The organism is Sphingomonas sp., from assembly GCF_035944535.1.
Taxonomy (GTDB): Bacteria; Pseudomonadota; Alphaproteobacteria; order Sphingomonadales; family Sphingomonadaceae; genus Sphingomonas_B.
This window is the reverse complement of the sequence record NZ_DASZBC010000005.1, coordinates 1-113,369: the sequence shown is the minus strand read 5'-3', so window position 1 is coordinate 113,369 and position 113,369 is coordinate 1. Positions and strand designations below refer to the sequence as shown.

Sequence of the window (113,369 nt, the reverse complement as noted above, 5' to 3'; positions counted from 1 at the left end):
GTCGCTGATTTCGGCGCCGCCCGCCTGCTGTCGCACGCAGGTCCTTCGAACCTCGCTCAAGGGACAGCTCTGTATCTCGCGCCGGAGTGCTGGGACGATCCGGAGGTCGCCTCGCCGGCCTCGGACGTCTATGCGTTCGGCGCAACGCTCTGTGAGATGCTGACTGGGCGCCCGCCTTTCGACCCCCGGCCTGGCGGTGGCTTAGAGCTGGCGGCGATGCATAGGACGTCACCGCCGATTTGCGTGACTAGGGAGGCAGAGCCGCTGGCGCGAGCGCTCTCAGATCTGGCCACCCGTTGCTTGGCGAAGCGGCCGGAGGATCGGCCGTCTTCGATGACCATGGTGCAGCGTATGCTTCACTCCATCTGCAACGAGCTGGATCCCGTACTCCTGCTGACGAGCCTCGCGCCGGGCGTGGCGAGGCACGACGTACTTGGCGACGTTCGCCTGCTGACAGTGCGCGCGCGGTCTCTTCTCGAGCGGGGTGATGGCCAAGGAGCGCTGCGAGTACTCTCAAGGATTCCCGCCGACCAGATGGCGGGGGATCTGCTCCGGTTGCGCGGAACAGCGCTCTGCCTCGCCGGGCGGGAGGAGGAGGCATTAGTCGATCTCGAGGCCTTTCTAGTGGACGCGCCCGAGGGCGACGAGCGCACGCGCGGCGCCAACGAAATGGCCCTTGCCTACAAGCGCCTCGGCCGGCTCGAGGATGCGCGCGCTGTCTACGAAGCCCTTATCCCCGCTGCCTCAAGTGAGATGCAGCTGATGCTTCGCGGCAACTACGCCGCGACCCTTCTCGAGCAGGGGAGTACAGGGCGGGCAGTCAACATCCTTCGCGAGCTTACTTCGAGGCAGTCAGACTCGCCGGAGGCCTGGGCGATCCTGGCGGACGCCCTCTCGCGTGGAGGGCAGTCGAAGGAGGCCGTGGCCGCAATGCAGCGAGCGGTTCAGCTGGCGCCAAGAAACGGTGCTTATCGCGTCTTCCTCGGTGGCCTGCTGATGGATGGCTTGCGGGACGTCGGGTCCGCGATTGAGTCGCTCGACGCAGCATATGGACTCGGTCACCAGTCCCCGGAGTGGCTGGTCCGTACACTTGCGTGCAACATGCTGCTCGACAGGCGCGAGCATGTCCTTGAGCTCCTCGGCGTACTTCGAGACGGGCTGCCGAGCGACGAGGCGGAAGCTCTGTTCCAGGAAGCCGTGTCACTCGCCAGCTCGGTCGCCGGTCAGAAAGAAGGCGCCGCCCTGTCGGCCGTCGTAGAGGAGGATGAGGTCTCCAATGATCGCACCGCCGAGATGGTCGGTGAGGAGGCTTCGGGGCTGGGTGATGACGGGTCCCGAGCCGCGGATCAGCGGTCCGACGCGGACAGGAAGGAGTACTCCGCTGCGGTCCGGAAGGGCCTCGTGCCGCACGTCCAGGCACGTTACTCGAGCGTAGACGGGTCGACCCTCTTCGACTTCTATTACGCATTCGACGCGGCCGATTACCCGGAGGTCTTTGCGCAGGCCGCCGCCGAAATCTCCGTGCACAGCATGGGACTGATGGGCGGCGCAAGCACGCGGTCGCGGCCGTTCGTGTTCGCCCGGTGCCCGGTCTGCTCCGCCAACATGCTGACGCAGCGCGACGATGGGGAGTGCTATCGCTGCCAAGGCTGCGAGGAGCGCGTGCGTATGACGCCGGTCGCCGATCAGAAGCTGGATCGGCTGATGGCGCGTACGATGGAGGCCGCCCGGATCAATAGTCGCGAGATCGGGGCCGGCACGGTCTTTCTGGCCGTCTTCGGTTCGGCTGCGCGGGATCAGTCTGCCGTCGTCGAGCTCGAAGAGGCAGGCTATGTGCCCGTCCCTCCAGAGGCTGTCATTTCCCGCAGGCTGATGATGGAGGCCGTGCAGAGCGGCGTCCCGTCACCTTCAGAGATGCGTGTCTGGATGCGCCCGGTGGAGCCGGGCTGGTCGATTGCACTCGACGGCACGCCGACTGAGGTCAACCAGCTGGTGCGTCGGCTCAGGCGGCGTATCGGGCAGCTGTCCAGCATGTCGATGCTCGTGCCGCCGGAGGCCGTGAGCGATATGCTCGTGGACGAGCAGCAGGTCGTTCATCGCTTGATCGAGGCGGATGGAGGTGATGATCCCGCCGTCACGAGGACGCTCATCGAGGCGGCCCTGCGACATGGCCGCACCGAAGACGCGTGCAGGCTGCTCGGGTCGCTACGGCTCTCGTCACCCGATGATCCAGACACGTTCGCAGCGGCAGCCGCGGTCGGTATGGCACAAGATCGACCGGAAGATGCAGTGGCGCTGCTCGAAGAGGTGCTGCGGCAACGACCGCGAGATCAGGGCGCGAGGATGCTCCTTGCAAGCGCATGCCTGAATACCGGTCGCGTGGAGCGCTTCAGGGAGCTGCGTGATCAGCTTCGTGCGCACGGACTGCCAGGGGCTTTTGACCTGGAGCTGTCTGACGAAGATTGATCAGCCCGGCGCCAGCCCAACAATGCGAGGCCGACTCCTTCATCCACGGATTTAGCGGGATAACCGCTGAGGCCGCTAAACGATCTTCATGATTGCCTGTCCGTCAGCCGCGGGTTGAGGGTCGAACTGCGAAGGCGCGGTGATCGACCTACTGAAGCACGTCACCTCCGCAGCCCGACCTCGGGACGGCCTCATCCTTGTTCGAGGAGGACGTAGGGAATCGTCACACGCTTCCATGAGGTGCCGTGAAAGCGCCTGGCCTGATCCTGGGCGGAGGTGATGAAGCTATCCCACTGCGCTGGCCAGATGGTCTGGCAGCCGAGGCTCGAGGTCCTGGTGCGACTACCACGATGGATGTTGATCCCGAAGCGACCCGTATGCTCGTAGTCCGCGTCGATGCCGTCCCGGATGACCGTGACGTCGCCCGCACGCTGGCAGAGCGCGGGATAGGCGGGACCGCTTCCAGCATGGTTGTCGAACCGGTAGGCAAGCCACACTCCGGGCTTCAGGCGAGCCATACCCTTCTTGGAACCGAAGCCGGTGCCCGGCCGACGGCCGGACGGGTCGGTGTTCGCATTGTAGGCTCCGAAGAACGCTGGTGAGACAAGGAAGAGGGCGTCGTCGTAGATGCCGCGGTCGTTCCTGTCAGCATTGCCCATCGACTGGAGATAGTAGCCGCGGATGCCGGCTACGAAGACGGGGTGATCCGCTACGCGCAGGCCGGCCGCCTCCACCTTCGGCAGAAGCTCGGAATAGCTGAGCCGCGGACGTGTTTCAGGAACTATTGGCATCTCGCCTCTCCTCTAGTGTTCGGGATGATCCGTCCCGGTCTTCTGCTCACTTGATGAGCTTTCTGACGTACAGCGCGGCGTCGCCGGCGTAGAACCCGGCCGCGACTGGCGCCACTCCGCAGGTCAGCAGGCCAAGCCCGGCAGTGCTGACCCCGAGGACTATGCAGACCGCTACGATCGCGGCTGAGGCGGTGGCGTTCGACAGGTTCTGGAGCGCCCGGTCCTGCTCCTCGCGTGTCGTCGCGATATCCAGCTCGTAGAGCCGGTAGGGGATCTCCGCTGCGGTGACGATCGTGCTGCCGAAGCTGAGCGCCTTGAGCGCCGGGGCCATTGTCTTTGATACGATTGCGAGCCGGTCGGCGGCGGCGTTGGACCTGAAGACGCTCGCGATCGCGCCTGATGCGTCCCCCGCGGCGAGCTTGGCCTCCCGCGATTGCACGATCTTGGCGACATAGCCGGCATACCCCCCGCGAGCTGCATCGGCCACCTCGGCTGCGATCCCGGTCGTTGGGTATCGCGATCTTATGCTGTTCCGGAACGCGAGCCGCGCCTCGCTCAGCTGTCGGGCGATGGCGTCGTCCACTACGCTGCCGCCCTTGATCCAGTCCTGGCGAATGGTGGCGATGCTGTCCCAGTAGAGCTGCCGCGCCTCGGCGATCTCCCGGGCTAGCGGCCCGGGAAGCGGCGCCCATCGCCGGACGGACACGCCGGTCTCGTTCAGTACGATCGACTTGAGGACCTCCTCGATCCTGGCGGGCTCCTCGGCGGGGATCCAGCACGCGTTTCCGCTCCCCTGCCTGGCTCTGATAAGCGAAATGGGAGCGTTCTCGTCACGGACCGAGGACGCGTAGTCGAGCACTTCCGGTGGCGTGCGGGGGTGGCTGGTCGCGGCATTATCCGCGGTATGACGCGTCTCCACGTCCTTAGCCGCCGTTGCCGCCATCCGACGACTTCGGAGCCAGATGCGCCTGGGCTCGGGCTCGGAGGAGTTCTGCCCGCGCGTGCACGAGGTCGTGCTGAGCAGCCGCTCCCTTCTCCTCCAGCTCCCGCATGCGCTCCGAGAACTGCTCCGTAGATGCGATCAGGCCTACCTGAGCGTCCGCATGGAGGGCGCCGGAGTCGTAGGAGAATGAGGTCGGCTCGAAGATAACGTTGACCAGTCCATCCTTGATCATGTTCGGCGTAGAGAAGGAACGGGCCAGGAGGCTTCTGACGTCAAGGTCGCCGGCTTCCCCTGACTGCTCCTTGAGCATCTTGGAGGCGACGGCCGGGAATGTGGTCGTCGAGAACGACTCGCCAGTATCGGAGCTGGCGAAGAGCATGCCTTTCTCGAGGAGGCTCTTCGCCTGGTTGGCCTCCGTCTTGAGCGCCTCGGCTGAGGGGTCGGTGTCTGGCTCCTGGTATTCAGCCTTGATCGACGAAGCCAGCCGCCTGGTGAACGCGGTGAAGAACGAGTCGGCGATCTGCGAGATGTCGTAGGGGAAGACCCCCGGTTCGGAGAGATAGGAGAACAGGTCGGAGAGGTCGGAGCGCGTGAACAGCTTCTCCTCGCGGAACTCCTCGAGCTCGGCAAGGTAGGGGCCCGCCTCGACGTGGAAGTCGAAGTCCTCCAGTACGAGGTTGGCGTCGAAGTCGTTCATAACCTTGAAGAGGTTGATGTTGAGCGTGCGGCCGACGTTGATGTTCTTCACCTTGAAGCTGGTGCTCGTGCTCGTGTCGGTTGCGCGCTCCTCGGTCACCGATACCTCTACGCTCTCCTTGTTCTTGCGCGTGACCTCCTGGGAGGCGCGCGCGACCGAACGGTTGAGCTGACGGCTCATGTCCTTGGTCGTCGTCGAGGTTGAGAAGTTTGCCGATCCTGAGAAGCCACCGTACGAACCGCCTGCCGACCCGCCGGCGGACTGGGTGGTCTCCTTTTCCTTGCGGACTTCGGCTTCGAAAAGCGTCTCGAAATCTTGGCGGTCGACACGCGTCACTTCGGCGAGCGAGCTGGTCTTGATCGATCGGGAAGTGGTGTACTTCTGTGTAGCGGTGATGGTCACCTGCCGTTCCTCGCCGGGGGCGAGCGGAATCGATGCAACCAGCTCGCCGAGTGAGGTGCCGGTCCAGGCGAGCCGATAGGAGAGCTTCTCCTCTGTGGCGATGTTCGGGAAGAACTCATTGATCAGCGGCGCGACCGGACGGAAGACCAGGCGGTAGCCGATCATCATCCGCTCGCCGATCACCGTCTCTTCGTAGAAGGGGATGCCGACGATGCACTTTGAACGGAACGCCTCGCTGGCGAGACATCGACGATGGATCTCCTGGAGGGTAGTTCCGTCGAGGGTGGCCATCCCTCCCGCGCCGGGCCGAAGCAGGAACACCTGATAGCCCTGCGCCCGGTAGAGGTCCGCGGCCTCTACCCATGGATCGTAATCCGGTACGACGTGCTCGTAGTAGGTGAAGGTGCGCTCATGCGTCTGCCAGACGGTGCGGTAGTGCCACTTCTTCTTGCCCCAGAAGTTCCGGGTGTAGTGATCCTTCTCCTCATAGCTGGTCTTCCAGCTGACTGTGCGCTGCTGGGCCCGGTAGAGCTCGCCGGGCTGCAGGGTAGCATTGATGGCCGCGCCGGTGTTGTTCTCGTAGTACGTCATCGGTTCCGGAGTGAGCACGACCAGCTTGTAGCCGAGGCCCGAGGCGGCATCGGCGAGCCTGATGAGCAGCTCGTCGACCTCCGGCTGCGCGGCGACGAGCGACCTGTACTGGGCGCTCAGCGCGGGAATGGTCTCGAATAGCGCACTCGAGAGCTGGCCAGTGGGCGCGATGAGCTGCTCGGCCCGGCTGGCGAGAGCATCCGCGAGCTTCTTCTCCTTCTCCAGCCTCTTGTACTGCTTGTGAATGAGAGCGGCGTCGGCTCGGATGATCTCGAAGGCGGTGAAGGACTGCTTCGCCGCTGCCTGGGCCCGATCCGCGGCATCGGCCGCCGTGTCCGATGCGGGCGCATAGAAGACCTGAACCAGCTCGACGATGCGGCTCCACGTCTCGTCGGGCTTTCCAATGAGCTCTGCCTTGAGGACCGGCTTGACCGTGTTGTCATCGGCAAGACCAAGCGGAAGGTACCAGCGATCCTCCCCCTGGCTGGTCGGGAGGTGGAGCACGCAGCCCTTTTCGATCCTGATGACCCCCGTGGCGACAGGAGCAGTGCGGAAGTTCCGACTTTCCTGCGTACGGCCGAAGATGAACTGCTTGGCTTCGACCTGATCGCCGACCTTGGTCGAGTACACGGTGCTTGGATCGTGGAGGTAGGCTGGCCGCTGGTCTAGATCGTCGTGGATGTGCCGCTCCAGCACATCGCTGTCAGTGCGAGGACCCTTTCCGAACCAGGCCGCCTCGAACAGTTCACGTCGACGCTTCGCCAGTTCAGCCCGGATCATGGTCTCATCGACGCCGCAGTCTCTCAGCACCGCCTTCCAGAAATCATCGTCGGAGATGGTTCGCTTGCGACTGAATGAATAGGCCGTTGGCGCATTGCGTAGATTGTGCGGACCCTTGATCTGCAGGGCCGCAGGAAGCTCGAGACGATAGGCATCGGTCATGGAACTGTCCCCCTGCTACTGCACAGCGGCGCATCCACTGGGCGGGATGGTCCGCAAGTGATTTAGTTCGGCCCGATCGGCGTGAGCCTAGGGCGCCCCATCAGACCAGTCCATTCGCTGCGAGGTTTTTGCACCCAAAATGGGTCCATCTTCCCCCTTGGGTACGTACGATCGGGAAATGCGAGGTCGAGAACCAGATCGGCCGCGCCCTCGCCGCGGCGAGATTGCGGTTCTGCGGCATCCAGGTCGGGTTCTGCGCCGCCGGCGATCTGTCCTTGAGCTGATCGGCTCTTCGCGCCAAGCAAGGCTTCGGGAGGAACTAGTGGCAGCTTGGACACTCACAGGGGTCGCTGTCGCGCTCACCGTCTTGCTGGTAATCGGTGTTCTGACGCAGTTCCTCATTCGGCTGGCCTCCCTGATCCGGACGCGTCGGCCAGCGCATCTCGCTCTCACGGCGGTCGAGCAGCCCGCCCTCCTGGTGACGCTCGTCCACGGCACCTTCGCGCGCAGGGCCGCCTGGACGATGCCGGACTCCAGTTTGAGCCGAGCGCTTAGTCTGGGTCCCGGTAAGGGAATCCTGGTGCGTCGTTTCGAGTGGAGCGGATGGAACTCCATCGGCGCGCGCCGCGCTGCGGCTCGTGATCTGCACCTCGACCTCACTGAGGTGGCTCGGCGCTTTCCGCGCGCCCGGCACATCGTCATCGGTCATAGTCACGGCGGCAACGTAGCGCTGGATGCCATGCGGCTCTCTCAGGCGCTCCTGACAGACGGGCTTATCTGCCTTGCGACTCCGGTACTGACGCCGTTGCGGCGGAGCTTTGGCGCGGGCGAGGAGATGACTGTCCTGACCTCATTCTTCGTGGCGTTGGCGGCCCCTGCCATCCTCATCCTCAAGCTCTGCGGCGCTTCAGAAGCCTGGCAGGAGGGCGCCGTCGCCGCAGCCCTGATCCTCGCGCCCATTTGGTTCGCTCGCGCCCGGAGCCTGAGCGACGCCGTAGCCGGGTCGATGCCCGATGGAGCACTTGACCCGGAACGCTTGGTATTCGTCCGGAGCCCCTCCGACGAGGCGAGTGGCTTTATCGCGACCCTCTCATTGATGAACTGGACTGTGGGTCGGATAGCCTTCTGGCCTTATAGGACGGTCGACTGGCTGATCAGGCTGGTGGATCGCAACAGGTCGAATGTTCTTGCCGGGCTGACACTGCTCCTGGGACTTGGTGTGCTTCTCGCACTTACGGCGATCAACGCCGCATCTGCGGACGCGGCCGCGGTCAGACCGCAGGCCCAAGCGCTCTACGCCGCCGCCCTGCTCGCGCTTGTCGTCGGCATGGCTGGCATGCTGCTGGTGTTGACCGCCCAGGTGCTGAAGCTTGCCCGTGCGCGGATGTGGGTTCTGGCGGTCGCCTGGCCGATCACCATTCCCGCCGGGCTGATCGCCGGCTTCCTCCTTCTGCCAGCCGTTCTTCTGGCGAGCCTTTCCGGCATGGTCGCCATCGGCTGGGAACTGCTGATCTGTTCCGTTTTCGTCGAAGTCGCGGCGGAGCCCTGTCCGACCGGTGAGTGGCAGGTCATTCAGCTGCCGCCTGTGAGCGGCGCCGGCTTGCGGCACAGTAGCGTCTACGAAAGTGATGCTGGGATTGCAGCGATTCTCGCTGCAGTTGAGCGTCTTGGGGAATCGACGCTCGTGAGTTCGATGCAGCGATCTGACGAGGCATCGTCCGCGTTGCCTTGGGGGAGTGCAGCGCCGCTGCGACATACCTGAGTAGGTTCGCTGCCCTTCGCCGGCCGCCGAAAGCCAGAGCTGTCACAGGCGGTGGCGAAGCGGACTTCAGGCGTCGATCGTGGACAGAAGGGCAGCTGGCGGGCGTCCGGCAAGTCGCTCGACCTGATCTGCCCACCGCTGCAGCGCCTTAAGCTTCTCGGCCCTATATCTGTAGACGTTGTAGATGCCCGCGACGCCTCCAAGCGATCCGGAAATGTGGTTCAGCGTGGCCTCCACGTGCTCAAGCGGAATCCGCAACTCCGCGCACATCGTCGAGAAGGTCCGTCGCAGGTCGTGGACCACCCAGCCTTCGACGATGCTGGCGCCGATCATCCCGTCCATCCGCGCCTTGGCCTTGCTGAACCCGCTAATCGGGCTCCGACCATTGGTGGTCAGCACGAGACCTGTCCGCCTCTCAGGGGGGGCGAGTGCCTCGAGGACCGCGCGCACCTGCCTGGAGAGCGGCACGAGATGCGGTGTTTTGTTCTTCGTGCGCGAGCCGGGGATCAGCCAATCGCCAGTCTCGAGGTCGATCTCGGACCAGTGCATCCCGGCCACCTCCCGGAGCCTCTGCCCTGTCAGGAGCAGCAGCAGGTAGAGCGCGCAGAACTGCGGGATCAGCTGAGGGAGGACGGAGCAGAGTGCCCGTATTTCCGGACGGCGCAGGAACCGCTGGCGCTTCCCTTCCTTGAACGGCTTCTTGACGCCCGCCATCGGCGACGTCTCCAGCACGTCCTTGTCGATGCCCCAGGTGAACAGCCGGGATAGCCACTTGTAGGCCTTGTTAGCGGCCGGCTGGCTGCGCTCACCGACGTGGGCGAGCATCGCCTTGACGTCCTGCTTCGTGATCCGGTCGACGCGCTTGTCCTTGAACCAGGGCCTCAGATCGCGGTCGAAGGTCTGCTCGATGTCCTTGCGGCTGCGCAGGTCGTTGGCGACGACGTGGCGCTGGATGAACCGGTCGGCGTAGGCGCCGAACGCGAGGGTGCGGTCCGCCTCTTCCTCCCGTGCGCCAGCGTCCCGGACGAGCCGGATGTGAGCGAGCGGGTCGGTGCCCGTCCGGATCATCGCCAGGAGGTCGAGTGCCCGGCTCCGCGCCGTCTCGGCCGTCCAGGGCGAGCCATGAGCACCGATGGTGTAGCGGCGGGACGGCGCGCTGCGGCCGCCCATCCTGTAGTGCAGCACGTAGGTCCGGCGGCCGCTGGAGGTGACCTCGACCCCGAACCCCTTTACGTTCTCGTCCCAGTGGACCTCTCTCTTTCCGTGCTCCGGGCGGGGGAGGGCGTCGACGGTCTTCTTGCTTATCCTGATCGCCGGCCTGCGCTCCCGCGCGGCCACTGAACTCGTGCTCATGCTGGTCATCCCGCTCAGCACCTGCTCAGCACGCCAACGGGAACTCGTTGCGCCTCTGGGTGCCCTGTTGCGGTATAAGTCACTGGGGCAGGGCCGAAAACTAGACCTGCTGCGTCACGTTGCGTCCTATTGCGCGTGACCCACGAGCCTTGGTAAGGCTGAGGTCGTGAGTTCAATCCTCACCGGCAGCACCATTTTCTAATAAAGTACCTGCACTTGCCTCTTCGTAGGTACTGCTAAGGAATACGGGGTTAGGCGCCCGCCGATTGAGCTGTTGCTGAGCAATGGGGCCTGACCAGTTTCGGGGCATATCCATCGCAGCGCCACCCATCTCGCCTACCATTGCGCAGTTTGGTTGATCTCGGCACACCCTTGCGCATGCTGAGATCGCCGTCACTTGCTCCTGATCCCCGCGCCTTGCGCCGCGCCGCGGCCGCTGCACGGGCCGTTGGACGTTCCGAAGAGGCGGAACGGCTGCAGCTGGCCGCAATCGAGGCGTCCGTTTCCGATCCTCAGCTGATGGAGGCGGGCGCGGCAATGGTAGCCAACGATCTCCGTCGGGCCGAGCAGTTGCTCCGGCCAAGGCTGAAGGACGATCCGTTCGATGTCGCGGCAATCCGGATGATGGCCGAGCTGGCGGGCCGTCTTGGACGTTACCGGGACGCCGAGGCCTTGCTGCGCCGGGCGCTCGAGCTGGCACCCGGCTTTGGTCCGGCCCGCGCCAATCTCGCCACGGTGCTGCACCGCCAGAACCGGTCGGACGAGGCGCTCGTTGAGCTCGACCGGCTGCTCGCCGAAGAGCCGGACAACCCGACACACGCGAACCTGAAGGCGGCGGCGTCGGCCCGGCTCGGCGAGTTCGATGAAGCCATCGCCCTCTACGAAGCGGTGCTGGAAAGGGCTCCGGATCAACCGAAAATCTGGATGAGCTACGGCCATGTGCTGAAGACGGTCGGCCGCCAAGCGGAGGCGATCGCCGCCTATCGCCGCGCCATCGTCATTCGGCCGGGCTTGGGCGAGGTCTGGTGGAGCCTTGCCAATCTGAAGACGGTCAGCTTCGCCGATGAGGATGTTGCCGCGATGACGGCTGCACTGGCGAGCCCCGGCCTGAGCGACGAGGACCGGCTGCACCTTCATTTCGCGCTCGGCAAGGCACTGGAAGACCGCGGTTCGGCCGAAGCCTCGTTCGGTCATTACGTCCGTGGAAACGCCATCCGCCGGGAGCAGCTTCCTTATGCGCCGGAGGACACGGACGAGCAGGTCCGGCGGGCCAAGTCGATCTACACACCTTCGTTCTATGCCGCTCGGCAGGGCTGGGGTTGCCCCGCGCCCGATCCGATCTTCATCCTCGGCATGCCGCGCGCCGGCTCGACCCTGATCGAGCAGATCCTCGCCAGCCACAGCCAGGTCGAAGGCACGATGGAGCTGCCCGACATCCCCGCCTTAGCGGCGCGCACCGGATCGGGTGATACGCCGGTCGATCAGCTGACCGCCGAGCAGGTCCGCAAACTTGGCGAGGAGTATCTGGAGCGCACGCGTATCCAGCGGAAGACGGATCGGCCGTTCTTCATCGACAAGCTGCCCAACAACTGGGCACATGTAGGGCTGATCCGCCTGATCCTCCCCAATGCAAAGATCATCGACGCCCGCCGCCATCCGCTCGCCAGCTGCTTTTCCAACTTCAAGCAGCATTTCGCGCGCGGCCAGAGCTTTACCTACGGACTGCGCGACGTCGGCCTCTATTATGCCAGCTATGTCGAGCTGATGGCGCATTTCGATCGGGTGCTGCCCGGCCACATCCACCGCATCATCTATGAGCGGCTGGTCGATCATACGGAGGCGGAGATAAGGGCGCTGCTCGACGCCATGCAGCTGCCGTTCGAGGAGGGCTGCCTGCGCTTCTGGGAGACCGACCGTGCCGTGCGGACGGCGAGCTCCGAACAGGTCAGGCGCCCGATCAACCGGGACGGGCTGGAACCTTGGAAGCCCTACGAACCCTGGCTTGGCGAGCTCAAGGACGCGCTCGGCGACGTGCTCAGTGACTATCCCGCGGTCCCACCTCGGCTGACCGTTGCATAAGCGCAACAGTCAGCCGTGAAAGTGGCGGATTTCCGCCGTTCCCCTTTGACGAAGTTCTGAAACCAGACGAGCGTCACCCCTGGGCCGGTATCGGTGGGGAGAAGAGATTGTGCGCCGGAAGAATTGGACTCCGTTGATGGTCGCTCTGCTCGGCAGCTCGATGCTGGCGGGCCAAGCCTTGGCACAGCCGGAGCCGTCGCAGACGGCAGCCGCTGCCGAAAACGCCGATCTGGGCGACATCGTGGTCACCGCGCAGCGGCGGGAGGAAAGCCTGCAGAATGTGCCGATCAGCATCCAGGCGCTCGGCACGCAGAAACTCGAACAGCTGAACGTCGCCAGCTTCAACGATTATACCAAGCTTCTGCCCAGCGTGTCGTTCCAGACCAGCTCGCCCGGCAACACCACTGTTTATTTCCGCGGCGTCGCCTCAGGCGGCGACGGCAATCATTCGGGCTCGCTGCCTTCCGTCGGCTTCTATCTGGACGAGCAGCCGATCACCACGATCGGCGGCACGCTGGACATCCACATCTACGATATCGCGCGGATTGAGGCGCTGTCGGGGCCGCAGGGCACGCTGTACGGCGCTTCGTCCGAAGCAGGCACGATCCGCATCATCACGAACAAGCCAAACCCGGCTGGGTTCGAAGGCGGAGTGAATGGCGAGATTAACACGGTCCGCAAAGGCGGCGTCGGCGGCGTCCTGGAGGGCTTCGTCAACGTTCCTTTCAACGACCGAACGGCGCTGCGTCTGGTCGGCTTCTACCGCAAGGATGCGGGATACATCGACAATATTCTGGGCACCCGCAGCTTTATCGGCGGCCTCAGCACCACCAACGCCGCCTTTGTCGAGAAGAACTTCAACGATGTCGATACCTTTGGCGGCCGTGCGGCGCTGGGCATCGATCTCGATGACGATTGGACGGCAACCCTCAGCCTCATCGGCCAGGACCAGAAAAGCCGCGGCTCCTTTGGCTATGACCAGAGCCTGGGCGATCTGAAAGTCCAGCGGTTCAACAATGATCGCAATCACGACCGCTTCTACCAGGCGGCGCTGACCGTTCAGGGCAAGATCGGCAACTGGGACCTGACCTATGCCGGTGCCTATATGCACCGCAAGCGTAACGGATCGAGCGACTATATCGATTATGCCGAAGCCTATGATCAGCTTTATGCGGATTATGGCGGGCTCGCAGGCTATTTCTATTATCAGGACAATGCCGGCAACACGATCTTGCCGCAGCAGATCATTGCGGGCAGCGACAACTTCAAGCGCCACAGCCAGGAACTGCGCATTTCCTCGCCGTCAGACCAGCCCTTCCGCGTCGTCGGCGGCCTCTTCTACATGCGCCAGTCCAACGACATCTTTCAGGACTACCGCGTCGCCAATCTGGGCGCGGCCGTATCGGTCAACGGCAATCCGGGCACGCTTTGGCTGACCAAGCAGAAGCGCGTCGATCGCGACTATGCGATTTTCGGCGAAGCGAGCTTCGACATCACTCCTAACCTGACGCTGACCGGAGGCTTGCGCGGCTACAAGTTCGACAACACGCTGATCGGCTTCTTCGGTTTCGGCCGCAATCCCGGCATTGATCCGGATGATGGCCGGCCATTCACGGCGAGCCCATTCAACGCCGCTGGCAGTTCGCGCACCGGCGTCGCCGGCTGCTTCGTCGGTGATGGCCGGACACTGCGCGAGGTAATCAACAACAGCACTCAAACGCCACAGCTGCTCCCGGCTGTCATTCCGGGCACGCCCTGCACCAATCTCGCGGATGTCGAGGGCGGCCAGCTCAAGCCCAAGCGCACCAAGGACGAGGGGGTGCTCTACCGCGGCAACATCACCTGGAAGCCCGTCGAGGACAAATTGCTCTACGCGACGGTCTCCAAGGGCTTCCGGCCGGGCGGCATCAATCGCCGGGCGGGCATCGATCCCTATGGTGCCGACTTCCTCGAAAACTACGAACTTGGCTGGAAGACCACCTGGAACAATACGCTGCGCTGGAACGGTGCGGTCTATTACCAGGAGTGGAAAGCCTTCCAATTCTCCTATCTCGGCGAGAACAGCTTCACGGTGATTCAGAACGGACCGGACGCGCGCATCTACGGTATCGAGATGGATGTGACCTGGAACCCGACGCCGGGCCTGACGCTGACGGCGAGCGGTGCCTATACCGATGCCAAGACCAAGCAGAATCTCTGCGCCTTCAACGATCCGACCTTCGCCTGCACCGCGCCCGGACCACAGGGCCAGGCGAACGAAGTGACTGCGCCCAAGGGCACGAGGCTGCCGATTACGCCCAGGTTCAAGGCCAATGCTTCGGCACGCTATGAATGGGACATGGGCGACCTGAGGCCTTATGCGCAGGCGGTGGTCGCGCATTCCGGCGGCGCTGCATCCGACATCCGCGTCGATTTCGCCGCTGCCCAGGGACGGCTTCCCAGCTGGACCACCGTCGACTTCGCCGTGGGCGCGAACTGGCAGAAGTTCACCACGGAGCTGTTCGTCCAGAACGCGTTCGACGAGCGGGCGCAGATCACCCGCTTCGTGCAGTGCGGCCAGTGCACCGACCGGCCTTATGCCGTCGTGCAGCGTCCGCGCACGATCGGGTTCAGGGCCGGATATCGCTTCTGAGCTGTTCGTCATTGCGAGTATCGCGAAGCAATCCAGTGCCAGCGCCTGGATTGCTTCGCTGCGCTCGCAATGGCGGCCTCCCGGTGCTAGCGGGCAGGGATGATCCGCATCCTTGCCGCCGCCGCGGCGCTTTCTCTGGCAGCTCCTGCTTTGGCTCAGACGCTCACGCTCGAACGTATCTTCGGCAACCCGCCGATCTCCGGACCCACGCCGCGGCTGGTCAAGCTGTCGCCGGACGGTCGCTGGCTGACCTCGCTGCGTAACCGCCCGGACGAGAAGGAGCGGTTCGACCTGTGGGCCGTCGACACCGCATCGGGCGCGGAGCGGATGCTGGTCGACTCCAAGAAGTTCGGCACCGGGGCCGACTTGTCCGAAGACGAGCGCATGCAGCGCGAGCGCGCCCGTATCGCCGACCAGAAGGGCATTGTCGCCTATGACTGGAGTTCGGACGCGCAGCGGCTGCTCGTGCCGCTGGATGGCGACCTTTATCTTGCCGGCCTCGACGGTCAGGTCCGCAGGCTGACCCAGACCGAGACAAGCGAACTCGACGGCACCGTCAGTCCGCGCGGCAAGTTCGTTTCCTTCGTCCGCGACCAGAATCTGGTGCTGATTGACCTTGCCGCGGGCAAGGAGAGAGCGCTCACCCGTGACCGCAAGGGCACGCTCAGCTGGGGCGTGGCCGAGTTCGTCGCGCAGGAAGAAATGGACCGGCACCGCGGCCATTGGTGGTCACCGGACGACCGGCGCATCGCCGTCGCTCGCGTCGATGAGAGCCCGGTTGCGATCGTCACCCGCGCCGCGATCGGGGCCGACGGCACGCGCGTCTATCCGCAGCGCTATCCCAAGGCCGGCACCGCCAATGCGCGTGTAGACCTCTATGTCTTCAATGTCCGGGGCGGGAAGCCGGTCAAGGTCGATCTCGGCCCGGATCCGGACATCTATCTCGCTCGCGTCAACTGGACGAAGGACGGGTCGGCGCTGCTGGTCCAGCGCCAGAGCCGCGACCAGAAGCGTCTCGACCTGCTCCGTGTCGATCCGGCGACGGGCAGGGCCACGCTCCTGTTCACCGAAACAGCCAAGACCTGGCTGAACCTACACGACAACCTCAAGCCGCTTTCCGACGGCAGCCTGATCTGGTCGTCGGAGCGGGACGGCTATAGCCATCTCTATCGCTGGCGCGACGGCCAGTGGACGCAGCTCACGCGCGGGCCATGGCAGGTCAAGTCGCTGCTGGGCGTCGACGAGGGCAGAGGTCTCGCCTGGATCCTCGCTAACAAGGACACGCCGCTCGAATGGCAGGTCTATGGCACGTCCATTGATACGGGCGGCGAACCGCGGCGCCTGACCGAGACCGGCTTCTCGCACAATGCCAAGATGGACGAAGCGGCGACGCGGCTGATCGTCGGCCGCTCGAGCACCACACAGCCGCCGCAGGATTATCTCGCCGATAGCGAAGGCAAGCGCCTGCTCTGGATCAATGAGAACCGGCTGGCCGGCGACCATTCCTATGCGCCGTTCGTGCGCGGCCATGTTGCGCCGGAGTTCGGCACCGTGAAGGCGGCGGACGGCCAGACGCTCCACTACAAGCTCTATCGACCTAAGAGTGAAAGCCGCCGCGGCCCCGCGCTCCAGATCGTCTATGGTGGTCCGGGCGCGGGCCGGCAGGTGATGAACCAGTGGGACTCGCTGGTCGTCCAGTATCTGCTCGACAAGGGCTGGACAGTCTTCTCGATCGACAATCGCGGCACGCCCGATCGCGGCAAGGCGTTCGAGGAGCCGATTTACCGCGCCATGGGCGGGGTCGAGGTAGAGGACCAGCTTGCCGGCCTGGCCTGGCTGAAGAAGCAGCCCTTCGTCGATCCGAAGCGGGTGGCGGTCTATGGCTGGTCCTATGGCGGCTATATGACGCTGAAGCTGCTGGAGGCGGCGCCCGGCGCCTATGCCGCTGGCGTCTCAGGCGCTCCGGTCACCCGCTGGGATCTGTACGACACCCATTATACCGAGCGTTACCTCGGCAATCCGGCCACCGATCCGAAGCCGTACCAGGCGTCGGACGCGCTCCCGAACGCCACTTCGATCAAGGACCCGCTGCTCGTCATCCACGGCATGTCGGACGACAATGTCGTGTTCGACAATTCGACCGCGCTGATGGCGAAGTTACAGGCGTCGGCGATCCCCTTTGAGACGATGGTCTATCCAGGCTTCGGCCACCGCGTTGCGGGCCCCGGCGTCAGTGTGCATCTCTGGCGCACGATTGAGGCCTTCCTGGATCGTCAGGTGAAGGACGCCAAGTGACGACGCCGCTGAAGATCGACGGCCTAGTGCCGGACGCACTGGCTCCCAAGCGTTTCCGCATTTTTCTTACCGACTTCGACCTGCCGGTTGATATCGGCTTCCATGATTTCGAGGTCGGCACGCCGCAGCGCCTGCTCGTCAGCGTTGAGGTGCTGGTCGAGCCCGAGGCCTTTGCCAGTGAGGACACCCAAGCCGCTGCCTGGAACTATGATTTCCTGCGCACCGAGATCCGCCGGATGACCACGGGCCGCCGCTTCAACCTGCAGGAAACCCTGGTCCGCGAGATTTACGACCTGATCGTAGCGCGTAAAGGCGTGCAGGGCCTCAAGGTCAGCGCGCGCAAGCCCGACGTCTATCCCGATTGCGCCGGCGTCGGTGTGGAGATCAGCTCCTTCTGAGCGGCCTGGTGCGGGTGCAGGTTCCAAGCCTCTCCAGCACATAGGCATAGTCGGCGCGTGCGGCCTCGGCCGACGCCGCGTCCAGCTCCGCCGTCGCGCTGTCGGGCAGGCTGCGCGGTAGTCCGCAGGCGAGGCGGTACCAGAGCAAGGTGTCGCGCACCGGCGGTTGGGCGGCCTCGTCCACCACCTCGCTCAAGGCTACCGACCAGCTGCGTTCTTCGCCCGGTCGGCGCAGCACGTTGAGCGAGATCGGACGGCTGTCGCGGGTGGACAGGAAGATTTGGGTCTCGCCCTCGCCGGGGATTGCCCCTGCGACATGGAAGGCGCTGGCAACGCCGGTAACGGGCGCCGGCGCATCGGGCCGCACCGCCTCGGTCAAAATGGCGCGGACCTGCTGCTCGATGGCCGGGGTAAGTGCAATCTGCCCGTCACGGGTCACCAGCTGCAGCTCGCCTGACCGTCCAGGCACCTCGCGTGCGAGTACCAGCATCGTCGCTTTTTTGAGCTTTGGCACCTTGCCTTTGGTGTCGAGCGGCACATCGGCCAGGTAGCGAACCTGCGGCGGGATATTGTTGGGTCCGCGAATCAGTCGCGTCGCAACCGCCTCGACGAACAGCCGTGCATGGCCAGCCGCCAGGCCCGGCGCCTGTTCGGGTTCCAGCCGAATCGCCCGCGTAACGGTCACGATAAGGGCGACGGGTGCGGCCAGGGCTCGGTCGGCGAGGTCAGCATAGCTATAGTCGGGCGCCGCCGGGGCTGTTTGGGCCGGACTGTCCACCGCTGTCAGAAACACGGCTGCCGTAGCGGCAAACAGGCTCGGGATACGCATCATTCCTCATGCGTTAAGACCTTTGTGCGGGCTTCGGCTAGCACAAAACTGTCATAGTGGGACCGTAGGTTTCCAGGGTCCGACAAAGCGTTTGCGTCGGTTAATGTGCGGAGATAGAGAACCGGACTTCTGCCTAGACCAGAACCAAAGACGGGCGGATTGACTTAAGTAGCGGCACAGGTCGGCGCTCCCTTCGCTCCGGTCTGAGGCCGAGAGAGGGAGTCTCGTTACTGAATGGCCTACGCTGACCAAAGAGGCTTGAGCGGTAGCAAGCTCGCATCGATCGTCATCGTTATCCTGATCCATGCGCTGCTGGGCTATGCGTTCGTGACTGGTCTCGCGTTCAACGTCATCAAGAAGGTCGCAACGGACCTCAAGACGTTCGACGTCGAGGAAGAGCCACCGCCCCCCGAGGAGCCGCCGCCCCCGCCGCCGCCCGATCAGAAGGTCGAGCCGCCGCCCGTGGTGACTCCGCCGCCGATCGTTCAGTCGAACGTGCAACAGGCGCCTACCATCGTTACGGTGCCGAATCCGCCGCCGGTCTTCGTGCCGACGCCGGCTCCGCCCGCGCCGCCTCCGCCGCCGCCTCCGCCTGCGCCTGTGGTCTCCAAGGCCGCGTCCGCCAAGGGTGATCCGGCCCGTTTCATCACACAGGATGACTATCCGCCGCGCGCTCTGCGCGAAGGGGCGGAAGGCACCACGCGCATCACCTGGGACATTAATGCGCAGGGCCGCGTAGAAAATTGCCGCGTCACCTCCTCCAGCGGAAACTCCGATCTGGACGATGCCGCCTGCCGGGCGATGACTCGCAAGGGTCGTTTCTCGCCGGCGCTGGACCAGGCCGGGAACCCGATGAAGAGTTCCCAGTCGCGGAACGTGAAGTGGGTCATTCCGAAGTAATGGCGGTGCCGCCGCGCGTCGAACGTTCGAACTATCTCAGAGGATTATAAGCATGATCACCCAAATCGCTTTCCTGCAGGAAGCCGCAGCCAAGGCCGGCGAAAACCCCTATGGCCTGTGGGCCGCGCTGGAACAGGGCGGTGTCATCGCCTGGTCGACCTTCATCATCCTGGTCGGCATGTCGGTCTTTTCCTTCTACATCCTGTTCACCAAGCTGTTTGAGCAGCAGAAGATCATCAACCAGGGCAAGAAGATCCGCCAGAGCTTCTGGAATATGACCAGCCTGCGCGAAGGCGCGAACAAGCTGGAGAAGAACTCGGCCTATCGCCAGATCGTCGACGACGCGCTGGTCGCCCAGGAACAGCATGGCAAGCTGACCGACCCGGTCGAGGCGCATGACTGGATGCACGGCTCGATCAACCGTTCGCAGGGCCTGATCAACTCGAAGCTGGGTGGCGGTCTCGCCTTCCTCGCGACCGTGGGTGCGACCGCGCCGTTCATCGGCCTGTTCGGTACCGTCATCGGTATTTACCGCGCGCTGATCAAGATCGGTCTGGCCGGCCAGGCGTCGATCGACGCCGTCGCGGGTCCGGTCGGTGAGGCGCTGATCATGACCGCGTTGGGTCTGGCCGTGGCCGTGCCGGCGGTGCTTGCCTATAACTGGCTGCAGCGCCGCAACAAGGCGATCGCCGAGGACCTGTCGGCCTTCTCCAACGACGTTCTCGGCTACATGATGTCGGGTGGCACGGTGAAGCCGGCCAATCTGCGCGGTGCTGCTCCGGCCGCGGCGAGCACCTCGACCAAGCCGCAGCCCTCGACCGCCAAGCCGACCACCACGACCACTGCCGGTCAGGTCGGCGGCGTTCAGCCCAAGGCCTAAAAAGAATGCCGGCGGGCGCTCGTCCGGGCGCCCGCCACCGTCACCGTCGGCTCTGGCCGGCGGTCAAGACAGGATAGGATCCTATGGCAGTTGCACTCGGGGGTAACGACGAAACCCCCATGTCGGACATCAATACGACGCCCCTCGTGGACGTCATGCTGGTGCTCCTGATCATCTTCCTGATCGCCGTTCCGGTGGTGATCCAGACGGTGGAAGTGAAGCTTCCATCCGTGCGCTTTGACCCGACGACGACCAAGCCCGAGAATGTCTCGCTGACCGTCCGCGCCGAGCCCGATGGCTCGTGCGGCGTCTATTGGGGCCTAACCAAGGTCGGCGCGCAGGAACTGCTCGACCGGGCGGTGGCGAAGCTGCGGCGCGAGATCGACCGTCAAGGCGGTCCCAATGCGCCGGGCCTGGAGCTTCCGGAAGCGCATATCCGCGGGGATGTGAATACGCCCTACCGGTGCATCGGCGGTACCATCTACACTATGCAGCTCGCCGGCTTCAGCCGGGTCGGGTTCATTTCCGAGCCGCCTCCGGGCGGCGCCGTCCAGCGGCTGTAAGGAGTAAGTCATGGCAATCTCAGGTGGCCGCGACGACGGCGAACCGATGGGCGAGATGAACACGACGCCGCTCATCGACGTCATGCTCGTGCTCCTCATCATGTTCATCATCACCATTCCGATCCAAACCCATGCGGTGAAGATCGATTTGCCGGTGAACAGCGACCAGAATACCCCGCCGCCGATCGATCCGATCAAGAACAAGGTGTCGGTCGATCCGGCCGGCACCATCACCTGGAACGGCTCGCCGATCGATATCGTGACCCTGCGCCTCTACCTCGACCGCACCAAGGCGATGAGCCCGGAGCCGGAGCTGCACGTGCAGCCCGACCCCCAGGCACGCTATGTGGTGGTCGACCAGGTGCTGGCTGTCATCAAGCGCTCCGGCGTGACCAAGATGGGCTTTGTCGGCAACGAGCAATATCGCGCGTTCTGACCTGAGCTAGTTGGGTGATAAAGCGGGCGGGGCCGAGAGGCTCCGCCCGTTTTGTTTGCATCGTCATCCCCGCGAATGCCGGAACCCAGTCGCGTGGTTCTCCCGGCGACGGAGACTGGGTCCCCGCTTTCGCGGGGATGATGAGGTGGGTAGGGGAGCCGAGTGCACGACCTTCCCATCCACACCGTTCTGCCGGACCTGCTCGCCGCCTTGCGCGAGCGGCCGAACGCGGTTGTGGTGGCGCCCCCAGGAGCCGGCAAGACCACCGCCATCGCCCCCGCGCTGCTGAGCGAACCCTGGTGCAGCGGCGAAATCCTGCTCCTCTCTCCCCGGCGCATCGCCGCGCGTGCAGCGGCCGAGCGGATGGCGGAACTAGCCGGCGAGCCGGTCGGCCGCCGCTTCGGCTATGCGACGCGGATGGACAGCAAGCGCACGGCCGGAACGCGCGTGACGGTTCTCACCGAAGGCATTTTCCTCAACCGCATCCAGGCCGATCCCGAACTCGCCGGCGTCTCGGCCCTGCTGTTCGACGAGGTGCATGAGCGCAGCCTCGACAGCGATTTCGGCCTCGCCCTCGCCCTCGACGCGCAGGAGGCGCTGCGTCCCGATCTGCGCATCCTCGCCATGTCGGCGACGCTCGATGGCGCGCGTTATGCGGCGCTGCTCGGTGATGCGCCGGTGGTGCAGAGCGAAGGCCGTTCGCACCCGCTCGAACTGCGTCATCTCGGCCGCGACGCCGCGCTCCGGATCGAAGACGCCATCGCCTCCGCCATTCGCCGTGCCTTGCGGGAGGAGGATGGAGGCATCCTCGCCTTTTTGCCCGGCGTCGCCGAGATCGAGCGCACCGCCGAGCGGATCGGCCCGCTTCCGGACACTGTCGTGCTGCACAGATTGCATGGCCAGGTCGATCCCGCGGCGCAGCGCCTCGCGATCGCGCCCGCGGGTCCGTGCCAGCGCAAGCTGGTGCTCGCTACCTCTATCGCCGAGACCAGCCTGACCCTCGACGGCGTGCGTGTCGTGATCGACGCCGGGCTTGCGCGACGTCCGCGCTATGACCGTCAAGCAGGCATGTCGCGGCTGGTGACGGAACGGGCGAGCCAGGCGGCTGTGACTCAGCGCGCCGGTCGCGCCGCGCGCCAGACTGCGGGCGTGGCCTATCGGCTGTGGGAGGAGGCGGCCACATCCGGCCTCCCGCGCTTCGATCCGCCGGAGATACTCGAAGCGGACCTCTCGCCCCTGCTGCTGGCGTGCGCAATCTGGGGCATCGCCGACCCGCGCCGCCTCCGCTGGCTCGATCCGCCGCCCGAAGCTGCGATCGCCGAAGCGCGGGTACGCCTGTCAGCGCTCGGCGCAGTCGACGCAGAGGGCCGCCCGACGCCCCACGGCCGCCGCATCGCGGAGCTGCCGCTGCCGCCGCGCCTCGCCCATATGCTGGTCGCGGCCGAACCGCTCGGCCTGCTCGACACTGCTGCCGAGGTTGCCGTCCTGCTCCAGGAACGTGGGCTGGGCGGCAGTGACGCCGATCTGGACCTGCGCCTCCAGCGCTGGTGTGGGGAGCGCAGCAAGCGCGCGGAAGCGGGCAGGGGACTGGCGCGGCGTTGGAGAACACTGGCGCGAGGCGGCACCGCCCCACTCGTCCCGAGCGCAGTCGAGGGGCGTGTCCCAACTGCCGAAGATCGCCCCTCGACTGCGCTCGGGACGAGCGATGTAGGAGTGGCTGTGGCCCTTGCATTCCCCGATCGCGTATCGAAGCGCCGCTCGGCAGATGGCGCCGACTGGATCAGCGCCGGCGGGCGCGGCTTCCGTCTCGACCCGGCGTCACCGCTCGCCCGCGCCCAGTGGCTGGCTGTCGGCGAAGTGCAGGGGGCTGCATCAGGTGCCCGCATTCTCTCGGCCGCGGCCATCGGCGAGGCGCCGGTCGAGCAGCTCTTTGCCGATCGCATCGAGACTGTCCGCCAAGTTCTTTTCGATCGCGCGTCCGGCGCTGCGATCGCCACGCGCGAGCGTCGTCTCGGCGCCGTCCGCCTCTCGTCCGGCCCCGACCCTAATGCCGCCCCCGCGGAGATCGAAGCGGCGTTGCTGGAGGGGGTCCGCGCCCACGGCCTTCACCTTCTTCCCTGGCCACCCGCCGCCGAGGCGCTTCGCACCCGCGCGGCATTCGCGGGCCTTGATCTCACCGACGCGCGCCTCATGGAGCAGCTCGACGAGTGGCTGCCGCCGCTACTAGCAGGCAAGCGCCGTCTCGACACGATCGCCCCTGCCGCGCTGATCGAGGCGCTGGAGGTGCTAATCGGCTGGGATGGCAAGCGTCAGCTCGATCAGCTCGCACCGCCACATTTCACCTCGCCCGCCGGCTCGACCCATCCGATCGACTATGGCGCCGAGGCCGGCCCCACCGCCGAGCTGCGCGTGCAGGCGCTGTTCGGGCTCGCGGAGCATCCGACCGTCGGGCGCAACCGCGTGCCGCTTGTGCTGAGCCTGACCTCGCCCGCCGGGCGCCCGATCCAGACGACACGCGATCTTCCCGGCTTCTGGCGCGGCAGCTGGGCTGCGGTCGCGAAGGAAATGCGCGGCCGCTACCCCAAACACCCCTGGCCCGACGATCCCGCCAATGCGGCGCCAACGCTTCGCACCAAGGCGGCGGATGCGCGGCGCAGCCAATGATGTTCTCACTAAGGGTACGAAGGTCACGAAGAACCTTCTTCGCGTTCTTCGTGCTCTTTGTGAGAACAAACACCTCTTCGCTTCGAGGCTTCAAACGGCGCGCGACGCAGGTTAAGGGCAACTTATGCCTGACGCCCGCATCTTCCAGCGCCCGAAGAACTCGACCCAGTCCGGCCGTGCCGGCACGGATCGCTGGGTGCTGGAACATATCCCGCGCGAGCCTACGCCCCTCGATCCGCTGACTGGCTGGAACGGACTTGCCGACACTCAGGCACAGGTGAAGCTGCACTTCCCGACGCTGGAAGCCGCCAAGGCATATGCCGACAAGAAGGGCATCAGCTACCATGTCGTGCCGGCGCCCCAGCCGAGGCTGAAGCTCCAGGCTTATGCGGATAACTTCCGCTGAAAGCTCCAGACCGGGACTTAGCCAAGAATCGACGACGCCAGCACCAACAGCATCTTGACGTCGACGAACATGCCCTCGGCGCGCTTGGCCGCCACGAATACGGGCACCTCGTCGAGAGGAACCCGATGCACCGTAATCCCTTCGTTCGCCTCGCCGCCGCCTTCGCCGACTTTGGTGAGGCCATGCGCCTTCACCAGCGTGAAGGTTTCCGACACCATGCCCGGAGATGAGGCGAAACGGCCGATCACTTCGATCCGCTCGGGCCGATAGCCCGTCTCTTCCTCCAGCTCGCGCGCGGCCGAATCTTCGACCGTCTCGTTCTGGTCTTTGTCGCCGACCAGGCCCGCAGGCAGCTCTAGGCAGGGACCGCCCAAAGGCACCCGATGCTGCTCGACCAGCAGGACGTGACCATCGTCCACTGCCAGGATCACCGCCGCATGGATGTTGTTGGCGCGTCCGACGAACTCCCAGCGGCCCTTTCGCCGCGCCTCGATATAGTTGCCCGACCAGACAGTCTCGATCTCATCCTGGCTCATCGGCTTCCTTTACCCGTTATCCCGAGGAGCGAAGCGACGGAGCAATCCAGCAGCTTGGATGCTCATCGGATTGCTTCGCTTAGCTCGCAATGACGATCACCTACAGCTGGATCAGACGATCGGGCATCTCGTTCGGGTCCGTGCCGGTGTAGGGGAAGTGGGTCGCCAGCACGTCGCCGATCAGGCGCACGGCGTCGGCAATGCCCTGGCCCGGTTGTCCGGCGCGGATGCCCGCTAGCAGTGCAGCCATCGCCTCGCCCCATTCCTCCCCGCCGATCTTCGACTGGATCAGCTCGTCGGCGACGATCTCGGCATGGCGCTCGGCCATGCTGAGGTAAAGCAGCACGCCGCTGCGGGTCGCGGTGCGCCGCTCGGTGCCGACTTGGAAGACCATGATCGCACGGCGGCGGCAGCGACGGGTGCGCGTCTCGTGCGGCGTGATCGCGATGCGGACGCGGGGGAGCCGGAAGATGGCCCACGCGACCAGGAACGCGCTGATCGTTTTGAACAACAGGAACAGCACGATAAGCCGCAGCGGCGGCGCCTCGTCGCCCCAAGGCTCGTGAACGAAAGCCGTTGCCCAGTGCAGCAGGTCCGGAAAGGTCGCAAACAGGGCGAGCGGCAGCAGCGCAACCAGCAGCGCCCAGTGCAGCACGGCATCGGCATAGCTATCGGACTCCGGCGCCACCACGACCGATATCTCGCCGTCGGTCCGCGTCTCTGCCTCGCCGATAGCCGCCGCGACAAGCTCATGATCCTGCACCGTCAGCATCACCAATCCCCCGAGGCGCCGCCGCCCCCGAACGATCCGCCGCCGCCACTGAAGCCTCCGCCCCAGCCGCCGCCTCCGCCCCAGCCCCCACCGCCGCCGCCGAAGATGCCGCCGCTGCTGCGCCCGCGTGCGGCGCTTCCGGCGATCTCGCTCGCGGCCCACAGCCAGATCGGCCAATTGCTGTCACGCGAGTAACGCCGCGAGCCGAACACTCCGCGCTTCTTGCGGCCGCGCCGCATCGACAGGAACACGAACCCGGCGACCATCAGCCAGAAGATCAGTCCGAGGGGCAGGCCGCCGCCTTGGGAAGGCCGGCTGTTCTGCCCGCGCTGTTCCGACAATATCTGGTCCTGGCGGGCCTGCGCCTGCTCCTGCGGCAGTTGCAGCTGTGCAATGATCGCATCGACGCCCGCCTGAATGCCGCCTGGAAAGTCGCCCTGCTGAAAACGCGGCCGCATCTGCTCCCGGATGATCACCGAAGACAGGGCGTCGGTTAGATAGGGCTCGAGGCCATAGCCGACCTCGATCCGCATCTTCCGGTCGTTGGGCGCGACGATCAGCACCACGCCATTGTTCGCGCCCTGCTGCCCGATCTTCCACTCCCGGCCGAGCCGATAGCCATAATCCTCAATGGGATAGCCTTGCAGATCGGGAATGGTCGCGACGACCAGCTGGCGCTTGGTCGAAGTCTCAAGCGTCTCCGATTTGGCGGCGATCGCCGCTTCCTGCTCCGGGCTGAGCAGATTGGCGGCATCGACGACGCGGCCGGAAAGGGGCGGGAAGGTTTGGGCGAGTGCGGGGGAGGCGAGGAGCAGAAGGGCGAGGGCCCACAAGGACCACCAACCGGGTTCGGCCTGAGCCTGTCGAAGGCCTCCCTTCTTCCTTCTGGATTCCCGGAAAGAAAGGGAGGGCTTCGACAGGCTCAGCCCGAACGGAGTGGGAGATGTGAACAGGGCTTTTTGCCTTACTTACCGAAGTCCACGGTCGGTGCCTGGTCGGCATTGGGCGTGGTCGCCTGGAACGGCACCAGCGGCTTGGCGCCGTGCACCAGCTTGGCGCCGATCAGGTCGGGGAAGGTGCGGATGCGCGTGTTATACTCGCGCACCGCCTCGTTATAGTCGCGGATGGTGATGTTGATCCGGTTTTCGGTGCCTTCCAGCTGGCTCATCAGCGTCTGGAAGTTACCCTGGCTCTGCAGCTGCGGATATTGTTCCTGCAGCCGCTGTAGGGGGATGATCGAGGCGGACAGCCGCGCCTGCGCTTCGTTGAAGCGCGCGATCGCGGCAGGGTCGCTCAGTTGTTCGGGGCTGACCGTGATCCGGGTCGCGTTCGCACGCGCTTCGGTAACCTGAGTCAGGATCCGCTCTTCGGAAGCCGCCGCGCCCTTCACGGTGGCGACCAGGTTCGGGATCAGGCTGGCGCGGCGCTGATAGGCGGCCTGCACATCGGCCCAGCGCGCCTTCGCCACTTCCTCGGACGCCGGTACGGTGTTGATGCCGCAGGCCGAGACGGAAAGGGCCAGGGTGGGTGCGGCCAGGGCGGCAAACAGACGTGAAGACATGCAATCTCCTCCCGGTGTGTTGCTGGGGAAATACACCGCGCGCATCCCCCGCGCAATCGCCGTTGCTTTCGGCGCTGTAACGGAAGAGGCTGGATGTGCGTTCCAGCGGGAGGGAAGGATGCTGAAGGGTTTCCGTGAGTTCATCGCCAGAGGCAATGTGCTCGACCTTGCCGTCGCCGTGATCGTCGGCGCGGCTTTTGCGACGATCACGACCTCGCTGACCGAAGATGTGATCATGCCGATCATCGGCGCGCTGACCGGCGGCCTGGATTTCTCGCGCAAGTTCGTCCTGCTCGGCCCCGTGCCCACGGGCTATACGGGCTCGCCGACCGACTATGAGGCGCTGAAGAAGGCAGGGGCGCTGATGCTCGGCTGGGGACGGTTCGTGACGGTCGTGATCAACTTCCTGATCCTCGCTTTCATCATCTACCAGCTCGTCCGCTTCGCCACCCGCACCAGGCTGCGCCACGACGCCGAAACACCAGCGACGTCGGAAGAAGTGGTGTTGCTCAGGGAGATACGGGACGAGTTGAAGGGGCGGGAGGTCTGACACTCGTCATTGCGATCGCAGCGAAGCAATCCAGTGCGGCCCATGAGCTGCATGGATTGCTTCGTCGCTGCGCTCCTCGCAATGACGATTAGGGGGCGTTAGGCCGCGATCGCCTCGACCGCCTCGCTGATCTCCAGCCAGGTCGCCTCGCGCTCCTCGATCGCCTTTTCCAGCCGTCCGCGCCGCTGCATCAGTTCGCTCGTGGAGAGTTTGGCGAGCGCTGGTTCGGCGCTTGACGGATCGAACAAGGCGCGGTCGACCGCACTTCGCTCCGCCGTCAGCTGCGCCAGTTCCGCTTCCAGCGCCCGAACGCGGGATCGCAACTGCTTCGACTGCTCCCGCGCCTCGGCAGCCGCCCGGCGCTGGTCCTTGCGCGCTGCCTTGTCCTGCTTCGGCTCCGGCGAACCGTCGCTGGCGAGGATGAAGCGAACATAGTCATCGAGCGAGCCGTCGAACTCGCGTGCTGTGCCCTGGTCAACGAGCACCAGCCGGTCGGCCGTGGTCTCGACCATGTGCCGGTCGTGGCTGACGATCAGCACGGCACCCGCATAGCCGTTCAGCGCCTGGATCAGCGCCTCGCGCGCATCCACGTCCAGGTGGTTGGTCGGCTCGTCGAGGATCAGCAGGTGCGGCGCATCGCGGGTGATCAGCGCCAGCGCCAGCCGCGCCCGCTCGCCGCCCGAAAGCTTGCCGACCTGCGTCGTCGCCTTGCTGCCCGAAAAGCCGAAGCGGCCGAGCTGCGCCCGCACCGCGGAGGGTGAGGCGCCCTTCATCGCCCGCGTCATATGCTCCAGCGGGGTATCGGCGCTGTCGAGCTCCTCCACTTGATATTGAGTGAAATAGCCGACGCGCATCTTGCCCGAGGCGTTGATCGCGCCCGCCATCGGCGCCAGCTGGGCGGCGAGCAGCCGCGCCAGCGTCGTCTTGCCATTGCCGTTGCGGCCGAGCAGCGCGATGCGATCGTCAGGGTCGATGCGCAGGTTCAGCCGTTTGAGCACCGGCGTCTCCGCATAGCCCACCTCCGCCATGTCGAGTGTGATCAGCGGCGGCCGCAGCGCGTCGGGGCTCGGGAAGTCGAAGCAAAGCGTCGGGTCGTCGAGCAATTCGGCGATCGGCTGCATCCGCGCGAGCGCCTTGGCCCGCGACTGCGCCTGTTTGGCGGTGGAGGCGCGGGCGCTATTACGGGCGATATAGTCCTGCAGCTTCTCGCGTTCCGCCTGCTGCCTGGCGCGTGCGGAGGCGAGCTGGGCCTGGCGTTCGGCGCGCTGCCGCTCGAACGCGTCATAGCCGCCCGGGTAAAGCGTCAGCTTGCCGCGATCGAGATGGAGGATGTGCGTCACGATCTTGTTCAGAAAGTCGCGCTCGTGGCTGACCACCAGGATCGTCGCCGGATAGCTTTGCAGAAAGTCCTCCAGCCACAGCACCGCTTCGAGATCGAGGTGGTTGGACGGCTCGTCGAGCAGCAGCAGGTCGGGCTGCGAGAAGAGCAGCGAGGCGAGCGCCACGCGCATCCGCCAGCCGCCCGAGAAGCTGTCGAGCGGCCGGTGCTGCGCCGCTTCGTCGAAGCCGAGGCCGACCAGGATCCGCGCCGCCCGCGCCGTTGCGGAGTGCGCCGAGATCGCCTGCAGGCGTTCATGGATTTCGGCGAGCCGGTCGCCGCCCGCGTCCTCCGCCTCCGCCAGCAGCGCGGCCCGCTCGGTGTCGGCAGCCAGCACCGTTTCCAGCGGCGTCGCGCTGCCTGCCGGCGCGTCCTGCGCGATATAGCCGAGCCGGGCGTCGCGCGGCATCTCCGCACCCCCTTCGTCCGGCTCCAGCATGCCGGCGACCACCCGCATCAGAGTCGTCTTGCCAGCGCCGTTACGGCCGATCAGCCCTACTCGCGCACGCGGCGGCAGCGCGGCGGAGGCACCGTTCAGGATCGTCGCGCCGCCCAGGCGGACGGTGATGTTGTTGAGATTAAGCATGATCGCGCAGCCCTTAGCCCAGGATGCGCTTCACTTAAATCGTCATCCCCGCGAAAGCGGGGACCCAGAAGGGAAGAGAAAGCTGGGTTCCCGCTTTCGCGGGAATGACGAGGAAATCGGAAATCGGGGTAGGCGAGACGGACTTGGCGTCGCGGCCTGCGACACCTATATACCGTAGTGCCGGGCTCGCTCGGCTATGGCGATAAACTGCGGCGTACAATAGGCGCAGCGGACCCGGGGGCAGTACCCGGCGGCTCCACCAGAAGCCCGCGTCAAGCGGTCTCCTGACGGGGCCGAACCAGGATCGACGTGTGTTGAAAAGCGCTGTTTTCGCTCGGAATGGGACCACCGTGACGGCCCATACACAAGTGCCAACGATAACGAGGCGCTCGCGATTGCTGCTTAATCCCAACCCTCACGGGTAAGATTAAGTAGGCCAAAAGCGCGGTTCGGGCCGCACCGGGCAACAGAAGCGGATTCCGGCGGTACGGGGAGCACCGAGCAACAGAAGCTCCCCACTTTCATCGCTCTCGACACTGGATTCGTCGATCCCTGCGGAACATCGCGCGGCCGCGGCGCGCTTGATCCGCTTGACCGGCAACCGAGGAGCCAAAGCCATGCGACGCACGATCGCCATCCTCGCCCTCGCGCTTGGCTCTGCCTGCAGCGAAAAGGAAGAGATTGCCGAGCAGGTGGAGGAACGTGCCGACAGCCGCGCCGATGCGATGGAAGAAGCCGGCCGCTCCATGACCAACGCGCTGCAGCAGAATGTCGTCGAGCAGCAGGCCCGCACCGTCCGCGAGGCCGGCGAGGAGCGCGCGGAGGCAATCCGCGAGTCCGAACTCGATCCTAACGCGCTCACCGACGCGCAAAAGAATAGGCTCGTCGCCGGCGATCCGGGAACACCGGTCAAAAACGCGCGTTAATTCAACGTCACTCGACGGCAGCATAGAATAACCCGACACACTCGGGTCGCACTGGCCGGCGTTCCTCAGGGGGCGCCGGCCGACTTGCATCCGCCGCCCTCCAGACCCATGCACTTCGGGCAGGCCGCTGAAACAATCCGGCAATATAGCAACACTTTGAAACTGGAGATTGAGCAACGGTCTGGCTAACGGGCCCCGCGTCATGAACTCACGCCCAGACGATCGTCGCATTCGATGACCAGGGACACGATCGGATTCCGTCAGGCCGGGCGTTGGTTGCGGGAGATTGTCGGGCCGGACTTCGGCTATATCCGCCTTGGCGCGATCTATACTGTCGCGATCAGCCTTTTGTCGCTGGCGACCCCGATCTCCGTACAGTTATTGATCAACAGCGTCGCCAACACTGCATTGCCGGCGCCGCTTTGGACCTTGTCTGGTGTGCTGCTGCTGCTGCTGTTGCTGGTGGCGGCGCTCAGCGCCTTTCGTGTGCACCTGATGGCCGCATTCGAGCGTCGGGTGTTCGCGCGCGTCGTTGCCGAGATCACGATTCGTGCTGTGCACGCGCAGAACCCGTTCTTCGGCGACGCCAATCGGAGCGATTTGTTTAACCGCTATTTCGATCTCACCGCCGTGCAGAAGGCGGTGCCCAGCCTGGTGATCGGCGCGTTCACGATCGTGCTGCAGGGGGCAGTCGGGCTCGCCATCACCACTTTCTACCATCCCTTTTTCCTCGCCTTCAACCTGGCGCTGGTGACGGTGCTTGCGACGGTTTGGCTGGTCTGGCGGCGGGGCGCGATCACCTCGCGGGTCGCGCTCAGCCATGCCAAGCACGACACCGCGCGCTGGCTGGAGAGCGTCGGCGGCTCCAACGGCTTCTATAAGTCCAGCCACCATCTCGGCTTCGCGATGGACCGGTCGGAGACGGTGACCGCCGCCTATGTCGCGGCGCATCGACGCTATTTCCGTTATAGCTTCGCCCAGACGCTCGCCTTTTTCCTGATCTATGCCGTCGCGAGCGCAGCCCTGCTGGCGTTGGGCGGCAATCTGATCCTGCGGGGAGAGCTGTCGATCGGCCAGCTTGTCGCGGCGGAGCTGATCCTCTCGGGCGTCTTCTACGGCATCTCTCAGCTCGGCTGGTATCTCGACACTTTCTATGACCTCGTCGCCTCGTCAGAGGAACTGTCGCTGCTCTTCGCCATTCCTCAGGAGCCGGCCCGCAGCGGCGGCGAGCGTCCCCGCGACGGCGCCGTCAGGCTGCGCGGCGTCGCCGTGGACGGCGCCGCTTTCGACTTCGAGCTGCGCGCGGGCGAGCAGCTGGTGGCGGTACCGGAGCCGGGCATCGACCGCCTGCTCGCGATGGTGCTGAAGCGCCATGTCACGCCGACGCAGGGGCTGGTATCCGTGGGCGGCGCCGATCTCGGTGTGCTCGACATGTATCTGCTGCGCTCCGAGGTAATGGTGCTCGACCGGCCGAGCATCGTCGAGGTGACGATCCGCGATTATCTGACGCTCGCAGCGCCCGATGCGCCGCCCAGCGCCATGCTCGACGCGTTGGAACTGGTCGGGCTGATGGAGCGGATCGCGACGCTGCCAAAGGGCCTCGATACGCAGCTCGCCGCATCAGGCTGGCCGCTTTCGATCGGCGAGATGATGGAGCTGAAGCTTGCCAACGCCCTGCTCAGCCGGCCGCGAGTGCTGATGCTCGGGCAGTTATTCGACGTGATGCCGAGCGAGCGGCTGCTGCAGGTGCTCGACCTGCTGCGGCGGAGCGGGACCAGCGTGATCCTGTGCACCGGGCGGCCGGAGGCGATCACGCTCGATGGCTGGTTCTGGCTGGGGCGAGAGCGTCAGCAGCGCTTCGACACTCTGAGCGATCTGCAATCCTTCATGCGCACACGGGCGGGAACGCATGCCGTATCGGCCTGAACATATCGCGCATTTTCAGACCTTGGCATCGCTGCGGCCGCCGCGAGCGACGGTTGCGCTCGCCTGGATGCTGCTGGTCGGCATGGCCGTGTCCATCGCTATCTTGTTCTATGTGCCCTGGGTGCAGACCGCGCAGGGCAGGGGGGCAGTCATTGCGCTCGATCCCGATCAGCGGCCTCAGGAAGTGACGGCGCTGGTTCAGGGCCGGGTTGAGCGCTGGTATGTGCAGGACGGTCAATATGTCGAAGCGGGCGCTCCGATCGCCCGCGTCGTCGATGTCGACCCGAACCTGCTCGCCCGGTTGGCGGCGGAGCGGGCGCAGGTGGAAGCGGAGATTGCCGCCTCCCGTCAGTCCCAGGCTGTCGCCGGCATCGATGTGCGCCGCACCGCCCAGCTTCTTTCGGAAGGCTTGGCGGCGCGGCGCGATTACGAGCAGGCGCAGATCAAGGTCGCCGATGCGGGCGCCAAGCTGGCCGAGGCACGGGCGAAGCTCAGCCGCATCGACGTGCAGATCAACCGCCAGTCTGCCCAGCTGGTCCGCGCGCCGCGCGCCGGCCGGGTCCAGCAGCTGAACGCAGCGGCCGGTGGCGCCTATGTCTCGGCCGGGTCCGTGCTCGCCATCGTCGCACCGGAGCGGGTCGAGCGCGCCGTCGAACTCTACGTTGACGGCCGCGACGTGCCGCTGGTCCGACCGGGCCGTCCAGTGCGGCTGGAGTTCGAGGGCTGGCCCGCAATCCAGTTCAGCGGCTGGCCCTCGCTGGCGCAAGGGCTGTTCGACGGTCGCGTCCGCGCGCTCGATCCGACCGCGCGCGCCGACGGGCTTTTCCGCGTCATCGTCGAGCCGATGCCGGGCAAGCCTGCCTGGCCGGGCGCCCGCTATGTCCGCCCCGGCGGCAAGGTGCGCGGCTGGATCCAGGGCGAGACGGTCACCTCCGGCTACGAACTCTGGCGTCAGCTGAACGACTTCCCGCTCGACTTCGGCGCCGCGCCGCAGGCGGGGCCGGACGAGAAGGAGCAGAAGCAGTGAGGCTCCTCCTCCTCCTCCTCGCTCTCCTGGTCCTCGCTGCGCCTGTGGGCGCCGCGCCGCTGTCGCTGGAGGAGGTGCTGCAATCCTCCGCCCGATCGCAGCCGCAGATCGTGGAGGCGCTCGCCCGCGTCCGCCAGGCCGAAGGTCGCGCTCTGTCGGCCGAAGGCGCGTTCGACACCGTGTTCGATGTCGACGCGCGGAGCCGCGTGGCCGGCTTCTATGGTGGCACCGTCGTCGACGCGCGCGCGACGCGACCGCTGACGGCTAATGGCGGCTATCTCTATGGCGGTTACCGCGTCTCGCGCGGCGGCTTTCCCATCTATGAGGACCAGGCCTTCACCAACCGCCTGGGTGAGATCAAGGTCGGCGGCCTCTTTTCCTTGCTGCGCGACCGGCTGGTCGACGAACGCCGCACCCGCCAGAGTCTTGCCGCCGCCGATATCGACATTGCTCGCTTCGAGGCGCAGGCGGTCGCGATCGGCGTGCAGCGCCGCGCGATCGACGCCTATCAGGCCTGGGTTGCCGCTGGCCTGCGCCTGCGCGCCTATCGTGAGTTGTTCGACCTAGCCGAAGACCGTCGCGGCGCCATCGCCCGCCAGGTCCAGCTCGGCGCCCGCCCCGACATCCTCCTCACCGAAGCCGACCAGAATCTGGTCCGCCGCCGCGCACTGGTTGTACGCGCCGAGCAGGAGCTCGCCGCCGCTGCCAACACGCTGTCGCTGTTCCTGCGTGACGCCGACGGGCGTCCGGTGCTCGCCGCCCCCGACCGGCTCCCCGCCAGCGCCGACGCCCTCACCCAGCTGAACGCCCTGACCGCCCCCGGCACCGCCTCCCGCCCCGATCTCGCCCTGCTGCTGCGGCGCATCGACCAGGCCGTAACGCGGCTCGCGCTGGCCGAGAACGACCTGCGCCCTCGGCTCGATCTCCGCGGCGAGGCGAGCAAGGATCTGGGCGACGAAGGCCGCGGCGGCAGCAGCCGCACGCCGCTGGAGGCGATCGTCGGCGTCCGTTTTTCGGTCCCGCTGCAGAACCGCGCCGCCAAGGGACGCGTCGCCGAGGTTCGCGCCGAAATGGACGCGCTGCAGACCCGCTCCCGCTTCCTGCGCGAACAGATCGCCGTCGAGGTGGAGGGCATCGTCATCACGATCGGTGCTGCCGAGCGGCTCGTCATGGCGGCGGCCGAGGAGCAGGCGCTGGCCGCTCGCCTCGCCGCCGCCGAGCGTCGCCGCTTCGAGCTCGGCTCGAGCGACTTCTTCCTGGTCAATCAGCGCGAGGAAGTGGCGACCGATGCCGCCGTGCGCCTGATCGACGCCCGCGCCCGCATCGCTGCCGCCCGCGCGGAGCTCGCCGCCGCGACCGGCGATCTCGCCACGCTCAAACTCGATCCGCGTTAGACACCCCCGGCCGCGCCATGCCGCCTGGTGCCCGCTCCGCCTCGATCCGCACGCCGAATTGCGCAAGCCGCTTGGTCAGCGCCGCCAGCAGTTCCTCGATGGCACGCGCTAAACTTCTTCGACATGACCGACCCGCCCCCCGCCTAATGAGGCAGCCGAGATATGCCGGTAGAGGCCGTGCAGGGCAGCGCCGCGTGCGAGGGCTGCGGGCGCGCAGCCCCGTTCGGTGGGCAAAGCTACGGCAAACGCACGCGGCCGGACGGCGGCGCCACAGTGCCGATCGACGACGCGGATTCACTCCGCGTCGGCTGTGCGCCCACGTGGGACGCTAGAGGCGCCGCCAGCGCTCCCGGAAATCTAACACTCGTTCAGGAAGCTTGGCTTATGTCCGCTATCGACCCATTCTGGACATTCCGGGGCGGGCGCACGCGAGATCCAGGCGACCGTCCGAGACGGGTGGAAAGCGGGCCGTCGCCCTCGGCTCGTTGGGGTGGCAGACCTGACGGATACACTCCCCCAACTAGGTCAGCGCGACTTGGATGGGCTTCGCATGGCCGAGTACGCGGCGGCGGGCCACGATGTCGGCTTCCAAGAGGATCAGCCGGGCGCGGCCGGTGAGCAGAACCCTTGTATCGGGGCGGGGTACGTCGCCGGCTAGGCTGAGCTGGATGCGGACATCTTCACGTTCGTCGCAAAGCCGCGAAAGGGTGCGGTCATAATCGAGAGCCATGATAAGTCTCCTTCGCCGCGTACGGCATTGATGAATGTCGTCGATGTCCAGCTTGGCTTGGAGGAGCGCGTCATGCGTACGACCCGGACGACGATCGCCTTTGCTTATCCGGCTCGCTTCAAGGGCATCGATGAAACCTTCCCTGCTGGCACTTACGAGCTGGAGACTGACGAGGAAGTCAGCGAAATGGGCGATCAAACTGTATATCGCCGCGTGCGCACCCTTCTGCTGGTCAAGACCCTTGGGCAGGTCAGAACAGTAGATGTGAAGCCGAGTGAACTCGACGCAGCCATAGACAGGGATGCTGTCCAAGCCGCTGCCGGATAGGTCAAGCTGAACGAGATTCGCGGGTCACCTTCCAATCAAGGCCGGGGAGCTTCTCCATTGCTCGCCCGCACGTTGCGCATGCGCTGGCGAAGCGGCCCCGATCCCAATGGTTCCGAGCCGGGTCGGCCGTATGGCGGCCAATCAGGTCGTGGAGCAGGTTAGCCACTGATGATCGCTCCTCTGGCACTTTCGGCCCGCCTCGCCGCGTGCAATGCATCCCTTGCGGTCGTGTAGCGATAGCCTTTCCAGTGGTAATAGGTGGCAGTTGTCTCGGTGATGCCCAGCCGCTCCATGTCGGCCGCCTCGTCCGAGAACGGGTCTGAGACAGTCCTGGTGATGTTCGCCATCTTCGGCCTCCTTTATTTGCTCACGATCTTCGCCCGGCACCCTTGGTGCCGCGAACGTTCGTCGCCGCAAGAGCCGCCGCTTGGGCAGCGTCATGACGGAGAATCTGAGCTGTTGTACCGATATCGGGGAGCCTGAGCCCATCCTCTGCCGACGTTGTCCGAAAGTTCATGCGAAAAGCTCCTTCGTTGTCGAAAGGATTAATCCCTTCTGTCACGAGATGAGCGTAAATCATTCCGGTGATGTGCTCTTGTAACACGGTTCAATGAAAGGTTCGCATTGTTTTTTGCAAACCATCGCCTGGCTTCCCCTTTATCCGTGAGGAGCCAATTAGAGATGACAATTACATGCGGTCTTTTGGAGGCAGACATGCTACAGCCCTGACATCACGTGCGGTCGTGGCGCGCTTCCCGTGACAGAGAGCTGATCCCGGCTTTCGCAAAGGGAAGCCAATACCATGGATATCATCAAGCTCCTGGCTGGCGAGCAGCAAGCGCTGCTCCAGGCCAGGTTTGGCACGCCTGCAAACCGTTCAACGCATGTCGCGAATGCGATCCGCTTCGCCCAAAAACTAATGGATACGCGCTACCCTCACCGCGACGTGCACCAGATCGCGACTGCCTGAGCAAGACTTCATAAAAGGAGTGTAAACAGCATGAGCCGAGCATTGAATCTGAGTGTCAGCCGGGCGGAAGTAGAGGCCGCTGCATCGAGGCAGAACGCGCGGATAACATCGATAGAGTCGCTGCACCCTGCAGGGACCAGGGTCGTGTTCGCTAGCGCTGATGCCGCGTCCCAATTTGCCAGAGCTTTCAAGGCGCAAATCTTGGCGGGCAAAATAACTCGGGTGCCGCTCCGCACCCGGGGAACTGTCTAGGTGAACGACAACGATTATTCGGGGTCCGGGCGGTCAGACCCGTTTGCACAGGGGATGGCCGCGTTTCGCGACCAGCTCGATCGTGAAACCTGTCCCTATCCGAGTGCGCATGTGGAGGCGCGAAGTTGGGCGGCCGGATGGGATCACGGCGCCTTCAAGGCGGACGGTCCCGCGCCCGAGATAGCGGAAGGCGTTCCACCGAGAAGGACCAAGCCGTGGTCGGATATGGAACGAGCAGTGATGCTGTCGCTCGCGCGTGGCGGTGAAGGTTTGACCAACCTCTCGGCTCGCATGGGACGCCCCGCGCAATTGATCCGCGAAGAGTGCAATCTGATAGGCTTTACGATGACGGAAGATCAGTTGAGCCGCTAGCTGAAGCCCCCCCAAGGTTGTTGTTTCACCGTCAGGACTGGTATTGCTGTTTCGGATACCTCGCATAGCAAGCATCGTCCGGAACGGCTTGCAGGCCTCGGCGACTGAGAGGCCCTTGCGCTCCCGCCTGATCGGCTGGAGCTATCATGACTCGCTACTTCTTCCACGTGCAGGATGGGCTGAGTACCCAGACCTCCAGGGCACAGTCCAGGACACCCTTGCTGAGGCTCGGCGCGAGGCCGCTCGGTTCGCCGGTTCACTGCTTTCCGAGAAGCCGGAAACCTTCTGGCAGTCGAGCGAATGGATCATGCGCGTCACCGATGACAGGGACTTGACGCTTTCCGAGCTGCGGTTCTTTGCGACCGAAGGGGCCACTGGGGGTCGGTAGTCGGTGACGCGACGAGTCCGCTTTAGGTCGTTAGCGGACGCCGCGTTGCGATTGGACCGAGATTCCGCTTTCTCGGGCCTCGGGCCAGGAGCTGACCGTACGCTTCCGGCCAGTTTCGGTCATCCTGGGCGCAGTCTGTGAAGGGCGGATGTGGGCGCGAACCCGCGGCCAGAGACGAGACCCCTTCGCCTCAAAGAGCCAAACCAAAAAGGCCCCGCATCGCTGCGGGGCCTCTTCGTTTCGCTCAGGGCCAAAACCCAAGCCTTACTCGTCGCCACCCTTCAGGAAGGCCGGCGCGAACTCAGGTTCGGGGCCGTCGTCGCGGGCGCCGTCCGAGCGTCCGCCTTCGCGGCGCGGGCCACGGTCGCTCCGCTCGCCATCCCGGCGCGGACCCCGGTCGCCGCCACGGCCGCCGCGGTCGCCGTCACGGCGTGGGCCGCGATCGCCGTCGCGGCGCGGGCCGCGGTCGCCACGCGGGCCACGGTCGCGGTCGCCGCCTTCGCGAGGCTCACGGGCCGGACGCGTGTCTTCCAGCTCGGCGCCGGTTTCCTGGTCGACGACGCGCATCGACAGGCGAACCTTGCCCCGCTGGTCCACTTCCAGTACCTTGACCTTTACTTCCTGGCCTTCGGACAGGACCTCGCCGACATTGGCCACGCGCTCGTTCTTGATCTCGGAGACGTGGACTAGGCCGTCCTTGCCGCCCATGAAGTTCACGAACGCGCCGAAATCGACGATGTTGACGACCTTGCCGGTGTAGATCTTGCCGACTTCCGGTTCCTCGACGATGCCGCGGATCCAGTTACGCGCGGCCTCGATCTGGTCGAGGTCGGACGAGCTGATCTTGATCAGGCCTTCATCGTCGATGTCGACCTTGGCGCCGGTCTGGGCGACGATCTCGCGGATCACCTTGCCGCCGGTGCCGATCACGTCACGGATCTTCGCCTTGTCGATCTGCATCGTCTCGATGCGCGGCGCGTGCGCCGACAGCTCGGAGCGGGTCTCGCCCAGAGCCTTGGCCATTTCGCCAAGGATGTGCGCGCGGCCGTCCTTCGCCTGGGCAAGCGCGGTGCGCATGATTTCCTCGGTGATGCCAGCGATCTTGATGTCCATCTGCAGCGAGGTGATGCCGACTTCCGTACCGGCGACCTTGAAGTCCATGTCGCCCAGATGATCCTCGTCGCCGAGAATGTCCGAGAGAACTGCGAACTCCTCGCCTTCCAGGATCAGGCCCATGGCAATGCCGGAGACAGGGCGCTTGATCGGCACGCCGGCGTCCATCAGCGCAAGGCTGCCGCCGCACACCGTCGCCATCGACGAGGAGCCGTTGGACTCGGTGATGTCTGAGGTGACGCGGATCGTGTAGGGGAACTCGTCCTTGGTCGGCAGCACTGCATGCAGCGCCCGCCAGGCGAGCTTGCCATGGCCGACGTCGCGGCGGCTCGGCGCGCCGAAGCGGCCCACTTCGCCGACCGAATAGGGCGGGAAGTTATAGTGCAGCATGAAATGCTCGTACGAGAGGCCGTTCAGCCCGTCGATCATCTGCTCTGCGTCCTTGGTGCCGAGGGTGCAGGTGGCGATGGTCTGGGTCTCGCCGCGGGTGAACAGGGCGGAGCCGTGCGCGCGCGGCAGGAAGTGGACTTCCGCCTGGATGGGACGAACGGTCTTGGTGTCGCGGCCGTCGATGCGGCGGCCGTCCTTCAGGATCGCGCCGCGGACGATCTTGGCCTCGAGCTTCTTCACCAGCTTCAGCGTGCCGAGATACTGGGCGGGATCGCTTTCCTTCAAGTCGGCAAAGGCCTCGCGCGCCTTGGTGCGCGCTTCGTTCAGCGCGTTCTGGCGCTCCGACTTGTTGGTCAGCTTGTATGCCGCGGCGATGTCGGCGCCGATCACGTCGTTCAGCTTGGCCATGGTCGCGGCCTGGTCTTCGACGGGAGCAAGGTCCCACGGGTCCTTCGCCGCCTGCTCCGCGAGGTCGATGATCGCGTCGATCACCTTCTGGCTCTCGCGGTGAGCGAACATGACCGCGCCCAGCATCACCTCTTCCGACAGCTCCTTGGCTTCGGATTCGACCATCATCACGGCGTCCTGGGTGGCGGCGACGACCAGGTCGAGCTCGCCTTCCTTCACCTGCGCGTCGGACGGGTTGAGCTGATACTCGCCGTCCTTGTAGCCGACGCGGGCGGCGCCGATCGGGCCCATGAACGGCACGCCCGAAAGGGTGAGCGCGGCCGACGCGGCGATCATCGCCAGCACGTCCGGCTCATTCTCGCCATCATAGGACATCACCTGCGCGATGCAGTTGATCTCGTTATAAAACCCCTCAGGAAAGAGAGGCCGAACCGGACGGTCGATCAAGCGGCTGATCAGCGTCTCACGCTCAGTGGCGCCGCGCTCGCGCTTGAAGAAGCCGCCGGGAATGCGGCCCGCGGAGGAGAATTTTTCCTGATAGTGGACCGTCAGCGGAAAGAAGTCCTGGCCTTCCTTGACCGACTTGGCGGCGGTGACAGCGCACAGCACGACAGTCTCGCCGAGGGTCGCGATCACTGCGCCGTCGGCCTGGCGGGCAACCTTGCCCGTTTCGAGTGAAAGGGTTTTTCCGCCCCACTCGATCGTCACTTTCTTTGCATCAAACATCTGGTTTCCTTCATCCGCGGGACCTTCCCGCGGGGCCTGTCATGGACCCGTCATGGGTCCGTTAGGTGAGCCGATGCGGCTCAGCCGAGGGCGCCGAATTGCAGCCCGCGGATAGAGAAACGGCCGCCATTCGGCGGCCGTCCCGATTACTTGCGAAGGCCGAGCTTCGCGATGAGAGCGGTGTAGCGCTCGGCATCCTTCTTGCGGAGATAGTCCAGAAGGCTGCGGCGCTTGTTGACCAGCATCAGCAGGCCACGGCGGGAATGGTTATCCTTCGCGTGCGTCTTGAAATGCTCGGTAAGGTTCTGGATGCGCTCGGTCAGGATGGCGACCTGCACTTCGGGGGAACCGGTGTCGCCCGATGCGCGGGCATTGTCCTGGATCAGCGCCTGCTTGCGCTCTGCGGTAACCGACATCGTGGTCCTTTCGATTAGAGGTTGAAGCCGCGCACCACCCGGACAATGCCGGATTGAACCTCCGCCAGCGCCACCGGAGTTTCGTCCAGAACGCACAAGCATCGGCCATCGGAAGCGGCGATCCCGACCAACTGCTGCCCACTACGGAGCAGCCCTGCCTGATCGGGGGTGAGGGAAAGAGCCGGGATGTCGTCCAGCCCCGCCCTCAACGGCAGAAGTATCTGTTCAAGCGCGTGCCCCTTAGCGAGTTCGTCCAGTTTGTCCATCGAAATCGCCGGGGCCAGGGTGAATGGCCCCGCCTTGGTGCGCCTGAGATAAGTAACGTGACCGACCGTTCCAAGAGCATGCGCGATGTCCCGGGCGAGCGAGCGGATATAGGTGCCCTTGGACACATGGGCGGTAAGCGTGACTTCGTCGGTAGACGCTTGGCTTGCAACTTCGAGCGTGTGCACCGTCACGGATCGTGAGGCCAGGGAGACCTCCGTACCGGCGCGCGCAAGATCATAGGCCCGTTCGCCACCGACCTTAAGCGCGGAATAGGCTGGTGGCACCTGCTCGATCGGACCGGTGAAGTGCAGCAACACTGCTTCTATCTCTTCCAGCGTCGGGCGCACGTCGGATTGGGCGATCATCCGCCCTTCGGTGTCGAGCGTGTCGGTTTCCTCGCCGAAGCGGATCGTGAAACCATAGATTTTGTCGCTGTCGAGCAGGCGGCCGGCGAGCTTCGTCGCTTCGCCTATGGCAACCGGCAACACGCCGGAAGCGAGCGGATCGAGCGTGCCGCCATGGCCGACCTTCAGCTTGCCATAACCGCCGGTGCGCAGCGCCCGCTTGACCGCGCTAACCGCCTGGGTGGAACCGAGTCCCAGCGGTTTGTCCAGAATGATCCAGCCGTGCACCAGTTCAGGGCGTGGGCGTCGCCGTGGCTGCCCGCGCGCGCAACCCCTCAGGAGTCAGCAGCGCGTTTTTGACCAGTTTTGCGGGTGGGCCGAGCGGCGGGAGGGCGACGCCGCCGACCGTTACATTCAACACCTCTGGCCGGCTGAAGGTGAGCTTCGGCTCCTGCGCATCCGCCGGAACCTGGTAGCTTTCGCCTGCCTTCAACGCTTTCTGCACCAACGCCTTTCCGCTCGCATCGGTGACCTTAATCCAGACCTCATCGGTGGCGGTCAGTACGACAGGGCCAGAGGCCGGCCCCGCAGCAGGAGTGGGCCCACGGGCCGGTCGCGGTGTCGCCTTGGGCGCGGCCGTCACAATCGGCGCGGCGTCGTCCTCGCTGCTCCAACTCGCCCGCCAGATTCCGTAACCCGCGAGGATCAGTACGGCCACCAAAGCTGCGACCCAGGCGAGCGAACGCGGCGGCACACGGGCCGGGTCGGCGGGTTCGAAGGCCTGATAAGCGTGCCGTTCGCGGCCGCTTTGCTCCAACTGAGCGCGGACCGAAGCTGCGATGGCGACCTCGTCGGCGCCCACAGTTCGGGCAAAGGCGCGTGCGAAGCCGACGCTGTACGTCGTTGACGGGAGTGCGTTGAAGTCGTCGCGCTCTATCGCCTCAAGATGTCGCTGAGGGATGCGCGTGCGGGCGGCGACTTCTGCCAGGCTCAACTTCGCCCGTTCGCGCGCGTCGCGAAGCTGCGACCCTGCGCTCAGGGCGCCGGCCTCGATCGCCTCAGTTCCGTCCATTGACCCTCTCCACGGGGTGCGCCCTGTCGCGCTTGTCACAAGAGGCCGCCGCGCTTGTCAACTCACGCCAGCTCGACTGCATGACGCTCCGCCCAGTCGGTGAGCGTCTGGCGCATGTTCGAGGGAGGGTTTGCAAGCCACCCGTCCATCGCGGGGCGCAGGGCAGCAAGGTCAAGCGAGCGCACCATCGCCTTGATCGGACCCACCGCGATGGGCGTGATCGAAAGCCGCTCGATGCCCAGGCCAAGCAGAGCCATGGCCTCTAGCGTCCGTCCGCCCATCTCGCCGCACACGGTCACCGGCACGCCGTGCTCGCGCGCCGGGACGACGACGCGCCGCAGGAAGCGTAGAATGGCCGGGGACAGCCAGTCATAGCGTTCCGCAAGCTTCGGGTGCGCGCGGTCGGCCGCGAATAGGAATTGAGTGAGGTCGTTGGTTCCAATCGAGAGAAAGTCGAGTTTTGGCAGCAGCACGTCCAGCCATTCGGCAAGCGCGGGCACTTCCAGCATGGCGCCGTAGCGGATCTGGGTCGGCAGAGGGCGATGCCGCGAGGCAATCCACTCCCGCTGCGCCTCGAAGATCGACCGGGCCTGGTCGAACTCCCACGGCTCGGACACCATCGGGAACATGACGTTCAGGGTACGGCCAGCGGACGCCTCGAGCAGCGCCCGCGCTTGCGCCTTCATCAAGCCATCGCGCTCCAGGGCGACGCGGAGCGCGCGCCAGCCCATGGCCGGGTTCTCCTCGCCCATATCGTCGGCGCGCATATAGGGCAGCGCCTTGTCGCCCCCGATGTCGACGGTACGGAAAACCACCGGCCGGTCCCGCGCCGCATCCAATATGTCACGGTAGAGCCGCTGCTGACGCTCGCGCTGCGGAAGGGTGGCGGAGACGAGGAACTGGAACTCGGTGCGGAACAGCCCGATGCCGTCGGCGCCGGTCAGGTCGAGCGCGGCGGCGTCGTCGCGCAGCCCGGCGTTGACCATCACCGTCACGCGCTGACCGTCTTTGGTGACCGGGGGAAGGGCGCGCTGGGCAACATAAGACGCGCGGCGCTTCTGGCTCAGTGCCAGCTTCGCTTCGAACGCTTCCTCCATCGACGTGCTGGGCCGCACGAATATAGCGCTCTGATTGGCGTCGAGCAGCAACAGATCGCCTTCGCCGATCAGGCGCCGCACATCCTTGACGCGGCCAAGCACCGGCACACCCATCGCCCGCGCGACGATGGTGACGTGTGCGGTCAGCGATCCTTCCTCCAGGATCACGCCCTTCAGCCGCCGCCGATCATATTCGAGCAGTTCAGCCGGCCCCAAATTGCGCGCGATCAGGATCGTGTCCTGGCGCAATCCCATTTGCGCGGCGGTGCCGAGCTGGCCGGAGACGATGCGGAGCAGACGGTTCGCCAAATCCTCCAGATCGTGCATGCGGTCAGCGAGCAGCGGATCGTCGATCTGCCGCATCCGCATCCGCGTGCGCTGCTGCACGCGCTCGATCGCCGCCTCGGCGGTCAGGCCGCTGTCGATCGCCTCGTTGATGCGCCGCGACCAGCCCTCGTCATAGGCAAACATCTTGTAGGTCTGGAGGACCTCGTCATGCTCGCCGCCGACGCCGAACTCGGCCTGCGCCGCCATGGTGTCGATCTGCTCGCGCATCCGGGCAAAGGCGGAATAGACCCGCCGCCGCTCGGCCTCTGTGTCCTCCGCAACGGTGTGTTCGATCGTGATGCGAGGTTGGTGAAAGACGGCGACGCCCCGTCCCATGCCGTCAACAAGCTTCTGGCCGGCAAGCCGCAATGCGGCGGTCGAAGCAGGGCGGCTGCTGCCGCTCGCCGCGCCGTCGACCAGTCCGGCATTGGCGATCAGTTCGGAGATCACCATCGCGACCGTCTGCAGCGCCTCGATCTCGACATCCTCGTACCGCCGGGGATCGGTATGCTGGACGCAGAGCACGCCGACCGCGCGCTCGCGGCGAATGATCGGAACGCCGGCAAAGCTGTGGAACCGCTCTTCGCCCGTCTCCGGCTTGTAGGCGAAGTCGGGATGGGAAGCGGCTTCGTCGAGGTTCAGTATCTCGACCCGTTCGGCGATCGATCCGACCAGGCCTTCCCCGAGCGCGAGCTTGGTGACGTGAACTGCTTCCTGGCTGAGGCCCCGCGTCGCGAACAGTTCAAGCACGCCGTCGCGCAGAAGGTAGAGCGAGCAGACCTCGCTCGATGTCGCCTCGCCGATGATGTTGACGACCTGGTTGAGCTTCGTCTGCGCATTGGCGCGCGACGCCATCACGTCGTGAAGCCGCGTAAGGATTTCGCGGGCCGAGGTTGCGGTGCTGACCGGCATGCTCACCTGCTAGCAAAGCAGGTGCCGCGCGTCAGGCCAATTCGCTGCGCAAAGCGTAACGCTCGACCAGTTCGTAACTCGCGCCGGCTTGAGTCAGATGACTTTCGTAGAGGCCGAACTCCGTAACGGCGAAGCGCGGACTGGTCAGACCTGCGTGAAGGGAGAGAAAACCGTCCAGTCCGCCGATGTCCCGGCCGAAGCGGGCCACAGTGATGTGGGGCAGATACGCCCGCCGTTCAGGCTCGAGACCGGCGCGGACCAGCGCGTGGTCGATCTTACGGTGGAGGTGCGCCAGCTGATCGTGCGGCCGGACGCCGGCCCAGAGCGCATTGACGCGGCCGCGGGAGCCGAACTTGCCCAAGCCGTCCAGCGCGATCTCGAAGGCCGAATGAAGCACCGTACCGAGTGCCGCGGCCACATCGTCCGCCACCCTCGCATCGACTTCGCCGATGAAGCGCAGGGTGATGTGCAGTTGCTCGTCATCCTGCCAGCGGGCGCCGGATACGCCCTCCATCAGATCAAGTAGCTGCTCGCGTATGGCCACAGGCGGGCGGATGGCGACGAAGAGGCGGTGCATGGGGCGACTATACACCGTCATCCCGAACTTGTTTCGGGGATAAGGGTGGTCCCAAGCGCCATCTACCCGTCGAAGTTCAGCCCGCCGGAAGCCTTATCCCGAAACAAGTTCGGGATGACGCCCAAGACGGAACCTTTGTAACAAAATGTCTCCATGTCGTGTTTCGCTTGAAAGCGAACGCTTGAAGAACGATATTCCGGCCATCCGGCACTGTGCCGGGCAAAGGAGAGTTACTTCGATGGCAAATTGGACTGACCCCCGTGCGACCGTATCGGCGCCGTCGTCGGTCGGAACCCGTCAGGCCACTTATGATGCTGGCCTGCGGAGCTATATGCTGTCCGTTTACAACTATATGGCGTCCGGAGTCCTGCTGACCGGCATTGTCGCGCTGGCCTTCGCAAGCTCGGGTCTCGCGCAGCAGGTGCTGGCGACACCCTTGCGCTGGCTGATCATGCTGGCGCCGCTCGCTTTCGTGATGGTGCTGAGCTTCGGCATCAACCGGCTGAAGACGAGCACGGCGCAGGCGCTGTTCTGGGCCTTCGCGGTGGTGATGGGCCTGTCGATGTCGTCCATCTTCCTGGTCTTCACCGGCACCTCGATTGCGCAGACCTTCTTCGCGACGGCGGCGGCTTTCGCTGGCCTGAGCCTGTGGGGCTACACGACCAAAAAGGATTTGTCGGGCTTCGGCACGTTCCTGATCATGGGCGTGGTAGGCATTCTGGTCGCGGTGATCATCAACATCTTCCTGCAGTCGAGCGCGCTCGGCTTTGCGATCTCGGTGATCGGCGTGCTGCTGTTCGCGGGCCTGACCGCCTATGACACGCAGCGGATCAAGAGCATGTACGCCTATGTCGCGGGCACCGACATGATGGGCAAGACTGTCATCATGGGCGCGTTGTCGCTCTACCTCGACTTCGTGAACATGTTCACTTTCCTGCTGAACTTCATGGGCAGCCGCGAATAAGCGACCGACCTTCTGAACAGAAGGGCCCGGCGGGGAAACTCGCCGGGCCTTTTCGTTTCTACTGGCCGAAGCCGGGTTCCGCGGCGCGGCGCAGCGCCTCCCGGGCAGCGGCGAAGAGCGCGCCGGCCTTGGCTTCGCACTCGCGCTGCTCATAGGCCGGGTCGCTGTCGGCAACGATGCCTGCGCCCGCCTGGACGTGCATGGTGCCGTCCTTCACCACGGCGGTGCGCAGCACGATGCAGCTGTCCATCGAACCGTCCGGTGAGAAATAGCCGACGCCGCCCGCATAGGCGCCACGTGTTTCCGGCTCTAGTTCTGCGATGATCTCGCAGGCGCGGACCTTCGGTGCCCCGGAGACCGTTCCGGCCGGGAAGCCCGCGAACAGCGCATCGATGGCGTCCCGGTCAGCCGGCAAGCGTCCGACCACGTTCGAAACGATGTGCATGACGTGGCTGTAGAGCTCGACCGTGTAACTGTCGGTCACCCGTACGCTGCCTGCCTCGGCCACCCGCCCGACATCGTTGCGGCCGAGATCGAGCAGCATCAGATGCTCGGCGCGCTCCTTCGGGTCGGCGAGAAGACTGTCACGGTTCTCCGCATCTTCGGCGGCGCTCTTGCCGCGAGGGCGCGTGCCGGCGATCGGGCGGATCGTCACTTCGCAGTCCCGAGCGCGCACGAGGATTTCGGGGCTGGAACCGATCAGTGCGAAGCCGGGCAGGTCGAGGAAGTAGAGGAAGGGCGAGGGGTTGATCCGCCTGAGCGCCCGGTAAAGGTCGAATGGCGGCAGGGGGAAGGGCGCGGTGAAGCGCTGCGCCAGCACGACCTGGAAGATGTCGCCGGCGCGGATATAGTCTTGAGCTCGCGAGACCATGTCGCGGTAGCGGCCCTCCGCCATGACGGGCTCCAACAAGCTCCGTTCGCTTCGAGCGAAGTCGAGAAGCGCCTGGTCGCGTGACTCCGTTTCTCGACTTCGCTCGAAACGAACGGGTGAGGAGAGTCGCGCCGCCGCAGCATCGATCCTGTCCCAGGCATCGGCCACCCGCGCGCCCGGCTCACCATCGCCCGGCCAAAGCGGCGCGATCAGGAACAACTCGTCCGCCAACCGATCGAACACCAGGATCAGGGTCGGGCGTACGAACAGCATATCAGGGAGGTCGAGCGGGTTCGCAGGCGGGCGGGGCAGACGCTCGATCAGCCCGACCGTCTCATAGGCGAAATAGCCGACCAGGCAGGCAAGCGCACGCGGCAGCTCGGGCGGGACTTCGGCCCGGCACCCGGCGACCAGCGCCCGGAGCGCCTCCACCGGACCTGCGCTCAGCTCCCGGCCATTGACCTGTGCCTTGTCGCCGTGTGCGGTGAAGACGAGGTCCGGGGCGAGGCCGATCAGGCTGTGCCGCCCGCGGGTCTGGCCGCCCTCGACCGATTCCAGCAGGAAGTCGCCGCGACCGGGTTCGATCAGCGCCAGAGCAGCCGAAACCGGCGTATCGATGTCGGCGATCTGCCGGCGCCAGACAAACGCCGGACGGCTTGCCGCGAGTGCGGCGACACATTCGGCATCGTCGCTGCGCTCGCGTGTCACTGTGCGAGCGCGTTTGTGCCGATCAACTCGCTCTTCAGCCGTGCGACGGCCGCGGCGTTCACGTCGATGCCGACCGAGCGGCGGGCGGCTGCCGCGAGCTGCTGCGTATATTCCTGACCCAGAACGGGAGCGAGTTGTGCGCGCGTCGCCTGGATCAGCTGCGGCTGGCCGCGTGCATCACCGGGCACGATATTGTCCACGGTCACGACATACCAGCCGCTGCGATCCGGCGCGGCGACGATCTTGGCCTTGCCGCGCCGCGTCCCGAACATGGCGGCGAGCTGGGGGGCTACCGGCCGGCCTTGCTGCAGCGTCTCGCCGCGGCGGCCGCTCAGCGCAGTGGGAGCCGGAAGCGGAGCGCCGGCGGCAGCTGCGGCCTGAGCAAGTTGGGCGCCATTGTTGACGCGCGTCGCGATTGCCGCGGCGGCGCGTTGTGCCCCAGCGAGTCCGCGCTCGGTGAGCAGGTCGGCGACGACCTGCTCACGAATCTGGGCGAGCGGACGCGGCGCCGGTGCGATCACCTGCTGCGTCTTGACGATCGCGGCGACGCGGTTCGGCACCACTTGCTCGACGACCGGGTCGTCCTCGGCCTCCATCGAGAAGCCGGACTTGACCACGCCGGCGAGATCCGGAGCGGGCGGAGCGTCCCCGCCATCCGGGCTGCGGCCTGTGGCGAGAAGCGGCGAGGTCACCAAAGGTTGGAGCTTTGCGGCAGCCACGGCCTCGTCGAAGGTCGCGCCGCCGTTCAGCGCATCCTCGACCTTGGCGACGGCGTCGGCCCAGGCCTGTTCCGACATGCGGGCTTTAAGCTGAGTGACGAGCTCGCCCCGAACCTGATCGAGAGTCCGGGCGGCGGTGTTTGTCACCGCATCGACACGGACCACGTGCCAGCCGAGACCGGAGCGGGCCGGGGCAGCGACCTTGCCCTGAGCGGTGCCGAAGACGGCTGCCGCGACCGCCGCAGAGCTGGCCTTGGCGTAATCGTCGCGGGTCTGATCGTTGAGCGTGACGGACTCAAGGCCAAGCGCGCGCGCCGCATCGGCGATCGGCGTGCCGCTGCCGATCCGCCCCGCCAGCTCTCGCGCCTGCGCTTCCGTCGGAACGATCACCTGGCTGATCGTCCGCGTCTCCTTGCCGGCATATTGCGCCTGATTGGCTTGGAACGCGGCAACAATTTCCTGCTCGCTTGGCTGCGCGGCGGCTTCGAACGTGGCGCGGTCGATCAGCGCATAGCGGATCACGCGACGCTCCTGGATGGTATAGCGGGCGGCGTTGCGGCGGTAGAAGTCGGCGATCTCCGCATCGGTAGGAGTCGTGCCGCGAAAGGCGGCGGCTGGGACGAACTGCGCACGCCCGCTGCGCTGCTCCAGCAGCATCGAGGCATAGGGGAGGGCGAGGCTCGCCGGCGCCAAGGCCGCGCCGGTCGAAGGCACCAGCACCTGGCTCAAATAGAGGTCGCGGGCGAGATCGGCGCGCAGCTGCTTCTCCGACACGCGCTGGCGAGCCAGAAAGGCTTCATAGGCGCTCTGGTCGAACTGGCCGTTCAGCCCTTTGAAGGCAGGCGCGGCGGCGATCTGCGCGTCTTCCATTTTGCGGCTGACGCCGATGCCTTGCGCGCGTGCGAACTGCTCGACAGCGAGGCTGTCGGTCATCTGCGCGACGACCTGGTCGACGCCGCCCTGGCGGACGAATTGCTGGATCGTCAGCTCTGGCCGCTCCTGCCGGGCATTGTCATAGGCGCGCTGCACGCGGTCCTGCAGTTCGGCATAGCTGATGCTGGCGCGGCCGACCTTGGCGACCGTGTCGCCGCTCGCGGTGCCGCCGCTGAAGCCGAGATTTTGGATGTCCGCGGCGGCGAAGCCGAACACGAGCGCTGCAAGGAAGAGTGCGAAAACGAGGCCGCCCAGCTTGGATTTGGACAGGCGGCGGAAGAAGTTGAGCATTGAGCGTCCAGGTCAGCAGGGAAAGCCGTGCTTTAGGGCGCACCGTCCGGGCGGACAAGCGGGGTGCTTGCGCGCCGGCCCCACGCTCCCCTAACCGGCCTGTTCAATCAGGTGAGGATCGGACGACATGACGCGACGCAAGCTGGTGGCGGGCAACTGGAAGATGAACGGCAGCCTGGCTCAGCTCGCCGAGTTGGACGCGATCGCAGCGGCGGCGCGTACCAACCCGGAGGTCGACGTCGCCATCTGCCCGCCTTTCACCCTGGTCGCGCCTGCCGCGGCGCGGGGCAATCTGAGCATAGGCGCGCAGGACGTGCACCCAAACGACAAGGGCGCGCATACCGGCGACGTCTCCGCCGCGATGCTGAAGGAAGCGGGTGCGAGCCTCGTCATCGTTGGACACAGCGAGCGGCGCACCGACCATGCCGAAACCAGCGCGCTGGTGCGGGCCAAGGCTGAAGCGGCGATCGGCGCAGGCCTCATCGCGATCGTCTGCATCGGCGAGACGGAGGAGGAGCGGCTCGCCGGCCGGGCGGTGCAGGTGGTGGAGGAACAGCTTAACGGCTCCATCCCGCCGGGTGCGACTGCCGAGCGTCTTGTCGTCGCCTATGAGCCGGTCTGGGCGATCGGCACCGGGCGAACGCCGACCGTGCAGGATGTCGCCGAGATCCATGCCGCCATCCGCGCCAAGCTGCGCGGGCTGCTTGGTGACGCTGCCGATCAGGTCCGCATCCTTTATGGCGGGTCCGTCAAGGCATCGAACGCGGCCGAGCTGATGGCCGTACCGGACGTCGACGGTGCGCTCGTGGGAGGCGCCAGCCTTACCGCGGCCGACTTCGTCCCGATCGTCGTGGCTGCAGCGAAGGGCTGAGCGGCCGATTGCCAAAGCCGAGGCCGAACGTAAAAGCGGGCAGGATCTCGCCGGGAGGGTTAAGCCATGAAGACACACGCCGCCGTAGCGTTTGAAGCCAAGCAGCCGCTGGAGGTCGTCGAGGTCGATCTCGAAGGACCCAAAGCGGGCGAGGTGCTGGTCGAGATCAGGGCGACGGGCATCTGCCATACCGACGCCTACACGCTCGACGGCTTCGACAGCGAAGGCATCTTTCCGTCGATCCTGGGCCACGAAGGTGCCGGTGTGGTGCGAGAAGTCGGACCCGGTGTGACATCGGTGAAGCCCGGCGATCACGTCATCCCGCTCTACACGCCCGAATGCCGCCAGTGTAAATCGTGCCTGTCCGGCAAGACGAACCTCTGCACCGCGATCCGCGCGACCCAGGGCAAGGGGCTGATGCCGGACGGCACCAGTCGCTTCAGCTACAAGGGGCAGACCATCTTCCACTATATGGGCTGCTCGACCTTTTCGAACTTCACCGTGCTGCCGGAGATTGCGGTCGCAAAGATCCGCGAGGACGCGCCGTTCAAGACCAGCTGCTATGTCGGCTGCGGCGTGACGACAGGCGTCGGCGCCGTCGTCAACACCGCCAAGGTGCAGGTCGGCGACACTGTCGTCGTGTTCGGGCTGGGCGGGATCGGGCTGAACGTCATCCAGGGCGCCAGGCTCGCCGGGGCCGGCAAGATCGTCGGCATCGACTTGAACCCCGATCGCGAGGAATGGGGCCGCCAGTTCGGCATGACCCACTTCCTCAACACCAGGGGCATGAGCCGAGAGGAGATCGTCGCCAGGGTCGTCGAGATCACCGACGGCGGCGCGGACTATAGCTTCGACGCGACCGGCAATACCGAAGTCATGCGCACTGCGCTCGAATGCTGCCACCGCGGCTGGGGCACCTCGATCATCATCGGCGTGGCGGAAGCCGGCAAGGAGATCGCGACGCGTCCCTTCCAGCTCGTCACCGGCCGCAACTGGCGGGGCACGGCGTTCGGCGGCGCCAAGGGCCGCACCGATGTGCCGAAGATCGTCGACTGGTATATGGACGGCAAGATCGCGATCGACCCGATGATTACCCATGTGCTGAGCCTCGACGAGATCAACAAAGGCTTCGACCTGATGCACAAGGGTGAGAGCATCCGGTCAGTGGTGGTGTATTGATGGCCGCAAAGGTCAACCTGGCCGAGAAGCTGGCCGGCTTCAGCGATCAGTGGGCGCCGCGGATCGTCTCGCGCTACAATGACAATGAAGTGCGGCTGGTAAAGGTCGAGGGCGAGTTCGTCTGGCACCGGCATGAGGAGACCGACGAGCTGTTCCTGGTGCTCGAAGGGGTGCTGGACATAGAGTTGCGCGATCGGACCGTAACGCTCGAGCAAGGCGAGCTGTTCGTCGTGCCGCGCGGCGTGGAGCATCGGCCCTGCGCCCGTCATGGCGAGGCCAAGCTGCTGCTGATCGACCCCAGGGACTTGCCGAACACCGGCGATCCGGCGACCGCAACGGCCGCCGTCGAGATTTGAGCGGCTTTCGCCATGAAACCCCGCGGCTGGTGCTGCGCAGCTGGCGGGATGAGGATGTCGACGCCTTCGAGGAAGCGTGCAACACGCCCGCGGTGACCCGCTTTCTGGGCGGCTTGCAGACGCGCGAGGAGATCGAGGCGGCAGTCGGCCGCATTCGCGCGAGCGAGGATGAGGATGGCTATTGCTTCTGGGTGCTGGAACGCCGGGACGATGGCCAGTTCCTCGGCTTCTGCGGGCTGAAGACGCTTGCGGCCGAGGGCGCGCCATCGGCCATCCTTGGCCAGCCGGAGATTGGCTGGCGGCTTCGCGAAGGCGTTTGGGGTCAGGGCTATGCGCGCGAGGCCGCAATGGCTTCGCTCGACCTCGCCTTTACCCGCTTCGGCATGGAGCACGTCTATGCCATGACCCTGGCGGACAATGCCGGGTCATGGGGTTTGATGAAGCGCATCGGCATGAGGGCGATGCCGGAACACGATTTCGACATGCCGCTTTATGGCCGCCATGTCGTCTATCGCATCGGGAGGCACGAATGGACGGAGTGAGCCTGATCGAGATCCACGGCAAGCGCCCTCGCATCCATGACAGCGCTTTCATTGCGCCCGGCTGCCGGCTCGTCGGCGACATCGAAATCGGGCCCGATGTCAGCATCTGGTATAATTGCGTGCTGCGCGCGGACGTGAACTTCATGAGGATCGGCGCGCGCACGAACATCCAGGATGGCAGCGTCTGCCATGTCGATTCTCCGCGTCCTGGCGCGCCCGAAGGACATCCGCTGATTATCGGCGAGGATGTTCTGATCGGACATCTCGCGATGGTGCATGGCTGCGTGCTCGCGGATCGCGCCTTTGTGGGCCTGGGCGCTATCGTGATGGACGGCTGCGCGATCGACGGCGAAGGCATGCTTGCGGCCGGCGCCATGCTGACACCCGGCAAGCGCATCGGAACGCGCGAACTATGGGGCGGGCGGCCGGCCCGGCTGATGCGTGAACTGAGCGACGCCGAGATTGCCGGCAACGCCATGGGCGTCACCCACTATGTCGAAAACGGCCGTGCGCATAGCGCGGCGATCAGCGGCTGATTCGCGCCCTCAGCGAGTCGATCACATCCTGCTGAGCCTCGGCGAGCGCGCCGATCCGCTGCGCTGCCGCCTGAAGCTCGGCGAGCCCTGCATCGCTCCGCGCCTGCACTCGCGCCGAAAGAAGCGCATCGACGCCGGCCAAGGCAGCGCCCGTCTCGGCCCGTGAGCTTTCGAGCGCGCTCAACAACTGCTGGGCGGCGACCCAGCTCTCGCTCCCGTCCGCGCCAGCATTCGCCGCAGCCGATTGCGCCCTTGGCAGCAGCGCGGCGAATGCGCGCTGACCGGCTTCGGCTCGCTCGACCAGCGTCGCGATCTCGCGTGCCAGCGCCGCGTCGGCGGCAGCGGGAGCGGCTGCTTCAGCCGGCGGAGCATTCAAGTCGCGGCTTTCGATCGGCCGCCGCGCGAGCGAGGGCGCGATCGCATTTTGAGCACATCCGGCGGCCAGCAGGAGAGGGAGTGCGAGAAGCCTTTTCATTGCCGCCGACTAGGCCGGGCGCGTCAGGGTCGCAATGGTCTTGCATCCTTGCGGCCACCCGCCTATGTCGCCGCTTCCCACGCGCCCGTAGCTCAGCTGGATAGAGCATCAGACTACGAATCTGAGGGTCGGACGTTCGAATCGTTCCGGGCGCGCCATTCTCTCCGACGACGGAATTCAGCCCCGGTTGGCAGCTTCAAGCTCGCGCGCGAGGGAGACGAAGGTATCGACGTCGATCGTCTCGGCTCTGCGTGCCGTGTCGAGCCCCAGGCGCTCGGCGGCTTCGATGGCGCCGGGTACCGATTTGAGGCTCTGGCGGAGCATCTTGCGGCGTTGGCCGAAGGCGGCTGCGGTTAGCCGTTCCAGTGTTGTGACGCGGACGCCGGGCGGCTGCTCGGCTGGAAGGATATGCACAACCGCGCTCATCACCTTGGGCGGTGGTGTGAAGGCCGACCGGTGAACGTTCATCGCAATTCGGGCCTGCGATCGCCATTGGGCGAGCACCGCCAACCGTCCATAGGCGTCGCTGCCGGGGGAAGCGACGATGCGTTCGGCCACTTCCTTCTGGAACATGAGCGTAAGCGAACGCCACCAGGGCGGCCATTGCTCCAGTGTCAGCCAGCCGACGAGCAGGGCGGTGCCGACATTATAGGGCAAGTTGGCAACGATGTGCCCGGAGCCGCCAAGTTCGCTTTGAGCGTCGATCTTCAGAGCATCCGCTTCGATCACGCGCAGCCGGCCCGGCGCCCAGTCGCCCAACTCCGCCAAAGCGGGGAGGCAGCGCGCATCGCGTTCGATGGCGACGACCTCCGCTCCGGCCCGAAGCAGCGCGCGTGTGAGGCCGCCGGGACCGGGACCGACCTCGAGCACTTTCTGGTTCTTCAGGTCGCCGGGAATGCGGGCGATGCGATCGAGAAGCTGCTCGTCGAACAGGAAGTTCTGGCCCAGCGCCTTGCTGGCACTGAGCCCATGGCGCGCGATTACTTCCCGCAGTGGCGGCAGCGGGCTCAAGCCGGGCAGCATTCCAGCTTGCGTTGCGCAACGGCCTGAGCGGCGAGGCGGAGGGCGGCGATCATCGCGCCGGGATGTGCCTGCCCTTTGCCGGCGATCGCAAATGCGGTGCCGTGATCGGGCGCGGTGCGAACGATCGGGATGCCCAAGGTCATGTTAACGCCGCTGTCGAAATAGAGGGTCTTGAGCGGGATCAGCGCCTGATCGTGATAAAGGCAGATAGCGGCGTCATAGTTCGCGCGCGCGCGTGCGTGGAACATGGTGTCGGCAGCCAGCGGCCCCGCCACGTCCACGCCCTCGGCGCGCAGTTCAGCGATTGCCGGTTCGATCACGTCGATCTCTTCGGTGCCCAGCGCGCCGCTCTCGCCGGCATGGGGGTTCAGGCCGGCAAAGGCGAGCCGCGGCTGGGCGATGCCGAAATTGCGCTGCAGTCCGCGCACGGTGGTCCGCGCCTTAGCAACGATCACTTCGGTCGAGAGGCTCAGCGCGACCTGGCTGAGCGGCATGTGCGTGGTGACGGGCACGACGCGCAGATCGGGTCCGGCGAGCATCATCACGACATTCTCGGGCGCGATGCCGCAGCGTTCGGCGACGAACTCCGTCTGGCCCGGATGGCTGAAGCCGATCGCGTAAAGCTGTGCCTTGGCGACAGGACCGGTGACGAGCGCGGAGGCGGCGCCGGAGCGGGTCAGACCGGTCGCGACTTCAAGCGAGTCCAGCGAGCAGCGGGCGCCCTCCAGATTGGGCTGACCCGGCACGATCTCGCCGCCATCCTCGACCGACAGGAGCGGCAGGGCGCGGCCGAACACCGCCGGCGCTTCTGCAGGATTGTCGATCCGGTGCACCGGGCCGCTCCACACGGACGCAATCGACCGTTCATCGCCCACCGCGAAAAAGGGAGCCAAGCCTTCGCGATCCTTGGCCAGCCAAGCCTTGACCGCGATCTCCGGACCGATGCCGGCCGGGTCGCCGAGCGCGACAGTCAGTGGCGCATCGGTCCAGGTCTCAGCGATAGTCAACCACAGCGTCCCGGCGCAGGTCGCGCAGATAACGCCGCGCCCGCATGTTCACGCGCTGCTCTTCCAGCTGCGCCATGATCGTCTCAGGGTTCGGTCCGTCCGCTACTTGCGGATCGTCGCGGCCGCACACGACGAGCACGCGCACGCCCTGCTCCGGCGAACCGAAGGGCGGGCTCGCCTGACCCACCTGTAGCGAGATCATCATTTCCTGGAGCTGCGCCGGCAGGTCGCGAATCTTCACCTGGTCATTGTCGACCATCTCGGCGCCGAGCTGCTCGGCGACCTTCTGCGCGGCGCCGCAGCCCGCAATGCCTCGGGTCGCGGTCGCGAACTCGGCCGCCTTGGCTGTTGCGGCTTCGCGCGTGGTGCCAGGAGGGAAGGAGATGGAAAGCTGGCGCAGCGCCAGCACCGCATCGCGCGGATCGGCGGTCAGCACCTGACGCTTGTCGATCATGTAGAGCACCGAAAAGCCGCCCGGCACCTGGATGGGACCAGCCAACTGTCCGACCGCCAGGTCGCGCGCGGTCGCCGCCAGCGTCTCCGGCAGCTGCTCCGGCCGCACCCAGCCGAGATCGCCGCCGACGGCCGCGGTCGACGCCTCGGAGAATTGCCGCGCATAGGCGGTGAAGGAACCGCCCTGCTGCACCTGCTGCATGATGCGCCGCAGATTGTTGCTGACTTCGGGCGCCGTTTCGGGCGTCGCCGACAGGAAAATCTCGCCGACGCGCACTTCGGTGGCGCCCTTGGCCGCGTTCAGCCGCGCGATGATACCCTGAACCTCTTCCTGGCCCACATTGACGAAAGGCTGGATGCGGCGGCGGAGCAGGCGGTTCCAAGCAAGCTCGCCCTCTATCTGGCGCTTCAGCGAGTTCTCGGACGATCCGATCTGCGTCAGATATTCCGACATCTGCTGAGGCGTCCGCTTGAAGTTGCGGGCCACGCGCTCGAAGCTCTGAGTCACCTCCTCGCGGGTAACGTCGATCTTGTTGGCTTTGGCTTCCTGAATCTGCAGCACCTCGTCGATCAGATTGCGCAGGATCTGAGTGCGCAGCCGCTCGATCTCCTCAGGGGGAAGCTGGGTGTTGGCATTGGCCGCCAGAATGAGCGCCAGCCTCTGTTCGACATCGGTGCGGGTGATGATGTCGCCATTTACGATAGCGGTGGGCTTGCGGACGCCAGGATCGTTGCGGCCGAACACCACGACATCGGCCGGGATGTTGAGACCACCAGCCGGATTGGCTTCGTTGGTCTGGGCAATGGCGGCGCAACCGATCGCCACGGCGGCAAGCAACAGCCCCTTGAGCGGGCGAAAAAATGAAGCGGTCACGTTCGAAATATATCCTGACGACAAGGAAAGCACTGCGCCTCGGCTAGGCTGGAGCGGCTGAACGGTGGCTTAGCGGCCCAGGTTCTTGAATGAAAGCCTTAGCAGGAAAGTATTGCCGCGGCGCGCATCGCCCGTGTTCTGGTAATCGCGGCGCCAGGTGACGCCCAGATCGAGGCAATCATCGGTATAGGCGATGCCCAGCCGGTGCCGGATCGGCTGAAACCCGTCGGCAGTCAGCAGCGGGTCCTCGCGCCGGTCGCTGAGATCGACGATGGCGGAGCCGAATGCCGACCAATAGCGGCCGATCTGCACCCGTCCTCCCACTCGCAGCTCCTCGCGGTCGCGCAAATCCTCGATTGCAGTGTCGATGTCGCGGTTGAGGCGAAGATAGCCGATCAGGACATAGGTCGAGCGCGAGCCGACCGTGGCGTCGATCTCGTTGCGGCGTACCGCCAGGCTGTCCTTGTCCAACCGGTAGCGGTGCGTCAGCGAGACGAAGTCGCGGAAGCGGACGGTGGTGCGGCCGACGAAGTCGGATAGATTGACGCGTAAGCCAACGCCGTTCGGGAACAGCTCCGGCCGGTCGGAGAGGCGATAGCTCTGGCCGATATTGGCGTCGATCGCGATGCCGGGCAGGGTCAGCGCATAGTCGACGCCATAGGTGACACGGGCGCCGTCCTCGAACCGATCGTAGCCCGGAAAACGGTTGAGGGCGAAAAGGTTCGAATCCTCGAGTTCGATCGCGCGGGCATCCTCGTTCGGGATGCTCATGTTGCGGATCGGCGGCGTGGCGACGAACTGGATACGCGGGGTGATCCGCTGCGTGCCTTCGCCGATCGGGCCGACCAAGGGCCAGCGGATGTCGATCGCAGCGGCGGCGATCGCGCGAGTCTCCCAGCCGGGATTGCCGCGGTAGATCAGCGTGGGAGAGAGCGCATTCTCGTCGGAGTGATAGACATCGCCCCGCGCATAAGCGGTGAGCGTCACTTCCTGCCCCCAGGGCGTCAGCCGCCGCAGGTCCCAGCGGGCGCTGGCAAAGGCGCGCTGCGTGTCCTGCCCGTCACTGCGCCCGATGGCGAGCGTGTTGACCTGCAGCTCGACCCGGCCGCCGACGAAGGGATCGGTCAGCCGGTGGCGAAAATCGAGTTCGGGCAAGGCGATCGGCTGCTGCCCCTGCAGGTCGTTGATGCGCAACGTCTGCGTCGCCCAGCCGGTCAGCGAGAAATAGGTGTTCGGATCGATCCGCTCCAGCCTGACCGTCGAGCGCAGCCGGTCGTCGCGGGTGATGTCGTAGCGCCGCAGGAAGGTGCGGTCGGTAGTCAGGCGGATGGAGCCGCTGACGTTCCAATAGGGATCGAGCTGAAAGCGGCCGCTCGCATCGAAATAGCCGCGGATGTCGCGTTCCGATGTCGTGCCAGGCGAGAGGTCCGCGGGCTGGCGGCGGCTATAGGTGACCATGCCGCCGATCTGATACGCACCCTTCCCGGTCAGCGCCCGATACTGCGCACCGAGTGCGGGCAGGACGTTCGAGTAGATATGCGGCGTGATCGTCAGGTCGCGGTTGGGCGAAAGCTTGAAATAATAGGGAAGGGCGACTTCGAAGCCGTTGACCCGGCTGAACCGCACGTCTGGCACCAGCACGCCGCTGCCGCCTTCTCCACCGGTCGGATGGGAGAGCAGCGGCAGGGGAATGAGCGGCAGCCCAAACAGATGCATGCGCGCGCCCTGGTAGAAGACGCGCTTGCGGCCGGTGTCATAGGTGACGCGAACGGCCGTGATCTTCCAGCTCGGCTCTTTGGGCCGGCAGTCGGTCTGCTCCTCGACAGGGCAACCGGTGTAGGCGGCATTTTCGAGCGTGTAGAGGTTGCCCTGGCGGGTGCCGCGGGCAGCGGCGAGACGGCCGCCGCCTTCAAGCACCACCAGCAGATTGTCGACGACGCCGTCGCGCAGCGTATCGGTCAGCTGAACGGAGTCGCCATAGGCGACGTCTCCTTCCGGATTGGTGACCGCGACATTCCCCTCGGCGCGCACCTCGCCGGTCGCTCGGTTCCAGACGATCCTGTCTGCGCGGAGCCGATTGCCGTCACGGAACATCCGCACATCGCCGGACGCGATGACTGTCTCCGTCTCATTCAAATATTCCAGCTGCTCGGCGCTAAAATCGACCATATTGGCTTCGGCGGGCGCCGGATCGGCGAGCGGCGGCGGCGGATCGGCCGGACGGTCCTGGAGGTCCTGCGCGGCTGCGGTCCAGCTCCATGCCGCGCCCACCAGCCAGATCGCCCGCTTTGCTTTCACGCCTACCCCGAACCCGTTGATCGTCGCGCCATTTGGCTGTGGCGGCGCCTATCGCATTCAAGCGGGCGGGCTGCAAATCGTTCTGACGGGCTTGCGGGGCGCGCAGGGAGGCTTAGAGGCGTGGACCAGTAGCGTTTTGCAACAGGAAGTCTCGATGCAGGTTCGTTTCGCCGATGCCCGTCCTCAGGGCAGCTATGATCTGGCGCTGGTCGTCGCCGGCGGCGGGTCGCCTGCCGGTGTGCCGGAGGGTTCAGGGCAGTTGGTCGCCGACGCACTCAAGGCATCGCGCTTCGAGGGCGAGGCCGGATCGCTGGTCGAGCTGTTCGTCGCCGATCAGGGTACGACGCGGCGGCTGCTGATCGTCGGCACCGGCAAGGGCGAAGCGACCGACCTGCAGAAGGCCGCGGGTGCGCTGGTGGCGCGATTGCTGACTTCGGGCACGGAGACATTGGTCGTCGACCTGAATGGTGCCGGCGCTGAGGCAGCCGCAACCTTCGCTGCGGCGGCGAGTCTGCGCGGGTGGCGGCATGACCGCTATCGCACCAAGTTGCCGGCCAGGCAGCGGCCGAGCCTGAAGGAACTGGTCATCGTCGGCGCCGACGGCAGCGCCTGGGAGCGGCAGCGGGCGGTGGTCGAAGGCGTGTCCTTGACGCGTGAGCTGGTCAGCGAGCCAGCCAACATCATCTACCCGCAGACCTTCGTCGAACGCTGCCGCCATCTGGAAGAGCTCGGCGTCGAGATCACCGTCTTAGGCGAGCAGGAGATGCGGGCACTCGGCATGGGTGCACTGCTCGGCGTCAGCCTGGGCTCGGAGAAGGAAGCGCAGCTGCTGGTGATGCGCTGGGACGGCACCGGCGGGGCGGTGAAGGAACCGCTCGCGCTGGTCGGCAAGGGCGTGACCTTCGATACCGGCGGCATCTCGATCAAGCCAGCCGCCGGCATGGAAGACATGAAGTGGGACATGGGTGGCGCGGGCGCGGTCGCAGGGGCGATGAAGGCGCTCGCGCTGCGCAAGGCCAAGGCGCATGTCGTCGGCGTCTGCGGGCTCGTCGAGAACATGCCGGACGGCAAGGCGCAGCGTCCCGGCGACGTGGTTACGTCCATGTCGGGCCAGACCATCGAAGTAATCAACACCGACGCGGAAGGCCGCCTCGTACTCTGCGACGCGATCACCTGGGTTCAGAAGAATCATAAGCCGCGCACGATCGTCGATCTGGCGACGCTCACCGGGGCGATGATCATCAGCCTGGGCAATGAGCATGGCGGCCTGTTCGCCAATGACGACTCGCTCGCGGACCAGCTGATCGCCGCGGGCAAGGCGACAGGCGACCTGCTGTGGCGCTTCCCGCTGGGCGACGCGTACAACAAGCTGATCGACAGCCCGATCGCCGACATGAAGAATGTCGGGCCGCGCGAGGCGGGCTCGATCACCGCCGCGCAGTTCATTCAGCGCTTCGTCGACGAAGGCGTCCGCTGGGCGCATCTCGACATCGCCGGGATGGTCTGGTCGTCCAAGCCGTCGAGCATCTGGGACAAGGGCGCGACCGGCTATGGCGTGCGCCTGCTCGACCGGTTCGTCGCGGACAATTTCGAGCAGGCCTAACGCACCGCGAAACCGTTGCTGAGGAGACCGGCCCGCTGCATGGCGGAGATCGCCTCCGCGTCATGGCCGGGAACCAGCACGAGGCCCGGATTTTCCCGCGCCAGCCGCGCCAGTTCGCGCGTCTGCAGCATCACCATGCGGCGGTTTTCGTGCGTGATGAAGTCGGTGATGTAGCGGGAGCGGATGCGCTGTTCGCGCACATTGGCTGCAAGTGACGCGGTGTCGCCCATGAACAGATATTCCCGACCGTCCGCCCTGCGCACAAAGATCATCTGCGACCCTGGCGTGTGCCCCGGCGTGCGGATCAGCACGACGCCGGGCGCGATCGCCCGCATGCCTGAATAGTCCATTGGTTTGTAACCGCGGCGTGCCGGGGCGGGCCAAGCGAGCGGACGGATGTGCGGACCTTCCGCGAACTGCTGGGGATTGAGCAGGGCTTTGGGCAGGACGCGGGCGAGGCTCGGACCCTTCACGAGCCCGCCCAGATGATCCGAATGCTCGTGGGTAATCACGATGGCACTGGCCCAATCCATTGCGCGGACCAGCCGCCGCCACGAGGCTTGGTCATAGCTGTCGACCTGGAATCGGGCGGCCGTCGCGGCATCGAAGCCGGTGTCGATCAGGATCGAGCGCTCGGGATAGACCAGCCGGTGGCTGAGCTGGACGATGTCCACTTCGCGCCAATCGCTGCCGCCGACCATCGCGATCTTCGGCACGCGCCGATGAGCGAGCGTCTCGGTTTCGATGCGGACCGGCGCGGGCCCTGGCAGTCGCGCGGCTTCCTTGCGCACTGCCTGCAGATCGATCGTGAACCGGCCTTCCCAAGGAAATCGGTTGTCGTAGAAGAGCCAATAGATCGCCGCACCCGCCAGCACCACCAGCGCCACGACGATCCTCAGCAGCCATTTGCGCATAGCGTCTCCCCCGCTGCGAAGCTTGCATAAGCAGGGCCGCCTGACTAGGGGAGCGCCACTTCCCACATTCAGACAGACGGAGCAGCACGGCGATGGCCGCGAACCGCACCTTTTCGATCATCAAGCCCGATGCCACCCGCCGCAACCTGACCGGCGCCGTCACCAAGATGCTGGAGGATGCGGGCCTGCGCGTCGTCGCCTCCAAGCGCATCCGGATGAGCCGCGAGCAGGCCGAAGGCTTCTACGCCGTCCATCGCGAGCGCCCCTTCTTCAACGATCTCGTCGAGTTCATGATTTCGGGCCCAGTCGTGGTGCAGGTGCTGGAAGGCGAGAACGCCGTGCAGCGCAACCGCGACATTATGGGGGCGACCAACCCGGCTAACGCCGCGCCGGGCACGATCCGCAAGGAGCTCGCCGAGTCGATCGAGGCCAACTCGGTTCATGGCTCGGACTCGGACGAGAATGCCGCGATCGAGATCGCCTATTTCTTCAAGGACGAAGAGATCGTCGGCTGACACCGGACCGTCGTCCCGAGCTTGTTTCGGGACAAGGCTTCCGCCGCATTGTCGCCGGGAAAGCTTGTGCCGAAACAAGTTCGGCATGACGGTTTCTCTTTGTGTCAGCGTGCGTTCACTGTAGTAGCGCGATAAGACACGGCGGGACGACCTGTGGACGATCGCATGCGCTATGATCTGGATTGGGACGAGCGGTTCGATGCGCTCGACCCGCTGCCGCCGCTCGATCCGTTGCCTGACGCCGAGCCCGATCAGCCGCCGCGCCGGCGCTGGCTCCGCAAGCGCTATATCGCGGCGGGCGTCCTGCTTCTCTTCATGTTGACGATCGCCTGGCTGGCGATTACGGCGCCGCTCAGCCGGTCGCTGCAGCCGATCGCGGCGCCGAGCATCACTCTGCTCGCCAGCGACGGCACGCCGATTGCGCGCAAGGGCGCGATCTTCGCTCAACCGGTGAAGATGAGCGAGCTGCCCAAGCATGTGCCGCAGGCGTTTATCGCAATCGAAGACCGCAGCTTCCGGACTCACATCGGCATTTCGATCCGGGGTATCGGCCGGGCGGCCTGGCGAAATCTGGTCGGAGGCGGCGTATCGCAGGGGGGCAGCACGCTGACGCAGCAGCTGGCGAAAAACGCATTCCTGAACGATCGCCGCACCTTCGGGCGCAAGGCGCAGGAGTTGCTGATTGCGTTCTGGCTTGAGGCCTGGCTGACCAAGGACGAGATCCTGGAACGCTATCTCTCGAACGTCTATTTCGGCGACAATGTCTACGGGTTGCGCGCGGCGGCCCGCCACTATTTCAGCCGCGATCCCAGCGAGTTGACCATGGGCCAAGCCGCCATGCTGGCAGGCCTGGTCAAGGCGCCGTCGCGGCTCGCTCCGACCAAGAACCTTTCGGGCGCGCGGCAGCGTGGACGGCTGGTGCTGCAGGCTATGGCAGACGCCGGCTTCATCTCCGAAGCTACGGCCAGGTCGCAGCCGGTCGTGCGGCTTAAGGTGCAGCGTGAACGTTCGATGCCGACCGGCACTTATTTTGCGGACTGGGTGATGCCGAAGGCGCGCGACCAGGCGGGCGCCGTCTATGAGCGGCAGGAAATCCAGACGACGCTCGACACGCGCCTGCAAAAGATCGCGATCGCCGCCACCGGGCGCGGGGCGATCAAGGGCGCGCAGATCGCGCTGGTCGCGATGCGGCCGGACGGCCGCGTCGTCGCGATGGTCGGCGGTCGCAACTACAAGGACAGTCCGTTCAACCGGGCCACGCAGGCGCGGCGCCAGCCCGGCTCCACTTTCAAGCTGTTCGTCTATTTGGCGGCGCTCCGCTCGGGCATGACGCCGGACAGCTTTGTCGAGGATCGGCCAGTGACGATCGATGGCTGGTCGCCGACCAACAATGACGGGCGCTATCGCGGCCGCATTACCTTGCGCCAGGCCTTTGCCTTGTCGAGCAATGTCGCTGCCGCGCGCCTCGCCGATCAGGTCGGGCGCAAGGCGGTGATCCAGGCCGCGCGCGATCTCGGCATTACGAGCCCGCTCGCCGATCATCCCAGTCTCGCGCTCGGCACATCGGGCACGACCTTGCTGGAGCTGACTTCGGCCTTCGCCGCGGTGGCGGGCAACAATCTCCCGGTGCGCGCCTATGGCCTGCCCAAGGAGCCGCAGGGCTTCATCGCTTCGCTTTGGAACCGGCCGAAGCGGCTGAGCGGACGTGACCGCGAGATGCTGCTCGACCTGCTGTCTGGCGTTGTCGAGCGGGGCACCGGGCGCGCGGCGCGGCTGTCGGTCGAAAGCTTCGGCAAGACCGGCACCACCCAGAATGCACGCGACGCGATCTTCGTCGGTTTTGCCGGCGATCTGGTCGTCGGCGTCTGGGTCGGTCGCGACGACAACAAGCCCATCCCGGGGCTCGCCGGTGGCGGCGCACCAGCGCGCGTCTGGCGCGACTTCATGAGCCGGGCGATCCCCGGCGCGGCGATCAAGGTGCCGGCGCCGGTCGACCCCGAGCCGGTGGTGATCGACGAGAACAGCATGGCGGGCACGGCCGATCTGGGGCCCGTCCAGCTCGGCATTTCGGTCGATGAAGACGGCCTCTCGGTGTCCGCCGAGCCCTCCGACGACGAGCCGCTGCCGCCGCCGCCCGAATCACGCGCGCTGCCCCCGGAGCTCGAGCCCGTCGGCCCCGAGGACGAACGCTGAAGCTTGCCGTAGCGGCAGCGCGCGGGTGCTTGCCGTTAACGTAAAGCGCTCCTAAACCGGTCCAACCAAGGAGAGGTGAGATGGACCTGGAGTTCAGCCCCGAAGACATGGCGTTCCGTGAAGAAGCACGCCGCTTCATCGCCGAAAACTATCCCCCCGAGCTGCGCGCGAAGATCGCCCACGCCGAAGAGCTCGAGAAGGAAGATTATCTGAAGTGGCACCGCATCCTGGCCAAGAAGGGCTGGGTCGCGCCGGCTTGGCCGGTCGAATATGGCGGCCCCGGCTGGACAACGACGCAGCGCTTCATCTGGTCGGAGGAACTCGCCCGCGCGGACACACTGCCGATCCTGCCGTTTGGCATCAACATGGTCGGGCCGGTCATCTACACCTTTGGCACGGCCGAGCAGAAAGCGCGCTTCCTGCCGCGCATCCTCTCGGGCGAGGATTGGTGGTGCCAGGGCTATTCGGAGCCGGGCGCCGGCTCCGACCTTGCTTCGCTGCGCACGCGGGCGGTGCGCGACGGCGACCATTACGTCGTCAATGGCCAGAAGACCTGGACCACGCTTGCCCAGCATGCGGATTGGGGCTTTTTCCTCGTCCGCACTGACCCCGATGCCAAGGCGCAGGAAGGCATTAGCTTTCTGCTGATCGACATGAAATCGCCCGGCATCACCGTGCGGCCGATCATCACCTTGGGCGGCGAGCACGAAGTGAACGAAGTGTGGCTGGAAGATGTGCGGGTGCCCGTCGACCAGCGCATCTATGAAGAGAATAAGGGGTGGACTTGCGCCAAGTTCCTGCTTGCACATGAGAGGACCGGCATTGCAGGCGTGGCCCGGTCGAAGCGCGGCGTCGAGCGGATCAAGACGATCGCGCGTACCGAGATGGACGGCGATAAGCCGCTGATCGCCAACGCCTTCTTCAAGCGCAAGATCGCCGAACTCGAGATCGACCTGACCGCGCTCGAATATACCGAGCTGCGGACCTTGGCGTCAGAGGCATCGGGCCGCGGGCCGGGGCCGGAATCTTCGCTGCTTAAGATTAAGGGCACCGAGATCCAGCAGCGCATCACCGAACTCGCGCTGGAGGCGGTCGGCCATTACGGCGCGCCCTATTTCCGCGGTTTCCCGGAAGGCGACAACCAGTATCCGATCGGGCCCGATTACGCCCATCGCGCCGCGCCGACCTATTTCAACGGCCGCAAGACCAGCATCTATGGCGGCTCGAACGAGATCCAGCGCAACATCATCGCGAAGATGGTTCTTGGCTTGTAATCACAAGCCGAGAACCACTCCGGCATAGGCCGGGGTCGAAGCAGTCGAACACGCCGCGGTGCGGCACTTTTTGTGGGGCTGGGCCCCGGCTCTTGCCGGGGAACGGGAGGATATATGGACTTCAGCTATAACGAGACGCAGCAGATGCTGCGCGACACGCTCGCTCGCTTCCTGAGCGACACTTACGACTTCGAGACCCGGCGCAAGATGATCGCAGGAGAGACTGGGCGCGATCCCGGCATCTGGCGCGCGCTGGCGACCGAACTCGGCATCCTCGGCGCGCCATTCTCCGAAGACCAGGGCGGGCTTGGAGGTGGTCCGGTCGAGAACATGATCGTGATGGAGCAACTGGGCGAAGCGATTGCGATCGAGCCCTATCTGCAGACGGTGGTGATCGGCGGCGGCGCATTGAAGGCCGCGGGCGGAGCCCAGGCCGATGCGCTCATCCCGCAGATCATCGCCGGAGAGGCAGTGATCGCCTTCGCCTATGCCGAACCCCAGGGTCGCTACGAGCTGCACAATCTTCGCACCAGCGCGCGGCGCGAGGGCGAGGGCTGGGTGCTGAACGGGCACAAGGCGGTGGTCTATGCCGCGCCCTGGGCAACGCATCTTTTGGTGACAGCGCGAACGGGTGGTAGCCAGCGCGAGGCGTCTGGCGTCTCCCTTTTCCTGATCGAGGCGAACCGGCCTGGCATTGTCCGTCGCGACTATCCGACCGTCGATGGCTTCCGGGCGTCCGAGATCTATTTCGAGAATGCCTCCGTGCCGGGCGATGCGCTGATTGGCGAAGAGGGTGCCGCGCTGCCGCTGGTCGAGCGCATCGTCGACGAGGCGACCGCTGCCGTCTGCGCAGAGGGTGTCGGCGTGATGCGGCGGCTGCACGCGGGCACACAGGATTATGCCCGCCAGCGCAAGCAATTCGGCCGACCGATTTCGGACTTCCAGGTGCTGCAGCACCGGATGGTCGACATGTTCATGGAGGTCGAGCAGTCGGCATCGATGACGCTGATGGCCACGCTGAAGCTCGATCTTCCCGACGTGGAGCGCATGGCGGCGGTCAGCCAGGCAAAGGCCAAGGTCGGCAAAGGGCTGAAGTTCACGGGCCAGAGCGCGGTCCAGATCCATGGCGGCATCGGCATCACCGACGAGCTGGCGATCGGCCATTATTTCAAGCGCGCGACGATGATCGAAGGCCAATTCGGTTCGGTCGATCACCACCTCGCCCGCTTCGAACGGCTGAGCATGACCGACTGAGAGGGCAGCGGTCAGTCGGCGCGATCGGCTGACTGCAGAGCCTGGTTCAGCATGGCGGACAGCTGCGCCAGGTCATAGGGCTTGCGCAGCAGATGGGGCTCTTCGACGAGCGCCTTTTGGATGGCTTCGGAGTCGGCAAAGCCGGTGGCGAAAACGATCGGAGCCGTGCCGCCGCGGGCCCGGATCTCGGTGGCGACCTGAGCCCCGTTCATTTCCGGCATGGCGAAGTCGAGCAGGATCAGGTCAGGCCGCACGGTCGGCAGCAGCGCAAGCGCGGCGGGGCCGCTGCTTGCCTCGACCGTGCGGTGGCCGAGCTCTTCCAGCATCGAAAGGGTCAGCAGCCTCACATCCGGATCATCGTCGATCACCAATATCGTTTTCGGCTCCTGCAGCGCGGGGGTCACCGGCCTATCGGGCGCCGCTGCGCCGGCCTGATCGACCAGCGGCAGCAGAATGGAGACTGTCGTGCCCTTGCCCGCTTCGGAGCGGATGCCGGCGCGGCCGCCCGACTGGCGCGCGACTCCATAGACCATGGAGAGGCCAAGGCCGGTGCCCTTGCCGACCGGCTTCGTCGTGAAGAACGGATCGAAGGCCCGTGCGGCCACGTCGGGCGACATGCCCAAGCCGGAATCGACCACCTCGATGCACAAGTAGCTACCGTCGGCGAGCTCGACATCATTGTGCACCTGGACCGGCTTGGTTCTGACGAAGATGGTGCCGCCGTCCGGCATCGCGTCGCGCGCATTGATGACCAAATTCATGATCGCGAGTTCGATCTGCGTGGGATCGCCCAACACCTGGGCGCCGCGCGCCCCGTCCAGTTCCATGCGGATGGTGGTCGCACTGCCGACCGCGCTCGACAGCAATTCGTTCATGCCCTCGAGCAGCTCGGCCACAGGGCAGGGCCGCAGCTCCAGCTTTTGCGTGCGCGAAAAGGCGAGCAACTGGGCGGTCAAGCGTGCACCCCGTTCCGCCGCCTGACGTCCCAGGTCGGCCCAGCGGGCAACCTTGTCGGAGCCAGGATTGCTGGCGATCAGGGCAAGGCTGCCGCTGACGCTTTGCAGCAGATTGTTGAAATCGTGCGCAATGCCGCCGGTAAGCTGGCCGACCGCTTCCATCTTCTGCGCCTGCCGCAGCGCTTCCTCAGCGCGGCGCCGCTCCGACATTTCGTGCGTCAGCTGCTGAAGCGTGGTCTCCAGATGCGCATTCTGCTCCCGCAACTGCAGGGGAGAGGGGATGGCGAGCAGCCGCGGGATCAAGGGCCACAGCACGATCGCAGTGCCGACAGAGGCGATCGCCGTGACGATCTTGATCACCGCCTCGACTCCGTAATCGGCATTCCACAGCGTCCAGATCGCCATCAGGTGCGTCACGCCGCAGGCCACGATGAAGGTCGCGAACAGCCAGAATATCCAGCTGAACTCGAGATCGCGGCGGCGGCGGATAAAGCTGATCAGGGCGACGGGGATCGAGAAATAAGCGGCCGCGATCAACGCGTCGCCGATCACATGCGTCCAGACCAATTCGGGCCGCCAGAGCAGGCAATAGCCATGCGGCGCGAACTTGCGGCCCGCATCGATGAAGTCCGTCAGCCACTCCATAGCCACCCCTTCACGCCCAGCTTTTCACCAGAGCGAGGGGAGGCTAGCAGGATCGAAAGACTTGGAGAAACGGAATGGATGTCAGCCGGCGCGACCTGATGCTTTCGTCTGCGGCGGTTGCCGCGCTGTCGACCATGAGCGGTCGAGCGATCGCCGCGGCTGCAAGCACTGCCGACGCTCAGGCGTCGCGCGTGCTGGACTCCATAACCGATCAGATGCTGCGCGATTTTCCGGAAAGCGCGACCGGGCTGGGCATCGACAAGGGTGCGCGCGCGGGGCTGAAGGCGCGGCTGACCGACAGCTCGGCGGCCGGCAAGCGCGAGGTGGCAGCGCACCTTCGCGCTGGGCTTGAGCAGCTGAAGCCGCTGCCGCTCGATCGGCTGAGCCCGACCATGCGCACCAATGTCGAAGTCGTGCGCACCGCCTTCGAGCTGGCGCTGGACGGCTTTGCTTTTCCCTATGGGGATGTGGCGGTCGGCGGCTATCGCAACTCGCCCTATGTCGTGATCCAGAATGTCGGTGCGTTCCTCGATACGCCCAAGCTGCTCGACAATGATCACCTGATCCAGAACAGCGCCGATGCGGAAGCCTATCTGCTGCGCCTGAACGCCTATGCGGCGCAGCTTGACGGCGAGACGGAGCGGCTGGCGTCCGCGCGCGCACAGGGCGTGATCGCGCCCGACTTCCTGCTCGACAAGGCGCTGAAGCAGCTTGCCGTGGCACAGCAGGGCCGGCCCGACGAATGGCTGCTGGTCACCTCCGTCGCCAAGCGGACCGCGCAGATGAAGGGCGACTTCGCCGGCCGCGCAGCGACCATCGCCCGCACGCGGGTCGCCCCGGCGCTCGCTCGCCAAATTGCCGAACTGCAGCTGCACCGCGCCCGTGCGGACAGCCGCGCCGGCGTCTGGAAGCTGCCGCGCGGCGACGAATATTACGCCTGGACGCTGCGCGCCGCGACAACAACGCGGCTGACGCCCGACGAAGTGCATCAGATGGGGCAGGACGAGCTTGCTGACCTGCAGCGCCAGATGGACCCGATCCTGCGCAGCCTCGGCTATACGCCAGGCACGGTCGGCGCTCGCATGACGGCCTTGGGCGAAGACCCTCGCTTCGGATTCCCGGATAACGATGCCGGCCGGGCGCAGATCATGGAGCTGCTCAACACCCGCATCGCGTCGATGAAGGCCTTGATGCCGCAGGCTTTCCACACGCTGGTGCGCGGCAATGTCGAGGTAAAGCGCCTGCCGCTGGCCGAAGAGCCCGGGGCGCCCGGAGCGTTCGGCGGAGCCGGATCGATCGACGGCACCATCCCCAGCCGCTTCTGGATCAACCTGCGCACGACCAAGCTGCACAACCGCTTTTCGCTGCCGACGCTCGCCTATCACGAGGCGATCCCCGGCCATGGCTGGCAGGGCGAGTACACATTCAAGCTGCCGCTGATCCGGTCGCTTCTTGCCTTCAACGCCTATTCGGAAGGTTGGGCGCTCTATTCCGAGCAGCTGGCGGACGAGCTCGGCGTCTATCGCGACAATCCCGTGGAGCGGCTCGGCTATCTGCAGAGCCTCGCTTTCCGCGCCTGCCGGCTGGTCGTCGACACCGGCCTGCACGCCAAGCGCTGGACCCGGCAACAGGCGATTGACTGGTTCGCGACCAGCAACGGCTCCTCGGTCGAGGAAGTGGCGGGCGAGGTCGACCGCTATTGCTCCTGGCCGGGCCAGGCGTGCGGCTACAAGGTCGGGCACAGCTATATCAATCGCTTGCGTGACCGAGCCAAGGGCGAACTCGACGAGCGCTTCGACTTCCGCGGCTTCAACGATGCGCTGGTGCTGGGCGGCCCCGTGCCGATGACGGTGCTCGACGGCGTGGTGAACCGCTACGTGGCGGCGGAGAAGGCTTGACGCAACAAAGCGAGGAGCCGACCGTTACGGGCATGATGCTGATCCGTGCTTCCGGCGCCCTTGCGCTCCTCGCTCTCGTCGCCGCGCCGGCATTGGCGCAGGAAAAGCAGCCCCGGCGCGTCCGGGTCGGGCTGGGACCGCAGGTGAGCCCCGCTTACCCCGGCGCCGATGAGGTGCGGTTCGGTCCTTACGTCAACGTCGACGTCGCGCGCGGCGACACGCCGTTCGCCTTCGAGGCGCAGGACGAGAGTTTCGGTTTTCCCGTCATCAACACGAACGGGATTGGGTTCGGGCCGTCGCTGAACGTGCAAGGCAGCCGCAAGAACTCGGACGTCGGCGCGCCGATTGGCAAGGTGAAGACCACTGTCGAAGCCGGCGGCTTCGTTCACGCGTTCCTTTCGTCCAACTTCCGCGTGCGGGCAGAGCTGCGCCGGGGCCTGGGCGGGCATGACGGTTTTGTCGGCGAGGCAAGCGCCGACTTCATTGCGCGCGACGGCGATCGTTATGTCTTCTCGATCGGTCCACGTGTGGTGCTCAGCAATGCAAAGTACCAGCGCGCCTATCTCGGTGTCGATGCAGCGCAATCTGCCGCCACCGGCCTGCCGCGGTTCACGCCGAAAGGCGGGTTGCAGTCGGTCGGCGGGACGGCGGGGCTCACCTATCAGTTCACGCGCCGCTGGGGTGTGATGAGCTATGTGCGTTATGACCGGCTGGTCAGTGACGCGGCCGACTCTCCCGTCGTTCGCCAGTTCGGAACGCGCGACCAGTTCTCGGGCGGGCTGGGCTTGACCTACACTTTCGGGGGCTGAGTTCCCCGGCCTCCGCCGGGAGCAACGAAACTCCCTACGGCACCACCTTCGGGTTATCCTTCTCCGCCGCCGCGACGATCTGCCGCACGCGGGCGAGCAGGGCGGGGGCGTCGTAGATGATGCCGTCCTTGATGGTCCAGCGCACGCCGCCGGCGCGTTCCTGCTTGCCGGTGGTGGGGTGCAAACGCAGCCGTCCGGTGCCGTAGAGCACCTTCAGGTTCGCGAGCGGGTTCTCAGGCACGACCACCAGGTCCGCGAGCATGCCGCGCCGGACGGTGCCGAATTGCGGGGCTTGGGCCTTGGGTTCGTTCAGCGTCCGGGCGCCGTTCAGCGTCGCCGCCTGCACCACCTCCAGCGGCGTGAAGCCAGCTTCCTGGAGGATCTCAAGCTCCTGCACATAGCCGAAGCCGTATAGCTGGTAGATGAAGCCGGAATCCGAGCCTGTGGTCACACGCCCGCCGATCTTCCGATAATCGCCGACCAGGCGGAGGAACTTCTGATAGAATTGCCGCCAGCGGACTTCGTCGGCGGTGGTCCAGTCGAAGAAATAGGAGCCGTGATTCTCGCGGCTCGCCTGGTAGAAATTCCACAGCGCCGGCAGCGTATAATCGCGGTGCCAGTCGGCAGTGCGCGCCTTCATCAGGTCGCGATTGGCGTTGTAGATGGTGAAGGTTGGATCGAAAACGACGCCGTTCTTCTTCTGCTCCTCCAGATAGGCCCACCATTCGGGCGCGCCCGGCTCGACGCTCTGCACGGCGATCGCGGCCACCTGCCCGAACCGATCATATTCGTTCAGATAATTATAGTCGGTCGGGAAAGCTTGGATTGTCGCGTCTTTCAGCAGGCTTTCGAAATGGCCGTAGAAGTGGGTGACCGAGCCCAGGCCTAGCCGCCCCGCTTCCAGTGCATCCAGCTGCGCGACACCGGTTTGCGAGAGGTGCGCGACGGTGCCGAGGCCTTGCTTCTTCGCTTCGTCGATCGTCGCGGCGATGACTTCGGGCGTCTCTTCGCCCCGGTTGAACAGCTTGATACCGTCGATGTTGTTCTTCGCCGCCCAGCGCACCCATTCACGTGCCTTGGTAGGGTTGTCGACCTTGCCCCAGCCGCTGCCCAGGGTCTGATAGTTCCAGATCCGCGGCGCCGCGATCTCGTTGCGCGCGCTCCGGCCCTTCTCGCTGGCGGACACCGCGGGGCCGGCCAGCGGCACGCCCCGCACGGTCGTCACGCCATGGGCCAACCAGAGTTTATAGGCATATTCGAGATCCGGCGCCTTGGTCGGGTCGCCGCCATGGACGTGCGTGTCGACGAAGCCGGGCAGCACATACATGCCCGTGGCGTCCAGCTCTTCGGCGCCTTCGGGCGGGCGCCTGTCCTTCAGCGGCAGCCCAGGCGTTCCGGCGATCAGGATGTCGGCGACCCGATTGTTCTCGATGACGATATCAACCGGCCCGAGCGGCGGCGAGCCGGTGCCGTCGATCAGCGTCACACCGCGGATGACGAGCTTGGGGAAGGGGCCGCGGCCTTCGCTGCGCGCGGGTGCCGGGTTCAGGTCACGCTGCGGTGCCGGGGCGGCAACTGCCGTCGCCGACAGCAGCACGCCCAGCAGCAAGGCGCGCATCACTTGAGCGTCTCCAGATAGGCGATCACGTCCGCGCGCTTCTGCGGGTCCTTCATGCCGGCATAGGCCATCTTGGTGCCGGGAACGACCGCCATCGGCACTTCGAGGAAGCGGTAGAGCGTCTCGCCGTGCCAGGTGAGGCCGCTCTGCTTCATCGCCGAGGAATAGGCATAGCCGGGCAGCGAGCCGGCGGCGCGGCCGACCACCTGATGCAACGTCGGACCGACGCCGCCCTTGTTCGGCTCGACGGCGTGGCAGACGCGGCATTGGACGTAGGTCTTCTCGCCGGCAGCCGGATCGCCCTTTAGCTCGGCAAAAGCCTTGGGCGCGGCCGCAGGCGTTTCGGCCGTTGGTGCCTGCTGCTCGGGCTCGGCTGATTTGGAGCAGGCGGTAAGAGCCAGCAGGCTCAACATCATCAGGCGCATTGGCTTCTCCAGTGTCAGCGTGCCCGCAACTGGCTGATCGTCACCGCCGGGCTGATCTGTTCGACATCGGTCTTCAGGTGCAACAGCTTGACGCCCTCCTGCGCGAGCGCGCGAGCAAGGGCAGGGGCGAACTCCTCGGTGGTCTCGACCGTCTCCGCCCAGCCACCGAATGCCCGCGCCAGCGCGGCAAAGTCGGGATTGTGGAGCTGGGTGCCGGAGACGCGGCCGGGATATTCCCGCTCCTGATGCATGCGGATGGTGCCGTACCAGCCATTGTCGACGACAATCACCAGCAGGTCGCAGCCATAAGCAACCGCCGTTGCCAGTTCCTGCCCGTTCATCAGGAAATCGCCATCGCCAGCGACCGCGACGACTTTCTGCTCCGGCCGCCTCAGGCATGCCGCCACCGCCGCGGGTACGCCGAAGCCCATCGCACCGGCAGTCGGCGCCAGCTGAGTGCCATAGCCCTCGTAGCGCCAGTAGCGGTGCCACCAGCCGGAGAAGTTGCCGGCGCCGTTGCAGATGATCGTATCCGCCGGCATCGCTTCCCGCATCGCCAGCACGCACTGACCGAGATCGAGGCGCGCGCCTTCACGTGGCTTAGGCGCTGACCAATCGAGCCAGTCTGCATGCGCCTCACTCTCGAAGCTCACCTCCACCGCGTCCAGCATCTCGGCGAAAGCCGTCATGCCCGCGCAAATGGCAAGATCGGCGCGATAGACACTGTTCAGCTCTTCCGGGTCAGGATGGACGTGCACGAGCTTCTGTCCGGGGTGGTCGGGCGTGATGAGCGCATAGCCATCGGTCGTAGCCTCGCCCAGCCGGGCGCCGAGGACGAGCAGCAGGTCCGCATCTTTCACCCTCTGCACCAGCTTGGCATTGGGGCCGTAACCGAGATTGCCGGCCCAGGCAGGCGAGCTGTTCGGGATCGAGTCCTGGCGTCGGAATCCCGCCGTCACAGGCACGCCAGTCCGCTCGGCCCACGCGCCAAAGGCGGCGCCTGCGTCCGAGCTCCAGCCCGCTCCGCCAACGATCGCCAGCGGGGCCTTCGCATCACGGAAAAGGTCCTGCAAAATCGCGAGATCGCCGAGGTCGGGCGCTTGAAGTGGGGCTACGACGCGCGGCCGATCCACGGCCTCGACCTCGTCGAGCAGCATGTCTTCCGGCAGCACCACGACGACCGGTCCCGGACGCCCCGACATTGCCGTGGCATAGGCGCGGGCGGTGTATTCCGGGATACGCTCCGCCCGATCAATGCGGAGGACCTTCTTGCAGAGCGGCCCGAACATCTGGCCGAAATCGATTTCCTGGAACGCCTCGCGGTCGCGGTCGCCGCGCGCCACGTCGCCGACGAACAGGATCATCGGCAACGAATCCTGCATCGCGACATGCACGCCGATCGAAGCGTTGGTCGCGCCCGGCCCGCGGGTCACGAAGGCGACACCCGGCCGCCCAGTCAGCTTGCCGTCCGCGCAGGCCATGAAGCCGACGCCGCCTTCCTGCCGGCAGACGACGACCTCTATGCTGGGCGTGTCATGCAGCGCGTCGAGCACGGCGAGGAAGCTTTCGCCCGGCACGGTGAAGATGCGGTCCGTCCCCTGCGCGACGAGATTGTCGACCAGGATGCGCCCGCCGGTTCTGAGTTCGCCCATATTCTTCCTTAGTCATCCCGAACTTGTTTCGGGACAAGCTGTCCGCAGGCGAGGTGCTCGGCGGATACGCACGGAACTGACACCACCCTTATCCCGAAACAAGTTCGGGATGACGGTTTGCTGCTAGGCCTGATGGATCGCCTTCACGACCATATAGCTGTCGAGGCCTTCCGGACCGCCTTCGCTGCCGAAGCCCGAGTCCTTCACTCCGCCGAACGGCGTGTCGGCGCCCGAGATCGCGAAAGTGTTGAGGCCGACCATGCCCGCCTCGATCAGGTCGCCCAGCCGGTTCGCCCGGCGGCCATTCTCGGTGAAGGCGAAGGCGGCAAGGCCGAAGGGCAGGCGATTGGCCTGTTCGACCGCTTCTTCTTCGGTCTCAAACGGCCGAGCGACGCCGACCGGGCCGAACGGCTCCTCGTTCATGATCCGCGCGTCGAGGGGTACGTCGGCAAGCAGCGTCGGTTTGTAGAAAAAGCCGTCGCCGAACCGCTCGCCCCCCGCCGCGAGCTTGGCGCCTTTGGCTACTGCATCGTCGACCAGAGCCGCGATCGCGTCTGGGCGCCGGCCATTGGCGAGCGGCCCCATCTTGCTCGCCGGATCCAGGCCGTTGCCGACCTGATAGCCGCTGGTGCGCGCGGCAAAGCCTTCAACGAAGCGGTCATATACGCCTTGCTGCACATAAAAGCGGGTGGGGGAGACGCAGACCTGGCCCGCGTTCCGGAACTTCTGCGGCACGAGCATGTCCAGCGTGCGCTCGAGATCGCAGTCGTCGAAGATCAGCACCGGGGCGTGGCCGCCCAGCTCCATCGTCACCCGCTTCAACCCATCGGCCGCGAGCCGCATCAGGTGCTTGCCGACCGGCACCGAGCCGGTGAAGCTCACCTTGCGGATCACGGGCGAGGCGAGCAGGTGGCGGCTCACCGTGTCCGGTACGCCGAAGACGAGCTGCGCGACCTCGACGGGCAGCCCGGCATCGGCGAGCGCCCGCATCACCGCAGAAGTGCAGCCGGGCGTTTCCTCCGGTGGCTTGGCGATGACGGAACAGCCGGCGGCGAGCGCGGCCGCCAGCTTCTTCGCCATCAGATAGACAGGGAAGTTCCAGGGCGTGAACGAAGCGACCGGCCCGACCGGCTGCTTGATGACGATCGAGCGCTGCCCCGTCGGCCGCACCAGCACGCGGCCATAAGCCCGCTTCGCCTCCTCGGCATAATAGTCGAACAGCTGCGCGGCGCCGATCACCTCTCCCTTGGCCTCGCCGATCGGTTTGCCCTGCTCAAGGGTCAGCAGCGTCGCGATCCGGTAGGCGCGCTCACGGATCAGATCCGCCGCCTTGTGAAGAATAACAGCGCGCGCCTCCACGTCAGTCGCCTTCCACAGCTTGAAGCCGCGATCCGCAGCTGCGAGTGCCTCGTCGAGATCGGCGGCGCTGGCCAGCGGGACTTCCGCCTGGGCCTGGCCGGTCGCCGGGTTGAGGACCGCCTGCCGATCCTCGCTCGCGCGCCACGCTCCGTTCACGAACAGCTTCAGGTCTGCGTCGTACTGCGCTTGCATATCCACCTACTCCGTCGGGCTGAGCTTGTCGAAACCCTGCTTTTCTCCCTACCGACCCTAGAAACAAGAACAGGGCTTCGACAAGCTCAGCCCGAACGGAGGGGACGATGAACCAGTTTACCGAGATTGCGAGGGGGCTCCGCTTCCCCGAAGGCCCTGTCGCTATGCCGGATGGCAGCGTCATTCTGGTCGAGATCGAGGCCGGGCGCATCACCCGCTGCTGGGGCCACGGCAAGTCGGAGACCATTGCCGTGCCTGGTGGCGGGCCGAACGGGCTCGCCCTCGGTCCCGACGGCATGCTCTATCTCTGCAACAATGGTGGCTTCGAATATATCGAAGCGCAGGGACTTTTGATCCCACATGGCGCGGCTAAGAGCTGGAGCGGCGGATCGATCCAGCGAATCGACCCGAACAACGGCCGTGTCGAAACCCTCTACACCCATGCCGGCGATGTGCAGCTGCGCGGCCCCAATGACATCGTCTTCGACGATGCGGGCGGCTTCTGGTTCACCGATCACGGCAAGACCTTCGAGCGGTCCCGCGACGTGGTCGGGGTCTTCTACGCGAAGGCCGACGGCAGCCATATCGAGGAAGCGATCTTCCCCTTGGAGAATCCGAACGGCATCGGCCTCTCGCCTGACGGCAAAAGGCTTTATGTCGCCGAGACCTTCACCGCCAAGCTCTGGGCCTTCGATATCGAAGCGCCCGGCAAGCTTGCGAAGGGCGAGAGCCTGACCGGCTCTGGAGGGCAGTTCGTGTATGGCGCGGGCGGCTATAGCTGGTTCGACAGTCTGGGCGTCGACAGCGACGGCAATATCTGCGTCGCTACCATCGGCAATGGCGGCATTTCGGTGATCTCGCCTGCCGGCGAGCTGGTGGACTTTGTGTCGACCGGCGACCCGTTCACGACCAACATCTGTTGGGGCGGGCCGGACCTGCGCACCGCATACATCACCCTGTCAGGCACAGGCCGGCTGGTGAGCGTGGACTGGCCGCGGCCCGGATTGCCGCTGCACTATCTGAACCGCTGACGAACGGTCCGCACCGACGCGGTTCAGCCGGACTGATGCAGAGTCCGCACCTCGCGCGTTGAGGATGCGAGGCTAGCATGTACGCGGATCGAGGCTGGAGCAAGGAAAGGGCCGCATCGGCTATAGGCGTGGCGCTCGTGCACGCGCTGCTCGGCTATGCGCTGATTGCCGGCCTTAAGTTCGAGTTGCCGCGCCGTGTCAGCGAAGAGCTCAAGCTGATCGACGTGCTGCCGCCGGCCGATCCGCCCAAGCCCGAGACCAAGACCCCGCACAAGGTAAAGTCGGAGCGCCCCGAAGGCGAAGCCTCGCCGCCGAACCTGCGGGCCGAGCCCACGCAGATCGTGCTGCCGCCGCCCAAGATCCCGGTGCGGTCGCCAAACCCGGTGCCTGTTGCGCCGATCGCCGGCGTCGGCAATGCGCCCTCGGCCGGCTCGGCCGACATTCCCGGCCCGGGCTATGGCGCGGGAGGCTTCGGTAATGGTCGCGGCGCCGGCGGCCTCGGCGATGGCGACGGAGCGGGCGGTGTCTGGACACCGCCGCGCCTGCGCAAGGGCCGCATCCGTGATTCCGACTATCCTCGCGCCGCGGGGGAGGAGGGGATTGGCGGCACGGTCGGCGTACGCTTCGTCGTCGACACCGAAGGCCGGGTCGCGCGCTGCGACATCACCCGCTCCAGCGGCAGCCCGATCCTGGACGACGTCACCTGCCGATTAATTCAGGAGCGTTTCCGCTACGAGCCCTCGCGCGATCCGCAGGGCAGGCCTGCACCCGCCACCATCGTCCAAAACCACACCTGGGAGGTTCATGACATCCGCGACGAGGATCGCTGATTTCCGCTCGTCCCGAGCGAAGTCGAGCGGCGGAGGTAGAGAGTTCGGAGAAGCGCCCCTCGACTACGCTCGGGACGAGCAGGTCTTTGTGGCCTTCTTGGCCTTCGGCGCCGGCAGCTCGCGGGCCGTGATCCGCAACAGCTCCGCCAGCCAGTCGCCATCATCCCAGCGATCGGCGTCGATCAGCGGGTGCGGCTTGGCCTGCGGATAAGGCGGCGCTTCCTCGATCGGGCCGGTGAAGGCAGCGCCGCCAATCGTGCGTTTCACGAACAGCTGATCGTCGCACACCAGAGCGACCATCTTGCCGTCGAGGTAAAGGCCGTATTCGCCGAACATCTTCTTGGCCGTCACCTCCACCCCGCCCGCGCTCAGCTGGTCGAGGAGGAAGGAGACGGTGTTCGGGTCGCACGCCAAGCTCTTTATCTCCCGAGCAGCACCCGCGCCTGGCCGGCGATCTGGGCTAGCATCGCCGCATTGGGCGCGGTGGTGGCCCGCGCCCGATGGATCAGGTCGCGGAACTGCGCCACACGGCCGGACTGGCGGTCGAGCCATTCGGCGGTGAAGGCCTGAGGGTCCTTGCCGCCGGCGCGGGCGAGGAAGTCCAGCCGCATCTGCTGGAAGTCGCGAGCCAGGCCGGCGGTGAGCAGCCGCTCCCACGGGTCGGACGGGGCGAGCCGCGCGGCGGTCGCCTGCGCCCAGTCGAGCCCCAAAGCCTCGCCGACGCCGGTGAAAGCGCGGGTGAGCACGACCTCGTCTGTGTTCGTCTCGACGCCGAGGGTCGCGAGCCCGACCGCGCCATCCATCTCGTAAAGCCGGGCGACGCGGCGTACGCATTCAGGCGGCGCGCCGAACTCGAGTAGTCGCCGCGACAGCGTGGCGGAGGAAGCTTGCGCCTCTTCCTCGAGCAGCGCCTCGAGTTGCGCGTCGAGCCGGCCGATGCCCGGCCCAAGCCGCGCGACCAGCTCGCCGGGCAGTGTGCCGGGGTCCGTCGCGCGGAGCAGGTCCGCCATCTGCGCCCGCACGCCGACTGCAATGGCGTCTAGCAGGGCGATCCGCGCCGCTTCGCTCATCCCCGCATGGTCGATCGCGTTCCAGAGCTGCGGCAGGCCGAAGAGCCGCTCGGCCGCGACGAACATCGAGGCGATGTCGCCGAGCGCCGCGCCTTCCTCTTCCGCAAGCTCGTACGGATGGATCATGCCCAGGCGATTGACCATCCGGTTGGCGATCTTGGTTGCGAGGATCTCACGCCGCAACTGATGCTGAGTGATCGGCTCCGCGAACTTCTCGCGCATCTCGGGCGGAAAGGCCGCAAGCAGGTCGGCGTCGAGGCTCGAGTCCTCGCTGAGCCGGCTCGCCTCGATCGCATCCTGGAGCGCCAGCTTGGCGGTGGAGAGCAGCACCGACAGCTCGGGCCGGGTCAATCCCCGATTCTCCTGCGCCCGCCGCAGCAGTTCGTCATTGCCGGCGATACCCTCGACGGCACGATCCAGGCGGCCCGCAGCCTCGAAAGTCTCGATCAGCCGCACATAGGAGCGCAGGCCGGTGGTCGCGCCTGACTCCGCGACGGACAGCGCCAGCGTCTGGTGGCGGTTGTCGTCCAGCACCAGCTCGGAGACATCGTCGGTCATTCGTGCGAGGAGCGCGTTCCGGTCCTCGAACGACAGCCGGCCTTCGTTCATCTCGCGGTTGAGCGCGATCTTGATGTTGACCTCATTGTCCGAGCAATCGACGCCCGCCGAATTGTCGATGAAGTCCGTGTTGATACGACCGCCCAGCTGCGAGAAAGCAATGCGCGCGGCCTGGGTGACGCCGAGATTGGCACCTTCGCCGATCGCACGCGCGCGCAGTTCCTCGGCATTGACGCGCAGTGCGTCATTGGCCGGATCGCCGACTTCGCCGTTCGACTCCGTGCGCGACTTCACATAGGTGCCGATGCCGCCGAACCAGATCAGGTCGGCCGGGCTCTTCAGGATCGCCGAGATCACCGCCGCCGGTTCCAGCTCCGCTTCGGTGATGCCAAGCGCGGCCTGCGCTTCTTCGGACAGGGTGATCGTCTTGGCGGTGCGCGGGAAGACGCCGCCGCCCTTGGAGATCAGCTTCTCGTCATAGTCCGCCCAGCTGGAGCGGGGCAGGGCGAAGAGCCGCTCGCGCTCCGCCCAGCTCGCTGCCGGATCGGGATCTGGATCAATGAAGATGTGGCGGTGGTCGAAAGCGGCAACCAGCTTCACCGCTTTGGAGAGAAGCAAGCCATTGCCGAACACGTCGCCGGACATGTCGCCGCAGCCGACGATGCGGATCGTCTGCGTCTGGACGTCTATACCCTGTTCCGCGAAATGGCGCTGGACCGAGACCCAGGCGCCCTTGGCGGTGATGCCCATCGCCTTGTGGTCATAGCCCTGGCTGCCTCCGCTCGCGAATGCGTCGCCCAGCCAGAAGCCGCGCTCCAGCGCGATGGCGTTAGCCACGTCTGAGAAGGTGGCAGTGCCCTTGTCGGCCGCGACGACGAAATAGGGGTCGTCGCCATCGCGCGCGACCACCTGCTCCGGATGCACGACCTTGCCCGCGACGATATTGTCAGTGACCGACAGTAGCGAGCGGATGAAGACGCGGTAGGATTCCGTGCCTTCCGCCAGCCAGGCGTCGCGGTTGGCCGCGGGCGGCAGCTGTTTCGGAAAAAAGCCGCCCTTGGCGCCTGTCGGGACGATGACGGCGTTCTTCACCCGCTGTGCCTTCATCAGGCCCAGGATCTCGGTGCGGAAATCGTCGCGCCGGTCGGACCAGCGCAGGCCGCCGCGGGCGACGGGACCCGCGCGCAAGTGAATGCCCTCGACGCGCGGGCTGTACACCCAGATTTCGCGCCAGGGCAGCGGCGCAGGCAGTCCCGGAATCGCGGCGCTGTCCAGCTTGAAGGCGAGCGCTTCGGTCGCAGCGGGGGAGAAAGCGTTGGTGCGCAGGGTCGCAGACACGACGCTGCGGATCATCCGCAGAATGCGATCGTCGTCCGCGGCCTGCACCTGGCTCAGCCCGGCATCGATCGCCCGCAGCGCCTTGTCGGCGTCCGACTCGGATGCGCGAGCCGGATCGTGGCGGGCGTCGAACAGGTCGATGATGCCGCGTGCGACGGAAGGCGCGCGACGCAGCGCCTCCACCACGGTCATCAGGCCGTAGGACAGGCCGGTCTGACGAAGATAGCGGAACCAGGCGCGGAACAGCATCACTTCGCGCGGCAGCATCGCGTTGGTCACGATCAGCCTGTTGAACGCGTCATTCTCCGCCGTGCCGGACAACACTGCGGCGACCGCCGGTTCGATCACGTCCGCGCGGGCGAGCAGGGCCTGCGCCTGCTGTCCGTCTTCAACTTCCAGCAGGAAGTCGTGGATGCTGCCGAGCCGGTCTTCGAGTGTCGCCGGCATTTCTTCGATGACACGGAAGCCGAAATTCTCAAGTGTAGGGACCGCGGCTGACAATGGCACCGATCCGCCCACGTTGAAGATTTTCAGTCGCAGCTGACGTTCATTGTCCCGCTCGAACCGGTGCAGCCGGACGTCGCGTGCTTGCGCGCCTTCCAGCTGCGACAGGCGCAGCACGTCCAGCGCAGCTTCGGCTGCCGTATATCGGCCTCGATAATAGGCAGGGAAGCTTTGCGCGTAGCGGAGCCGCAAACGGGCCGCCCGGCCCGGATCGACATGCTCGGCGAGCGTCGCCTCGATGCCCGGCGCCCAACCGCGCACCATCTCGGCGATGCGCCGGTCGAGCGCTTCCGTGTCCGGCACCCGGCCTTCGCGGATGTCGAGCGTGTAGCGGATCAGCGCCAAGTCGCCGCTTTCCAGCGCCACGCCCCAGTTGAGGATCTTCGCGTTGGCGGACTCGGCGAGGAGGCGGCCGATCGTCAGGCGGCGCGCGGTGGTCAGTTCATCCCGCGGCAGCCAGACAAAGGCGAAGACGTGACGGCCGAGCGCGCCGGTGACCGTCACCAGCTTGGGCCGCGGCCGGTCGGCCAGCGACATGAAGGTCAGGGCCAGCTTTTCCAGTTCTGCCGGCGCGAAGGCGATCAGCAGGTCATGGGGCAAGGCGGCAAGCGCGTGAGTCAGCGCCTTGCCGGCATGGCCCGCGGGGTCGAACCCGTATTTCTCCTGCAGCGCCGAAAGGCGCGCGCGCAGGATCGGGATCTTGTTGGGCGGCGTGCCGAGAGCGCTGCTGGTCCACAGCCCCGCGTGGATCGAAAGGGCATTAATAGCGCCGCCCTCGCGAACGGGCAAAAGGATCAGGTCGAGCGGCGCACGGCGGTGGACGGTTGCGATCAGGTTCGACTTGATCAGCAGCGGCGCCTCGCCGCCCACGTTGAAATACTCGAACGCCCGGTCGAGCGAACCACGGGCGATATACTCCTGGCCCCCCGCGCGCGACATGCCGAGCGGATCGCGCCGGACATTCTCGCGGTCGCGTATCTCGTGCCCAAGCTGGGTAAAATGCGCGTCGAGGAACCAGCGCAGCAGCGCCGCGCCTTCGCCGTCCGGCAGCCGGTCGGCATCCGCTTTGAGCGCGCGCTGCATCAGCGGCCAGTCCTCGACCGCGGCCCGCACATCGCCGAGCACGGCCTCGAGCTCTGCCAGCAAGGCGCGTCGTTCGCGCGCGTCGGCGCGTTCGACTTCCATATAGATCATCGACTCCCGCCGGGCGCCGCTTTCGCCGCTGGGGAGCAGGCCGATCAGCTGACCCGCCTCGTCGCGGCGAATGCAGAGCACGGGATGGAGAACGCGGTCGATCGACAGGTCGTGCGCGCTAACCGTTCCGGCGACCGAATCGACCAGGAAGGGCATGTCGTCATTGACAATGGCGAGCCGCATGAACCGGCGGCCATGAGCGACCGACTCCAACTTGATCGAAGGCTGCCCCGGCGTCCGTTCAGCGGCGGCTTCGGCGACGAAGGTCGCCGCGTCCAGCCGCGCCTGCTCGTCGAAATCGTCCAGCTCGCCCGGCAGGGCGCCCTTGATCAAGGCTTGGGAAAGGTCGCTGATAAGCTGTTGGTCCGGCGTGCCTTGCCGGTTGCGCGTGGCCGTCGCCATGAAACTCCGCCTGCGATTGGTGCCCGTCGAACGCGGGCTCTCAAGCGGGCGCTATGCGCCGGGCGCGCTCCGATCTCAACCCCGGCCGGTTCAGTGACGCGTGCTGCTGGAACCGGCGAGCTTCGCCATCTCTCGCTGCAGGGCGTCGTTCAGATCGGGGGAGGGGGCGTGCTTCCAATTGATCACGCCCAGCACATGGTCGATCGTCTCGCCATCGGCGGAGAAAGGCATCAGGATGCCGCGATAGAGGGTCGGCAGCCCTTCATTGTTGGTGAACTCGGCCTCGAAGCCGATCGGCGCGCGGGTGCCGATAATCTCCAGATAATGGTCGGTCAGGCGGGACAGCAGCGAACCCCTGGGCACATCCGATACCGCCTTGATGCCGGCAGCGGCGCCGCATTCGTCGCGCAGCGTCGCGCCGATGCGCGCGATCTTGGGCGCGGTCACGTCGCCTGTATAGTCGATCAGCACCGACCGTGCTTCGAACTCGTCGATGGCGGCAAAATCGAGATCGTCGATGCTCGGGAAAGCGCGGCCGCAGAGCAGCGACGCCCAATGTTCATAAGCGCGCACATGCAGCCGCCGCTCCGCGCCGCCGATCACCGGAGGCGGTGCCTCGATGATCACTTCCTCGGCCGGATCCTCGTCACGCTCGAAGCCGTAGCCCGCGTCCATCGCCCATTCCCTTGACCTTTGACGGGGCATAGTGCCGCCGGAGGAGTAAACGCCGCGTAAAACAGGCCCTAGCTCCTGCGGCGGCGCGTCGGTGCGTGGAAGTCGGGGGGCTTGCCGGCCACCCATTCCAAGAAGCGGGCGATCTCCGCATCGGCCCGCAGTGTCTCCGCACTCGGACTGCGCGCCAGTTCCATGTTCGAAAATCGCGCATGAATGGTGCGGTGGCAGATTGGATGGACGGGCACTGTCTCGCGCCCGCCGCGGCTCTTCGGGTGCGGATGATGATATTCGACCCTCCGCCCCAGCGGGCGCCCGCACAGCCAGCAGCCTGGTTCGTCCATGCCCATGCAAAACACCGACTTAGGCCGTTGCGCTCCGCCAGCCGAAACGCCATGGCACGCCGGTGCCCGGACCTTTGAAGGATTGGCTGAGCTTCGTCGAGCGCATGGCGCGCAATCCGCGCGCGGTCGGAGCAATCAGCCCTGCCAGTCCGGCGCTCGCCGAAGCCATGGCGGCGCAGATCGACTTCTCCTTGCCTGGCCGCGTGCTGGAGCTAGGGCCCGGCACCGGCGCCATCACCAAGGCGCTGATCCGGCGCGGCCTCGGACCGGAGCGGGTGCTCGCAGTCGAGGCCGACCCGACCTTCGCCCGCATGCTCCGCACCCGCTTCCCCCGGCTTCAGGTCATCGAAGGCGATGCCACGGATGCCGGGCGGATCGAATCCCTCGGGCCGTTCAACGGGATTATCTCAAGCCTGCCGCTGCTCAACTTTCCGGCGCATGAGCGCGTCGGGCTCGTTCTCGCTTTGCTGCGTCTGCTGCCGCCCGGCGCGCCGTTCGTCCAATATTCCTATGGCGTGCGTCCGCCGCTGCCGCGTTCGCACGACGTGGAGGTAGCATTGGCCGACAAGGTCTGGCGAAACCTGCCGCCGGCGCGGGTATGGGTGTTCCGGTCGCGCGAAGAGGAACTGATCGAACCGCTCCGCCAGGCGGCGGAGTAAGGGAGGAGGAACGATGTACAGTCACATGATGGTCGGGACGAACGACACCGCGAAGTCCAAGAAGTTCTACGACGCCCTGTTCGGCGCCATGGGCGGAAAGCCCGGCATGCAGGATGAGAAGGGCCGACTGATGTACATGCACAAGGGCGGCATTTTCATGGTCACGCCGCCAATCAACGGCGAACCGGCGACTCACGCCAATGGCGGGACGATCGGATTTGCGATGGACACGCCCGAACAGGCCGATGCCTGGCACAAGGCCGGGTGCGAGGCGGGCGGCACCAGCTGCGAGGACCCGCCGGGTTATCGCGAGGGCAGCTTCGGCAAGCTCTACCTCGCATATCTGCGCGATCCCGACGGCAACAAGCTCTGCGGCCTGCACCGGCCCAAGGCCTGACGGAGCCGCCGCGGCGGTCGAAAGTTATAGCGGCATGGACCAGCGCTACGACGTCGCCGAGATCATGGGGGCGCTCTACGGGCCGGGCATCACCGGCCTGAAGGGCGCCTTTTCGCGCGAATGGACCGCGCGCATGGCGGAGGACATCTGGGCCATCTGGAATGAAGTGAAGGACGTACCCGGCGGCGCCCTGCCGCGCGGGCCAGAGCGCTGGTATGTCGAGGTGCATCCCGAACGCATCCGCGGCTTTGTCGATATCGCCACACACCCGTGGGTCGTCGCCGTGTGCGAAGCGGTGCTCGGCCCCGACTATAAGATCGTGGAAGTGGGGTTCGACATCCCCTTTCCTGGCGCCGCCGACCAGCCTTGGCACCGAGACTTCGCGGTGCCGGAGGCGACCACGAAGGGCCGGCGCCTGAATTCGCTCGCCTTCAACCTGACAGCGGTGGACACACGACCGGAACATGGTCCTTTCGAGGTCGCGCCGGGCACGCAATGGGACCAATTTGAAGGATGCCCCAAGGGCATGTTCCCGCCGCGCGAACTCTGGCCGCGCTATATCGAGCGTGCCGAGCAGAAGATGCCGCAAATGGGCGATATCTCCGTACGGTCGGCGCTGACGGTGCATCGCGGCACCGCCAACCGCTCGGACGAGCCGCGGCCGGTGCTGGTCGTCGGAGTCGACGCGCCGGACGCGACCAACGCTCTGCACCACGACCTGCAGGTGACGCGCGTCTATCTAGACTCGCTGCCGTCGCGGGTGCGCGATCATTTGACCTATCGAGTCGCCGAGCGGCTCGAGCCGATCGTGCAGCACCACACGATCGAAGGCCTGCTTACGCCCGCTTATTGAGGGCGGGGAGAAGCTCGACCCGGTCAGGGTGAAAAGCCAGCCTTGCGCTCAGCAGTGCGCGGAACTGCTTGTAGCCGCCGGTCCCGGGCGGAAAGGCGTGAAAGAAGAGGCGGGGAACGCCGTCCGGCCCCGTCGCGACTGAGGGATGACCCGGCCCCCACCACTCGGCGTTGGTGCGGAGCAGCGGCTCCGGCATCTTCGTGTAAGGACCGAACGGGTCCTCGGCGATGCCGACGCCGATGCCGTAGTCGGGTGTCGAGAAATCATTACCCGAATAGAAGAGGTAGTAACGGCCGTCCTGGTGCGTCACCCAATTGCCTTCGATCAGGTGCCCTTCCCAGGCGAGGTCGTTGACCAGCACGACCCGCCGCTTGCCGATCAGAGACCGCCCGTCCGGCGCCAGTTCCTGCGCATAGACCGGCGTGCGCGTCGCGACGATCACCTCCGCATGGTCCTGCAAGGATGCGCGGAGAAGGTCGTAATGGGCGACTCCTGCCTCGATCAGCGGCTGGAGCGCAAAGAATTGCTCCATCGGCGAGGCGTTCCGCGCCCAGCCCCATAAAGCGGCGCACAGATGCGCCGTGCGCCGGTCCGCCTCGTGATCGAAGAGTTCATCGGCAAGCCCGGGCTGCTCGCGAAGGAGCTCGGCAAGCCCGCGCGGCCAGATCGCATTCGTGTCTTCCTTCCAGAAAAGCAGAGTGCGTCCTCTGCAGACGAGCAGATGCGGGTCGATGACGCCGCCGGTCAGCAGAGGCTCGGGATCGGGCATGAACGGTCCGTCGGGGCTCTCCGCGCGGGCAAGGCCAATGCACAGCGAGCGCGCCGCGTCCCGGGCCATGAAGCAGAGCAGATAGCCATCGCCGACCCGGTGCAACTCGGGCGCCCAGAAATCGGCGACATTCTCGCCCGTGATCGCCCAGTGCGGCGCCGTGCCGGCGGGGAAGACGAAGCCGGCATGTTCCCAGCGCTTCAGGTCCGGCGAGCGCAGGATCGGAAAAGCCTCGGGCGCGTCGTTCGATGTGGCGACCAGATGATAGCCATGCTCCGTGCGGATCACCGCCGGATCGCCATAACCGTCGCGGATGCCGGGCGCGATGTTGCGGGTCAGCAGCGGCTCGATGGCAGGGCAGGTGCCTTGCGGCTGCCAACTTTGCCGGTTGCGCGGCAGGCGGGTTCCGAAGGTCGCCGCGAGCCCATTGAAGGCATCGAGCCAGTCGCCATGCTGGCGATCGCCGAGCGGGATGCGGCGCTCGGTCGCCCTGCCATCAGCCGCCGGACCAGAGACGATCAGCTCGCCGCTCTTCGTCACTTCGGCAGAGTAGATCAGGCGCCCCATGCTCCCCTTAACGCGCCCAAACCGTTTTGGCTCACCCGGTCGAAGCCGCGCTTGACACCGCCGCGCCCCGACCATAGGTCGCGCCTCTTGCCGATACGGCCCCTTCGTCTAGCGGTCTAGGACGTCGCCCTCTCACGGCGAAAACACGGGTTCGAGTCCCGTAGGGGTCACCACCCAAATCAGATACTTAGGCGTTGACGTGGCATTGTCGCCGCATATCGGTCAGATGCCAGTCCGATGCCAGCGACCAGACTGACGATGCCGAGCAGCGCGCCGGCGAGCACGTCGACCATATAATGGCCGCCAAATATCGGCGTCGCCAACAGCGTGAGGCTAGCCCAGACCGGGCCCGCGATTCTCAGCCCCGGCACGGAGCGGAAGCTCCAGGCGAACAGCACGCTCAGCGTCGCATGGTAGGAGGGGAAGGTGACGATGCCTTCCAGCTGAAGCAAGTCGATCGTGCGGATGGCGCCACTGCGCAGGCCGTGGAGCAACTCGATCTGCTGCCACGGGATCGACGGCCAGAGGTGGCGATAATCTGCCGGCTCGAAGATGTTGCCGTTGGCGGGGAAGAGTCCTGAGAGCAGCACCGTCAGCAGCCCCGAAGAGAGGGCCGCAAAGACGGTGATGCGGAGGATGTCGAGCCGGCCGGCAGCGCTCAGGGCGCAAATCGCGGCGACCATCTGAAGCGCCAGGCTGTGATAGCTGAAGCCGAGGGCGGTGACGACCAGCGGCCTTTTATCGAGCACCGCGCGGACCGCCGGCCAGTTAAGGCCGAGCGCGCGATCGGCTTGCGCGAAGTGTTCGTCCCAGAGGGCTCCAGCCTGCGCCGTCAGCATATAGGTGATGGCGACACCCAGCAGCGTGAACAGAGTCATCTGGATCAGCGCCACGGCGCCGGCCGCAGCGCAAGACTGTCCCCGCCCTGCCGTACGACGCCAGCCGCAAGCGAGCAGCCCCAGCGTAAGGGTCGCCACAGCCAGCCCGAGAGGAGCTAAGGCAAAGGGCGACCGCAGTTGTAGCGCTATGAACAGCGCCAGCATCGCTGCGATCAGCAGCCAGCTAGCACGTTCGAGCGGTCGCGCTTCGTCTCGCATCGAAGAGACAACGCGCAAACTCCTGAAACGGCTGCGGGAACCTCCATGCCTTGCTTGCGCTTGTTGAGAGGTCACAAGGAGATGCCACATGTCGTTGCTGGACAAGTTCGTCGCCAAGGTCGCTCCGCCGGAGAGCGACGAGACCCGCAGGGAGGCGCGGCACAATGCCCGCACCCAGGCCGCGCCCAATGGCTGGGTGCAGCTGATCATCGACGATCACGAGCGGATCGAGCGGGCGTTCGACGCCGTGAGGGCAGCCCCCGACGCGGCGGCGCAGCGTCGGGCCGAGCTGGAACTTTCGACCCTGCTCAACGGCCATGCCGCCGCCGAAGAAGCCGTCGTCTATCCCGAAATGGCCGACACCGACCAGAAGGGCCATGCGATGATGGGCTATGAGGAGCAGGCCATGACCAAGGTGCAGCTGGGCCTGCTCGGCAAGTTGGAACCGATGACGCAGGAATATCTGGACAAGCTGGAGCATATTCGGGGCGCGGTGCTCCACCATATGTACCAGGAAGAAAGCAGCTGGTTGATCACCTTGGAACGCGAAATGCTGTCCGATCGCCAGCAGGTGCTCCGCAGCCGCTACCAGGAAGAGATGAGCCGTTACAGCGCCCAAGGCCGCGAAGCCGGCGGGAGCGGATCGGCAATGTCCTGGGGCAATGGCTAGCCCGGACCCTCGTTGCGAGCGAAGCGAAGCAATCCAGAGTGCGTGACGTGGATTGCTTCGTCGCTCCGCTCCTCGCAATGTCGAACGCAGGGAGGCAGGGAGCAGCATGGCCGAGAAGTTCGAACGTCATCGTCAACCCTGGCGCCCGGACGAGGTGCAGAAGCTGCACACTCTGGCGAAGAAGGGCATGGCGCTGAAGGCGATCGCCAAGGCGCTGACCCGCAGCGAGGAGTCGGTCAAGGACCGCGCCAAGGCGGACGGGCTGAGCATCGCGAAGCTGCGCTGACCGCCCAAGGCGCCGTTGCGCCTACGAAAGCAAAGCTCCGTCGAACGGAGCTCCTGAGCAGCATAGCTCAGGCGCATGCGCATTGGCTCCGCAGTTTCAGCGCTTACCCTTCTAGCGGCTCCCGCCGCGGCCGGTATCCGGCTGAGCGGCACCGAGCGGGTGCGCGTCGAAACCATTTCCGGCCAGGCCCGCGCCGGTTTCAACAGCAGCGATACGCTGTTGAACTTCCGTACGACTTTGCTGGCCGAATACGGCTCGGGACCGGTCCAGCTAGCTGCCGAGCTTTGGGACAGCCGCGTTTTTGGAGCGGATCGCCGAACCCCAGTCTCCACCAACGAAGTGAATACGCTCGAACTGGTACAGGTCTTTCTGAAGGCTGACTTGGGCGAAGGGCTGGGTGCGAACAGCCGGACCAGCGTGCAGATCGGCCGCTTGATGCTGAACCTCGGCTCGCGTCGACTGGTGGCCGCAGACGACTATCGGAACACCACAAACGGCTATACGGGTCTGCGCGTCGACTACGCGAACAAAGCCGGCTGGCAGGCGACGGCCATCTACACGCTGCCGCAGCAGCGGCGTCCCGATAGGCTCGATGCCTTGTTGGACAACAAGACTAGCCCCGATCACGAAGGCTTCGACCTTGTGCTGTGGGGCGGCACGGTCAGCAAGGCGCGCGTGATTGGCGAGGTCGCTCTCGAGGGCACCTATATTCATTTGGGAGAACGTGATCGGCCAAGCCGGCCGACCCGCAACCGTTCGCTCGACACGTTCGGCGGGCGCGTGCTGCGTGAGCCCGCGATAGGCAAGTTCGACCTGGAATTTGAAGGTTTCGTGCAGCGTGGCGAGGTGGCCACCAGCCTTGCACCGAATGCCGCTCTGCAGTCGGTCCGCGCCTGGTTCTTCCACGCGGACGCCGGCTACACCTTTCGCGGCGCCTGGAAGCCGCGACTTTCCTTCGACTATGATCATGCGAGCGGCGACGGTCGCGGCGGGCGCTTCGGCCGGTTCGACACGCTGTTCGGCATGCGCCGCGCCGACCTGGCGCCCGCCGGGCTCTACAACGCCATTGCGCGGACCAACCTGATCAGCCCCGGTGTCAGGCTCGAGGCCGTGCCAGACAAGAAGACCGACTGGTTCGTCAGCTACCGGCCGATGTGGCTCGCCTCACGCTTCGACAGCTTCTCGTCCACTGGCGTGCGGGATGCGAGTGGCCGGTCAGGGCGCTTTGCCGGGCACCAGGTCGACAGCCGCATCCGCCGTCGGGTCTCGCCATGGCTGACGCTGGAGGCGGACGCCGTGCTGCTGCGTAAGGGTCGCTTCCTGACCGAAGCGCCGAACGCGCCGCCCAAGCGCTGGACGCGCTATCTGTCGCTCAACGTTTCGGCGAGTTTCTGATCGAAATCTAGCCGCTCATGAAGCCGAACAGATGGCCCGCCACCTTGCGCATCTGGATCTCCTCCGAGCCTTCCGTGATCCGGTAGCGGCGGTGATGGCGGTAGATGTGCTCGAACGGCTTGTGCCGCGAATAGCCGATGCCGCCATGGACCTGCATCGCGAAGTCGGCGGCCTGGCAGACGAGGCGGTTTGCGCGGTAGTTGCACATGCTGACCTTATCGGAGAGACGTAGCGCGACTTCGGGCTTGGACATGGTGTCCATTTCGGCCGCGGTCTTGTAGATCAGCAGACGTAGCATCTCGGCTTCCGTGGCGAGCTCGACCAGCGGAAATTGGATTGCCTGATTGACGGCGAGCGGCTTTCCAAAGGGCTTGCGTTCCCGCGCATATTTCACCGCTTCGTCGATGCAATATTGCGCTGCGCCGACGGAGCTTGCCGCCTGGCGGATGCGGTTCTCGTGGACGAAATGCTGGGCAACGGCGAGGCCCTGATCCAGTTGGCCCAGGATTGCGCTCTCCGGCACCCACACGCCCTCAAAGCGAAGCCGCGGATGGTCGGTCGGCATGTTGAACGTCCACAGATACTCGCCGATTTGGAAGCCGGGCGCGTCGGTCGGCACCACAAAGCAGGTTATGCCGCGCGCTTTGCCGTCCTCGCCCGAAGTGCGGGCAAAGGTCATCACGTGCGTCGCAACATGAACGCCGGTGATCCACATCTTCTCGCCGTCGATGCGGTAACCGGCGACGCCATCCCGCGCTTCCGGGACGGCGCGCGTGTCCATATGGGTGGCGTCGGAGCCATGCGCTTCCTCGGTCAAACCGAAGGCCCAGCGCATCTCGCCTTCGAGCATCGGCGGAATGAAGGCGCGTTTCTGCTCGTCGGTGCCGAAGTCGCGGAGCATCAGCACCTGCACCAGATTGCCGACAATCGAGCTTTCATTCTGCAGGTCGTTGTGCAGGCCTAGCCCCTTGGCGGCCAGGTGGTGGCGGATCACCGCCATGGCGAGGTTCGATCCGCCCTTGCCGCCATATTCAGCCGGTATGGCGAAGCGGTAATGCCCTGCCGCATCCGCCCGCCGCCGCATCTCAGCCAGCAAAGCCTCCCACTCGTGCCGAGGCAATCCGCCCCGATCCCAATCGGTCCGCGCATGTTCGCGCCGATGGTCGAAGAAGCGAATATTATCGTCCGCCTGTTCCAGGGGCCTGATCTCGCGATCGATGAAGCTGTCGAGTTCCGCCAGATAGGCTGTGATTTCCTGCGGTATCTCGAACAGCATCAGGCGCTCCATCGTGCTCGCGCCGCGTGGAGCGCGCTGTATTTGGGCTGGTCCGCAGCCAGCTTGGCGAGTGTTTCGCGTTTGAGGCGCGCCAGCAGGCCGGGCGTGGCGAGCGTCGCGCGGCCGGCGAGCAGATCGTCGCTGAGGGTGCGATCGAAGGGCAGGGCGCCTTCGCGCTTCAGCATGCCGAGCGCATTCAGAGCGACATTGGCCTGGAAGCGGTCGCGGCCGCTGAGTTGGGGCTTCAGGTCCTGCTCGATCCATTCGGAAACAGCTTCGAACAGTTCTTCTTGGCTGGGCTCGCCCTGACGACGGACAATCGGGGATTGAGGCAGGTCGACTGCCCTCCGCTCGCTCTCCGGCGCGTCCTCCTCCAGCAGCATCAGAAGGTCGGCCTCAGTCTCGGACGCGCGGCGGCCGATCACCACGCGCTCCAGGCTTCGGTCGCGGCCGGAACGCCAGATCTCAGCCATCTCGAGGCAGGTGAGGCCCCACCAGAGGGTCGAATAGACGAGCCAGAAGCGGAAGCGCGCCGGCTCCACGGCAATCCTGCTCTCCCGCTCGTAAGCCACAAATAGCTCTTCAAACTGCCCCATGCCGAAGGCCGGCCGATCGATCCGGCCGAAGCGCCAGCTGTTGATGCAGCCATAGGCCAGGTCCTGGTGCCGGTCGCCTATATGGGCGAGTTCCCAATCGAGCACGGCGGTGAGGCCGCGATCGTCCGCCATCAAGTTGCCGATGCGGAAGTCGCCGTGCAGCAGCACCCTCTGAGCGGGCGAGGGCAGGTGATCCCGCAGCCATCGCAACGCCAGCGCCATCACCGGCCGGTCTCCACCATGAGCTTCGAACCGCGCCGCCAGGGCTTCGACCAGCTCGCCGGCGTCGCTTTGCGGCAGACCGGAAGGGAGGTCGGTTAACGGGATCTCGTGGATGCGGGCCAGTTCCCGCGCGAGTTGATCGAGCAGCTCCGGCGCTGGCCCGTCGAGCAGGATGCGGGGATCGGCCGTGCCTTCTACGCGCCGCATCAGATATCCGCTGCCGAGTCCGTCACTGGGCTCCAGCTCGCCCAGCACCTCCGGCGCCATGACGCCGTGCGAATGCGCCAGGCGAATGAGCGCGGCCTCCACGTCATGGCTATAGGCGCGGCCCGCCATCATCTCGGCGCTTGGTGCGCGGCGCAGCACATAGCCTTGGCCGTCGCGATCGAAAGACCAGCTTTCCATATTTGCGCCGCCGGTGAGGCGTTTCAGCCCTTGCACATCGCCGCCGGGCCCGAGCATCCGCGCGACCGCGGCTTCGAGCAGCGCCTGGTCCAAGCCTCAGGCCCAGCCCTCAAGCACCTGGTCGGGCGGGCGGTGGCCGTCGGCCCACATGCGGATATTGGCGATCACCTTCTCGCCGGTCGCCTGGCGCGCCTCGACGGTGGCGGAGGCCATGTGCGGCAGCATGACGACATTATCGAGCGCGAGCAGGCGGGGATCGACCGCAGGCTCATGCTCGAACACGTCGAGGCCCGCGCCCGCTATTCCGCCATTCTCCAGCGCGTCGATCAGCGCGGGTTCGTCGACGATCTCGCCGCGTGCGATGTTGATCAGATAGCCGCGGGGGCCCAGGAGCTCCAATCGGCCGGCATCGATCAGGTGATGGGTAGTGGCATTGTGCGGGCAGTTGATCGACAGAAAATCGATCTCGGTCAGCATGTCGTCCAGCTCAGGATGCCAGACGGCGCCGACCGCTCGCTCGACCACATCCGGCAAGCGCCGGCGATTGTGGTAGTGGATGCTGAGGCCAAAGCCTTGAGCGCGCATCGCGATCGCCTGGCCGATACGGCCCATGCCCAGGATGCCGAGCGCCTTGCCGTTGACGCGGTGGCCAAGCATCGTGGTCGGCCCCCAGCCGCTCCATGTGCCGGAGCGGACCAGCCTTTCGCCTTCGGAAAGCCGGCGCGCGACCGCGAGTATCAAAGCCATCGCCATATCGGCGGCGTCCTCGGTCAACACGCCCGGCGTGTTGGTGACGATGATGCCGCGCGCCCGCGCCGCCTTCAGGTCGATATGATCGACGCCGTTGCCGTAGTTTGCGATCAGCTTCAGCCGCTCACCCGCGCTCCCGATCAGGGCCGCGTCGACCGTATCGACGATGGTAGGCACCAGCACATCGGCCTGAGCGAGATCGTCGGTAAAGTCGAACAGCTCCCGCATGCGCGTCTCCACAGCCTCGGGCAGCTTTCGGGTGACGAGGATGCGGGGGCGTTGGGCCATTGCCAGCAGCTAGGCAGTGCTGCCGAGCCGCGTCAAGCGCGCTTGAAGGCGGAGTTCGACTGCGGCAACACAGGCGCCATGTTCAAGCCGTTGGTGGGCGCCATGTTCGCCCTGTCCTGTTTCGCCACTGCAGCCGCCGCGCAAGACCGCAAGCCGCCTTACTGGGCCTCTGTCGTGCCGAACGAAGCAAATATCCGCACCGGCCCCGGCCGCAACTTCCCCGCCATCTGGCAGTTTCGCCGGGCCGGTCTGCCGGTCAGGGTCGTCGCGACGTTTCCCGCCTGGCGCAAGGTTCAAGATCCCGACGGCGCCCAGGGCTGGATGCAGGCGAACATGCTCTCTGAAGCGCGCACGGGAATGGTGCGCGGAGACATCGCGCCGATGCGGGCGCGGCCGGATGGTGGCGCGCCGGTCGTCTGGCGCGCGGCGCCGGGCGTGGTCGGTAAACTGCGCGGCTGCCGCGAAGGTTGGTGCGATTTCGACGTCAAGGGTCGACGCGGCTGGATCGCGGCGACAAGCCTGTGGGGCGTGGCGCCGAACGAAACGGTCGAGGATTGATCGGAGCGACTCACTCCGAGCCATTGCGGACCAGAGCCGGGTCTGCGAAATCGCGCGTGAATCCAGAACGGGACAAGCCACCCAAAATGCGTATCGAGGGCGACTATCATCGGGACGGTTATGCGGCCATCCGGAGCTTGGTCCCGCCCGAAGTGGCGGGATATCTGTTCAAGCAGATCGAGATCGATCTCGCGGCTTCGGGTAAGTCCTTCCAGACCTTCGCCAAGCAGAACAATCTCTCCAAGCGGCAATCCGTGGACATTTCAGGCCATTTCTACCGGCCGCTGACTACCTTTCTGTGGGGCATGACGCCGATCATGTGCCAGCTCACCGGAGCGGACCTGCTGCCGAGCTACGACTATTTCCGGATCTACCAGCAGGACGATATTTGCCGGGTCCATTCGGACCGGCCGTCCTGCGAGCACAGCGTGTCGCTGACGCTCGCCTATAGCGACGGCATTGCCTGGCCGCTCGAAGTCGGCTCGCGGCAGGTGACGGAGGAGGGCCCCTGCTTCGACGATTTCGGGGATGAGCCCTTCGCTTCAGTCGCCATGGAGCCTGGAGATGCGGTCCTGTATCGCGGCATCAATCTCCGCCACGGCCGGACCCAGCCCAACCCGAACAAATGGTCCGCGCACCTTTTCCTGTTCTGGGTCGAGCGGGGCGGCGAGTTCGAGCAGCACGCGTTCGATGCCCAGCGCCTCAAATCGGAGTTGGGGCGGGTCAGCAGTCTGAGAGCCTGACGAGCGCCGCCGACGCTCCTCAGGCTAGTTCATCAGTTCTACCGCCACAGCCGTTGCTTCGCCGCCGCCGATACAGAGCGAGGCGAGGCCGCGCTTCTGACCATTCTTCTCCAGCGCCGACAGCAAAGTCGCCATCACGCGCGCGCCGCTCGCGCCGATCGGGTGGCCCAGTGCAGTGGCGCCGCCATGGACGTTCAGCACCTCGTGCGGGATCGACAGCTCACGCATGGCGATCATCGCCACCACCGCGAACGCTTCGTTCACCTCGAACAGGTCGATATCGCCAATCGCCCAGCCGGCGCGGCCAAGCGCCTTCTGCATCGCGAATACCGGCGCGGTCGTGAACTTGGCCGGCAGGTGCGCGTGGGCGGCATGCCCGACGATCCGCGCCACCGGCGTGACGCCCAGCCGCTCGGCAACGCTCGCCCGCGTCATCACCAGGGCAGCTGCGCCATCGGAGATGGATGACGCGTTGGCGGCGGTGATTGTGCCGTCCTTTGAAAAGGCGGGCCGCAAGGTCGGGATCTTGGTGACATCGCCCTTGGCCGGTTGCTCGTCCTCGCTGATCGTCACGTCGCCCTTGCGGCCGGCGACGGTAACAGGGACGATCTCGCGGTCGAAGCTGCCGTCCTGCTGCGCCTTCCGCGCACGGGTCAACGACGCGACGGCATAGTCGTCTTGTTGCTCCCGCGTGAACTGATATTCGCGCGCCGTATCCTCCGCAAAGGCGCCCATCAGCTTGCCGGGCTCATACGCATCTTCGAGACCGTCGAGATACATGGAGTCGAACATGCGATCATGCCCGATGCGCGCGCCGCCGCGGTGCTTGGTCATCAGATAGGGCGCATTGGTCATGCTCTCCATGCCGCCGGCGACGAGCAGGTCGACCGAGCCGGCAGCCAGCGCCTCGGCACCCATGATCGCCGCCTGCATGCCGGAGCCGCACATCTTGTTGACCGTGGTCGCCTCGACCGAAACAGGCAGCCCGGCTTTGATCGCCGCCTGCCTCGCCGGCGCCTGGCCGAGGCCCGCCGGGAGCACGCAGCCCATATAGATGCGTTCCACCGCTTCCTTCGCCACGCCGGCCCGGTCCACCGCGGCGCCGACCGCCGTCGCGCCAAGGTCGGTGGCACTCGCGCCGGCGAGCGCCCCCTGGAAGCCACCCATCGGTGTGCGGGCATAGGACAGGATGACGATCGGATCGGCGGTCATGGGCACCTCGTATTGAACGGATCGCCCCTTATCCGTTCGTATCGAGCGAAGTCGAGATACCCTTCTCGACTTCGCTCGAAGCGAACGGCAGGGGAGGGGAATGTGGGGTGTCATCGGCTTCTTGTTCGGCGCGATCGTCGGCAGCTTCCTTGCCACGGCAGCCATCCGCTGGCCTGCGGGAGAGCAGGCGGCGAGCGGCCGGTCCCGTTGCGACCATTGCCGGCGTACCCTTTCACCGTTCGATCTAATTCCGATCGTCTCATTCCTGGTCCGGCGCGGCCGCTGCGCCTCGTGTGGTAAGGCCATCGACCGTAAGCATCTGCTGATCGAGATTGCATCGGCAGCGATCGGAGGATTGTCCTTCTCCCTCGCGCCCGGCCTAGCCGGTGTCGGCGGCGCGGTGTTCGGCTGGGGGCTGCTGCTGCTGGCGGTGCTCGATGTGGAGCATTTCTGGCTTCCCGACCGCGCGACCGGCACGCTCACCCTTCTCGCGATCGCCTTCGGAGCCGCCGGCGCCGCGCCTTTCCCGAACGACCGGCTGATCGGCATGGCGGCCGGATTTCTCAGCCTGTGGCTGATCGGCCGAGCATATCGCCTGGTCCGCAAGCGCGAGGGGCTGGGGGGCGGCGACCCCAAGCTGTTCGGCGCAATCGGTGCCTGGCTCGGCTGGGCGGCCTTGCCGACTGTCTTCTTGCTCGCTGGCCTTGCTGGCATCGGCTCCGCGCTGCTGGCACGCGCGAGGGGTGAGGCGATCAGCGCGACCACGTCCCTCCCTTTGGGTGCCTTGCTCGCCGTGGCGGCATGGCCGGTCTGGCTATTCCTGTTTGCGAGAGGTTAGCGCTTGAGCGCAGCCGCCTGCCGCGCGGCAGCTTCGATCTCATCCACGCTCATGCCCGGCTTCACCAGCCAACTCCCGCCGACGCAAAGCACGGCTTCCTCCGCCAGCCAATCGGGCGCGCTGTCGAGCGTGATGCCGCCCGTTGGGCAGAAGCGGACATCGCCGAACGGGCCGGCCAGGGCCTTGAGCGCCTTCAACCCACCGCTCGCTTCCGCTGGGAAAAATTTGAAGCGATTTAGGCCCAGATCGAGCCCGCGCATGATGTCGGAGGCGTTGGCGACGCCCGGCAGGAAGCAGGCCCGCCGCGCCGCCGCCGCCTTCGCCAGCTTGTCGGTCAGGCCCGGGCTGACGATGAAACGCGCGCCGGCGTCCAGGGCTTGATCCAGTTGCGCCGCATCGAGCACCGTGCCCGCGCCGACCACTGCTCCTTCGATCGACGTCATCGCCGCCATGACCTCCAGGGCCCGTGGCGTGCGCAACGTGACTTCGAGCACAGGCAGGCCGCCCTTCACCAAGGCGGTGCCGATCGCGACGGCTTGTTCCGGTTCGTCGAGCACCAGCACGGGAATGACGGGCGCGAGGCGCATGATCGTTTCGATGTTGCTCAACCTTGGTCTCCTTTGCGCCCAACCGTTCGTCGCGATTAGCTCGATTTTCACTTCCGTGAAGTAGCAGGGTTGCACATATTGATGTCGCGAGTCCGGGGGGATTCGTGAAGTTTAACTCGGTCCGGGGGCCGGTAACTTTGCGTTTGTTGCTTTTCCTGATCGGCCTGATGGCCTCCGTCTCCGCCACCGCCCGCCCGCTCGTCGCCGTGGTCGACAGTGGCGTGGCGAGAACTCCGCAACTCGCCCAGGTGCTGGTCGGCGAATATGATCTGGCCGGCAAGCGTCCGGCGTTCAGCCCACGCTACGATCACGGCACGATGGTCGCGACGATCCTGGACCGCGAAGCCAAGGGCGCGGTCGACATCGTTTCGATCCGCATCGACGATCCGGCTGGCTGCCCCGCCGATCGTTCGCCGCCGTGCCAGCCTTCGTCCCGGCCAATCGTCCAGGCGATCGACAAGGCGGTCGAGCTGGGCGTCACTGCGATCAATCTGTCGCTCGCCCTTGCCAACGATCCAGGCATCACGGAGGCTGTGCGCCGCGCATCCGCCAAGGGCATCATCGTCGTGATGGCCGCTGGCAATAATGGTCGCGACCATCCGGACAATATCGCGATGGCCCGCGCCGGCTTCCCCCGCGCCGTGCTGGTGGGGGCGACCGATCCTGCGGGAAATCCCTGGCGCGGCACCAACCGCCCCGACGCCGACGATTACCTCTACGTCTGGCGGCGCGGCGTCGATGTGCCGACCATTTCGGCCGCCGGCCTCGAAGTGACCGGCACCGGCACGTCCTTCGCCGCGCCGATCGAGACGGCCCGCCGCGTGCTCGCAGCCAGCCGCGAAGTCGCCGCGCTCAACGGCACGCACTAACCGGTCCTTTCGTCATCCCCGCGAAAGCGCGGACCCAGAAAATAAGCGTGCTCCCCGCCCTCCTCTGGCTTCCCGCTTTCGCGGGAATGACGATGAGAGAGGGGGCTAACGCATCGCCAGCCGCACCGGTGTATCGAGCCGCGCGATCAGCCTGGTATCGCGGTTGTACGGATCGTCGAGCAGCCGCAGCTTGCCGTCGGGTCCCACATCGGCGGTAAAATAGACCAGCCATACCGGCCGCGCCTGCTTTAGCTTCAGCCGTTGGGTCGCATAGGTGCGCAGGCCCCGTTCCACCGCATCGCCACTGCCCTGGTCCAGCCTGACCAGTTCTTCCGCCAGCCGGTCCGCGTCCTGCACGCGGATGCAGCCATGGCTATAGGCGCGCGATGCCTTGGCGAAATACTGTTTGCCGGCGTGTCGTGCAGGTAGATGGCGTGCGGGTTGGGCAGGTCAATCTTGATCCGCCCCAGCGCATTCTTCGGGCCCGGCGGCTGGCGCAGCGTGCCGCCCGAGTTGACGAAGCCCTTGCCCGACACCTTGATGCTCTTGGGCGGCGTCCACCACGGGTTGAGCACCACGGCTTCCGCGGCATAGCTGATCGCGGGCGTCGGCGTCGCGCGGGCACCGACCACGACAACATGCTCGGCGACCTGCCGGCCATTATCGACCAGCTGCAGCGTGTAGCTCGGCACGTTCACATAGATGTGGTCGGCGCCCAAATCGCGCGGCATCCAGCGCCAGCGCTCCAGATTGGCCTTAAGTCGGCCGCGGGTGACGAAGTTCGTCTCCGGCGTCTCGGCGTAGGCGGTGCGGAGCGCCGCATAACGGCTGTCCTGCGGCAGCAGCGAACGGAGCCAAGGCTGCACCTTGCCGCTCGCCACGGCGTGCTGCAGCTGCATGGCGAGCTGCGAAGGCTCGCCATCCTTTCGCTCGATATGCCAGTCATAGGCGGCCTTGTTAGCAATGGCGCCGAGCAGATAATCGTGCGCCAGCTTCAGCGCCGCCGCATCGGCCATCCTATCGAACGTCGGGCCGCCACCGCTGCGCTTCAGTTCCTCGGTAAGGGCCGCCAGCTGATAGTCGGCGGGATCAAGGCCCTCGGCCTCGGCGGCAGCGATCTCCTGAAGCAGCGCATGTCCAGCGTTGGCCGGCCAGCGGCCGAGTTGGACGGCGGGCGCCTGGACGCTGGCCGCTGCCGGAGCGGCGAGGGGACGGGTGGGCGCGGTTGCCAGAAAGGCCGCAGCCATGGAGGCGGCGCTGGCGAAAAGCACGGAACGGGGTGAACGGGTCACGCGGGGCATCAATCATCTCCAAAAGCATAGCCGGTGCGACCCGGGGCAGCTCTTGGGGCGGAGATGACGGATGTGCTTGGGCGCAGGAGTGCTGCACTGCACAACGCCTGCGGCTTGGTCGCTGCAGGTGTCGCTTTGGTCGACCCAGCGGCCGTCATCCCGAACTTGTTTCGGAACAAGGGTTGTTCGACCACCCGAGCCGGACGCCTTATCCCGAACCAAGTTCCGGATGACGTGCGTGGCTAGCGCAGTAGCGGGCCTTGCTTTGCAAGATCGTTGCGGATGGTCGTTGCGGCTACCCCGCCTTCGCCCATCGCATGGCTGATCTGGTCCAGGCCCTTCACCACGTCGCCCGCCGCATAAAGCCCGGGCACCGACGTTCGCTGGTGATCGTCCACACCGATACAGCCATCGCCGGCGAGTTCGACGCCTACCATCCCGGCAAGCGACGAATGGACGTCGGAGCCGAGTGCCGGATAAACGCTGTCGAAACGCTGCTCGCCTGCCGCCGTTGCCAGCACAATCTCGTCGCCTTCGACCCGTATGTCGGTGACGGGGCCGTCGACCGCCGCGATGCCGCAGCCCCCCAGCCTGGACCAGTCCTGCGCGTCGAGCTTGCGGTGATCGCCATGCGGCGCGATCAGCGTCACCTCCCGCGTGTAGCTGCGCAGGAACATGGCCTCCGCCACGCCATGGCTGTCGTCGCCGATGATGCCGACTCGCTTGTCCGTGACTTCATAACCGTCGCAGATCGGGCAATAGCGGATCAGGCCCCGAGCCAGCGCCTCGTCATGCAGGTCCTCGTCCATAGGCGGGCGCCGATTGGTGACGCCGGTCGCCAACAGCACCGTCTGCGCCGTCTCAAGCCCTGAACCCCAATCCGCCTCGAAACCGCCCTCGATCCGCTCCAGCCGCGTGACTCGCGCGCACTCGATCTTGGCGCCATATTTCTGCGCCTGCTCAGTCATCAATCGGATCAGTTCCTTGCCGTTGATGCCTTCGGGATAACCTGCATGGTTGTGCGAGCAGGGGATCCAGCTCGCCCGGCTGTTCCCTGCATCGATCAGCCGAATGCGCAGGTGAAAGCGGGTGAGATAGATGGCGGCAGTCAGACCGGCCGGGCCGCCGCCGACGATCAGACAGTCATAGTCGAAGTTGCTCATCGCGGCTCAAAGTTGCGCGGGGCGCGAAGTTCCCGCATCCCGGCCTCGGTTGATGGAGTTCCCATGAAAAGCTGGCTCGCTCTTGCCCTTCTCTCCGCTCCTGCGCAGGCTGCAACGATAGAGGAGATGATCCCGACCCTCGACAGGATCATGGGTGACTATCAGCAGACAGCGCCTCAGCCGGGCATGGTCTATGGCATCGTCAAGGACGGCCGCCTTGTCCATGTCCGCGGCTTCGGCGTGCAGGACCCGGCTACCCGGACACCGGTTTCCGCCGACAGCCTGTTTCGTATCGCCTCTATGTCGAAAGCCTTCACGGCCATGGCGATCCTGAAGCTGCGCGACGAAGGCAAACTGCGCCTCGACGATCCGGCCGAGCGCTATGTGCCGGAGATGAAGGCCTGGCGCTATCCGACCACGGACAGCCCGCGGATCACCGTGCGCGATCTCATTACCCACACCGCCGGCTTCGTGGAGGATAACCCCTGGGGTGACCGCCAGCAGCCCATGCCGGAAGCGGAGTTCACCTCCGTACTAAGGCAGGGCGTGCCCTGGTCGCGCGGGCCGGGCCTGGCGATGGAGTATTCGAACTTCGGCTATGCCACGCTTGGCCGCATCGTGAGGAATGTCTCGGGGAAGAGCTACCAAGCTTTTATCACCCGCTCGCTCTTCCATCCGCTCGGCATGGCATCGACGACCTTCGACATCTTCAAGTCACCGGCCGAGCGGCGGACGATCGGCTATCGTTGGCAGGATGGCGCCTGGGTGCGCGAGCCGGACATGGCAGATGGCAGCTTTGGCGCCATGGGCGGGGTCGAGACCAGCGCGAACGATTATGCGAAGTGGGTCGCCTTCATTCTGTCCGCCTGGCCCGCCCGCGACGGCGCCGACAACGGACCCGTCAAACGCGCGACGGTGCGCGAAATCGTCGAAGGCGCGAACATGCCGCAAGGTGTGATGCGGAACGCCAGCTTTGGCGGGGCGCCGTGCCGTCAGGCGGTGACCTACGGCATGGGCTGGCGCGTGATCGACGATTGCGACCTCGGCCGCGTGGTGACGCACAGCGGCGGCTATCCCGGCTATGGCTCGATCGTCTATCTGCTGCCCGACAAGGGTGTCGGCATCTTCGCCTTCTCGAACCGCACCTACAGCGCCCCCTCGGCTGGCGCGTGGCGGGCATTGATGGCACTGAACGCGGCCGAAGCGCTGCCTGGCCGGCCCGCGCCGGTCTCCGCGGGGCTCGCCCAAGCCTATCAGCAGGCGCGGTCTATCTGGCAGCGAGGCGATGTGACCGGCGCCCCCCTCGCCAACAACTTCCTGCTCGATCGCGATGCTGACCGCTGGAAAGCCGAGATCGCACGCGTGAAGCGCGAGGTCGGCACCTGCGTCGCAAGCGAAGAGATCGAGCCTATTTCGGCTATGGAGGGCTTCTTCACCTGGATCTGCGAAACCGGCCGAATCCGCGGCCGCGTCCAGCGCGCGCCGACGCCTCAGGTGACTATCCAGGCGCTGAGCTATGCGGTGGCGGCGCCTTGAGTTGACGTGCATCACCTCGTATATACGTCAAGTATCTACGGAGCTGCTATGAGCGAGGAATATACGGCCAAAACGTTTCAGTCGGGCAACTCCGTCGCGCTGCGGCTTCCAAAGGCCCTCGGGGTGAAGCCGGGCGAGGTCGCGAAGATAATCCCGGGTGAAAACGGAGATTTCGCGGTCAAGCGGTCGGAGCAGCCTAAGCGCAAGTTCAATATCGCCAAGGTATGGGGCTGTGCCGCGGGATCAGGCCTGCGCTACATCAAGCCAGAGGATCGGGTTTTCAGGCACCGGACTCTCTTGTGGGAAGATCCGGAATGGATGGCTAGGCATCAAAGCGAAGCCGACGAGTGAGGTTCCTCCTCGACTCCAACATCGTGATTGCAGCATCGCTGGGCGTAGGGGTCGGGCTGCGTCAGCGTATGGAGGCCTGCGACGAAGGCGACCTGGTGACTTCGGCAATCGTGTTTTCGGAAGTCGCGCTTGGATCGATGCGGGGCAAGCCGCCGCCGCTCGACAGGCTTGAACTCTTCATCGAGGAAGTGCCTGTTCTCCCGTTCGACCTTGCCGCGAGCGAAGCGTATGCGCGTCTCCCATTCAGGCGAGCCAGCTTTGATCACTTGATCGCCGCTCATGCGCTGTCCCTCGATTTGACGCTGGTGACCGATAACCTGAGCGACTTTTCGTCAGTTCCAGGCCTCTCGGTGCAGAATTGGCTCAGGCTCCCATGACCTTCGCCGCGACGGTTCTCACTCTCTATCCAGATATGTTTCCAGGCCCGCTCGGTGCGAGCCTGGCGGGGCGGGCCTTAGCGGAGGGCGTGTGGTCGCTCGACACGGTGCACATCCGCGACTTTGCGGCCGACAAGCACAGGACCGTCGACGACACGCCGGCCGGCGGCGGGGCGGGAATGGTGCTGAGGGCGGATGTGCTCGGGGCGGCGATCGACCATGCCCGCGCCGGGTCACCCGAAGCGCCGGTGCTGGCAATGAGCCCGCGCGGGGCGCCGCTTACCCAGGAGCGGGTGCGCGCGCTCGCGGCGGGGCCGGGCGTCACCATCCTTTGCGGTCGCTTCGAAGGGTTCGACGAACGCATCTTCGAGGGGCGCGACGTGGAGCCGGTGTCGATCGGCGACTATGTTCTGTCCGGCGGAGAACTCGGCGCGATGGTGCTGCTCGATGCTTGCATTCGGCTGCTTCCGGGCGTAATGGGCGCCGCTTCCAGCGGTGTCGAGGAAAGCTTCGAAAGCGGCCTTCTCGAATATCCGCATTATACCCGACCAGTCGACTGGGAAGGGCGCACGATCCCCGAGGTGCTGCGATCGGGGGATCATGCGAGGATCGCCGCCTGGCGCAAGCTTCAGGCGGAGACCGATACACGGCTAAGGCGGCCGGACCTTTGGGAGCGCCATGAGGGCGCTCGGGTCGGGTCGCCCTCTGGCGCGCGGCGACGAACACGGGACGAAGACCAATGAACCTGATTCAGCAGCTCGAGGCCGAGCAGATCGCCAAGTTCAACGAAGCGAAGAAGATCCCCGAATTCCGCCCCGGCGACACGCTGCGCGTGGGTGTGAAGGTTGTCGAAGGCGACCGCACCCGGGTTCAGGCCTATGAAGGCGTCTGCATCGCCCGCGCCAATAAGGGCATGGGCTCCAGCTTCACTGTCCGCAAGATCAGCTTCGGCGAAGGCGTCGAGCGCGTTTTCCCGCTCTATTCGCCCAACATCGAGTCGATCGACGTGGTCCGCAAGGGCGTCGTCCGCCGCGCCAAGCTCTATTATTTGCGTGGCCGCACCGGCAAGTCGGCCCGCATCGCCGAGCGGCGCGACACCCGTCCGCAGGCGACCGCCGAAGCCGCCGAATAAGCGCGCGCACCGAGGTACGAGGAGGCCGGGGAGCATCGCTCTCCGGCCTTTTTGTTGATCGCCGAAGTCGATCAGAGTGACGGCGGTTGATCGTTTCTCTCGCAAGCAGCGAGCAGCTACTCGCTCCACATCGGAAGGGGCGAGCGATGCTGATTCACGGACTTGCGGTATTGCTGTATCTCGCCTTTCTGGGGCTGCTGGCATTGCTGGAGAAGCGCCGCTTGAATGGGGTGCAGGAGCCACGCGCCACGCACTGCTGGCGTGACAGCTAGAGCATGATCAGTCTTAGACCATCTTTGTTCGTCGCCCCGGGCTTGACCCGGGGCTAGGCTTTTCCTGTTGAAGGCCGCCAACGTTATCGCTGAAGAAGCCAAGGCCCGGAACAAGTTCGGGGCCGACGCACTTAGCGGAGGAAAGCTGAGGTGATCACCCCCTAGCCGAGGTGCCCCTGCTGCAGTGCCTTCAGGGCCGCGCGGGTGCGGTCGCGAGCGTCGAGCTTCAGCAACAGGTTCGAGACATGGTTCTTGACCGTGCCTTCCGCCAGCGCGAGCAGGTCGGCTATTTCCTTGTTGCTATAGCCGGCGCAGATCAGATGCAGCACTTCGCGCTCCCGCGGGGTCAGCGATTCGGTCGCTGAGCCCTCCACCGGCTCAGCCGGGGTGCGCCGGATCGCCGCCATCAGGCTTTCGGTCATCGCAGGCTGATAGGCAGTCTTGTTGTCGGCCAGTGCGCGGATCGCGCCGGTCAGATCCTGCAGCGACACGTCCTTCAGCATCAAACCCTTCGCACCGGCCTTGATGGCGGCAATGGCGGCCTCGCCGTCATCGAAGGTCGTCAGCACGAGCGTCGGCGGCAGCTGGCTGGCGTCGCGCAGTGCCTCCAGCACGGCGATGCCGTTCATCCGCGGCATGCGGATGTCCAGGAGGAGCACGTCGGGCTTCAGTTCCGGCACCTTGGCGAGCGCTTCCTCGCCGTCGCTCGCTTCGCCAACCACTTCTATATCAGGCACCAGCTCGAGCAGGCCACGCACGCCCTGGCGGACGAGCGTCTGATCGTCGACCAGAACGACGCGGATCATGCGGCGTGCGGTGATCGCAGGGGCAGCCAGGCATCGACGGTGAAGCCCGAAGCCGGACCGGGCCGCACCGCCAGCCGGCCGCCGAGCGTCTCCACCCGCTCACGCATGCCGAGCAGGCCTGAGCCGGACATGGAGGGGGCGGGACGAGCATTCCCGTCATCGCGAGCGACGAGGCGGACGCCTTCACCGTCCGAGGTCACCTGCAACCACAGATTGGCAGCGCCGGAATGCTTGACCGCATTGGTGATGGCTTCCTGGGCGCACCGCATCAGGGCATGCGCCTGGTCTGGGCTGACGCGGATGCCGGGTGCGACATCGACATGCACAGCGGGCGTGGGCACGCTCTGCGCCAATGCCTTGAGAGCGCCTTCCAGATCGCCCCGCTCCGCATCGCGCAGGGTGGAGACGACGTCGCGCACCTTGCTGAGAAGATCGCTGGCGAGACTCTTGGCGCGCACGACATGGTCATTGGCCTTGGCCGGTTCCGTGACATGGCTGGCGATCTCGAGCTGCAAGCCGAGCGCGGTCAGATCATGGCCCCAGGCATCGTGCAGCTCGCGCGAAATGCGCAGCCGCTCCGCGTCGCGCACCCGGTTGGCGATGATCGCCTGGGCGGAGCGGAGTTCGCGGTTGGTCTGCTCCAGCTCCCGAGCGGTCTCGGCCTCCCGGCGCAGCGCCTGGCCCGTGAAGACGAGCGCCAGCTGCACCGCGAAAGACTTGGTGATCACCCAGCAGAGGTCGGGATTAAGCGCCTGCGCCAGGGCGACAATAACCGCGAGGGTCTGGAAGACCGCCCAGCCGAGCGCCCGCGCAGGCGTGGTCGCCATTGCGACCTGCCACGCGATGATGACCAGGAATTCCGACATTCCGGCCCAAGGCAGGATCAGCGCCATTGAGACCACCGCGCCAAGCTCGACGCCGATCAGCGCCCAATGCTGCTCTCGGCGCACCTTGAGCGTCATCGCCGCGAGCACAGCGCCGCCGAACAGGCCGAAGGGCAGAAACCATGTCGGCGAAACGGGCGCGCCCCTGATCAGCTCTCCGCTGTTGATCCGCTCAAGCACCGGCCAGCCGAGCGCGAGCCACACCGCCAGGGCTGCGACGCCGAACATCCAGTGATGGGGGTAGCGGACTTCGCCGGTCATTGGGATGGATCCTGCCATAGCCTGAGCTTCGCTGTTACAGGGCCGAAGGTCACGAGCGCCGCGACCTTCGGCCCTTGTTCATACCAGATTTGCGCGATCAGGTGCCCGCATATTTGACCGAGCAGCCATAGGGGCGCGTGCTCGCGACCGACACGCCCTTGCCGGCCTTCAGCTCCGAGAGAGCCGCCAGCACGTGATTGCGCGCGCCGTTCACGTCCGCCGGATTGGCGGTCGGCTTGTCGTCGATGCCGCCGGCATAGACGAGCGTGCCTGCCTTGTTGACGACGTACATGTGCGGCGTGGTCTTGGCGTCATAGGCCTGGCCGACGACTCCGCGCGGGTCGAGAAGATAGGCGGTTGGCTTGGCGCCGCTCTGCGCCAGGAAGGCCTTGGCGGCAGCGCCGTCCATATGTCCCTGCTTGCCGGGCGCGCTGGAGTTGATCGACAGCCAGACGACGCCGTCCTTGGCAGCCGCGGCCTGCGCCTTCTGCATGTTGTTGCTCTTGTAATGCTTCTGCACGAACGGGCAGCCGGGGTTGTTCCATTCGAGCACCACGGTCTTGCCGCGGAAGCCGGAGAGGGTGACCGGTTTGCCGTTCACATCGGCCAGTTTGAAATCGGGCGCTGGCTGGCCGACCACCGGGGCCGCGGAGCCAGGCGCGGCGATGACGGCAAGAGCGGCGAAAGCGGTAAGCATCTGCTTCATCCTGATACTCCTTCTTCAGCTGACCATCGACACAAGCCGCGAGGGTGTCAGCACCTGCGGCAGGATTTCGACCGGTTTGCCCGGTTCGTAATAGAGATAGAGTGGCACGCCGGAGCGGCCGTGTTTCTGGAGGAAGCGGCCGATCGCCGCGTCGCCCCGCGTCCAGTCGCCGACCAGCACCGCGACCTGCTTGTCGGCAAATGCCTTGGCGACCTGCTCGCGCTCCAACGCGCCCTTTTCATTGACCTTGCAGGTCACGCACCAATCGGCAGTGAAATAGACGAACACCGGACGGCCTTCTTGTTGCAAGGCGGCGAGGCGCGTCTCAGTGAATGGCTCGGAGTTGAGCGTACCCTTGGTGGCAGCCATCGCGGGCTCGGTCGCAGCGGTCGGGACCAGCACCACGGCGGCGATCGCGGCAAGGGCCGCCGGCACAAGGGGCAGCCAAGGACGGCCATGCCCCTGGCGCTGCCCGACCCACCAGAGAGCGAGTCCCAGCAGCAGCGCCGCGGCGAGGCCGATCGCCATGCCGTCGACACCCGCTTGCCGCCCAAGGATCCAGGCGAGCGCAAGCGCGGTCAGGAACATCGGCACCGACATGATGTGGCGGAAGCGCGCCATCCAGGGGCCCGGCTTCGGCATGCGGCGGCGCAGCGCCGGCACGAACCCGAGCAGCAGGAAGGGGAGGGCGAGGCCAAACCCCAGGCCCGCGAAGATCGCCAGGGCCACGGCTGTAGGCAGGACGAGCGCGGCGCCCAGTGCGGCGCCCATGAACGGGCCGGTGCAGGGCGTGGCGACAAAGGCAGCGAGCGCACCCGTCCAAAAAGCGCCGCTCGTCCCCCCGCCCTCGGCGAGGCGTCCGCCGCCGGTGAGCGCAGGAAGCTCGAACAGGCCGGCGAGGTTGAGCGCGACCGCCGTCATCAGCAGCAGCAGGGTCATGATCACTCGCGGGTCCTGCAGCTGGAAGGCCCAGCCCGCCGCCGCGCCGCCCGCGCGCAGGGCTAGCAGGGCGCCGCCCAGCGCCAGGCAGATCAGCACCGCACCGGCGGTATAGGCGAGCGCCTCGCGCTTGGCCGATCGCTCGTCGCCGCCCGCCTTGGCGAGGCTCAGTGCCTTGAGACTCAGGATCGGGAAGACGCAGGGCATGATGTTGAGCAGCAGCCCGCCCAGGACGGCGCCGAACAGCGCCGTGAGCACCGCCGCGGCACCGGCCGCCGGCTGCTCCGCTTGCTGGGCGAGCGGTTCGCCTGCAGCCGGAACGGTGCCCGGCACGGCCTTTAGCGACACGCCATTGCCGTCGCTCAGCTTCAGCACGCCTTCGACCGCAGCGAGGCTGGCGCCGTTCGAAGGCGCCTCCGTCTCGACGATCAGCATGTCGCCGGAGCGGGAGAAGGTCTGCACCGCCGGATAGGACAAGGCGCCGTCCGTCAGCGGGTAGAAATAGGGCTCTTGCAGCTCTAGTGCCGCGGGCACCGGAACGGCCAGCCGGAAGCGGTTGCCGGTGCGCTCGAAACGCGCTTCGCTGCCGAGCGGCCGGGGCAAGGCCTGACGGAAGCGGTCGAACATCGCGCGGTTCGCCTGCGACGCTGCCGTGCCCGCCTCCAAATCGACGGCGACATTGGCCACCTCAGGCACGCACACTTCCTTGGTGCAAGCGAGATAGTCGACCTTTGCGCGGAGCGGCAGCTTGGTGCCCGGCGAGACGTTCGCGGGCACCTGCACGTCGATCAGCTGCGCATATTCGCCTTCATAGACATAGTTCATCAGCCCCGCGACGATCAGCCGCTCCGGCACCGGATACTGGATCGGCCCAGCCGTGAGCCCCGCCGGCAGCGACCACGCGATCTGCGTTTCCATGCCGCTGTCGCCGGGGTTCTTCCAATAGCCATGCCAGCCCTTGTCCGGCCGCATCACCAGCGCGAGCGTGACCGTCTGGCCGGGGACGACGACCGGCGATTCCGCTAGGAGGCTGGCCTTGATCGCGTTCTTGCCTGGCTGGGGCAGCTGCGCGTGCGCGGCGGCACCCAGTAGCAACGCTGACAGCGACGCAACCATCCAGCTTTGCCAATGTCTCAGATGCACGATCATGCGGCGATTCCTGCCTCAAGCCGAGCCGCCTGACCATATGCTGAAAGTCATGAATTCGACGGGCGACCTCCGGCACTGCACCAACGCCGGCGACGCTGGCGGTCGACCTGTGACGATCAGGGCTGGCGCTGTGGTCCTTCGATCCGCTGCATCAGCTTGCCGACGGGACCGCGAAGATAGGCGAAGCCTTCGTAGGTGCGCAGCGCGGCTTTCGCCCATTTGAGATAGAGTGCATGCCAGCCGCTTCGCCGCGAGGCTCTCGCCAAGCGGTGGCTCAAGGCGCTGATCCATTTGCGGCTGCGATAGACCAACTTACGGCGAAGCGTCAGTTCATAACCTCCCGGGGCGACCCGCTTGCGCAGCGGCAGGCGGGGAGGGCCGATGCGGAGACGATAGGCAAGGCCCTCACGCCGCTGGCGGAAACCAGCAGCCTGAGTCTCTGCGATGAAGGCTGCGTCCACCGGCTTGAGCGCCAGCCGTTCGGCAGCCACGGCCTCTCCGACGATCCCCTGCAGCTCCGGCGCGCGGACGATGACGACGTTGGTGCCGCGACCGTCCGAGGAATAGGGTTCCACCCAGGCGTCACCAAAGGCAATGTCTGCCGTCTCGGCGACCACGTCGTCGCAATAGTTGCAGGGGCTGTTCTGGAAGAAGCCGGCGCCCCAATCGCCGTCCACCAGATGCCACCAGTCCTGCCAGCGCGCGCTCCCATCGGCGAGGGTCAGGTGCGCGGTGTACCAGTTAGCGGGGCGGCCCGGGTCCTTGCGCCGATATTCAACCGCGCGCACCTGATCCATCGGCGCGCCTAGCTGCCAGGCGAAGCTGTCGACCATCCGCGCGCTCTTCATATGGCCGCAGAACAGGCCAAGCGTATAGGCAATCCGCTCCTTCAGCAGCGGCTCTCTGGCGCGGAGCAGGTTCACTGCCTTGATGAAGCAGGGCACACCGACCACGGCATAGCGGCCTGGCGTCGTCCTGATTTCGGCCAGCACTCCGGAAAGTTCGACCGGATAATAACGCGACTTGGCGCCTTGCCCGATCTCCTCGACGGTGCGGCTGATCCGGTAGCCGAAGAAGCGCCCATCGGCCTGCGGGTCGGCCGGCGCGACATGCGCAACGCCGTCAGCCAGTCCGCGCCGGAGCAGCTCGGCCGCGACCCAGCTGACCATGCCTCCTGAGCTGCCCTGAGCGCGAACATCTCCTTCCGCGACATGACCGACATAGGCGCTCTCGAAGCTGCCGATCAGAGCATCGCGCTCGGCCGGGAGAGGGAAACGCTCCGCCGCGATCTCGTCTTCGTTGCGCGCCTCGGGCGAGAAGGGGCAGATGCGCGAGAAGCCGGCGGAAGCTTTCTCCGCCCACTTGCCGCTCGGCTTGAGGAATCCGATCTCATCCCAAACGAGGGCGCCCTTGCCCGGTCCGCACGCGCCGCAGCCGATGCACAGGCCCGCGCGGACAACGTCCTTGGGGGCAAGCGCCGGCTCAGCCAAGGACGGCGGCCAGATAGGCGCTGGAGCGCGCGCGCTGCTCGGCAATGCGAGCGGCGATCAACGGGTCGAGCTGAGTGCCGAGCAGCTCTTCATAGGTGTCTGCACTGGTCTCTTCCGTAACCAGGTGCCGTTCCGCAGCCAGGCTGTGGGTCAGGTCGCGCACCTTGTTGAACCGGTAGGCCGACGGCGCTGAAACGAAGGGCCGACCATGGTGCAGCGCAAAGACGCAGCCGTGGAAGAAGTTGGTCGCGACGGCATCGGCGCCAGCGATCAGGCTCGAAAATTCTTCAGGACCAGCCTCGATGCGCTGCTCGTCCGCCCAGTCGTTGCGATAGCCGATGCTGACGATGCGGCGATCGTTCGCTCGTGCCCATTTCTTCACGGCAGCGGCGAACCAGTCGGGAAAGCCGTGGCCGTAGAGCGCAAGGTAAGGCGGTTCTTCCTTCGACTTTATCTCCGGTGGCGGGAACTGAAGACAGGGATCGAGCACGATCTCCGGCTCGCGAGCCAAGCCGTCGCGGACCAGCTTGCGGCTATTCTCGTCGCGGACCGAGATTGCGTCGAAGCGGCGCAATTTGCTGGCCCAGTCGGGATGGATGCCGCGTTCTGCATCGTGGTTGCCGAAGCTTGCCGCATAGGAGATCAGCCGCCCCGCCTGCAGCCGCTCGCCGAAAAAGATCGGCTTCCAGCCATACCAGGGGTGCGCGAAATTCCACACTTCGTCGCTTCCGACCAGCACCGCGTCATAACGTCCGGCGGCTTCGGGCTCGTGCAGATGGAAGCGCCGCGACTGCGGCAGCTGGTCGAACGCCTTGAGGAAGCCACGAGCCTTGGTGGCATAGCGCCTTATGTCCCCGCGCGAGGTGCGGACCGGCAGCAGCGGCTGAAAGGCACAGCGCCACTCCGCGCGGCGTACCTCTGGCGCGTCATGGTCGAGCAACTCGGCGTCATGACCCTGCGCGCGCAGACCCTCCACCAAACAGCGCGCCTGCCAATAAGACCCATAATTGATGCAGCGATGAAACGTCAGAACCCCGATCTTCATGCCTTGCGACCGACCCGTGAAAAGCAAGGGTCGGAACTGACCCTTCAGCCGATGAACGCTTCCACGGCGGAGAAAGCTTCATCGTCGGTCATCTGGACGGGCGGGTGTTTGCAGAACCAGGCAGAAGCGGGGAGGATGGCGCCGGCCATGCCGCGGTCGCGGGCGAGTTTGGCGCAGCGGATCAT

General features: G+C 65.8%; 103 protein-coding genes, 3 tRNA genes and 1 other RNA gene (1 of these 107 running past the window's edge). 56 read left to right on the top strand and 51 right to left on the bottom strand.

All coding sequences use genetic code 11. The annotated features are described in order from the left end of the window. Window positions 1–2,466, top strand: partial view of a protein kinase domain-containing protein gene (locus VGT77_RS04170; protein WP_327459863.1) — the 3' portion only. The gene continues 546 nt to the left of window position 1, outside the view; the window shows 2,466 of its 3,012 coding nt (coding positions 547–3,012); its start codon lies off the left edge, out of view; its stop codon occupies window positions 2,464–2,466. A 191-nt stretch (window positions 2,467–2,657) separates the two neighbouring features. On the opposite strand, the gene VGT77_RS04165 is transcribed toward VGT77_RS04170, so the two are convergent. From VGT77_RS04165 to VGT77_RS04155, 3 genes are read right to left on the bottom strand one after another with little or no spacing between them, the layout of a single operon-like run. Next, the gene (locus VGT77_RS04165) at window positions 2,658–3,257 is read right to left on the bottom strand and encodes a hypothetical protein (RefSeq protein ID WP_327459861.1); all 600 of its coding nucleotides are present in this window, start codon (window positions 3,255–3,257) and stop codon (window positions 2,658–2,660) included. A 46-nt stretch (window positions 3,258–3,303) separates the two neighbouring features. Next, the gene (locus VGT77_RS04160) at window positions 3,304–4,200 is read right to left on the bottom strand and encodes a hypothetical protein (RefSeq protein WP_327459859.1); all 897 of its coding nucleotides are present in this window, start codon (window positions 4,198–4,200) and stop codon (window positions 3,304–3,306) included. Beyond that, window positions 4,181–6,832 carry a hypothetical protein gene (locus tag VGT77_RS04155; protein WP_327459857.1) on the bottom strand — a complete coding sequence of 884 codons (2,652 nt, stop codon included), beginning with the start codon at window positions 6,830–6,832 and terminating at the stop codon, window positions 4,181–4,183. The genes VGT77_RS04160 and VGT77_RS04155 overlap by 20 nt, the downstream gene beginning before the upstream one ends. Before the next feature lie 367 nt (window positions 6,833–7,199). On the opposite strand from VGT77_RS04155, the gene VGT77_RS04150 reads away from it, so the two are divergent. Further along, a complete protein-coding gene (locus tag VGT77_RS04150; RefSeq protein WP_327459855.1) occupies window positions 7,200–8,594 on the top strand; it encodes a hypothetical protein in 1,395 nt (464 codons plus the stop codon). 66 nt (window positions 8,595–8,660) lie between these two features. Here VGT77_RS04150 and VGT77_RS04145 read toward each other — a convergent pair whose 3' ends face one another. Next, window positions 8,661–9,956, bottom strand: coding sequence for a tyrosine-type recombinase/integrase (locus tag VGT77_RS04145; RefSeq protein WP_327459853.1), 1,296 nt, complete (start codon window positions 9,954–9,956; stop codon window positions 8,661–8,663). A 75-nt stretch (window positions 9,957–10,031) separates the two neighbouring features. Between VGT77_RS04145 and VGT77_RS04140 the strand changes: the two genes are divergently transcribed. The 5 genes from VGT77_RS04140 to VGT77_RS04120 all read left to right on the top strand — a co-directional run bounded on the left by VGT77_RS04140 (window position 10,032) and on the right by VGT77_RS04120 (window position 17,351). Beyond that, a tRNA-Thr gene (locus tag VGT77_RS04140) sits at window positions 10,032–10,141 on the top strand. Window positions 10,142–10,325: 184 nt separating this feature from the next. Further along, the gene (locus tag VGT77_RS04135; protein ID WP_327459851.1) at window positions 10,326–12,026 is read left to right on the top strand and encodes a tetratricopeptide repeat-containing sulfotransferase family protein; all 1,701 of its coding nucleotides are present in this window, start codon (window positions 10,326–10,328) and stop codon (window positions 12,024–12,026) included. Window positions 12,027–12,162: 136 nt separating this feature from the next. Continuing rightward, complete coding sequence (locus tag VGT77_RS04130; RefSeq protein WP_327459850.1) at window positions 12,163–14,658, top strand: TonB-dependent receptor; 2,496 nt, start codon at window positions 12,163–12,165, stop codon at window positions 14,656–14,658. 99 nt (window positions 14,659–14,757) lie between these two features. Next, the gene (locus tag VGT77_RS04125) at window positions 14,758–16,953 is read left to right on the top strand and encodes a S9 family peptidase (protein WP_327459849.1); all 2,196 of its coding nucleotides are present in this window, start codon (window positions 14,758–14,760) and stop codon (window positions 16,951–16,953) included. After that, on the top strand, window positions 16,950–17,351 hold the full coding sequence (locus VGT77_RS04120; RefSeq protein WP_327459848.1) for a dihydroneopterin aldolase: 402 nt from the start codon (window positions 16,950–16,952) through the stop codon (window positions 17,349–17,351). Before VGT77_RS04125 ends, VGT77_RS04120 begins: the two co-directional genes overlap by 4 nt. On the opposite strand, the gene VGT77_RS04115 is transcribed toward VGT77_RS04120, so the two are convergent. Continuing rightward, window positions 17,338–18,183, bottom strand: coding sequence for a hypothetical protein (locus tag VGT77_RS04115; protein ID WP_327459847.1), 846 nt, complete (start codon window positions 18,181–18,183; stop codon window positions 17,338–17,340). The genes VGT77_RS04120 and VGT77_RS04115 overlap by 14 nt on opposite strands. A gap of 231 nt (window positions 18,184–18,414) precedes the next feature. Here VGT77_RS04115 and VGT77_RS04110 point away from each other — a divergent pair, with 231 nt between their 5' ends. The 6 genes from VGT77_RS04110 to VGT77_RS04085 all read left to right on the top strand — a co-directional run bounded on the left by VGT77_RS04110 (window position 18,415) and on the right by VGT77_RS04085 (window position 24,029). Next, window positions 18,415–19,080: an energy transducer TonB gene (locus VGT77_RS04110; protein WP_327459846.1), complete on the top strand. Its 666-nt coding sequence runs from the start codon at window positions 18,415–18,417 to the stop codon at window positions 19,078–19,080. Between the two features lie 52 nt (window positions 19,081–19,132). Further along, window positions 19,133–19,960, top strand: coding sequence for a MotA/TolQ/ExbB proton channel family protein (locus VGT77_RS04105; RefSeq protein ID WP_327459844.1), 828 nt, complete (start codon window positions 19,133–19,135; stop codon window positions 19,958–19,960). An 83-nt stretch (window positions 19,961–20,043) separates the two neighbouring features. Then, entirely contained in the window at window positions 20,044–20,523 is a 480-nt protein-coding gene (locus VGT77_RS04100; RefSeq protein ID WP_327459842.1) for a biopolymer transporter ExbD, read from the top strand. A 10-nt stretch (window positions 20,524–20,533) separates the two neighbouring features. Beyond that, the gene (locus VGT77_RS04095) at window positions 20,534–20,959 is read left to right on the top strand and encodes a biopolymer transporter ExbD (protein ID WP_327459840.1); all 426 of its coding nucleotides are present in this window, start codon (window positions 20,534–20,536) and stop codon (window positions 20,957–20,959) included. Window positions 20,960–21,121: 162 nt separating this feature from the next. Next, window positions 21,122–23,623 (top strand): ATP-dependent helicase HrpB, encoded by a 2,502-nt coding sequence (hrpB, locus tag VGT77_RS04090; protein ID WP_327459838.1) that lies wholly within the window; start codon window positions 21,122–21,124, stop codon window positions 23,621–23,623. A 124-nt stretch (window positions 23,624–23,747) separates the two neighbouring features. Further along, window positions 23,748–24,029, top strand: coding sequence for an ETC complex I subunit (locus tag VGT77_RS04085; RefSeq protein WP_327459836.1), 282 nt, complete (start codon window positions 23,748–23,750; stop codon window positions 24,027–24,029). 17 nt (window positions 24,030–24,046) lie between these two features. Here the strand turns inward: VGT77_RS04085 and VGT77_RS04080 are convergent, their stop codons facing one another. From VGT77_RS04080 to VGT77_RS04065, 4 genes are all read right to left on the bottom strand, one after another. Continuing rightward, window positions 24,047–24,565 carry an NUDIX hydrolase gene (locus tag VGT77_RS04080; protein WP_327459834.1) on the bottom strand — a complete coding sequence of 173 codons (519 nt, stop codon included), beginning with the start codon at window positions 24,563–24,565 and terminating at the stop codon, window positions 24,047–24,049. Window positions 24,566–24,665: 100 nt separating this feature from the next. Continuing rightward, complete coding sequence (locus VGT77_RS04075) at window positions 24,666–25,337, bottom strand: hypothetical protein (RefSeq protein ID WP_327459832.1); 672 nt, start codon at window positions 25,335–25,337, stop codon at window positions 24,666–24,668. Next, entirely contained in the window at window positions 25,337–26,170 is an 834-nt protein-coding gene (locus tag VGT77_RS04070) for a TPM domain-containing protein (protein ID WP_327459830.1), read from the bottom strand. The genes VGT77_RS04075 and VGT77_RS04070 overlap by 1 nt, the downstream gene beginning before the upstream one ends. 131 nt (window positions 26,171–26,301) lie before the next feature. Further along, window positions 26,302–26,898, bottom strand: a complete 597-nt coding sequence (locus VGT77_RS04065; protein ID WP_327459828.1) for a LemA family protein — start codon at window positions 26,896–26,898, stop codon at window positions 26,302–26,304. Between the two features lie 118 nt (window positions 26,899–27,016). On the opposite strand from VGT77_RS04065, the gene mscL reads away from it, so the two are divergent. Next, complete coding sequence (gene mscL, locus VGT77_RS04060) at window positions 27,017–27,448, top strand: large conductance mechanosensitive channel protein MscL (protein WP_327459826.1); 432 nt, start codon at window positions 27,017–27,019, stop codon at window positions 27,446–27,448. A gap of 98 nt (window positions 27,449–27,546) precedes the next feature. Here the strand turns inward: mscL and VGT77_RS04055 are convergent, their stop codons facing one another. Continuing rightward, a complete protein-coding gene (locus VGT77_RS04055) occupies window positions 27,547–29,412 on the bottom strand; it encodes an ABC-F family ATP-binding cassette domain-containing protein (RefSeq protein WP_327459824.1) in 1,866 nt (621 codons plus the stop codon). 139 nt (window positions 29,413–29,551) lie between these two features. Here VGT77_RS04055 and ssrA point away from each other — a divergent pair. From ssrA to VGT77_RS04030, 5 genes are all read left to right on the top strand, one after another. Then, window positions 29,552–29,893: a transfer-messenger RNA gene (ssrA, locus tag VGT77_RS04050) on the top strand. Window positions 29,894–30,029: 136 nt separating this feature from the next. Further along, window positions 30,030–30,338: a hypothetical protein gene (locus tag VGT77_RS04045; RefSeq protein WP_327459822.1), complete on the top strand. Its 309-nt coding sequence runs from the start codon at window positions 30,030–30,032 to the stop codon at window positions 30,336–30,338. A 234-nt stretch (window positions 30,339–30,572) separates the two neighbouring features. Then, a complete protein-coding gene (locus tag VGT77_RS04040; protein WP_327459820.1) occupies window positions 30,573–32,264 on the top strand; it encodes an ABC transporter ATP-binding protein in 1,692 nt (563 codons plus the stop codon). Continuing rightward, a complete protein-coding gene (locus VGT77_RS04035; protein ID WP_327459819.1) occupies window positions 32,248–33,291 on the top strand; it encodes an efflux RND transporter periplasmic adaptor subunit in 1,044 nt (347 codons plus the stop codon). Before VGT77_RS04040 ends, VGT77_RS04035 begins: the two co-directional genes overlap by 17 nt. Beyond that, on the top strand, window positions 33,288–34,685 hold the full coding sequence (locus tag VGT77_RS04030) for a TolC family protein (RefSeq protein ID WP_327459817.1): 1,398 nt from the start codon (window positions 33,288–33,290) through the stop codon (window positions 34,683–34,685). The genes VGT77_RS04035 and VGT77_RS04030 overlap by 4 nt, the downstream gene beginning before the upstream one ends. 520 nt (window positions 34,686–35,205) lie before the next feature. On the opposite strand, the gene VGT77_RS04025 is transcribed toward VGT77_RS04030, so the two are convergent. Next, window positions 35,206–35,415 (bottom strand): hypothetical protein, encoded by a 210-nt coding sequence (locus VGT77_RS04025; protein ID WP_327459815.1) that lies wholly within the window; start codon window positions 35,413–35,415, stop codon window positions 35,206–35,208. A 30-nt stretch (window positions 35,416–35,445) separates the two neighbouring features. Here VGT77_RS04025 and VGT77_RS04020 point away from each other — a divergent pair, with 30 nt between their 5' ends. Beyond that, on the top strand, window positions 35,446–35,742 hold the full coding sequence (locus tag VGT77_RS04020) for a hypothetical protein (protein WP_327459813.1): 297 nt from the start codon (window positions 35,446–35,448) through the stop codon (window positions 35,740–35,742). A 158-nt stretch (window positions 35,743–35,900) separates the two neighbouring features. Here VGT77_RS04020 and VGT77_RS04015 read toward each other — a convergent pair whose 3' ends face one another. After that, window positions 35,901–36,089, bottom strand: coding sequence for a hypothetical protein (locus tag VGT77_RS04015; protein WP_327459811.1), 189 nt, complete (start codon window positions 36,087–36,089; stop codon window positions 35,901–35,903). A 455-nt stretch (window positions 36,090–36,544) separates the two neighbouring features. Here VGT77_RS04015 and VGT77_RS04010 point away from each other — a divergent pair, with 455 nt between their 5' ends. The 3 genes from VGT77_RS04010 (at window position 36,545) to VGT77_RS15585 (ending at window position 37,724) form a co-directional block, all read left to right on the top strand. After that, entirely contained in the window at window positions 36,545–36,712 is a 168-nt protein-coding gene (locus VGT77_RS04010; RefSeq protein WP_327459810.1) for a hypothetical protein, read from the top strand. 252 nt (window positions 36,713–36,964) lie between these two features. Further along, window positions 36,965–37,336, top strand: a complete 372-nt coding sequence (locus VGT77_RS04005) for a hypothetical protein (protein ID WP_327459808.1) — start codon at window positions 36,965–36,967, stop codon at window positions 37,334–37,336. 43 nt (window positions 37,337–37,379) lie between these two features. After that, the gene (locus VGT77_RS15585; protein ID WP_414713355.1) at window positions 37,380–37,724 is read left to right on the top strand and encodes a DUF6894 family protein; all 345 of its coding nucleotides are present in this window, start codon (window positions 37,380–37,382) and stop codon (window positions 37,722–37,724) included. A gap of 264 nt (window positions 37,725–37,988) precedes the next feature. Here VGT77_RS15585 and pnp read toward each other — a convergent pair whose 3' ends face one another. The 6 genes from pnp to thpR form a co-directional block, all read right to left on the bottom strand. After that, complete coding sequence (pnp, locus tag VGT77_RS04000) at window positions 37,989–40,361, bottom strand: polyribonucleotide nucleotidyltransferase (protein WP_327459806.1); 2,373 nt, start codon at window positions 40,359–40,361, stop codon at window positions 37,989–37,991. Between the two features lie 146 nt (window positions 40,362–40,507). After that, window positions 40,508–40,777, bottom strand: coding sequence for a 30S ribosomal protein S15 (gene rpsO, locus VGT77_RS03995; protein ID WP_327459804.1), 270 nt, complete (start codon window positions 40,775–40,777; stop codon window positions 40,508–40,510). Window positions 40,778–40,791: 14 nt separating this feature from the next. Then, entirely contained in the window at window positions 40,792–41,676 is an 885-nt protein-coding gene (gene truB / locus VGT77_RS03990) for a tRNA pseudouridine(55) synthase TruB (RefSeq protein WP_327459802.1), read from the bottom strand. 4 nt (window positions 41,677–41,680) lie between these two features. Then, window positions 41,681–42,460: a helix-turn-helix domain-containing protein gene (locus tag VGT77_RS03985; RefSeq protein WP_327459800.1), complete on the bottom strand. Its 780-nt coding sequence runs from the start codon at window positions 42,458–42,460 to the stop codon at window positions 41,681–41,683. 62 nt (window positions 42,461–42,522) lie between these two features. Then, complete coding sequence (ptsP, locus tag VGT77_RS03980; RefSeq protein WP_327459798.1) at window positions 42,523–44,796, bottom strand: phosphoenolpyruvate--protein phosphotransferase; 2,274 nt, start codon at window positions 44,794–44,796, stop codon at window positions 42,523–42,525. 31 nt (window positions 44,797–44,827) lie between these two features. Continuing rightward, a complete protein-coding gene (gene thpR / locus VGT77_RS03975; RefSeq protein WP_327460121.1) occupies window positions 44,828–45,373 on the bottom strand; it encodes an RNA 2',3'-cyclic phosphodiesterase in 546 nt (181 codons plus the stop codon). Window positions 45,374–45,611: 238 nt separating this feature from the next. On the opposite strand from thpR, the gene VGT77_RS03970 reads away from it, so the two are divergent. Beyond that, on the top strand, window positions 45,612–46,337 hold the full coding sequence (locus tag VGT77_RS03970; RefSeq protein WP_327459796.1) for a Bax inhibitor-1/YccA family protein: 726 nt from the start codon (window positions 45,612–45,614) through the stop codon (window positions 46,335–46,337). Window positions 46,338–46,395: 58 nt separating this feature from the next. Here VGT77_RS03970 and VGT77_RS03965 read toward each other — a convergent pair whose 3' ends face one another. Beyond that, window positions 46,396–47,916 (bottom strand): anthranilate synthase component I family protein, encoded by a 1,521-nt coding sequence (locus tag VGT77_RS03965; RefSeq protein WP_327459794.1) that lies wholly within the window; start codon window positions 47,914–47,916, stop codon window positions 46,396–46,398. Then, complete coding sequence (locus VGT77_RS03960) at window positions 47,913–49,859, bottom strand: peptidylprolyl isomerase (protein WP_327459792.1); 1,947 nt, start codon at window positions 49,857–49,859, stop codon at window positions 47,913–47,915. Before VGT77_RS03960 ends, VGT77_RS03965 begins: the two co-directional genes overlap by 4 nt. A 127-nt stretch (window positions 49,860–49,986) precedes the next feature. Here VGT77_RS03960 and tpiA point away from each other — a divergent pair, with 127 nt between their 5' ends. The 5 genes from tpiA to VGT77_RS03935 all read left to right on the top strand — a co-directional run bounded on the left by tpiA (window position 49,987) and on the right by VGT77_RS03935 (window position 53,343). Continuing rightward, window positions 49,987–50,730: a triose-phosphate isomerase gene (tpiA, locus tag VGT77_RS03955; RefSeq protein WP_327459790.1), complete on the top strand. Its 744-nt coding sequence runs from the start codon at window positions 49,987–49,989 to the stop codon at window positions 50,728–50,730. A 66-nt stretch (window positions 50,731–50,796) separates the two neighbouring features. Beyond that, complete coding sequence (locus tag VGT77_RS03950) at window positions 50,797–51,909, top strand: S-(hydroxymethyl)glutathione dehydrogenase/class III alcohol dehydrogenase (protein ID WP_327459788.1); 1,113 nt, start codon at window positions 50,797–50,799, stop codon at window positions 51,907–51,909. Further along, window positions 51,909–52,265, top strand: coding sequence for a cupin domain-containing protein (locus VGT77_RS03945; RefSeq protein ID WP_327459787.1), 357 nt, complete (start codon window positions 51,909–51,911; stop codon window positions 52,263–52,265). Before VGT77_RS03950 ends, VGT77_RS03945 begins: the two co-directional genes overlap by 1 nt. After that, window positions 52,262–52,807 (top strand): GNAT family N-acetyltransferase, encoded by a 546-nt coding sequence (locus VGT77_RS03940; protein ID WP_327459785.1) that lies wholly within the window; start codon window positions 52,262–52,264, stop codon window positions 52,805–52,807. The genes VGT77_RS03945 and VGT77_RS03940 overlap by 4 nt, the downstream gene beginning before the upstream one ends. Continuing rightward, the gene (locus VGT77_RS03935; RefSeq protein ID WP_327459783.1) at window positions 52,795–53,343 is read left to right on the top strand and encodes a gamma carbonic anhydrase family protein; all 549 of its coding nucleotides are present in this window, start codon (window positions 52,795–52,797) and stop codon (window positions 53,341–53,343) included. The genes VGT77_RS03940 and VGT77_RS03935 overlap by 13 nt, the downstream gene beginning before the upstream one ends. Here the strand turns inward: VGT77_RS03935 and VGT77_RS03930 are convergent. Next, entirely contained in the window at window positions 53,333–53,818 is a 486-nt protein-coding gene (locus VGT77_RS03930; RefSeq protein WP_327459781.1) for a hypothetical protein, read from the bottom strand. The genes VGT77_RS03935 and VGT77_RS03930 overlap by 11 nt on opposite strands. An 81-nt stretch (window positions 53,819–53,899) precedes the next feature. Here VGT77_RS03930 and VGT77_RS03925 point away from each other — a divergent pair. After that, window positions 53,900–53,976 (top strand) — tRNA-Arg (locus VGT77_RS03925). A 19-nt stretch (window positions 53,977–53,995) separates the two neighbouring features. Here VGT77_RS03925 and rsmA read toward each other — a convergent pair. The 4 genes from rsmA to VGT77_RS03905 form a co-directional block, all read right to left on the bottom strand. Further along, window positions 53,996–54,841, bottom strand: coding sequence for a 16S rRNA (adenine(1518)-N(6)/adenine(1519)-N(6))-dimethyltransferase RsmA (gene rsmA, locus VGT77_RS03920; protein WP_327459779.1), 846 nt, complete (start codon window positions 54,839–54,841; stop codon window positions 53,996–53,998). Further along, window positions 54,826–55,848, bottom strand: coding sequence for a 4-hydroxythreonine-4-phosphate dehydrogenase PdxA (gene pdxA / locus VGT77_RS03915; RefSeq protein WP_327459777.1), 1,023 nt, complete (start codon window positions 55,846–55,848; stop codon window positions 54,826–54,828). Before pdxA ends, rsmA begins: the two co-directional genes overlap by 16 nt. Next, complete coding sequence (locus VGT77_RS03910; protein ID WP_414713354.1) at window positions 55,835–57,175, bottom strand: peptidylprolyl isomerase; 1,341 nt, start codon at window positions 57,173–57,175, stop codon at window positions 55,835–55,837. The genes pdxA and VGT77_RS03910 overlap by 14 nt, the downstream gene beginning before the upstream one ends. A 69-nt stretch (window positions 57,176–57,244) precedes the next feature. After that, window positions 57,245–59,473, bottom strand: a complete 2,229-nt coding sequence (locus VGT77_RS03905) for an LPS-assembly protein LptD (protein WP_327459775.1) — start codon at window positions 59,471–59,473, stop codon at window positions 57,245–57,247. Between the two features lie 154 nt (window positions 59,474–59,627). Between VGT77_RS03905 and VGT77_RS03900 the strand changes: the two genes are divergently transcribed. Beyond that, on the top strand, window positions 59,628–61,076 hold the full coding sequence (locus VGT77_RS03900) for a leucyl aminopeptidase (RefSeq protein WP_327459773.1): 1,449 nt from the start codon (window positions 59,628–59,630) through the stop codon (window positions 61,074–61,076). Here the strand turns inward: VGT77_RS03900 and VGT77_RS03895 are convergent. Then, complete coding sequence (locus VGT77_RS03895; protein ID WP_327459772.1) at window positions 61,073–61,990, bottom strand: MBL fold metallo-hydrolase; 918 nt, start codon at window positions 61,988–61,990, stop codon at window positions 61,073–61,075. The two genes, VGT77_RS03900 and VGT77_RS03895, sit on opposite strands and share 4 nt — an antisense overlap. Before the next feature lie 92 nt (window positions 61,991–62,082). Between VGT77_RS03895 and ndk the strand changes: the two genes are divergently transcribed. From ndk to VGT77_RS03875, 4 genes are all read left to right on the top strand, one after another. Then, entirely contained in the window at window positions 62,083–62,505 is a 423-nt protein-coding gene (gene ndk, locus VGT77_RS03890; RefSeq protein ID WP_327459771.1) for a nucleoside-diphosphate kinase, read from the top strand. Between the two features lie 165 nt (window positions 62,506–62,670). Further along, entirely contained in the window at window positions 62,671–64,698 is a 2,028-nt protein-coding gene (locus VGT77_RS03885; RefSeq protein ID WP_327459769.1) for a PBP1A family penicillin-binding protein, read from the top strand. A gap of 80 nt (window positions 64,699–64,778) precedes the next feature. Beyond that, the gene (locus tag VGT77_RS03880) at window positions 64,779–65,972 is read left to right on the top strand and encodes an acyl-CoA dehydrogenase family protein (protein ID WP_327459767.1); all 1,194 of its coding nucleotides are present in this window, start codon (window positions 64,779–64,781) and stop codon (window positions 65,970–65,972) included. Window positions 65,973–66,086: 114 nt separating this feature from the next. Beyond that, window positions 66,087–67,226 (top strand): acyl-CoA dehydrogenase family protein, encoded by a 1,140-nt coding sequence (locus VGT77_RS03875; protein WP_327459765.1) that lies wholly within the window; start codon window positions 66,087–66,089, stop codon window positions 67,224–67,226. Between the two features lie 11 nt (window positions 67,227–67,237). Here the strand turns inward: VGT77_RS03875 and VGT77_RS03870 are convergent, their stop codons facing one another. Continuing rightward, window positions 67,238–68,827 (bottom strand): response regulator, encoded by a 1,590-nt coding sequence (locus VGT77_RS03870; RefSeq protein WP_327459763.1) that lies wholly within the window; start codon window positions 68,825–68,827, stop codon window positions 67,238–67,240. Between the two features lie 74 nt (window positions 68,828–68,901). On the opposite strand from VGT77_RS03870, the gene VGT77_RS03865 reads away from it, so the two are divergent. Both VGT77_RS03865 and VGT77_RS03860 read left to right on the top strand, forming a co-directional pair. After that, on the top strand, window positions 68,902–70,725 hold the full coding sequence (locus VGT77_RS03865; RefSeq protein ID WP_327459761.1) for a DUF885 domain-containing protein: 1,824 nt from the start codon (window positions 68,902–68,904) through the stop codon (window positions 70,723–70,725). After that, the gene (locus VGT77_RS03860) at window positions 70,722–71,534 is read left to right on the top strand and encodes a MipA/OmpV family protein (RefSeq protein ID WP_327459760.1); all 813 of its coding nucleotides are present in this window, start codon (window positions 70,722–70,724) and stop codon (window positions 71,532–71,534) included. The genes VGT77_RS03865 and VGT77_RS03860 overlap by 4 nt, the downstream gene beginning before the upstream one ends. Window positions 71,535–71,568: 34 nt before the next feature. Here the strand turns inward: VGT77_RS03860 and VGT77_RS03855 are convergent, their stop codons facing one another. The 4 genes from VGT77_RS03855 to VGT77_RS03840 form a co-directional block, all read right to left on the bottom strand. After that, complete coding sequence (locus tag VGT77_RS03855) at window positions 71,569–73,152, bottom strand: amidohydrolase family protein (RefSeq protein WP_327459758.1); 1,584 nt, start codon at window positions 73,150–73,152, stop codon at window positions 71,569–71,571. Beyond that, window positions 73,152–73,577, bottom strand: a complete 426-nt coding sequence (locus VGT77_RS03850) for a cytochrome c family protein (RefSeq protein ID WP_327459756.1) — start codon at window positions 73,575–73,577, stop codon at window positions 73,152–73,154. The genes VGT77_RS03855 and VGT77_RS03850 overlap by 1 nt, the downstream gene beginning before the upstream one ends. 14 nt (window positions 73,578–73,591) lie before the next feature. Next, the gene (locus VGT77_RS03845) at window positions 73,592–75,229 is read right to left on the bottom strand and encodes a thiamine pyrophosphate-binding protein (RefSeq protein ID WP_327459754.1); all 1,638 of its coding nucleotides are present in this window, start codon (window positions 75,227–75,229) and stop codon (window positions 73,592–73,594) included. Between the two features lie 123 nt (window positions 75,230–75,352). After that, a complete protein-coding gene (locus VGT77_RS03840) occupies window positions 75,353–76,780 on the bottom strand; it encodes an NAD-dependent succinate-semialdehyde dehydrogenase (protein WP_327459752.1) in 1,428 nt (475 codons plus the stop codon). Between the two features lie 107 nt (window positions 76,781–76,887). Here VGT77_RS03840 and VGT77_RS03835 point away from each other — a divergent pair, with 107 nt between their 5' ends. Continuing rightward, window positions 76,888–77,811, top strand: a complete 924-nt coding sequence (locus tag VGT77_RS03835) for an SMP-30/gluconolactonase/LRE family protein (RefSeq protein ID WP_327459751.1) — start codon at window positions 76,888–76,890, stop codon at window positions 77,809–77,811. Between the two features lie 77 nt (window positions 77,812–77,888). After that, a complete protein-coding gene (locus VGT77_RS03830; RefSeq protein ID WP_327459749.1) occupies window positions 77,889–78,641 on the top strand; it encodes a TonB family protein in 753 nt (250 codons plus the stop codon). 63 nt (window positions 78,642–78,704) lie between these two features. Here VGT77_RS03830 and VGT77_RS03825 read toward each other — a convergent pair whose 3' ends face one another. From VGT77_RS03825 to VGT77_RS03810, 4 genes are all read right to left on the bottom strand, one after another. After that, on the bottom strand, window positions 78,705–79,055 hold the full coding sequence (locus VGT77_RS03825; protein ID WP_327459745.1) for a TfoX/Sxy family protein: 351 nt from the start codon (window positions 79,053–79,055) through the stop codon (window positions 78,705–78,707). Window positions 79,056–79,060: 5 nt separating this feature from the next. Further along, window positions 79,061–83,707 (bottom strand): NAD-glutamate dehydrogenase, encoded by a 4,647-nt coding sequence (locus VGT77_RS03820; protein WP_327459744.1) that lies wholly within the window; start codon window positions 83,705–83,707, stop codon window positions 79,061–79,063. 90 nt (window positions 83,708–83,797) lie between these two features. Next, window positions 83,798–84,382: a hypothetical protein gene (locus VGT77_RS03815; RefSeq protein ID WP_327459742.1), complete on the bottom strand. Its 585-nt coding sequence runs from the start codon at window positions 84,380–84,382 to the stop codon at window positions 83,798–83,800. 68 nt (window positions 84,383–84,450) lie between these two features. Continuing rightward, window positions 84,451–84,723 carry an HNH endonuclease gene (locus VGT77_RS03810; protein WP_414713357.1) on the bottom strand — a complete coding sequence of 91 codons (273 nt, stop codon included), beginning with the start codon at window positions 84,721–84,723 and terminating at the stop codon, window positions 84,451–84,453. Window positions 84,724–84,785: 62 nt separating this feature from the next. Here VGT77_RS03810 and VGT77_RS03805 point away from each other — a divergent pair, with 62 nt between their 5' ends. From VGT77_RS03805 to VGT77_RS03795, 3 genes are read left to right on the top strand one after another with little or no spacing between them, the layout of a single operon-like run. After that, window positions 84,786–85,382, top strand: coding sequence for a class I SAM-dependent methyltransferase (locus VGT77_RS03805; RefSeq protein WP_327459738.1), 597 nt, complete (start codon window positions 84,786–84,788; stop codon window positions 85,380–85,382). 13 nt (window positions 85,383–85,395) lie between these two features. Beyond that, on the top strand, window positions 85,396–85,779 hold the full coding sequence (locus tag VGT77_RS03800; RefSeq protein ID WP_327459736.1) for a VOC family protein: 384 nt from the start codon (window positions 85,396–85,398) through the stop codon (window positions 85,777–85,779). Window positions 85,780–85,813: 34 nt separating this feature from the next. Further along, entirely contained in the window at window positions 85,814–86,632 is an 819-nt protein-coding gene (locus VGT77_RS03795) for a phytanoyl-CoA dioxygenase family protein (RefSeq protein ID WP_327459734.1), read from the top strand. Here the strand turns inward: VGT77_RS03795 and VGT77_RS03790 are convergent. Continuing rightward, window positions 86,616–87,968, bottom strand: coding sequence for a glycoside hydrolase family 43 protein (locus VGT77_RS03790; protein WP_327459732.1), 1,353 nt, complete (start codon window positions 87,966–87,968; stop codon window positions 86,616–86,618). The two genes, VGT77_RS03795 and VGT77_RS03790, sit on opposite strands and share 17 nt — an antisense overlap. A 97-nt stretch (window positions 87,969–88,065) precedes the next feature. Here VGT77_RS03790 and VGT77_RS03785 point away from each other — a divergent pair. After that, window positions 88,066–88,141 (top strand) — tRNA-Glu (locus VGT77_RS03785). A gap of 6 nt (window positions 88,142–88,147) precedes the next feature. Here VGT77_RS03785 and VGT77_RS03780 read toward each other — a convergent pair. After that, window positions 88,148–89,065: a phosphatase PAP2 family protein gene (locus VGT77_RS03780; RefSeq protein ID WP_327459730.1), complete on the bottom strand. Its 918-nt coding sequence runs from the start codon at window positions 89,063–89,065 to the stop codon at window positions 88,148–88,150. A gap of 88 nt (window positions 89,066–89,153) precedes the next feature. On the opposite strand from VGT77_RS03780, the gene VGT77_RS03775 reads away from it, so the two are divergent. From VGT77_RS03775 to VGT77_RS03765, 3 genes are all read left to right on the top strand, one after another. Continuing rightward, entirely contained in the window at window positions 89,154–89,735 is a 582-nt protein-coding gene (locus tag VGT77_RS03775; protein WP_327459728.1) for a hemerythrin domain-containing protein, read from the top strand. A gap of 106 nt (window positions 89,736–89,841) precedes the next feature. Further along, window positions 89,842–90,021, top strand: a complete 180-nt coding sequence (locus VGT77_RS03770; RefSeq protein ID WP_327459727.1) for a hypothetical protein — start codon at window positions 89,842–89,844, stop codon at window positions 90,019–90,021. 75 nt (window positions 90,022–90,096) lie between these two features. Then, the gene (locus VGT77_RS03765; protein WP_327459725.1) at window positions 90,097–91,416 is read left to right on the top strand and encodes an alginate export family protein; all 1,320 of its coding nucleotides are present in this window, start codon (window positions 90,097–90,099) and stop codon (window positions 91,414–91,416) included. A 7-nt stretch (window positions 91,417–91,423) separates the two neighbouring features. Here the strand turns inward: VGT77_RS03765 and VGT77_RS03760 are convergent, their stop codons facing one another. From VGT77_RS03760 to VGT77_RS03750, 3 genes are read right to left on the bottom strand one after another with little or no spacing between them, the layout of a single operon-like run. Continuing rightward, window positions 91,424–92,692: an acyl-CoA dehydrogenase family protein gene (locus VGT77_RS03760; RefSeq protein ID WP_327460117.1), complete on the bottom strand. Its 1,269-nt coding sequence runs from the start codon at window positions 92,690–92,692 to the stop codon at window positions 91,424–91,426. Beyond that, complete coding sequence (locus tag VGT77_RS03755; protein WP_327459723.1) at window positions 92,692–94,008, bottom strand: phosphotransferase family protein; 1,317 nt, start codon at window positions 94,006–94,008, stop codon at window positions 92,692–92,694. The genes VGT77_RS03760 and VGT77_RS03755 overlap by 1 nt, the downstream gene beginning before the upstream one ends. Before the next feature lie 3 nt (window positions 94,009–94,011). Next, on the bottom strand, window positions 94,012–94,953 hold the full coding sequence (locus tag VGT77_RS03750; RefSeq protein ID WP_327459721.1) for a D-glycerate dehydrogenase: 942 nt from the start codon (window positions 94,951–94,953) through the stop codon (window positions 94,012–94,014). Window positions 94,954–95,031: 78 nt separating this feature from the next. On the opposite strand from VGT77_RS03750, the gene VGT77_RS03745 reads away from it, so the two are divergent. Continuing rightward, complete coding sequence (locus tag VGT77_RS03745; RefSeq protein ID WP_327459719.1) at window positions 95,032–95,511, top strand: SH3 domain-containing protein; 480 nt, start codon at window positions 95,032–95,034, stop codon at window positions 95,509–95,511. A gap of 86 nt (window positions 95,512–95,597) precedes the next feature. Further along, window positions 95,598–96,254: a hypothetical protein gene (locus tag VGT77_RS03740; protein WP_327459717.1), complete on the top strand. Its 657-nt coding sequence runs from the start codon at window positions 95,598–95,600 to the stop codon at window positions 96,252–96,254. Between the two features lie 24 nt (window positions 96,255–96,278). On the opposite strand, the gene VGT77_RS03735 is transcribed toward VGT77_RS03740, so the two are convergent. Beyond that, window positions 96,279–97,466 carry an acetyl-CoA C-acyltransferase gene (locus VGT77_RS03735; RefSeq protein ID WP_327459715.1) on the bottom strand — a complete coding sequence of 396 codons (1,188 nt, stop codon included), beginning with the start codon at window positions 97,464–97,466 and terminating at the stop codon, window positions 96,279–96,281. Window positions 97,467–97,566: 100 nt separating this feature from the next. Between VGT77_RS03735 and VGT77_RS03730 the strand changes: the two genes are divergently transcribed. Next, window positions 97,567–98,304, top strand: a complete 738-nt coding sequence (locus tag VGT77_RS03730; protein WP_327459713.1) for an A24 family peptidase — start codon at window positions 97,567–97,569, stop codon at window positions 98,302–98,304. Here the strand turns inward: VGT77_RS03730 and eda are convergent. Then, window positions 98,301–98,912, bottom strand: a complete 612-nt coding sequence (gene eda, locus VGT77_RS03725) for a bifunctional 4-hydroxy-2-oxoglutarate aldolase/2-dehydro-3-deoxy-phosphogluconate aldolase (RefSeq protein ID WP_327459711.1) — start codon at window positions 98,910–98,912, stop codon at window positions 98,301–98,303. The two genes, VGT77_RS03730 and eda, sit on opposite strands and share 4 nt — an antisense overlap. A 137-nt stretch (window positions 98,913–99,049) precedes the next feature. On the opposite strand from eda, the gene VGT77_RS03720 reads away from it, so the two are divergent. After that, a complete protein-coding gene (locus VGT77_RS03720; protein WP_327459709.1) occupies window positions 99,050–99,781 on the top strand; it encodes a S8/S53 family peptidase in 732 nt (243 codons plus the stop codon). A gap of 105 nt (window positions 99,782–99,886) precedes the next feature. Here VGT77_RS03720 and VGT77_RS03715 read toward each other — a convergent pair whose 3' ends face one another. The 3 genes from VGT77_RS03715 to VGT77_RS03705 form a co-directional block, all read right to left on the bottom strand. Further along, window positions 99,887–100,075, bottom strand: coding sequence for a hypothetical protein (locus VGT77_RS03715; RefSeq protein WP_327459708.1), 189 nt, complete (start codon window positions 100,073–100,075; stop codon window positions 99,887–99,889). Next, window positions 100,036–101,082 carry a L,D-transpeptidase family protein gene (locus VGT77_RS03710; protein ID WP_327459706.1) on the bottom strand — a complete coding sequence of 349 codons (1,047 nt, stop codon included), beginning with the start codon at window positions 101,080–101,082 and terminating at the stop codon, window positions 100,036–100,038. Before VGT77_RS03710 ends, VGT77_RS03715 begins: the two co-directional genes overlap by 40 nt. A gap of 233 nt (window positions 101,083–101,315) precedes the next feature. Next, the gene (locus VGT77_RS03705; RefSeq protein WP_327459704.1) at window positions 101,316–102,236 is read right to left on the bottom strand and encodes an NAD(P)/FAD-dependent oxidoreductase; all 921 of its coding nucleotides are present in this window, start codon (window positions 102,234–102,236) and stop codon (window positions 101,316–101,318) included. Window positions 102,237–102,299: 63 nt separating this feature from the next. Between VGT77_RS03705 and VGT77_RS03700 the strand changes: the two genes are divergently transcribed. From VGT77_RS03700 to VGT77_RS03675, 6 genes are all read left to right on the top strand, one after another. Then, window positions 102,300–103,772, top strand: a complete 1,473-nt coding sequence (locus tag VGT77_RS03700) for a serine hydrolase domain-containing protein (RefSeq protein WP_327459702.1) — start codon at window positions 102,300–102,302, stop codon at window positions 103,770–103,772. Window positions 103,773–103,820: 48 nt separating this feature from the next. Next, window positions 103,821–104,123, top strand: coding sequence for a hypothetical protein (locus VGT77_RS03695; protein ID WP_327459701.1), 303 nt, complete (start codon window positions 103,821–103,823; stop codon window positions 104,121–104,123). Then, window positions 104,120–104,500 (top strand): type II toxin-antitoxin system VapC family toxin, encoded by a 381-nt coding sequence (locus tag VGT77_RS03690; RefSeq protein WP_327459699.1) that lies wholly within the window; start codon window positions 104,120–104,122, stop codon window positions 104,498–104,500. The genes VGT77_RS03695 and VGT77_RS03690 overlap by 4 nt, the downstream gene beginning before the upstream one ends. Then, window positions 104,497–105,243, top strand: a complete 747-nt coding sequence (gene trmD, locus VGT77_RS03685; protein ID WP_327459697.1) for a tRNA (guanosine(37)-N1)-methyltransferase TrmD — start codon at window positions 104,497–104,499, stop codon at window positions 105,241–105,243. The genes VGT77_RS03690 and trmD overlap by 4 nt, the downstream gene beginning before the upstream one ends. Beyond that, the gene (gene rplS / locus VGT77_RS03680; RefSeq protein WP_327459695.1) at window positions 105,240–105,632 is read left to right on the top strand and encodes a 50S ribosomal protein L19; all 393 of its coding nucleotides are present in this window, start codon (window positions 105,240–105,242) and stop codon (window positions 105,630–105,632) included. Before trmD ends, rplS begins: the two co-directional genes overlap by 4 nt. Before the next feature lie 146 nt (window positions 105,633–105,778). Continuing rightward, entirely contained in the window at window positions 105,779–105,904 is a 126-nt protein-coding gene (locus VGT77_RS03675; RefSeq protein WP_327459693.1) for a hypothetical protein, read from the top strand. 161 nt (window positions 105,905–106,065) lie between these two features. Here the strand turns inward: VGT77_RS03675 and VGT77_RS03670 are convergent, their stop codons facing one another. From VGT77_RS03670 to VGT77_RS03645, 6 genes are all read right to left on the bottom strand, one after another. Then, the gene (locus VGT77_RS03670; protein ID WP_327459691.1) at window positions 106,066–106,710 is read right to left on the bottom strand and encodes a response regulator transcription factor; all 645 of its coding nucleotides are present in this window, start codon (window positions 106,708–106,710) and stop codon (window positions 106,066–106,068) included. Continuing rightward, a complete protein-coding gene (locus tag VGT77_RS03665) occupies window positions 106,707–107,873 on the bottom strand; it encodes a sensor histidine kinase (RefSeq protein ID WP_327459689.1) in 1,167 nt (388 codons plus the stop codon). The genes VGT77_RS03670 and VGT77_RS03665 overlap by 4 nt, the downstream gene beginning before the upstream one ends. A 79-nt stretch (window positions 107,874–107,952) precedes the next feature. Continuing rightward, on the bottom strand, window positions 107,953–108,561 hold the full coding sequence (locus tag VGT77_RS03660) for a thioredoxin family protein (RefSeq protein WP_327459687.1): 609 nt from the start codon (window positions 108,559–108,561) through the stop codon (window positions 107,953–107,955). A 15-nt stretch (window positions 108,562–108,576) separates the two neighbouring features. Then, window positions 108,577–110,649, bottom strand: a complete 2,073-nt coding sequence (locus VGT77_RS03655) for a protein-disulfide reductase DsbD family protein (protein WP_327459685.1) — start codon at window positions 110,647–110,649, stop codon at window positions 108,577–108,579. 116 nt (window positions 110,650–110,765) lie between these two features. After that, window positions 110,766–112,139 (bottom strand): Coenzyme F420 hydrogenase/dehydrogenase, beta subunit C-terminal domain, encoded by a 1,374-nt coding sequence (locus VGT77_RS03650; RefSeq protein WP_327459683.1) that lies wholly within the window; start codon window positions 112,137–112,139, stop codon window positions 110,766–110,768. Next, the gene (locus VGT77_RS03645) at window positions 112,132–113,184 is read right to left on the bottom strand and encodes a polysaccharide pyruvyl transferase family protein (RefSeq protein WP_327459681.1); all 1,053 of its coding nucleotides are present in this window, start codon (window positions 113,182–113,184) and stop codon (window positions 112,132–112,134) included. Before VGT77_RS03645 ends, VGT77_RS03650 begins: the two co-directional genes overlap by 8 nt. Window positions 113,185–113,369: the final 185 nt, after the last annotated feature.

Coding starts and splice junctions, on each gene's coding strand:
- VGT77_RS04065 (WP_327459828.1), bottom strand. CDS start 26,898: ATGTCTTCACGTCTGTTTGCCGCCCTGGCCGCACCCACCCTGGCCCTT.
- VGT77_RS03895 (WP_327459772.1), bottom strand. CDS start 61,990: ATGCGCAAATGGCTGCTGAGGATCGTCGTGGCGCTGGTGGTGCTGGCG.
- ndk (WP_327459771.1), top strand. CDS start 62,083: ATGGCCGCGAACCGCACCTTTTCGATCATCAAGCCCGATGCCACCCGC.
- VGT77_RS04040 (WP_327459820.1), top strand. CDS start 30,573: ATGACCAGGGACACGATCGGATTCCGTCAGGCCGGGCGTTGGTTGCGG.
- tpiA (WP_327459790.1), top strand. CDS start 49,987: ATGACGCGACGCAAGCTGGTGGCGGGCAACTGGAAGATGAACGGCAGC.
- VGT77_RS04160 (WP_327459859.1), bottom strand. CDS start 4,200: ATGGCGGCAACGGCGGCTAAGGACGTGGAGACGCGTCATACCGCGGAT.
- VGT77_RS04075 (WP_327459832.1), bottom strand. CDS start 25,337: ATGCTGACGGTGCAGGATCATGAGCTTGTCGCGGCGGCTATCGGCGAG.
- VGT77_RS03870 (WP_327459763.1), bottom strand. CDS start 68,827: ATGGAGTGGCTGACGGACTTCATCGATGCGGGCCGCAAGTTCGCGCCG.
- VGT77_RS03760 (WP_327460117.1), bottom strand. CDS start 92,692: ATGCTGTTCGAGATACCGCAGGAAATCACAGCCTATCTGGCGGAACTC.
- VGT77_RS03670 (WP_327459691.1), bottom strand. CDS start 106,710: ATGATCCGCGTCGTTCTGGTCGACGATCAGACGCTCGTCCGCCAGGGC.
- VGT77_RS03740 (WP_327459717.1), top strand. CDS start 95,598: ATGCGTATCGAGGGCGACTATCATCGGGACGGTTATGCGGCCATCCGG.
- VGT77_RS03665 (WP_327459689.1), bottom strand. CDS start 107,873: ATGGCAGGATCCATCCCAATGACCGGCGAAGTCCGCTACCCCCATCAC.
- VGT77_RS04080 (WP_327459834.1), bottom strand. CDS start 24,565: ATGAGCCAGGATGAGATCGAGACTGTCTGGTCGGGCAACTATATCGAG.
- VGT77_RS03645 (WP_327459681.1), bottom strand. CDS start 113,184: ATGAAGATCGGGGTTCTGACGTTTCATCGCTGCATCAATTATGGGTCT.
- VGT77_RS04130 (WP_327459850.1), top strand. CDS start 12,163: ATGGTCGCTCTGCTCGGCAGCTCGATGCTGGCGGGCCAAGCCTTGGCA.
- VGT77_RS03850 (WP_327459756.1), bottom strand. CDS start 73,577: ATGCGCCTGATGATGTTGAGCCTGCTGGCTCTTACCGCCTGCTCCAAA.
- VGT77_RS04145 (WP_327459853.1), bottom strand. CDS start 9,956: ATGACCAGCATGAGCACGAGTTCAGTGGCCGCGCGGGAGCGCAGGCCG.
- VGT77_RS03735 (WP_327459715.1), bottom strand. CDS start 97,466: ATGACCGCCGATCCGATCGTCATCCTGTCCTATGCCCGCACACCGATG.
- VGT77_RS03710 (WP_327459706.1), bottom strand. CDS start 101,082: ATGCCCCGCGTGACCCGTTCACCCCGTTCCGTGCTTTTCGCCAGCGCC.
- VGT77_RS03775 (WP_327459728.1), top strand. CDS start 89,154: ATGTCGTTGCTGGACAAGTTCGTCGCCAAGGTCGCTCCGCCGGAGAGC.
- VGT77_RS03750 (WP_327459721.1), bottom strand. CDS start 94,953: ATGGCCCAACGCCCCCGCATCCTCGTCACCCGAAAGCTGCCCGAGGCT.
- VGT77_RS04010 (WP_327459810.1), top strand. CDS start 36,545: ATGGATATCATCAAGCTCCTGGCTGGCGAGCAGCAAGCGCTGCTCCAG.
- rplS (WP_327459695.1), top strand. CDS start 105,240: ATGAACCTGATTCAGCAGCTCGAGGCCGAGCAGATCGCCAAGTTCAAC.
- VGT77_RS04105 (WP_327459844.1), top strand. CDS start 19,133: ATGATCACCCAAATCGCTTTCCTGCAGGAAGCCGCAGCCAAGGCCGGC.
- ptsP (WP_327459798.1), bottom strand. CDS start 44,796: ATGCCGGTCAGCACCGCAACCTCGGCCCGCGAAATCCTTACGCGGCTT.
- VGT77_RS03885 (WP_327459769.1), top strand. CDS start 62,671: ATGCGCTATGATCTGGATTGGGACGAGCGGTTCGATGCGCTCGACCCG.
- VGT77_RS04015 (WP_327459811.1), bottom strand. CDS start 36,089: ATGGCGAACATCACCAGGACTGTCTCAGACCCGTTCTCGGACGAGGCG.
- VGT77_RS03845 (WP_327459754.1), bottom strand. CDS start 75,229: ATGGGCGAACTCAGAACCGGCGGGCGCATCCTGGTCGACAATCTCGTC.
- rpsO (WP_327459804.1), bottom strand. CDS start 40,777: ATGTCGGTTACCGCAGAGCGCAAGCAGGCGCTGATCCAGGACAATGCC.
- VGT77_RS03765 (WP_327459725.1), top strand. CDS start 90,097: ATGCGCATTGGCTCCGCAGTTTCAGCGCTTACCCTTCTAGCGGCTCCC.
- VGT77_RS03930 (WP_327459781.1), bottom strand. CDS start 53,818: ATGAAAAGGCTTCTCGCACTCCCTCTCCTGCTGGCCGCCGGATGTGCT.
- VGT77_RS03820 (WP_327459744.1), bottom strand. CDS start 83,707: ATGGCGACGGCCACGCGCAACCGGCAAGGCACGCCGGACCAACAGCTT.
- VGT77_RS03830 (WP_327459749.1), top strand. CDS start 77,889: ATGTACGCGGATCGAGGCTGGAGCAAGGAAAGGGCCGCATCGGCTATA.
- trmD (WP_327459697.1), top strand. CDS start 104,497: ATGACCTTCGCCGCGACGGTTCTCACTCTCTATCCAGATATGTTTCCA.
- VGT77_RS04085 (WP_327459836.1), top strand. CDS start 23,748: ATGCCTGACGCCCGCATCTTCCAGCGCCCGAAGAACTCGACCCAGTCC.
- VGT77_RS03780 (WP_327459730.1), bottom strand. CDS start 89,065: ATGCGAGACGAAGCGCGACCGCTCGAACGTGCTAGCTGGCTGCTGATC.
- VGT77_RS04125 (WP_327459849.1), top strand. CDS start 14,758: ATGATCCGCATCCTTGCCGCCGCCGCGGCGCTTTCTCTGGCAGCTCCT.
- VGT77_RS04110 (WP_327459846.1), top strand. CDS start 18,415: ATGGCCTACGCTGACCAAAGAGGCTTGAGCGGTAGCAAGCTCGCATCG.
- VGT77_RS04135 (WP_327459851.1), top strand. CDS start 10,326: ATGCTGAGATCGCCGTCACTTGCTCCTGATCCCCGCGCCTTGCGCCGC.
- VGT77_RS03795 (WP_327459734.1), top strand. CDS start 85,814: ATGGACCAGCGCTACGACGTCGCCGAGATCATGGGGGCGCTCTACGGG.
- VGT77_RS04155 (WP_327459857.1), bottom strand. CDS start 6,832: ATGACCGATGCCTATCGTCTCGAGCTTCCTGCGGCCCTGCAGATCAAG.
- VGT77_RS03700 (WP_327459702.1), top strand. CDS start 102,300: ATGAAAAGCTGGCTCGCTCTTGCCCTTCTCTCCGCTCCTGCGCAGGCT.
- VGT77_RS04100 (WP_327459842.1), top strand. CDS start 20,044: ATGGCAGTTGCACTCGGGGGTAACGACGAAACCCCCATGTCGGACATC.
- rsmA (WP_327459779.1), bottom strand. CDS start 54,841: ATGCTGCCCGGCTTGAGCCCGCTGCCGCCACTGCGGGAAGTAATCGCG.
- VGT77_RS03985 (WP_327459800.1), bottom strand. CDS start 42,460: ATGGACGGAACTGAGGCGATCGAGGCCGGCGCCCTGAGCGCAGGGTCG.
- VGT77_RS04025 (WP_327459815.1), bottom strand. CDS start 35,415: ATGGCTCTCGATTATGACCGCACCCTTTCGCGGCTTTGCGACGAACGT.
- VGT77_RS03900 (WP_327459773.1), top strand. CDS start 59,628: ATGCAGGTTCGTTTCGCCGATGCCCGTCCTCAGGGCAGCTATGATCTG.
- VGT77_RS03840 (WP_327459752.1), bottom strand. CDS start 76,780: ATGCAAGCGCAGTACGACGCAGACCTGAAGCTGTTCGTGAACGGAGCG.
- mscL (WP_327459826.1), top strand. CDS start 27,017: ATGCTGAAGGGTTTCCGTGAGTTCATCGCCAGAGGCAATGTGCTCGAC.
- VGT77_RS03745 (WP_327459719.1), top strand. CDS start 95,032: ATGTTCAAGCCGTTGGTGGGCGCCATGTTCGCCCTGTCCTGTTTCGCC.
- VGT77_RS04035 (WP_327459819.1), top strand. CDS start 32,248: ATGCCGTATCGGCCTGAACATATCGCGCATTTTCAGACCTTGGCATCG.
- VGT77_RS04020 (WP_327459813.1), top strand. CDS start 35,446: ATGAATGTCGTCGATGTCCAGCTTGGCTTGGAGGAGCGCGTCATGCGT.
- VGT77_RS03790 (WP_327459732.1), bottom strand. CDS start 87,968: ATGGGGCGCCTGATCTACTCTGCCGAAGTGACGAAGAGCGGCGAGCTG.
- VGT77_RS03960 (WP_327459792.1), bottom strand. CDS start 49,859: ATGCTCAACTTCTTCCGCCGCCTGTCCAAATCCAAGCTGGGCGGCCTC.
- VGT77_RS03770 (WP_327459727.1), top strand. CDS start 89,842: ATGGCCGAGAAGTTCGAACGTCATCGTCAACCCTGGCGCCCGGACGAG.
- VGT77_RS04045 (WP_327459822.1), top strand. CDS start 30,030: ATGCGACGCACGATCGCCATCCTCGCCCTCGCGCTTGGCTCTGCCTGC.
- pnp (WP_327459806.1), bottom strand. CDS start 40,361: ATGTTTGATGCAAAGAAAGTGACGATCGAGTGGGGCGGAAAAACCCTT.
- VGT77_RS03675 (WP_327459693.1), top strand. CDS start 105,779: ATGCTGATTCACGGACTTGCGGTATTGCTGTATCTCGCCTTTCTGGGG.
- VGT77_RS03660 (WP_327459687.1), bottom strand. CDS start 108,561: ATGAAGCAGATGCTTACCGCTTTCGCCGCTCTTGCCGTCATCGCCGCG.
- VGT77_RS03935 (WP_327459783.1), top strand. CDS start 52,795: ATGGACGGAGTGAGCCTGATCGAGATCCACGGCAAGCGCCCTCGCATC.
- VGT77_RS04165 (WP_327459861.1), bottom strand. CDS start 3,257: ATGCCAATAGTTCCTGAAACACGTCCGCGGCTCAGCTATTCCGAGCTT.
- VGT77_RS03875 (WP_327459765.1), top strand. CDS start 66,087: ATGGACTTCAGCTATAACGAGACGCAGCAGATGCTGCGCGACACGCTC.
- VGT77_RS03855 (WP_327459758.1), bottom strand. CDS start 73,152: ATGCGCGCCTTGCTGCTGGGCGTGCTGCTGTCGGCGACGGCAGTTGCC.
- VGT77_RS03945 (WP_327459787.1), top strand. CDS start 51,909: ATGGCCGCAAAGGTCAACCTGGCCGAGAAGCTGGCCGGCTTCAGCGAT.
- VGT77_RS03730 (WP_327459713.1), top strand. CDS start 97,567: ATGTGGGGTGTCATCGGCTTCTTGTTCGGCGCGATCGTCGGCAGCTTC.
- VGT77_RS03705 (WP_327459704.1), bottom strand. CDS start 102,236: ATGAGCAACTTCGACTATGACTGTCTGATCGTCGGCGGCGGCCCGGCC.
- VGT77_RS04055 (WP_327459824.1), bottom strand. CDS start 29,412: ATGCTTAATCTCAACAACATCACCGTCCGCCTGGGCGGCGCGACGATC.
- VGT77_RS03655 (WP_327459685.1), bottom strand. CDS start 110,649: ATGATCGTGCATCTGAGACATTGGCAAAGCTGGATGGTTGCGTCGCTG.
- VGT77_RS03835 (WP_327459751.1), top strand. CDS start 76,888: ATGAACCAGTTTACCGAGATTGCGAGGGGGCTCCGCTTCCCCGAAGGC.
- VGT77_RS03810 (WP_414713357.1), bottom strand. CDS start 84,723: ATGGACGAACCAGGCTGCTGGCTGTGCGGGCGCCCGCTGGGGCGGAGG.
- VGT77_RS03695 (WP_327459701.1), top strand. CDS start 103,821: ATGAGCGAGGAATATACGGCCAAAACGTTTCAGTCGGGCAACTCCGTC.
- VGT77_RS04095 (WP_327459840.1), top strand. CDS start 20,534: ATGGCAATCTCAGGTGGCCGCGACGACGGCGAACCGATGGGCGAGATG.
- VGT77_RS03865 (WP_327459761.1), top strand. CDS start 68,902: ATGGATGTCAGCCGGCGCGACCTGATGCTTTCGTCTGCGGCGGTTGCC.
- VGT77_RS03800 (WP_327459736.1), top strand. CDS start 85,396: ATGTACAGTCACATGATGGTCGGGACGAACGACACCGCGAAGTCCAAG.
- thpR (WP_327460121.1), bottom strand. CDS start 45,373: ATGCACCGCCTCTTCGTCGCCATCCGCCCGCCTGTGGCCATACGCGAG.
- VGT77_RS03880 (WP_327459767.1), top strand. CDS start 64,779: ATGGACCTGGAGTTCAGCCCCGAAGACATGGCGTTCCGTGAAGAAGCA.
- VGT77_RS04115 (WP_327459847.1), bottom strand. CDS start 18,183: ATGATGCGTATCCCGAGCCTGTTTGCCGCTACGGCAGCCGTGTTTCTG.
- VGT77_RS03815 (WP_327459742.1), bottom strand. CDS start 84,382: ATGGACGCGGGCTACGGCTTCGAGCGTGACGAGGATCCGGCCGAGGAA.
- VGT77_RS03950 (WP_327459788.1), top strand. CDS start 50,797: ATGAAGACACACGCCGCCGTAGCGTTTGAAGCCAAGCAGCCGCTGGAG.
- VGT77_RS03970 (WP_327459796.1), top strand. CDS start 45,612: ATGGCAAATTGGACTGACCCCCGTGCGACCGTATCGGCGCCGTCGTCG.